95 protein-coding genes, 1 tRNA gene, 1 rRNA gene and 1 pseudogene (1 of these 98 running past the window's edge) are annotated in these 115343 nt (G+C 45.1%); 43 read left to right on the top strand and 55 right to left on the bottom strand.

Annotated features, from left to right (window positions below; genetic code table 11):
* The 3 genes from ACYVE4_RS23005 to ACYVE4_RS22995 all read right to left on the bottom strand — a co-directional run.
* Positions 1-101: the 5' end (the start) of a nucleoside hydrolase gene (locus ACYVE4_RS23005; protein ID WP_461042600.1), read on the bottom strand. 964 nt of this gene lie to the left of the window's left edge; 101 of the gene's 1065 nt are visible here — the first part of the coding sequence; its start codon is at positions 99-101; the stop codon falls past the left edge of the window.
* 107 nt (positions 102-208) lie between these two features.
* Positions 209-1555: an aminotransferase class III-fold pyridoxal phosphate-dependent enzyme gene (locus tag ACYVE4_RS23000; protein WP_461042599.1), complete on the bottom strand. Its 1347-nt coding sequence runs from the start codon at positions 1553-1555 to the stop codon at positions 209-211.
* Positions 1556-1594: 39 nt separating this feature from the next.
* A complete protein-coding gene (locus tag ACYVE4_RS22995; protein ID WP_461042598.1) occupies positions 1595-3052 on the bottom strand; it encodes a CoA-acylating methylmalonate-semialdehyde dehydrogenase in 1458 nt (485 codons plus the stop codon).
* A 108-nt stretch (positions 3053-3160) separates the two neighbouring features.
* Between ACYVE4_RS22995 and ACYVE4_RS22990 the strand changes: the two genes are divergently transcribed.
* Entirely contained in the window at positions 3161-3646 is a 486-nt protein-coding gene (locus tag ACYVE4_RS22990; protein ID WP_461042597.1) for an Lrp/AsnC family transcriptional regulator, read from the top strand.
* 145 nt (positions 3647-3791) lie between these two features.
* Entirely contained in the window at positions 3792-5984 is a 2193-nt protein-coding gene (locus ACYVE4_RS22985) for a sensor histidine kinase (protein ID WP_461042596.1), read from the top strand.
* A 20-nt stretch (positions 5985-6004) separates the two neighbouring features.
* Here ACYVE4_RS22985 and ACYVE4_RS22980 read toward each other — a convergent pair whose 3' ends face one another.
* The gene (locus ACYVE4_RS22980; RefSeq protein WP_461042595.1) at positions 6005-6874 is read right to left on the bottom strand and encodes a DUF4349 domain-containing protein; all 870 of its coding nucleotides are present in this window, start codon (positions 6872-6874) and stop codon (positions 6005-6007) included.
* 351 nt (positions 6875-7225) lie between these two features.
* Here ACYVE4_RS22980 and topA point away from each other — a divergent pair, with 351 nt between their 5' ends.
* Positions 7226-9904 carry a type I DNA topoisomerase gene (gene topA / locus ACYVE4_RS22975; RefSeq protein ID WP_461042594.1) on the top strand — a complete coding sequence of 893 codons (2679 nt, stop codon included), beginning with the start codon at positions 7226-7228 and terminating at the stop codon, positions 9902-9904.
* Positions 9905-9961: 57 nt separating this feature from the next.
* On the opposite strand, the gene ACYVE4_RS22970 is transcribed toward topA, so the two are convergent.
* The gene (locus ACYVE4_RS22970) at positions 9962-12406 is read right to left on the bottom strand and encodes a PQQ-dependent sugar dehydrogenase (RefSeq protein ID WP_461042593.1); all 2445 of its coding nucleotides are present in this window, start codon (positions 12404-12406) and stop codon (positions 9962-9964) included.
* Between the two features lie 465 nt (positions 12407-12871).
* On the opposite strand from ACYVE4_RS22970, the gene ACYVE4_RS22965 reads away from it, so the two are divergent.
* The 3 genes from ACYVE4_RS22965 (at position 12872) to ACYVE4_RS22955 (ending at position 16606) form a co-directional block, all read left to right on the top strand.
* A complete protein-coding gene (locus tag ACYVE4_RS22965) occupies positions 12872-15169 on the top strand; it encodes a glycoside hydrolase family 20 protein (RefSeq protein ID WP_461042592.1) in 2298 nt (765 codons plus the stop codon).
* A gap of 92 nt (positions 15170-15261) precedes the next feature.
* Positions 15262-15960 carry an SIR2 family NAD-dependent protein deacylase gene (locus tag ACYVE4_RS22960; protein WP_461042591.1) on the top strand — a complete coding sequence of 233 codons (699 nt, stop codon included), beginning with the start codon at positions 15262-15264 and terminating at the stop codon, positions 15958-15960.
* Between the two features lie 79 nt (positions 15961-16039).
* Entirely contained in the window at positions 16040-16606 is a 567-nt protein-coding gene (locus ACYVE4_RS22955) for a dihydrofolate reductase family protein (protein WP_461042590.1), read from the top strand.
* A gap of 109 nt (positions 16607-16715) precedes the next feature.
* Here the strand turns inward: ACYVE4_RS22955 and ACYVE4_RS22950 are convergent, their stop codons facing one another.
* The gene (locus ACYVE4_RS22950) at positions 16716-18572 is read right to left on the bottom strand and encodes a M61 family metallopeptidase (protein WP_461042589.1); all 1857 of its coding nucleotides are present in this window, start codon (positions 18570-18572) and stop codon (positions 16716-16718) included.
* A gap of 228 nt (positions 18573-18800) precedes the next feature.
* On the opposite strand from ACYVE4_RS22950, the gene ACYVE4_RS22945 reads away from it, so the two are divergent.
* The 5 genes from ACYVE4_RS22945 (at position 18801) to ACYVE4_RS22925 (ending at position 26443) form a co-directional block, all read left to right on the top strand.
* Positions 18801-21842, top strand: a complete 3042-nt coding sequence (locus ACYVE4_RS22945) for a tetratricopeptide repeat protein (RefSeq protein ID WP_461042588.1) — start codon at positions 18801-18803, stop codon at positions 21840-21842.
* Between the two features lie 83 nt (positions 21843-21925).
* Positions 21926-23608, top strand: coding sequence for a TonB-dependent receptor (locus tag ACYVE4_RS22940; protein ID WP_461042587.1), 1683 nt, complete (start codon positions 21926-21928; stop codon positions 23606-23608).
* Positions 23609-23627: 19 nt separating this feature from the next.
* Entirely contained in the window at positions 23628-24986 is a 1359-nt protein-coding gene (locus ACYVE4_RS22935; protein ID WP_461042586.1) for an HU domain-containing protein, read from the top strand.
* Positions 24987-25148: 162 nt separating this feature from the next.
* The gene (locus ACYVE4_RS22930) at positions 25149-25721 is read left to right on the top strand and encodes a hypothetical protein (RefSeq protein ID WP_461042585.1); all 573 of its coding nucleotides are present in this window, start codon (positions 25149-25151) and stop codon (positions 25719-25721) included.
* 251 nt (positions 25722-25972) lie between these two features.
* Entirely contained in the window at positions 25973-26443 is a 471-nt protein-coding gene (locus ACYVE4_RS22925) for an HlyD family efflux transporter periplasmic adaptor subunit (RefSeq protein WP_461042584.1), read from the top strand.
* Between the two features lie 66 nt (positions 26444-26509).
* Here ACYVE4_RS22925 and ACYVE4_RS22920 read toward each other — a convergent pair whose 3' ends face one another.
* The 5 genes from ACYVE4_RS22920 to ACYVE4_RS22900 all read right to left on the bottom strand — a co-directional run bounded on the left by ACYVE4_RS22920 (position 26510) and on the right by ACYVE4_RS22900 (position 32138).
* On the bottom strand, positions 26510-27373 hold the full coding sequence (locus ACYVE4_RS22920) for a sigma-70 family RNA polymerase sigma factor (protein ID WP_461042583.1): 864 nt from the start codon (positions 27371-27373) through the stop codon (positions 26510-26512).
* 75 nt (positions 27374-27448) lie between these two features.
* Entirely contained in the window at positions 27449-29575 is a 2127-nt protein-coding gene (locus ACYVE4_RS22915; protein WP_461042582.1) for a polyribonucleotide nucleotidyltransferase, read from the bottom strand.
* Positions 29576-29751: 176 nt separating this feature from the next.
* Entirely contained in the window at positions 29752-30027 is a 276-nt protein-coding gene (gene rpsO, locus ACYVE4_RS22910; RefSeq protein WP_461042581.1) for a 30S ribosomal protein S15, read from the bottom strand.
* A gap of 138 nt (positions 30028-30165) precedes the next feature.
* Positions 30166-31674, bottom strand: coding sequence for an LptF/LptG family permease (locus tag ACYVE4_RS22905; RefSeq protein ID WP_461042580.1), 1509 nt, complete (start codon positions 31672-31674; stop codon positions 30166-30168).
* Positions 31675-31745: 71 nt separating this feature from the next.
* Positions 31746-32138, bottom strand: a complete 393-nt coding sequence (locus ACYVE4_RS22900) for an START-like domain-containing protein (RefSeq protein ID WP_461042579.1) — start codon at positions 32136-32138, stop codon at positions 31746-31748.
* A gap of 113 nt (positions 32139-32251) precedes the next feature.
* Here ACYVE4_RS22900 and ACYVE4_RS22895 point away from each other — a divergent pair.
* Both ACYVE4_RS22895 and ACYVE4_RS22890 read left to right on the top strand, forming a co-directional pair.
* A tRNA-Met gene (locus ACYVE4_RS22895) sits at positions 32252-32328 on the top strand.
* A gap of 253 nt (positions 32329-32581) precedes the next feature.
* A complete protein-coding gene (locus ACYVE4_RS22890; RefSeq protein WP_461042578.1) occupies positions 32582-33097 on the top strand; it encodes a putative immunity protein in 516 nt (171 codons plus the stop codon).
* Between the two features lie 308 nt (positions 33098-33405).
* Here the strand turns inward: ACYVE4_RS22890 and ACYVE4_RS22885 are convergent, their stop codons facing one another.
* From ACYVE4_RS22885 to holA, 6 genes are all read right to left on the bottom strand, one after another.
* Complete coding sequence (locus ACYVE4_RS22885) at positions 33406-33789, bottom strand: nuclear transport factor 2 family protein (RefSeq protein WP_461042577.1); 384 nt, start codon at positions 33787-33789, stop codon at positions 33406-33408.
* A 474-nt stretch (positions 33790-34263) separates the two neighbouring features.
* Positions 34264-34380, bottom strand: coding sequence for a helix-turn-helix domain-containing protein (locus ACYVE4_RS22880; RefSeq protein ID WP_461042576.1), 117 nt, complete (start codon positions 34378-34380; stop codon positions 34264-34266).
* A gap of 110 nt (positions 34381-34490) precedes the next feature.
* The gene (locus ACYVE4_RS22875; RefSeq protein ID WP_461042575.1) at positions 34491-35177 is read right to left on the bottom strand and encodes a CAP domain-containing protein; all 687 of its coding nucleotides are present in this window, start codon (positions 35175-35177) and stop codon (positions 34491-34493) included.
* A 123-nt stretch (positions 35178-35300) separates the two neighbouring features.
* Entirely contained in the window at positions 35301-35858 is a 558-nt protein-coding gene (locus ACYVE4_RS22870) for a hypothetical protein (RefSeq protein ID WP_461042574.1), read from the bottom strand.
* Between the two features lie 42 nt (positions 35859-35900).
* Positions 35901-38297, bottom strand: coding sequence for a TonB-dependent receptor (locus ACYVE4_RS22865; RefSeq protein WP_461042573.1), 2397 nt, complete (start codon positions 38295-38297; stop codon positions 35901-35903).
* Between the two features lie 172 nt (positions 38298-38469).
* The gene (gene holA / locus ACYVE4_RS22860) at positions 38470-39504 is read right to left on the bottom strand and encodes a DNA polymerase III subunit delta (protein ID WP_461042572.1); all 1035 of its coding nucleotides are present in this window, start codon (positions 39502-39504) and stop codon (positions 38470-38472) included.
* 204 nt (positions 39505-39708) lie between these two features.
* Between holA and ACYVE4_RS22855 the strand changes: the two are divergent.
* Positions 39709-41532, top strand: a pseudogene (locus ACYVE4_RS22855) (CocE/NonD family hydrolase).
* A gap of 11 nt (positions 41533-41543) precedes the next feature.
* Complete coding sequence (locus ACYVE4_RS22850; RefSeq protein ID WP_461042571.1) at positions 41544-42113, top strand: DUF1572 domain-containing protein; 570 nt, start codon at positions 41544-41546, stop codon at positions 42111-42113.
* Positions 42114-42124: 11 nt separating this feature from the next.
* On the opposite strand, the gene ACYVE4_RS22845 is transcribed toward ACYVE4_RS22850, so the two are convergent.
* From ACYVE4_RS22845 to ACYVE4_RS22830, 4 genes are all read right to left on the bottom strand, one after another.
* The gene (locus ACYVE4_RS22845; protein WP_461042570.1) at positions 42125-43441 is read right to left on the bottom strand and encodes a gluconate:H+ symporter; all 1317 of its coding nucleotides are present in this window, start codon (positions 43439-43441) and stop codon (positions 42125-42127) included.
* A gap of 102 nt (positions 43442-43543) precedes the next feature.
* Positions 43544-44833 (bottom strand): McrC family protein, encoded by a 1290-nt coding sequence (locus tag ACYVE4_RS22840; RefSeq protein ID WP_461042569.1) that lies wholly within the window; start codon positions 44831-44833, stop codon positions 43544-43546.
* A 38-nt stretch (positions 44834-44871) separates the two neighbouring features.
* Positions 44872-45630, bottom strand: coding sequence for an HpcH/HpaI aldolase family protein (locus tag ACYVE4_RS22835; RefSeq protein WP_461042568.1), 759 nt, complete (start codon positions 45628-45630; stop codon positions 44872-44874).
* Positions 45631-45703: 73 nt separating this feature from the next.
* Positions 45704-46606 (bottom strand): histone deacetylase family protein, encoded by a 903-nt coding sequence (locus ACYVE4_RS22830; RefSeq protein ID WP_461042867.1) that lies wholly within the window; start codon positions 46604-46606, stop codon positions 45704-45706.
* A 152-nt stretch (positions 46607-46758) separates the two neighbouring features.
* On the opposite strand from ACYVE4_RS22830, the gene ACYVE4_RS22825 reads away from it, so the two are divergent.
* Positions 46759-47508, top strand: coding sequence for an SDR family oxidoreductase (locus ACYVE4_RS22825; protein WP_461042567.1), 750 nt, complete (start codon positions 46759-46761; stop codon positions 47506-47508).
* A gap of 287 nt (positions 47509-47795) precedes the next feature.
* On the opposite strand, the gene ACYVE4_RS22820 is transcribed toward ACYVE4_RS22825, so the two are convergent.
* Positions 47796-48464, bottom strand: a complete 669-nt coding sequence (locus ACYVE4_RS22820) for a phosphatase PAP2-related protein (protein WP_461042566.1) — start codon at positions 48462-48464, stop codon at positions 47796-47798.
* A 199-nt stretch (positions 48465-48663) separates the two neighbouring features.
* Between ACYVE4_RS22820 and ACYVE4_RS22815 the strand changes: the two genes are divergently transcribed.
* Positions 48664-50085: a DUF5723 family protein gene (locus ACYVE4_RS22815; protein ID WP_461042565.1), complete on the top strand. Its 1422-nt coding sequence runs from the start codon at positions 48664-48666 to the stop codon at positions 50083-50085.
* A 7-nt stretch (positions 50086-50092) separates the two neighbouring features.
* Here ACYVE4_RS22815 and ACYVE4_RS22810 read toward each other — a convergent pair whose 3' ends face one another.
* The 6 genes from ACYVE4_RS22810 to ACYVE4_RS22785 form a co-directional block, all read right to left on the bottom strand.
* Positions 50093-51436, bottom strand: a complete 1344-nt coding sequence (locus ACYVE4_RS22810; protein WP_461042564.1) for a sensor histidine kinase — start codon at positions 51434-51436, stop codon at positions 50093-50095.
* Between the two features lie 137 nt (positions 51437-51573).
* A complete protein-coding gene (locus ACYVE4_RS22805) occupies positions 51574-54234 on the bottom strand; it encodes an ABC transporter permease (protein WP_461042563.1) in 2661 nt (886 codons plus the stop codon).
* Positions 54235-54285: 51 nt separating this feature from the next.
* Positions 54286-56925, bottom strand: coding sequence for an ABC transporter permease (locus ACYVE4_RS22800; protein WP_461042562.1), 2640 nt, complete (start codon positions 56923-56925; stop codon positions 54286-54288).
* Positions 56922-57260 (bottom strand): PadR family transcriptional regulator, encoded by a 339-nt coding sequence (locus ACYVE4_RS22795; protein ID WP_461042561.1) that lies wholly within the window; start codon positions 57258-57260, stop codon positions 56922-56924. The genes ACYVE4_RS22800 and ACYVE4_RS22795 overlap by 4 nt, the downstream gene beginning before the upstream one ends.
* 408 nt (positions 57261-57668) lie before the next feature.
* Positions 57669-60332, bottom strand: a complete 2664-nt coding sequence (locus tag ACYVE4_RS22790; RefSeq protein ID WP_461042560.1) for an ABC transporter permease — start codon at positions 60330-60332, stop codon at positions 57669-57671.
* A 3-nt stretch (positions 60333-60335) separates the two neighbouring features.
* A complete protein-coding gene (locus tag ACYVE4_RS22785; RefSeq protein ID WP_461042559.1) occupies positions 60336-60674 on the bottom strand; it encodes a PadR family transcriptional regulator in 339 nt (112 codons plus the stop codon).
* A gap of 353 nt (positions 60675-61027) precedes the next feature.
* Between ACYVE4_RS22785 and ACYVE4_RS22780 the strand changes: the two genes are divergently transcribed.
* Genes ACYVE4_RS22780 through ACYVE4_RS22770 form a run of 3 tightly spaced genes read left to right on the top strand, consistent with a single transcriptional unit; the run spans position 61028 to position 63275 of the window.
* A complete protein-coding gene (locus ACYVE4_RS22780) occupies positions 61028-61531 on the top strand; it encodes a hypothetical protein (RefSeq protein WP_461042558.1) in 504 nt (167 codons plus the stop codon).
* Positions 61532-61537: 6 nt separating this feature from the next.
* Positions 61538-62293: a VOC family protein gene (locus tag ACYVE4_RS22775; RefSeq protein ID WP_461042557.1), complete on the top strand. Its 756-nt coding sequence runs from the start codon at positions 61538-61540 to the stop codon at positions 62291-62293.
* Between the two features lie 52 nt (positions 62294-62345).
* Positions 62346-63275 (top strand): hypothetical protein, encoded by a 930-nt coding sequence (locus tag ACYVE4_RS22770; protein WP_461042556.1) that lies wholly within the window; start codon positions 62346-62348, stop codon positions 63273-63275.
* Positions 63276-63327: 52 nt separating this feature from the next.
* Here ACYVE4_RS22770 and rhaM read toward each other — a convergent pair whose 3' ends face one another.
* The 5 genes from rhaM to ACYVE4_RS22745 all read right to left on the bottom strand — a co-directional run bounded on the left by rhaM (position 63328) and on the right by ACYVE4_RS22745 (position 69891).
* Positions 63328-63642 (bottom strand): L-rhamnose mutarotase, encoded by a 315-nt coding sequence (gene rhaM / locus ACYVE4_RS22765; RefSeq protein WP_461042555.1) that lies wholly within the window; start codon positions 63640-63642, stop codon positions 63328-63330.
* An 82-nt stretch (positions 63643-63724) separates the two neighbouring features.
* Positions 63725-64846 carry a glycoside hydrolase family 88/105 protein gene (locus ACYVE4_RS22760; RefSeq protein ID WP_461042554.1) on the bottom strand — a complete coding sequence of 374 codons (1122 nt, stop codon included), beginning with the start codon at positions 64844-64846 and terminating at the stop codon, positions 63725-63727.
* A gap of 74 nt (positions 64847-64920) precedes the next feature.
* Positions 64921-66315, bottom strand: a complete 1395-nt coding sequence (locus ACYVE4_RS22755; protein ID WP_461042553.1) for an FGGY-family carbohydrate kinase — start codon at positions 66313-66315, stop codon at positions 64921-64923.
* Between the two features lie 94 nt (positions 66316-66409).
* Positions 66410-67684 (bottom strand): TIM barrel protein, encoded by a 1275-nt coding sequence (locus ACYVE4_RS22750; protein WP_461042552.1) that lies wholly within the window; start codon positions 67682-67684, stop codon positions 66410-66412.
* Between the two features lie 101 nt (positions 67685-67785).
* Entirely contained in the window at positions 67786-69891 is a 2106-nt protein-coding gene (locus tag ACYVE4_RS22745) for a bifunctional aldolase/short-chain dehydrogenase (protein WP_461042551.1), read from the bottom strand.
* A 278-nt stretch (positions 69892-70169) separates the two neighbouring features.
* On the opposite strand from ACYVE4_RS22745, the gene rhaT reads away from it, so the two are divergent.
* Together rhaT and ACYVE4_RS22735 are read left to right on the top strand one after the other, a co-directional pair.
* A complete protein-coding gene (rhaT, locus tag ACYVE4_RS22740; RefSeq protein WP_461042549.1) occupies positions 70170-71222 on the top strand; it encodes an L-rhamnose/proton symporter RhaT in 1053 nt (350 codons plus the stop codon).
* A gap of 301 nt (positions 71223-71523) precedes the next feature.
* Positions 71524-72150, top strand: coding sequence for a carbonic anhydrase (locus tag ACYVE4_RS22735; protein WP_461042548.1), 627 nt, complete (start codon positions 71524-71526; stop codon positions 72148-72150).
* A gap of 58 nt (positions 72151-72208) precedes the next feature.
* Here ACYVE4_RS22735 and metF read toward each other — a convergent pair whose 3' ends face one another.
* The 10 genes from metF to hisG all read right to left on the bottom strand — a co-directional run bounded on the left by metF (position 72209) and on the right by hisG (position 82668).
* On the bottom strand, positions 72209-73168 hold the full coding sequence (metF, locus tag ACYVE4_RS22730) for a methylenetetrahydrofolate reductase [NAD(P)H] (RefSeq protein WP_461042547.1): 960 nt from the start codon (positions 73166-73168) through the stop codon (positions 72209-72211).
* Positions 73169-73222: 54 nt separating this feature from the next.
* Positions 73223-74074: a phosphatase PAP2 family protein gene (locus ACYVE4_RS22725; protein WP_461042546.1), complete on the bottom strand. Its 852-nt coding sequence runs from the start codon at positions 74072-74074 to the stop codon at positions 73223-73225.
* 23 nt (positions 74075-74097) lie between these two features.
* A complete protein-coding gene (locus ACYVE4_RS22720; RefSeq protein ID WP_461042545.1) occupies positions 74098-77442 on the bottom strand; it encodes a UvrD-helicase domain-containing protein in 3345 nt (1114 codons plus the stop codon).
* A gap of 83 nt (positions 77443-77525) precedes the next feature.
* Positions 77526-78056, bottom strand: a complete 531-nt coding sequence (locus ACYVE4_RS22715) for a hypothetical protein (protein WP_461042544.1) — start codon at positions 78054-78056, stop codon at positions 77526-77528.
* A gap of 64 nt (positions 78057-78120) precedes the next feature.
* Positions 78121-79269, bottom strand: a complete 1149-nt coding sequence (gene hisC / locus ACYVE4_RS22710; RefSeq protein WP_461042543.1) for a histidinol-phosphate transaminase — start codon at positions 79267-79269, stop codon at positions 78121-78123.
* 15 nt (positions 79270-79284) lie between these two features.
* Complete coding sequence (locus tag ACYVE4_RS22705) at positions 79285-79785, bottom strand: peptide deformylase (RefSeq protein WP_461042542.1); 501 nt, start codon at positions 79783-79785, stop codon at positions 79285-79287.
* Entirely contained in the window at positions 79782-80162 is a 381-nt protein-coding gene (locus ACYVE4_RS22700; RefSeq protein ID WP_461042541.1) for a type II toxin-antitoxin system VapC family toxin, read from the bottom strand. Before ACYVE4_RS22700 ends, ACYVE4_RS22705 begins: the two co-directional genes overlap by 4 nt.
* Positions 80159-80398, bottom strand: coding sequence for a hypothetical protein (locus tag ACYVE4_RS22695; protein ID WP_461042540.1), 240 nt, complete (start codon positions 80396-80398; stop codon positions 80159-80161). The genes ACYVE4_RS22700 and ACYVE4_RS22695 overlap by 4 nt, the downstream gene beginning before the upstream one ends.
* A gap of 30 nt (positions 80399-80428) precedes the next feature.
* Positions 80429-81718: a histidinol dehydrogenase gene (gene hisD, locus ACYVE4_RS22690; protein WP_461042539.1), complete on the bottom strand. Its 1290-nt coding sequence runs from the start codon at positions 81716-81718 to the stop codon at positions 80429-80431.
* 89 nt (positions 81719-81807) lie between these two features.
* Positions 81808-82668 (bottom strand): ATP phosphoribosyltransferase, encoded by an 861-nt coding sequence (gene hisG, locus ACYVE4_RS22685; RefSeq protein ID WP_461042538.1) that lies wholly within the window; start codon positions 82666-82668, stop codon positions 81808-81810.
* Positions 82669-83046: 378 nt separating this feature from the next.
* Between hisG and ACYVE4_RS22680 the strand changes: the two genes are divergently transcribed.
* The 9 genes from ACYVE4_RS22680 to ACYVE4_RS22640 all read left to right on the top strand — a co-directional run bounded on the left by ACYVE4_RS22680 (position 83047) and on the right by ACYVE4_RS22640 (position 91068).
* The gene (locus tag ACYVE4_RS22680; RefSeq protein ID WP_461042537.1) at positions 83047-83631 is read left to right on the top strand and encodes a 7-carboxy-7-deazaguanine synthase QueE; all 585 of its coding nucleotides are present in this window, start codon (positions 83047-83049) and stop codon (positions 83629-83631) included.
* Between the two features lie 101 nt (positions 83632-83732).
* On the top strand, positions 83733-85586 hold the full coding sequence (locus ACYVE4_RS22675) for an OmpA family protein (RefSeq protein ID WP_461042866.1): 1854 nt from the start codon (positions 83733-83735) through the stop codon (positions 85584-85586).
* A gap of 170 nt (positions 85587-85756) precedes the next feature.
* Positions 85757-86728, top strand: coding sequence for a thioredoxin-disulfide reductase (trxB, locus tag ACYVE4_RS22670; protein WP_461042536.1), 972 nt, complete (start codon positions 85757-85759; stop codon positions 86726-86728).
* An 82-nt stretch (positions 86729-86810) separates the two neighbouring features.
* Positions 86811-87878 (top strand): peptidoglycan DD-metalloendopeptidase family protein, encoded by a 1068-nt coding sequence (locus ACYVE4_RS22665; RefSeq protein WP_461042535.1) that lies wholly within the window; start codon positions 86811-86813, stop codon positions 87876-87878.
* 68 nt (positions 87879-87946) lie between these two features.
* A complete protein-coding gene (rplU, locus tag ACYVE4_RS22660) occupies positions 87947-88264 on the top strand; it encodes a 50S ribosomal protein L21 (protein WP_461042534.1) in 318 nt (105 codons plus the stop codon).
* 89 nt (positions 88265-88353) lie between these two features.
* Entirely contained in the window at positions 88354-88668 is a 315-nt protein-coding gene (rpmA, locus tag ACYVE4_RS22655) for a 50S ribosomal protein L27 (protein ID WP_461042533.1), read from the top strand.
* A 124-nt stretch (positions 88669-88792) separates the two neighbouring features.
* Positions 88793-89395: a NifU family protein gene (locus tag ACYVE4_RS22650; RefSeq protein ID WP_461042865.1), complete on the top strand. Its 603-nt coding sequence runs from the start codon at positions 88793-88795 to the stop codon at positions 89393-89395.
* Between the two features lie 75 nt (positions 89396-89470).
* Positions 89471-90412 carry a ribose-phosphate pyrophosphokinase gene (locus tag ACYVE4_RS22645; protein ID WP_461042532.1) on the top strand — a complete coding sequence of 314 codons (942 nt, stop codon included), beginning with the start codon at positions 89471-89473 and terminating at the stop codon, positions 90410-90412.
* An 89-nt stretch (positions 90413-90501) separates the two neighbouring features.
* The gene (locus ACYVE4_RS22640; protein WP_461042531.1) at positions 90502-91068 is read left to right on the top strand and encodes a 50S ribosomal protein L25/general stress protein Ctc; all 567 of its coding nucleotides are present in this window, start codon (positions 90502-90504) and stop codon (positions 91066-91068) included.
* Positions 91069-91158: 90 nt separating this feature from the next.
* Here ACYVE4_RS22640 and ACYVE4_RS22635 read toward each other — a convergent pair whose 3' ends face one another.
* On the bottom strand, positions 91159-93459 hold the full coding sequence (locus ACYVE4_RS22635) for a heavy metal translocating P-type ATPase (protein WP_461042530.1): 2301 nt from the start codon (positions 93457-93459) through the stop codon (positions 91159-91161).
* Positions 93460-93463: 4 nt separating this feature from the next.
* Positions 93464-93673, bottom strand: coding sequence for a heavy-metal-associated domain-containing protein (locus ACYVE4_RS22630; protein ID WP_461042529.1), 210 nt, complete (start codon positions 93671-93673; stop codon positions 93464-93466).
* A gap of 223 nt (positions 93674-93896) precedes the next feature.
* Between ACYVE4_RS22630 and ACYVE4_RS22625 the strand changes: the two genes are divergently transcribed.
* The 3 genes from ACYVE4_RS22625 (at position 93897) to ACYVE4_RS22615 (ending at position 99587) form a co-directional block, all read left to right on the top strand.
* Positions 93897-96992, top strand: a complete 3096-nt coding sequence (locus tag ACYVE4_RS22625) for an efflux RND transporter permease subunit (protein ID WP_461042528.1) — start codon at positions 93897-93899, stop codon at positions 96990-96992.
* A 437-nt stretch (positions 96993-97429) separates the two neighbouring features.
* Positions 97430-98107: a response regulator gene (locus ACYVE4_RS22620; protein WP_461042864.1), complete on the top strand. Its 678-nt coding sequence runs from the start codon at positions 97430-97432 to the stop codon at positions 98105-98107.
* Positions 98108-98186: 79 nt separating this feature from the next.
* Positions 98187-99587, top strand: coding sequence for a sensor histidine kinase (locus tag ACYVE4_RS22615; protein ID WP_461042527.1), 1401 nt, complete (start codon positions 98187-98189; stop codon positions 99585-99587).
* Between the two features lie 93 nt (positions 99588-99680).
* On the opposite strand, the gene ACYVE4_RS22610 is transcribed toward ACYVE4_RS22615, so the two are convergent.
* The 5 genes from ACYVE4_RS22610 to ACYVE4_RS22590 form a co-directional block, all read right to left on the bottom strand.
* Positions 99681-99914: a hypothetical protein gene (locus ACYVE4_RS22610; RefSeq protein WP_461042526.1), complete on the bottom strand. Its 234-nt coding sequence runs from the start codon at positions 99912-99914 to the stop codon at positions 99681-99683.
* Between the two features lie 110 nt (positions 99915-100024).
* On the bottom strand, positions 100025-100351 hold the full coding sequence (locus ACYVE4_RS22605; RefSeq protein ID WP_461042525.1) for a hypothetical protein: 327 nt from the start codon (positions 100349-100351) through the stop codon (positions 100025-100027).
* A 99-nt stretch (positions 100352-100450) separates the two neighbouring features.
* Positions 100451-102046 carry a peptide chain release factor 3 gene (locus ACYVE4_RS22600; RefSeq protein WP_461042524.1) on the bottom strand — a complete coding sequence of 532 codons (1596 nt, stop codon included), beginning with the start codon at positions 102044-102046 and terminating at the stop codon, positions 100451-100453.
* 65 nt (positions 102047-102111) lie between these two features.
* Positions 102112-102489, bottom strand: a complete 378-nt coding sequence (locus ACYVE4_RS22595; protein WP_461042523.1) for a DUF423 domain-containing protein — start codon at positions 102487-102489, stop codon at positions 102112-102114.
* A gap of 122 nt (positions 102490-102611) precedes the next feature.
* Positions 102612-103271, bottom strand: a complete 660-nt coding sequence (locus ACYVE4_RS22590; protein WP_461042522.1) for a YggS family pyridoxal phosphate-dependent enzyme — start codon at positions 103269-103271, stop codon at positions 102612-102614.
* Between the two features lie 177 nt (positions 103272-103448).
* Here ACYVE4_RS22590 and ACYVE4_RS22585 point away from each other — a divergent pair, with 177 nt between their 5' ends.
* From ACYVE4_RS22585 to ACYVE4_RS22550, 8 genes are all read left to right on the top strand, one after another.
* Entirely contained in the window at positions 103449-104390 is a 942-nt protein-coding gene (locus ACYVE4_RS22585; RefSeq protein ID WP_461042521.1) for a hypothetical protein, read from the top strand.
* A gap of 123 nt (positions 104391-104513) precedes the next feature.
* On the top strand, positions 104514-104876 hold the full coding sequence (rpsF, locus tag ACYVE4_RS22580) for a 30S ribosomal protein S6 (RefSeq protein WP_461042520.1): 363 nt from the start codon (positions 104514-104516) through the stop codon (positions 104874-104876).
* A gap of 14 nt (positions 104877-104890) precedes the next feature.
* The gene (gene rpsR, locus ACYVE4_RS22575; protein ID WP_012925715.1) at positions 104891-105142 is read left to right on the top strand and encodes a 30S ribosomal protein S18; all 252 of its coding nucleotides are present in this window, start codon (positions 104891-104893) and stop codon (positions 105140-105142) included.
* Positions 105143-105253: 111 nt separating this feature from the next.
* Positions 105254-105697 (top strand): 50S ribosomal protein L9, encoded by a 444-nt coding sequence (rplI, locus tag ACYVE4_RS22570; RefSeq protein WP_461042519.1) that lies wholly within the window; start codon positions 105254-105256, stop codon positions 105695-105697.
* A gap of 216 nt (positions 105698-105913) precedes the next feature.
* Entirely contained in the window at positions 105914-106912 is a 999-nt protein-coding gene (locus ACYVE4_RS22565; protein WP_461042518.1) for a GSCFA domain-containing protein, read from the top strand.
* A gap of 33 nt (positions 106913-106945) precedes the next feature.
* Entirely contained in the window at positions 106946-108049 is a 1104-nt protein-coding gene (locus ACYVE4_RS22560) for an Mrp/NBP35 family ATP-binding protein (RefSeq protein WP_461042517.1), read from the top strand.
* A gap of 41 nt (positions 108050-108090) precedes the next feature.
* Positions 108091-108357, top strand: coding sequence for a NifU family protein (locus ACYVE4_RS22555; protein ID WP_461042516.1), 267 nt, complete (start codon positions 108091-108093; stop codon positions 108355-108357).
* 153 nt (positions 108358-108510) lie between these two features.
* Positions 108511-110160, top strand: coding sequence for a D-alanine--D-alanine ligase family protein (locus ACYVE4_RS22550; RefSeq protein ID WP_461042515.1), 1650 nt, complete (start codon positions 108511-108513; stop codon positions 110158-110160).
* A gap of 110 nt (positions 110161-110270) precedes the next feature.
* On the opposite strand, the gene ACYVE4_RS22545 is transcribed toward ACYVE4_RS22550, so the two are convergent.
* Entirely contained in the window at positions 110271-111353 is a 1083-nt protein-coding gene (locus ACYVE4_RS22545) for a Gfo/Idh/MocA family protein (protein ID WP_461042514.1), read from the bottom strand.
* Between the two features lie 314 nt (positions 111354-111667).
* Here ACYVE4_RS22545 and ACYVE4_RS22540 point away from each other — a divergent pair, with 314 nt between their 5' ends.
* A complete protein-coding gene (locus ACYVE4_RS22540; protein ID WP_461042513.1) occupies positions 111668-112030 on the top strand; it encodes a hypothetical protein in 363 nt (120 codons plus the stop codon).
* An 84-nt stretch (positions 112031-112114) separates the two neighbouring features.
* Here the strand turns inward: ACYVE4_RS22540 and ACYVE4_RS22535 are convergent, their stop codons facing one another.
* The 4 genes from ACYVE4_RS22535 to rrf form a co-directional block, all read right to left on the bottom strand.
* Complete coding sequence (locus ACYVE4_RS22535) at positions 112115-112411, bottom strand: antibiotic biosynthesis monooxygenase family protein (protein ID WP_461042511.1); 297 nt, start codon at positions 112409-112411, stop codon at positions 112115-112117.
* A gap of 36 nt (positions 112412-112447) precedes the next feature.
* Positions 112448-114604 (bottom strand): xanthine dehydrogenase family protein molybdopterin-binding subunit, encoded by a 2157-nt coding sequence (locus ACYVE4_RS22530; protein ID WP_461042510.1) that lies wholly within the window; start codon positions 114602-114604, stop codon positions 112448-112450.
* A gap of 2 nt (positions 114605-114606) precedes the next feature.
* On the bottom strand, positions 114607-115104 hold the full coding sequence (locus tag ACYVE4_RS22525) for a (2Fe-2S)-binding protein (RefSeq protein ID WP_461042509.1): 498 nt from the start codon (positions 115102-115104) through the stop codon (positions 114607-114609).
* A 145-nt stretch (positions 115105-115249) separates the two neighbouring features.
* Positions 115250-115343 (bottom strand): 5S ribosomal RNA (rrf, locus tag ACYVE4_RS22520); the annotation flags it as partial.

Genomic DNA, 115343 nt, shown 5'->3' with positions numbered 1-115343 from the left:
TTGCTAACTGCCGATGTAGAAGCAAGAACCACGGCGGGCAAAAATGTCGAGGCTGTACCAATAGAAATTGTTTCAATAAACTTGCGTCTTGACGTCAACATGCTGAAATGGCTTGGTTTGCGAGGATCGGTTGATCAATCATTTTTGATACTCGTAATCCCGCAAATTAGATACCAAACCACAAAAACTGTTGCCAAAATCCTGCAAATCAACTCACAAATTCATCGGCTATCGCTAAAGCTTCACTAATAATCGCTAAACCTTCATCGATTTGCTCTTTGGTTACGCAAAGTGGCGGGGCAACAAATACATAACTCCAGCGAACAAAGGTATACATGCCCAGCTCCTTGATTTTAGCTGCCACTTTGCTCATGACCGCCATAGCTTCAGGCTTCGCGTTGAATGGTGCCATCGGTTCTTTCGTTGCCCGATTTTTGACGATCTCGAAACAGCCCAGCAAGCCAGTCGTTCGGAAATCACCGATGCAGGGGTGTTTCTGCTTCATCAATTCGGCCTGTTGCGCAACGTAGCCCCCCATTTCAGCCGCATTTTCGATTAGGTTATCATCTTCGTAAATTTTTAGCGTTTCTAGCGCGGCCGCACAGCTGACCGGATGAGCATTATACGTCATACCCGTAGCCAGCACGGTATCGTTATACCGTGCCGCAATTTTATCCGTTACCATCAGGCAACCGAAGGGCAGATAACCGCTGGTAATTCCCTTCGCCATCGTGACCATATCGGGCACAATACCGTGATTTTCAAAGCCAAACCACTTGCCCGTGCGCCCAAATCCACTCATCACTTCGTCGATAATCAGCAAAATACCGTATTTGTCGCAAATGGATCGGACGGCCTTCAAATAACCAACCGGATATTGTAAACAGCCTGATGTTCCCGACTCCCCTTCCAGTAAAAATGCCGCAATATTTCCTGGCCCTTCGTACGCGATGATCCGCTCCAGTTGTTCCACAGAATCGGTCAACATACTAGCTTCATCGTGATTCCAGCGGTATTTATAAGGAATGTCGATATGCACGAAATTCGGCGATTGCTGCGAATCATCAGGTAATTTACGAGGATCTCCCCCAACCGATAGTGCTCCATACGTAGCGCCGTGGTAGGATTGATAGCGACTCAGAATCTTATGGCGTCCGGTATAGGAACGGGCCATTTTCAAGGCCGCTTCAATCGATGTAGCTCCGCACAACGTGAAATATGCCTTGTTCAGATCACCAGGACAGATTTCAGCTAATTTCTTACCCAGTTCTCCCCGAACCTTCGTCACACAGTAAGGCGTAACGTAGCTCACTTCCTGCATTTGCCGAACAACGGCTTCCGTAATCCGCTGATTTCCATGCCCAATATTCACGTTCATCAGCCCGGATGAAAAGTCGATGTACCGTTTCCCATCGTAATCATACAGGTAAACGCCTTGCGCATATTTTACGGCAATCGGTGAAATTCCTTTTTGTTTACTCCAGACAAATACGGTTGAATCAAAATTATCCTGAAGGACTTCCTCCGTTTCTGAAAGCGTTGTTGTATCAAGCATGGTATTGTGGGTTGAAAGGTTGTAGTGTTAAAACTTACGTTAGCTCATCCAATTTATCCCGGCTTCGGGATTCCATTTAGTGGTGCTTTTCTTCAATTTCGTCCAGAATTCAATGGAACTTTTGCCGGTAATGTCGCCAACACCGAATCGACTTTCGTTCCAGCCGCCAAATGAAAACGGTTCGCGTGGAACGGGAACACCGACGTTTACACCGACCATTCCGGCGCTGGCCCGGTCCATCACATATCGTGCCATTCCACCGTTTTGCGTAAATACCGATGCGGCATTTCCGTAGGGATTGGCATTTTCAATGGCCAGTGCTTCATCCACCGTTTTCGTGCGCATGATGCTGATAACCGGACCAAAAATTTCTTCTTTCGCAATGGCCATATCCGGTTTCACGTAGTCAATTACAGTCGGACCAACGTAAGTACCGGCTTCTTTTCCTTCAACCGTCGGATTACGCCCGTCAACGAGTACTTTGGCACCCTGACTTTCGGCTTCCGTAATGTATCGCTCAATCCGCTCTTTGGAGTCCCGATTGATCACGGCGCCTAAATTTTTGCCGGGTACTACTTTCTGTGCTTCTTCGCAAAGTTTCTCAATAATATGGTCAACCGGACCAACAGCGACCATTGCCGAAGCCGCCATACAACGCTGCCCGGCACAGCCCGCCATCGAAGCCGTAATATTCTGAGCTGTCATACCCGGAATAGCATCGGGTAGTACAATCAAGTGATTTTTTGCCCCACCCATCGCCAGACACCGTTTGAAATTACTGGTCGCTCGCTGATAAACGTGTTTAGCAATTTTCGTTGAGCCAACAAACGAAACAGCCTCAATATCAGGATGATCACAGATGGCGTTCACCACTTCGCTATCACCGTGTACTACATTAAATACACCTTTGGGTAAACCGGCTTCCTGCAAGAGTTCGGCCAATCGCCCGACACTGAGTGGCACTTTTTCCGATGGTTTGATAATCATGCAGTTGCCTAAAGCGATTGCGTTCGGGATTGTCCAATTCGGCACCATGCTCGGAAAATTGAACGGAACAATGCTGGCGACGACGCCCAAGGGTACATGCTCGGTTCGGCACTCAACGCCCCGACTAACCTCCAGAATTTCGCCCGTCACGATCTGTGGTAGCGAACAGGCAAACTCTGATAATTCAGCTCCCTTTTCAATTTCCGCAACGGCTTCGTCGTAGGTCTTACCATTTTCCTCCTGTACGAGCAGCGCCAGCTCTTTCAAATTCTTTTCCAGTAGGGCTTTATAGCGAAAAAAGACTTGTACTCTTTCTTTAAGGGTGGTTCGACTCCATCCTGGGAAAGCCGCTTTAGCTGCCTCAACCGCCCTGTCCAAATCAGCAGCCGTTGATAATGGCACAACTGATAAGTGAGTGCCGTCAATCGGTGAAATGACATCCTGTGTACGCTTCGCATCGGCATCGACAAAAGCTCCATTTATATAATTCTGAACAGGCGTATACTTCATGGTTTTGTTGTATATCTGCATTTTTTACAGAAAGAAGGCGTGCAAACTAAAAATAATTAATATACAAGTCAACTTTTCATAATATTTTTACTCCGCAGAGCCACAGACATGGAAAAGAATCATACTACTACACTAGACGATCTGGATTTTGCAATCCTGTCCTGTCTCCAAAAAGATGGGCGGATGTCATTTACGGAAATTGCGGATCAGTTAAGCGTATCGGTCGGAACCGCTCGTACTCGACTGAATCGACTCCTTGATGAGGGCATTATCAATATTGTCGGGCGGGTCGATCCGGATAAGGTGGGGTTTAACGCCTATGCTCACATTGCCGTTTACGTTCGTCCGGCAACGCTCAAGGAATCAATAGCCCAAACAATTGCTCAAATGCCCGAAGTCAGTTTTCTAGCTAGTACTTCCGGCGATTATGATCTGGAGGTCGATGTGATGTGCCCGACCAACAATCATCTGGTGGAATTCATTAATGAGATTTCCAAAATTGAAGGTATTTATCAGACTAAGACGACGCTCTATTTTAAGGTCTATAAGTATGCTCAACCTAATTTGAATTTGCTACAACCCAAACCAATTTGATTGAAGAAGTCAGCGTGACAATGGCTAGATAAACAAAGCTGTATCCACAAACGAATACCTACTTTTTTAAGAATGATGTTTAATATTGATGGGATTTTAGCCAGAGTCAGTCTTTAATTCAGTTGTTCTGTTTAGCTCATACGTAGTGAAATATTTATTCGTTTTCCTCTGCTGGTTCGAACTGGTTTCTGTCGGATATGCTCAGAAAAACCTGCCCCCGGTTTATGAAATAAAAACAGACTCTACCTTTTTCAGGGTTGATACGACTCATTTTCAGATACTGGCCGATCCAGAAAAACAGTTCACACTCAAGCAGGTTTTACAGCATTCTGATTTCCAACATGTTCCATTTTATGCTCCAGACCGGAGCTCGCATACGTACTGGATACGAATGCGCCTTAAGAACAGTCTATCTCACGACCTAGCCTTTTACTACTGCGATTTCAATAGTGATTACATTGATTTATATTGGCTCGACAGCACAAAAAATTGGCAACATCAACGCGCTGGCGACCTGATTCCATACAATCAACTCCCTATCTATAAAGGACATAGGGAACAATACCGATTTTTTTTCCGATTGGCCTCTGGTCAGGAAATAACATTTTATGAGCGAGCCGAGAATGTTTCCTGGCATCCCTCATTGATTTATATATCCCCCCAATTACAAACGGAAAAAGGGCGAATTGAGAGCGCGTTTCAAACGTTCGTACAAGACAAAGGCTGGAAAGACTATCTCCTGGAAGGAATTATTATCGGAATATTATTTCTAGCAGCCTTATACAATATATTTCTCTTCTTTTCGATCAACGAGCGGGTCTATCTCTATTTTGGCATTTGTCTTATCTTTTTCATTCTGGATCGAAACATCTATCGAATTCAGCACGCTTTCTTTGACGAATTTCCGTATGAATTCAAGCTGGCCTCCATAGCTTTTTTCATCCTCTTTTTCATCTTCTTTATCCAGTCTATCCGGAAATTACTACAGCCAACGCCCGATCTACGTCGGATAAACACGGCCATTGCAGTTTCACTAGCTTTAACTGCCCTTTCGAACGTAGTACAGCTTTACTCCTTCCGTCAACCTATTGTTCCCCTACAGCAATGGGCGATTCTCATTGAGGTCTTGATTCGTATCGTCTTTGCACTTTGCATCCTCATGGCGATTCGAATGATAAAAAAGGGATCGTCACAAGCCCGTTATGTCCTGTTAGCCATCTCTCCTTTATTTATATTCTGGTCATTTACGTTAGCTACGCGGTTATTACGAGAATACGCCAATTACACGTTACCAGAGGAATATTACCCGAATCATGAATATACAGAAAGCACCTGTTTTGCCTGGATGATTATTGTTTTTTCGGGAACGCTCATTCATCGATTTAACTTGATTAGAAGGCAGGTAGCGCAGCAAGCCATTGAAAAAGAGCAACTGGAAAAAGAACGTGAAATAGAGCGTAGCCGATTAATTGCCGCTCAAAATCAACTACTTGAAAAACAAGTCAATGAGCGCACAGCGGAACTAACTCAATCCCTTCATGATTTAAAGGCGGCTCAGGCGCAACTCATTCAGAAAGAAAAACTAGCCTCACTCGGTGAACTAACAGCAGGCATTGCCCACGAGATACAGAACCCACTCAACTTTGTAAATAATTTCTCTGAAGTATCGTCAGAATTGGTCGATGAGTTAAAAGATGGTCCGTTGCTAGCGTTGCCTGACACTGAAAAGGACTATGCCATTGAGATCATCAGCGACCTTTCTCTGAATCTGCAAAAGATTACCCATCACGGAAAACGGGCAGACTCTATTGTAAAAGGAATGCTCGAGCACAGTCGGGCCAGAAGTGGGGAGAAACAACCGACTGATCTAAATGCGTTGGTTGATGAATATTTACGTCTAGCGTATCATGGGCTAAAAGGAAAAGATAAATCATTCAATGCGGCTTTGAAACTGGATCTTAACTCAACAGTAGGCACCGTTCAACTCGTCCCACAGGATATTGGAAGAGTACTTCTCAACATTTATACGAATGCGTTTTATGCCGTTCAGGAGAAGCAAAAACAAGATCTTGATAGTTACCGTCCGCAGGTGAGCGTGACTACATTATCCGCTGGAGATTCTGTTGTGATTCGCATAAACGATAACGGAACTGGCATCCCCAGCGAAATTATCGATAAAATTTACCAGCCTTTTTTTACCACCAAGCCAACAGGTCAGGGCACCGGATTAGGATTATCCCTTAGCTATGACATCATTACCAAGGGTCATGGTGGCAAAATTGAGGTACAAACTACTCCGAATGAAGGAACGGAATTTGTCATCACACTCCCGAAGTAATTTTCCAATAACCGCTCTTATTAGTTCTCAGTATTCCGCCGTTTCCGACGCCAGCGGGCAAACAACCAGATGACGGCTCCGATTACCAATCCTAGTGGAATAAAGTAGAACAATCCGACGAACACGTTGCCAATCAATCGAAAACCATCACTTAGGTTATTCCAGATTTGGGCGTAAAATGGTTCTTCAGGACTTAGTGCAACGTCGGTCTGCTGGTAGTAAGAAAGGTTCAGCGTGCTCAGCGCTACTTCATCTTTAAGCTGACGTAGTTCGGCTTCCTGCACTTCGCGTTCCTCCCGAATATCCGCCAATTGCTCTTCTACTTTCAGCACATCTTCTACGCTTCGAGCCTGTTTTAATATCCGCAGATACGTTTCTTCGGCCGCTTTTTTACTACGAATCCGCGCTTCAACATCTACATAGCGACGGGTAACGTCCTCAGCCGTAATGGTTTTCGTATCCGTAAAAATCGATTCTTTCAATACCGAAGTCAGTAAAGCGTCGAAACGAGAGGCTGGCACCCGAATAACCAAAGCGTTCTCAATCGTATTATACGTTTTTGTTTCGTTCGAGCTGGTAATCTGCGCGCCCTGTTGCTGAACAAGTTGCTCGATTTTTTTGCCCGAAGCCGTAAAATCGCTCACGCGAATCCGCAGCTGTCCATTACGAATTATTTTCCGATTGGCCGTCGCCTGCGGTTGGGGCGATGGTTCCGAAGGCTTAGACGTCTCTTCCTGTTCCGTTGCCGGTTCATCCTGATCGGGCGAGGGTGCGGCCAATCGAGCCATTTGTTTCGGCGCTTCCGCAACAGATTCACTTGTTGACTGCTTCGGCTCCGACTGGCAGGCCATTACCCCCAGCAATAGAGCGAATGTTAAAAAATTATTCATGCGGGTAAGATGCGTGTCCAACGAAATTTCCACAAAAGTTAATTAGCTTTTTAATACGCACTTAAAAAGTGGCTTTAATGGCTCATTTATAGCCATTTCTTCATTCGTTCTCGAACGTAAAGCGCGGTTCGGTTGTTACTAAAGCAGAACCAAATTGGCCTGTTGGCCTGGTAATCTCTCTCCTCTTTTTCGTCGTACATAACCTGACTATTTGCATAAGTCAGTGCTTTTGCGTCTATATTTGGGCGAGTCGACCTGAACTCCGACCCTATTCTGGAGACTATTCCGATCAATATATAGGTGCTTTACGGCAAACGGAAGAGCGGTAATCGTAACAACCTGAACAGTATTATGTCGAAAAACTTAGTCATAGTGGAATCGCCGGCGAAAGCGAAAACCATCGAAGGCTATCTAGGTAAGGACTTCACCGTCAAGTCCAGTTTTGGTCACGTACGCGATCTTCCAAAAGATGGATTGGCCGTTGATGTAACGAATGGCTTCAAACCATCGTACGAAATATCGCCCGATAAAAAGAAGTTGGTGAGTGAGCTTAAATCGCTGGCAAAGTCGGCGGAGGAAGTCTGGCTCGCAACGGATGATGACCGCGAAGGAGAAGCCATTTCGTGGCACCTCAAGGAAGCTCTTGGTCTGCGCGATAACACAAAACGGATTGTTTTTCGGGAGATAACGAAAAATGCAATCCAGAATGCCATCAAAGCGCCCCGTACCATCGATGTTGATTTAGTCAATGCCCAACAAGCCCGGCGTGTGTTAGACCGACTGGTGGGTTACGAATTATCGCCCGTATTGTGGCGCAAGATTAAAGGTGGCAGTACGGGGCTATCAGCAGGTCGTGTTCAATCGGTAGCCTTACGATTGGTAGTCGAACGGGAACGCGAGATCGACAAACACTCGGCCAAGTCGTCGTTTAAGATCACGGCTCAATTTATTGTTGATGGTACTAAAGTGTTGAACGCCGAATCGCCAAAAAATTTCCAGACTTCGGTAGAAGCCCGCAAATTTCTGGAAGCCTGTATTGGCGCGACCTTCACAATCAAGAACTTAGAAGTAAAACCGGCTAAGAAATCCCCCGCACCGCCTTTCACGACGTCTACGCTCCAACAGGAAGCTTCGCGTAAGCTTAGTTTTTCGGTTGATCGCACGATGCGGCTGGCCCAAAACCTATACGAAGCTGGTAAGATTTCGTACATGCGGACTGACTCGACTAATCTGTCGCAGGAAGCCATTGACAAAGCTAAAGCTGAAATTGAGACTGAATTTGGTCCAAAATACGTTCAGACGCGGCAGTTCAAAACGAAAAACGAATCAGCGCAGGAAGCCCACGAAGCCATCCGTCCAACAAACTTTAACGACCGCAACGCGGGTGCTGACCGCGATCAGAAACGACTATACGAACTGATCTGGAAACGCTCTATTGCGTCCCAAATGGCCGATGCTCAGCTTGAGCGCACAATTGTGACCATTGGTATTCGCTTCTCAAATACTACCGGAGCATCTGTAGAACAGGATTTGAGTTTCGATGTATTCGGTGACGATTTCGATCCATCAAAAAAAGTCGCCTTTAATCCGCAGGCACAACCAACTAACACTACATTCCCGAACGAACTGGTTGCACAGGGGGAAGTGATCAAATTCGACGGTTTTCTGCGTGTGTATCTTGAATCGAAAGATGATGAGGATGGTGATGAAGACGCTAAAGGTATGCTGCCGCCCCTATCGATTGGCCAGATTTTGAATCTGGGTCAGATGAAAGCGACGGAGAAATTTACTCGGCCACAGCCCCGCTATGCAGAAGCCTCGTTGGTGAAAAAACTGGAAGAAATGGGCATTGGCCGACCATCAACCTACGCACCTACGATCTCAACAATCATTAACCGGGGTTACGTGATCAAACAGGACAAACCCGGTCAGGAACGTAAGTATCAGGAGTATACACTTCAGAATAATCACATCAGCGAGACGAGCGGTAAAGAAACGTTTGGCTCGGAAAAAGCGAAGTTATTCCCAACCAATACGGGAATAGTTGTTAATGATTTCCTGGTCGAATACTTCCCTGATATCGTTGATTATCAGTTCACGGCAACTGTTGAAAAAGACTTCGATGAAATTGCGGATGGTCGGATGAATTGGCAGAAAATGCTGGAAGGATTCTACGGCGATTTCCATAAAAACATCGAAGAAATCCAGGGTTCCTCAGTTGGTGCCTTTAAAACGGGTGCCCGCGAACTAGGTCTTGATCCCCGCACTGGCAAAAAAGTATCTGCTCGCTTAGGCAAATACGGTGCCTACGCCCAGATTGGTGAAGCTACTGACGACGATAAACCTCAGTTTGCAAACCTACGCGATGGTCAATTGATCGAAACCATTACGTTACAGGAAGCACTGGATTTATTCTCTCTTCCCCGCGAAGTAGGTTTCTTTGAGGATAAAGCCATGACCATCGGTATTGGGAAGTTCGGCCCTTACGTCAAACATGATGACAAGTACGTATCGCTAACGAAAGAAGACGACCCGTACTCGATTGATGCTGAGCGAGCGATTCAATTGATTAAGCAGAAACGTGCTGAGTCAATAAGCGAATCACTAGGCGAATTTGAAGGTAAGCTTGTCTCCACTGGCAAAGGTCGTTTTGGCCCGTATGTCAAATACGAAGACAAATACATTTCATTGCCTCGGAATGAATCGCTGTCTGACCTGACATTGGATCGAGCGATTGAATTGATTCAAGCCAAACGTCAACAGGATGCGAATAAATACATTAAGGAATTCCCGGAACGTCCTGAAATTAAAGTAGTTAACGGCCAGTATGGCCCGTACCTGGCCGTTGGAAAACGAAATGTGCGCATTCCGAAAGATGTCGATCCATCAACCCTAACGCTGGATGATTGCCTAAAATTGGCTGGTGACGACCCGGCTGCCGCAACAAAAGCCCCTGCTAAGAAAGCAGCCACCAAAGCGACAGCTAAAGCAAAAACAACGACAGCCAAAAAGGCAACTTCGAAGAAATAGAAATACAAAAAGGTCCCGCTACCTCAGTAGCGGGACCTTTTTGTAATAACATCCTCCTTATTCTAAGCGCAGTTGCCCCCCTATTGACCATAACACCTTAATTGCCGGATCATATACAATACTCCTGGCATAAGCCGTATAGTTTGTGGGGACTGTCACTATGTGCTTTAAATGAACAGCATCGGTACCCACAGGGATTCGATTGCAAGACCATACGGTGGGATCTGCCCAGGAGCCAGTCTTTAGGGTGTATTGATTTGCGCAAACAGTTGCCGCATGAAATAATGTAGAGTTTGTAAAAGACGAACTATTTGTGGCGGAGCAATTACTTTTTATCTGCCATTCATAACGAGCCAGATTCGTCAAATGGGTTAACGTGTATGAGCCTAGGCCACTAATCGCGACAAGGCTATCGACAGTTACCCATGCCGTTGAATCAACCGATCGCCAACGGATCGTATAGCGTGTACTGTCGGTGCCTGTACTATGTGACCAGGATAAAACCGCTGAGGAGTCTGTAATGGCAGTTGTCTTTAAACTGTTTGGAACGTCACATGGGCGTACTCTATAAACAGCCGTATAAGTCGTATTACTATCAGGTATTGTAATAAGATCGTTAGTTACAGGCAGAGGTAACCAATGATCAAAATCATACACAGCGTTATTGGCGGTCTGTGATGCCGGGGCACTTAAATCAACTAGTAGACCAGAAACAAACGTTCTTGATAATGGTGTTGAAACCGGTTGACCATCCAGACGAAGCGAAAGGCCAGATGGGGTTGTTTTCAGGTTGACGGAAACTAATTTCGGAATAATATCAACTGAAGTAGAACCCGTTGCTCCTTTTGAATCGGTTACGGTTAAAATGAGTCGGTAATAGACATCTGATGCTGTCTCTCCCTGATTAGGAATCGTGTATTGCCCGCTTGCTTTACCGGTTGCGATGGGAGGTCCATCGTGGTGGTGCGTATTATGGTGAAACTCTACCGTCCAGACGAAGAGATCTTCCGGTATGGGGCCATCTTCAGGGTCAACAGCGGACCCCGAAAACGAGATTACATCCCCAGCCCGGTAAATCGTATGGTCAGTTGGTAAATTAATTGTTGGAATAGGCAATGCATTGGGTGCAGAGATGGTAACAAAAGCCGAATCACTAACAACGCTATCCGCTGTATTTTTAATAACAACACGATAAAATCCACTATCGGCCGGCATAGCGTTAGCGAAGGTGTAGCTAAATGAAGTAGCCCCACTAATATTTACCCCATTTTTTTGCCACTGATACGTGAATGGTGGTGCCCCTGAAACAGATACCGTCAAGCGCCCCGATTGCCCCTGAGAAATTGTTGTGTTTTTGGGTTGACTCGTAATAACGGGTGCCGTGTTGGTAGTGTAAATGATCTTGTACAACGCACCATTATCACGGCTCATAAAATATAAATTCCCATCAATTCCTTCAGACAATCGAATAGGCTGACCTGGTAAACTAAAACCAAATGGCACTGGCGTAATAGGTGTACTGGAGGGATTAAATATATTAATGGCACTAGTACAGAAGTCCTGATAGAAATAAGTACCGTAGAAATTGGCTGGATAGGTAGTTGTTTCAGGACTAAACAGCACTCCACCGGTAATGGCACATCGAGCATCTGTATGTGGATAAGCAAATACGGGGTTGGCATAGGCTGGATTTGAACTTGTGCCCTCTACATTAGGCCACCCAAAGTTTAGCCCAGCAGTCGTAGCTTCATTTATTTCTTCCCAACCTCCTTCTCCCACATCATTCACAAAAATTCGTCCAGTCGCTTTTTGGATATATAATGAATACGGGTTGCGTAATCCATACGCCCAAATTCGTTTCTTCTGGGCCGACCCCGTTGAAAAAGGATTTCCAATCGGAATACTTCCATCTGAATTGATACGCAATATCTTTCCCTTATACGTATCTAAATTCTGTGCATTCACAGAATAATGGCTATCTCCAACACTAACATATAGTTTATTATCCGGTCCAAAAGCCATCCCACCTCCATTATGTTGCTCTGCAAAATTGAGTTGATCCAGTTCAAGGATTATCACTTCACTTCCTGCCACCGCGACATCTCCATTTGCAGTAAATCGACTGATTCGATTACGTATGTAGCCATCCCTCACCGTATAATACAGGTAAACGTACTTATTAATGGCAAAATCAGGATCTAAAACAATACCGACCAATCCAGCTTCTGCCGATGAATATGTAGTTACCTGGACAAAGGAAGTAGGCAATAAAGCACCATTTTTAATAATACGCACATTTCCAGCTTGTTCTGTAACAAAAATTCGACCGTCAGGCGCAAAAGCCATAGCTGTTGGATAGGCCAGACCATTCGTTACCATTACCTGGCTAAATCCAGAAGGATAAACTTCATACTGTGAATAGGCTAACTGATGAGAGAGTACTCCTAAATAAACAACCAACCCAATCCAAAACTTTTGTAAATTTTTATTCACCAAATCCATAAATACTGTTTAGCATCGCTACTGATCCTGAATCCTCCCCAGAATATATTCAGCGAAAAACTATTATTAAATTAGACACCGTTCAGCTGTTCAAAATAGATTGGATAATTCGAATGACTCTGACGCAAAAATTAAACCAAAGTCACTCAAGCTTTATGAAGCAAAAATTTGATTAATTATAATTTATAGTAAAAATCTTACATAATAAATTTATTATTCGCCATTATAAGTAAATATTAGTTTACAAATTTCCTATATAAGGATTTAAAGTAGTTGACAAATTCATCGATGAAAACGACATCGTAAGCCAGTCATTCTTACCTGTTTAAGAGGCCAACTGAGCTTATGATTGCGCATGCATTGGGAGGAAACCTGTTCTGTCATGTATCCCTTCCAATAGTTTTTACAACGCCCCAAAAAAATCATCGTTATTTTGCAAGAAACTATCGCTACATCGCTGATCGCATGAAACAGTACTTGTTTTTCTTTTTCTTTCTTGCCTATTCCGCTTTTGCCCAAACTGATAATCAATACAATCTCATTCCGTTTCCTGCCCGATTTTCAGGACAAAATGGTCAGTTTCCCCTAACGGCTACTACCAAACTTGTTATCTCGCCTGCTACTGATGCGTCAGTTCGGTCAGTGGCGCAAACGTTTGCCAGCCAAGTAAAAGCAGTCAACGGACTGGTATTGGCTGTTTCCCCAAGCAGTCCAACTCTAACAAAAGGTGCCCATATCTTCCTTTCGCTGAATAAGAAATTAGCGCTTGGTGAAGAAGGGTACAAAATGACTGTAACGCCCGGTCGCGTGTTGGCAGAAGCGTCCACTCCGAAAGGGTTGTATTATGCGACACAAACTATGCGTCAACTTTTACCAACTGGGCAAAGCACTCAACTCTCCATGCCAGCTTGCGCTATTACGGACAAACCCCGTTTTAGTCATCGGGGCTTAATGCTCGATGTGTGTCGACATTTTATGCCCGTTCCGTTTGTCAAGAAATTCATTGATTTGATGGCGATGCACAAGCAAAATACGTTTCACTGGCACTTAACCGATGATCAGGGTTGGCGCATCGAAATCAAAAAATACCCCAAACTAACTCAGATTGGCAGCAAACGGGCCGAATCCATCGTCGGACAATATTTTCAGAATTATCCACAACAATTTGATGGAACTCCCCACGGTGGCTTCTATACGCAGGAAGAAATTCGGGATGTGGTTCGGTATGCACAGAGCCGATTTGTAACAATTATCCCTGAAATTGAAATGCCAGGGCATGCACAAGCAGCTCTGGCCGCTTATCCTGAATTAGGCTGTGATCCGGCTAAAGGTTATAAGGTATTTACGAAATGGGGTGTTTCGGACGATGTTTACTGTCCTTCAGAAAAGACGTTTAGTTTTTTACAGGACGTGCTGGCCGAAGTGACAACCCTTTTTCCTGGAAAATACATTCATATCGGGGGTGACGAGTGCCCGAAAACGGCCTGGAAGAAGAGCGCGTTTTGCCAGGATTTGATCAAGAAAAACAACCTGAAAGACGAACATGGGTTACAAAGTTATTTTATCCAGCGCATTGAGAAATTCCTGAATACGAAAGGCAAAGCTATTATTGGATGGGATGAGATTCTGGAAGGTGGTTTAGCTCCCAATGCCACCGTAATGAGCTGGCGTGGAACAGCTGGCGGTGTTGAAGCGGCAAAGCAAAAACATAATGTCATCATGACACCTACTGGCACTTGCTATCTGGATTATTATCAAGGTAACCCTGCTACTGAGCCATTAGCAATCGGAGGCTACTTACCGATCGATCAGGTATATGCTTATGAACCAATGCCTTCCGAACTTACACCGGATCAGCAGAAATACATTCTGGGCGTTCAGGGGAACATCTGGACGGAATATATGCCCACACCTGAATCAGTGGAGTACATGGCATTCCCGAGGGCAATTGCCTTGGCCGAAATTGGCTGGATGCAGCCCGGCACCCACAACTTCGAGGATTTTGCGATGCGCCTAAAAAATCATCTGCCGAAACTCGCTAATGTGAATTACGCGAAGCGATTATTCGACATTTCAACCAGTACCCAACCAAATGATCAGGGCCAGCTTCAGGTCAAGTTGACTAAGCTGGATTCGGATAGTCAGATTTTTTATACGATCAATGGCAAAGAACCCAGCGAAAAGAGCACAGAATATATTGGCCCATTTACGCTCACGAAAACAGCAACCGTGCGAGCCATGACCCGAGCTGGTGGGGTACCTACTGGTGGACAACTAACCCAGACATTTACGCTCCATAAAGGCAAGAATAAATCCTACACTTACGCCATTCCGCTGGAGAACAAGAGTGATGAAACATCGAAAAAACTAACTGATGGTATCCGCGGTGAATCTCCCCGCGACCGAAGACAATGGGCTAATTTTTTCGGCGATATGGACATTACTCTTGATCTTGGTGATGTTACGAGCGTTACGAAAGTATCGTTGAATTTTCTGAAGGTTATTTTAGAGAAGAATTTCCCGCCCACAGCGGTCGAAATTGCGATTTCTAAAGACGGAAAGGATTTTAAAGAAGCGATTGCTCAACCCGTAAAATATGATTTAAACGGACCATGGGATATTTTACCTGTGGTGGCTGACTTCAAAACAGCGCGGGCCCGCTACGTTCGCGTTCGGGCTAAAAACGTTGGTGTATGTCCAGAGGGGCATCCCGATGCCGGACAAAAAACCTGGTTCTCTACAGACGAAATTGTGGTGGAATAGCATTGGGCAGAGGGATAAGGGCATGGGATGCTGCGCAATTTATTTTTTACTCTACGCCCTTACCCCTCTGCCCAATGCCAAACAAAATAGACATGGAAACACGCAAAAAAATTGTCGTACTCTCGGGAGCGGGCATAAGTGCCGAAAGTGGCATTCCGACGTTTCGGGCCTCTGATGGTCTTTGGGAGAATCATCGGATCGAAGATGTCGCTACGCCTGAGGCCTGGAAACGAAATCCGATACTGGTGCAGGATTTTTATAATCAACGGCGTAAACAGGCCCTTAGCGTTCTGCCTAACGCCGGGCACCTGGCGCTGGTGAAATTAGAGGAGAAATACGACGTTACGATTATTACGCAGAATGTCGATAATCTGCACGAAAAAGCAGGCTCTTCGAAAGTGGTTCATTTACATGGCGAGTTATTTAAATCCCGCTCAACGGTTGATGAGTCATTGGTGTATGAGATTGAGGGTTGGGAAATCAAGGCTGGTGATCTCTGCGAAAAAGGGTCGCAATTACGGCCTCATATCGTCTGGTTTGGCGAAGCCGTTCCGATGATGGATGTTGCACTTGACATTACGTTCGAAGCTGATATACTGATTGTCGTTGGTACATCGCTGAATGTGTATCCGGCAGCAGGACTAGTGTATTCGGTTCGGGATGGAGTTCCAATTTATGTAGTCGATCCAACTATACCCGACATGCATAAACGGGCAAATGTCTCGTTCATCGTTGAACCCGCGACGATTGGTCTGACGCAGTTAACTGAACAATTGCTGGAACAAGTATAGATCAAGTTCAACAACCTGGTTTTACTTTTCGATTAATCCTGAATGATTTATTGCACCCTTACCACAAAAGACAACAAATATGGGAAAGCTGGTATTGTTTATGCACACATCACTGGACGGCTTTGTCGCTGGCCCCGCTGGTGAGATGGACTGGATTCACGTGGACGATGAAATTTTTGATTATGGAGAATCCAAGATTTACGCAACCGACACGGCTCTATACGGACGCGTTACTTATCAAATGATGGAAAGTTACTGGCCCACCGCTGCCGACGAACCAGATGCTTCGAAGCACGACATTAACCACTCGGCCTGGTACAAAAAAGCGCATAAGCTTGTTTTGTCGAAATCCTTAAATGCTGACGATTTTACCAATACAACGGTTCTGAGCGATAATTTGGCTGAACAATTAAGTGCTTACAAACAGCAATCCGAAAAAGACATTATAATTTTTGGTAGTCCTACAGCCGCTCACTCACTAATGGCCGAAAATCTGATTGACGCTTATTGGCTGAATGTGAATCCAGTTATCCTCGGCGAAGGAATGCCTGTGTTTAAGCAGGCTCAGGACAGAATAGGCTTACGACTTGTCGATAGTCATACGTTCTCCTCTGGGGTTATTTGCCTGCAATACGAGCGAACGTAATTTACCTTTTTGTCATCCTGACGCCAGGAAGGATCTCACCGTTTCCCAATAATACAGTGAGGATAAGTTAAGATCCTTCCTGGCGTCAGAATGACAAAAAATAGTCGCACTATTTAATATATAACCACTTGTTATAGAGCGCTTTCTGAGCATCGGTCTGATTAGATAAAGGTTCTAATCGATAACTCACCAGTGGATTCTGAGAAAGCGAAATGGGTATTTCCCGAAGTAGCCCCGCCCGATTGACTAGCACGGTTATTTTATCTCCTACCCGACGACCACCAACCAGTCGAAGCAGGTCATCACCAATGCGAACGCCATCAACCGAAATCACTTCGTCGCCAACGTTTAATCCACCAACGTAAGCAGCTGATCCGCGACGAACGCCCGAAATGGTCGATTTTCCGTTGGCAAACGTAACTGCAGCGCCTAAGAAACCATCCTGCGCTTTCGCAGCTACATTGACTAATCGTAGGCCTACCGGCTCGAAATACGAATTATAATCAATCGGATCAGCCGTATTTACTGCGGTTGTAAAAAAAGCATCGAGTTTGCGACCGGCTGTTTGTTCGGCTGCCCGACGAAACTCTTCATCCGTAAACCCTCGTTTTTGCTTTTTATAATATTCGGCATACAGATACCGCAGCAAATCGTCCATGTTGCGTTCGCCGTTGCTACCTGCCAGAATGGCCAGATTCAACAACGATCCTAATACACTCCCTTTACTATAATACGAGATTGTTGTGTTGGCTGAATTTTCGTTGGGTCGGTACCCTTTAATCCACGCATCCCAGCTTGATTCTGACACGGGCTGTACCCGCGTCCCAGGCTGATTTTCAATCTCGGTAATACTACTGGCTACAAGTGCCAAATAAGCGTCTGGCGAGTGGAATCCGGCTCTACGTAAAATATATTCCTGATAGAACGACGTACAACCCTCTGACAACCAGAGCATGTGCGTATAATTTTCGTTCTCGTAATCAAACGGCCCTAGTGCAATAGGCCGGATACGCTTCACGTTCCAGAGGTGAAAATATTCGTGCGCGACTAACGACAGAAACCGTTTGTAATTGGCCTCGGTAGAATAAGCAAATCGTGTAGTTTCGAGCGTTGTTGAGTTTAGGTGTTCCAATCCTCCCCCACCCGGCGGAATGTGGTGGACGATAAACGTATAGTGCTTGCAGGGATGCTCACCAACAACAGTCGCAGCCGTTTCGCAAACACGCTTGTAATCATCCATTAATCGCTTTGCATCGTAGTCGACTTCCCCAAACATGGCAACCGTATGGGGAATATTCGATGCCGTAAATTCATAGGTTTTCTGATTACCAATCTCAATGGGAGAATCGACCAGTATATCAAAATCCGATGCTTCGTAGGTAAACTTTTGCCCATCTACCGGCTCAAGTCCAGTCGAAACCGCTTTCCAATCTTTGTAGGGCTGCACAACAACGCGCAATGGTATGTTTTTCAAGGCATCGTGGTACATAAACATACCCGCGGGCGTTACGTAACCATGATCGGCATCAACAAAGTTTGTTCGAACGGTTAGTTCATTGGCATAGACCCGATACTTAATCGTCAGATTATCGCTATTTGTACTAACCCGCCAGGCATTTTTACGTATTTTTTCACTCGGAACCGTTTTACCATCAACCGAAGCCGTAAACGCTTCTACATTTTTGGCATACTCCCGAATCAGATACGAACCCGGAGTCCAGACGGGCATTTTGATATCGATGTAATTATTTTTCCTGGCATTTGTGGCTGTAGCTACGTTTTTTAGCTGCATTTCCACCTCAAAATAGTGCGTCTGAGGTTCCGGCATCGACAGCACGTATGTCACCGCTGGAGAGGGTGCCGGAGGGGTTTCGTCATCGGGTGATAAGCTCGTTGCTGTTGATGAGAATGGGATAAAAAATGTCCAGACAGTAAGTAAATACAGAAGCCGGGCGTTTTTTTTCATACGGAAAGAAGAATACCTTCGTTTTTTGTCCAGAATAGACCTGATATTTGTCAATTTCTGACAAAACTACGACGCAATTCAGAAACAACGTTCCTTAATTTTGAAGTTTATGGTATATGGTTTACGGTTAACAGTATAAGGTTTATAGTGAGTCACCATCGAAAGGATGGCTGCGTCAGCTCATCATAAATTGGACACCATAACCCCATATTAACCTCTATTTTATATATGCCCCATACAACCACCCAATTGAATCATCGACTCATTTATTTGCTGATCGTTGGGCTATTTTCTATGCTGTCGGCATCGGCACAGCGAACTCAGAGCCATGCAGAACCCGATTACCATTATCGAAACGGTCTTGAACTGTTCGAAAAAGCCAATTACGCGGCTGCTCGCTACGAGTTCCGGCAATACCTTGAACCCCGCCGTGGCGATGGCTCGCAAACGTTGCTCAACACGGGTGACCAAAACGCCGTCGAAGCTGAATATTATATCGCACTGACCAGCCTCTATATTGATGAACCTGGGGCCGAATTGCTGGTGGATCGATTTGTTAAAAATCATAGCGAACATCCGAAAGCGGGCCAACTATATGGCGATTTAGGGACTTATTATTACAATCGTCAGGATTACGCCAAAGCCATTGATTTTTTGGAAAAGGCTGTCGCTCAGGGCGGTAGTGCAGCTCAGCAAACTGGCTACAAGTACAAACTAGCCATCTCCTATTACAGTACGCAGGATCTACAACATGCGTTGCCATTGCTGAATGAGGTCAAAAATGACCCCGGTTTTGCCGATGCCCCCGCAGCTTCCTATTACGCTGGTGTCATCAACTTCCGCAACCGCAACTTTAACGAAGCCGTTGCCGATTTCCGACGCATTGAGAAAGATCCAACGTACCAGAATCAGGTACCTAACTGGATCGCTCAGGCACTTTACCGCCAGCGTCGTTACGATGAATTGTTGGCGTATACCGAACCATTGCTTCGGCGGACCAATGGAGCAGCACTTAGTGATGTAGCTCTGTTTACGGCAGAAGTATTTTATCAACAGAATCAGTTTGCCAGAGCGATTCCATATTATAAACAGTACATTAATGCGGCCGGAGCTAAAGCACCGAATGCGGTTAAGTTTCGATATGGTCAATCGCTTTTCCGTACGGGAGCCTACGCAGATGCGATTACTCAGTTAAAAACCCTGGCGAGTGGGAAAGACACCACTGCCCAATATGCAGCTTATACCCTTGGTGTCAGCTATTTACAAACGCAGAATCCAGCGTATGCGCTAAGTGCTTTCGATCAGGCTGGTCGTTTGTCGTTCAATAAAGACATCCAGGAAGAAGCCAAATTTACCCATGCTAAACTGCAACTAGATCAGAACAATGGCGCCGATGCGGTGAAGGAGTTAACGGCTTTCCTGAAGCAATATGCCGGCAGCAAGTTTGAAAACGAAGCCAATGAACTGGTTGGCGAGGCCTATTCAGCTTCCAATAATTATCCCGCTGCGATTGCCTATATCGAGGGATTGAAACGCCGATCCCCAAAAATTAACGCAACCTACCAGCGTCTGACCTATAATCAGGGTGTGAATGATTTCAACGCTGAACGATATCCGCAGGCCGTTGCCAATCTGGATAAGTCGTTGAAATTCCCGGTTGACAACGAATTACAGCAAGCCGCACAATTCTGGAAAGCAGAATCGTATTCAGCGGGCAAACAATATGATACGGCCATCCCGATTTACGCCAGCGTTTCAAAATCGAACTCCAGCTATGCCACCCGAAGTTTGTATGGTCTTGGTTATGCGTATTACAATAAAAAAGAATTCTCCCGTGCCCAACCCTACTTCCGTGATTTTGTAAGTCGCGGGGGCGATCCGGACAATAAAGACCAGGTTACGGACGCCACTATCCGCCTGGCCGACACGTATTTTGCCGGAAAACAGTATGAAAATGCGATGCGCTATTACGATCAGGCCATTGCACAAAACGCAGCCGATAAAGATTATGCGGCTTATCAAAAAGCGGTGATTCTGAGTTATGTAGGACGCGATGCTGAAGCAAAGGCGCAGTTCGATCAGGTACAGCGTCAATTTCCAAATTCGCGTTTTGTAGATGAATCTTTGCTTCAGCGAGCTAATGTTGATTTCGAACGGGGGGCCTACCAGGCAGCTGTTCAGGGTTATAGTAAGTTGATTCAGGACAAGCCTAGTAGTTCGCTCATCCCAACAGCGTTGCTAAAACGTGCTATCACTTACGGAAACATGCAGCAATACGATCTGTCCATTGCAGATTACAAACGCATTCTGGATAAGTATGGCGATTCGGAACAGGCTCAAAGTGCCCTACTTGGTATTCAGAACACACTGAATGATGCTGGTCGTCCGGAAGAATTTTCGCAGGTGCTGGGTCAATATAAAAAAGGGAATCCAGGCAGTTCTGATGTTGAGCGGGTACAGTTTGAGAATGCCAAGAATATCTACGCAAGTGCAAAATACGCGCAGGCCATTCAATCCCTGCTCACGTTTATGCAGGAATATCCGGCCAGCCCGAACACGAATGAAGCCCGCTATTATTTAGCCGAATCGTATCGTTTGACGGATGATATTGGCAACGCGCTTCAATATTACAACATGATTGTTACCGACAATCGCTCAGCTTATCTCGTTCGGGCGGCCACACGAGCGGCTGATTTAGAAGCCAAGCAGAAGAACTATCCTCGCGCCCTCCGAAATTACCAGATCATTATAGCCAAATCCACGAACCGGGCCGAACAGGTTACGGCCCAACTCGGCATGATGGATACGTATTTTGCGTATCCCAAACCTGATTCAGCCTCTGCTATGGCGCGCGAAGTTCTAGCGGCCGGGAATATTGTAGCAAGTGCACAGAACCGGGCTCAATTGATGTTAGGCAAAGTTGCCTTTGGCAAAGGCGATTATAAAACGGCTCAAGCTGATTTCGAAAAAACTATTGCTCTTGCTAAGGATGTCAATGGTGCAGAGGCACAATATCACCTCGGGTTGATTTTGAATAAGCAGAAAAAGTATAAGGAATCCATTTCGGCGCTGCTGAAATTCAATGAGCAATTCGGTGATTTTGAATACTGGAAAGGGAAAGCATTTATTCTCGTTGCCGATAACAACGTTGCGCTCGATGAACCTGCTCAGGCCAAAGCCGTATTAAACTCCATCATCGAAAATTCGTCTGAGGAGACCATCGTTGCCGAAGCGAAACAGAAATTAACTACCCTTGAAAATAAAAACTGATTTTACAAAGTATGCCCTACAATGCCACAACGGCACGATTTTAGTAGGATATCCTTTTGTGAGTCGCAAATCACACAGTCTCAATGACAATTCGCCCAATAGTCACGTTTAATTTCCTTTTACTGACGACTACGCTTTACGCGCAGCAGCCGAAACCAACTCGTCCTGTTAAAGAAGGCGAAGTGGATAATCAGGAAATTACGGTCGAAAAAAGTCGAAAAATAGAATTACCTCCTGCAAATCGGATTTTCAACAAGATACCCTCTATCAAACCATCGGCTGATCAACGTAAAATGACCTATGAGTTTGAAGATCGTAAATTGACTGTTGGCGATCCTCGAATTAACACCAATGTCTTGTCTCCGGCCACGACATCAACCGACGATACCCCTGCTTATAGCAACTATGTAAAGGTAGGAGCTGGTAATTATAGCTCGTTTTTAGGTGAAGGATTTGTTGGTATCAACAACCTGTCGAATCTTGCTTTGGAAGCATCTGTCAGGCATTTATCATCGGGAATTGGACCTGTTGATGGGAAAAATTCGTCTCAAAGCGATACGCGTGTACGAGTGACCGGTAAGTATCTGGCTGATGCCTTCAAGCTTCAGGCCGATCTGGGGTTCGACCGAAATGCCTATAACTTTTACGGTTACAGTCGCCAATATGCTGAGCTTTCAACATTCAATCCTGACCTGATCAAGCAGCGACTCAATACGATCAATTTTAAGCTTGGGATTGAAAACGCGAAATCGGAAAACGCAATTGACTATTCACTACGTACGGGAATTACATCTTTAAGCGACCGATTTAATGCCTCTGAAACGGATTGGGGGACAAATTTTAATGCTTCGCTGGGAATTTCCGATAACTTCTTCGCGCTAGTTTCTGCTGATGCGTATCTAACCCAACGTTCTGATGGAAATATCGTTGATAATCGGAATCTATTTCGGGTAAAACCAACCTTCAAATATACCTCCTCGCTGTTCACAGTAACAGCCGGAATCAATGTCGCAAACCAAACCGACCAGCGGCAGAACATTAACGAAACCAGAGCATTTCCGGTAATTGATTTAGATGTGGTTCCGGTAGGCAATATTCACCTATTTGCGGGTGTTGATGGTGATATTAACCGAAATACACTCCGATCGTTACTCACAGAAAATAAGTGGCTTGCTCCTCAGGTGGTTCTGGCTAACACCGTCAAATCGATTGATTTTTATGCCGGATCAAAAGGAGCGATAGGTGGGGGATTTTCGTACGAAGGCAAGGTATCCTACGCCCGCTATCGCAACTTCTCAACCTTTAACAACACAGCACCAGATACAACGAAATTCTTTGTGTTGTACGACGGCGGCTTATCAAACGTGTTGACGGTGTCGGGGCAACTCGCTTATGCGCAAAAAGAGAAATTTCGATCTACTTTAAAAGTGGATTTTTTCAATTACGGGCTCGATCGGCTCGAAGCAGCCTGGGGGCGCCCGCGAACCACGGCTACCTGGACAAACTCCTATATTCTGGATAAAAAGCTATTCATTACCGCCGATTTATATTTTTATGAGGGAATAAAGAATAAAAATTTTGTATCAGGCTTGACATACACCTTAAAACCAATTTATGACGCGAACGTAAAAATTGACTATTTCTTAGGGAAACAACTTTCCGCCTTTGTGTCACTGAATAATATATTCGGGCAGAACTATCAACGGTATTTGTATTATCAATCACAAGGAATTAACTTTCTCGGAGGAATCAGTTATTCGTTCTAATTCACCACCACAATCAACCATGGTATCAGTTAACGAATACCTCAAAAAATTGCTCTATCAATATGACTGCATCGTCATACCTGAATTAGGGGCTTTTTTGACGCACTATCAACCAGCCAGTTACACGGAAGCAAACGGCCTCTACCTACCTCCCCGCAAGCGGGTTGCCTTTAATGAAGCCCTCCGTTTCGACGATGGTATTCTCGGTATCTACATCATGCTGCATGAGTCCATCTCACGCGATGCTGCGCAAAAACGCATCAGTTCGTTTGTTCAGGAACTACGTCAAGAGGTAGAAAAAGCGGGGCGATATGATCTAGATGGCATAGGCACCTTTACGTATAATGAAGAAGGTAAGCTACAGTTCAACCCTAGCTTACGCCATAACTTTCTCGGAGATGCTTATGGCATGAGTGCCTTATCCGTTGAAATACCTGAACAAGAGCCTAAGCCAGAACCCGTTTTAGAAGCGATTCCGCTTCCCAAGCTTGAACCAGTGCTTCCCGATGAAGAAATTGTTACCCTAACTCCTTATCGTCCTAATCGCGTTTACTGGCGTGTTGCGGCTGTTACGCTATTAGTTGGCTCATTAGGAACTATAAGCTATTTCTCAGTTATTAAGCCTGGGCAGCCCTTTAGAAGTAGCCTTGACCCGGCTAATTTGCTACGGTTCCCCACTTCTTTTTTTGAACGTGTAGCCGATAAAACCGATAAAAAGGTAACATCTGAATCTGTAGCGATGCCCAAAGTAGTTGCCGAACCAGTTGCTAAAACGGAAACGCAACCAGTCGAGGTAACGCCTGCTAAACCGATTACGGAAACGAAACCGGTTGAAATAGCTCCCGCAAAACCAAATGATGGCTGGAATACAGCTGAAACGGTAGCGTCTAAGCCAGTTGCAGTGAAACCGGTTACTGAAATGAAATCCGTAACCAAACCTGCAGTGCATCCTGTAGCTGTTGCTGCAGCACCAGTAGTTAAACCAGCTCCAGTTAAACCAACTGCTGCTCCTGTAACAGCACCAGTAGTTGCGGCTCCCAAAGTTGCCCCTACAGTGGCGAAAGCAAAGGTTGTACCTACTCCTGCTCCCACATTGCCCGTAGCAACCGCACCAATTGCCGTTGCAAAACCTAAACGTGTTGGCCCCTATTTTACTGTAATCGCTGGCGTTTTCTCGAGTAAAGAAAATGCCCTTCGCGTACGGAACCGATTGCGAAAAGTAGGTTATGCCGACGCCTTTATCATCTTCCCGGCACCTGGCGAAAAAAATCTGTTTAAAGTAGCTGCTGCCGGATCTGCTATTCGAACTGAAGCTGTAGCTAACATGGCTCGAATCGATTCATTAGCAGGCACTCAATCCTGGATTCTTAAGAATTAATTTTTTTGTACAGATAAATAAAAAAGACAGTTCTTTCGGGCTGTCTTTTTTATTTATCTCTTTCTTTCAAACCTAATTCAAATTCAGCCATGATCTATCAAAACGTCCTCGCAACATTGACAAAATTCGTCCGTAATATTATCAAAGGCATTATTAAAATCGATGTTATATAGCATTATGATTTTCAAAATAATCGAATCAATAAAATATTATATAATTACTCTTCTCATCCCAGGGCTAATTGCCTGCACGCAGACCACAAACGAACAGCCAATTGCGACGACAAACGTTATTACCGTAAAACCGCTATTAACGAATGAGATAATCCAACCATTCTCTGACAATCTGAATAAGGATACTTTACAAGTGACTATTACTGGTGAGACTCTTCTAAGCGGCCAAGTCAATTTTCAAATTAAGAATCATCAAGGCAAGATGATTTACTGGGATACATTTCCAGCCAGCAATCTGATTAATCATACAGAGACAATTAATTCCGAATCAGATAAAAAAATAGTGCAAAGCCATATCAACAACTTTTTTAGGGCAGATCATTTTTCCAACATTTCACAAGTAAATCCAGACTCTTTTGCCGTAGAGAAATCTATTAAAGCAGCTTGGAATGAGTTGAAATCAACTCCTAGAAGTCGTTGTTTTTCCTATCAAAGCGGTAAAAACGATATTACATACGTTGCCTATTCTAAAACACAGCAAAAGGTCATCATCTTAAAATAGCTATTCTCAAGACGAATTGATTGCTCAAAACGAGTTTGATATTCATAAAAAACTATATAATGATAAAGTAATCTCACCATTAGACTACCAACGCGAGGAGAGTAAACTCCTGGCCAAACGTTTACCGATAAACAAATAGACATTTCAATTACAGCTAATTCGACAAATCAAACACAGAAGCGCAGAGAAATTACTGAGCTTGACAAACAGTCTTTAGAGCAAAAAAATAATTTGAGCAGGCAGTCAATACATTGATAAGTGCAGCGACTGATTGGAAGAAGCGATATTTACTGGAAGCTCCGTTAGCTGGTATAATCCACTATTCTATGATAATACAGGAAAACCAAGTTTTAAAGGCTGGTTCCGAAGTTATGTATGTAGGAGTGATCGACAAAAACCAATATTTCGGCGAGTTAAGGATACCACAGGCTAATTTTGGACGCGTAAAAAAAGGGCATGAAGTACTGATAAAATTTCAAGGGTATCCCTTTGAAGAATTTGGTGCCGTGGAAGGCATTATTAGGTCGATTTCGCAAATCCCATCCCCAGATAATACGTATTTTTCTGCCATTATTGAATTATCCAAAGGATTAAGAACTAGCTATAACAAAAATTTGACGTGTAAAACTGGTATGGAAGCTTCTGCTGAGATTATCACTGAAGATTTACGGCTAATTGAGCGTATATTATACCAATTACGGAGAGCCCTGAGACAAAGATAATTTTCTTCTAAAAACAAAAAGACTCCCACTTTCGCAGGAGCCGTCTTGCATAAGCAAACAGGATTATTAGCCCAGGTACGTCTTCAACGCCTTCGACCTTGAGGTATGGCGCAGTCGACGAATGGCTTTTTCTTTTATTTGCCGAACCCGTTCGCGGGTCAGGTTAAATTTCTCACCAATTTCTTCGAGCGTCATTGCGTGCTCGCCATTCAGACCGAAGTAGAGCGTGATTACATCAGCCTCACGTTGCGTTAACGTCGAAAGCGCGCGTTGTACTTCTTTACGAAGCGAATCATTGATCAGACCTGAATCGGGTTTGTCTTCGCCATCATTTTCGAGTACATCCAGCAAGCTGTTTTCCTCGCCCTGAACGAATGGTGCATCCATTGACACGTGGCGACCCGAAATCTTGAGCGTATCAACAACCTCAGCGGCCGAGATATCCAATACAGCAGCCAATTCCTCAGGCGATGGCTCCCGTTCGAATTTCTGCTCCAGATCGGAGAACGTCTTCGAAATCTTGTTCAGCGAGCCTACGCGGTTGAGTGGTAAACGCACAATCCGTGACTGTTCGGCCAATGCCTGCAGAATCGACTGGCGAATCCACCAAACGGCGTACGAAATAAATTTAAACCCGCGTGTTTCATCAAACCGTTGGGCGGCTTTGATCAAACCGAGGTTTCCTTCGTTAATTAAATCCCCTAAGGATAGGCCCTGATTCTGATACTGTTTAGCAACAGAAACAACGAAACGTAAGTTAGCCTTCGTCAACCGTTCTAGTGACAGTTGGTCACCTTCCCGAATTTTCTGGGCCAGCGTTACTTCTTCGTCTGGTGTGAGTAGGTCTACTTTACCAATCTCCTGTAAGTACTTGTCTAATGACTGACTTTCACGATTGGTAATCTGTTTTGAAATTTTTAGCTGTCTCATAGTACGTCGCCCGTGGCAAATTGCCTATATAACGCTTTCTTTTGACGGTGAATTACATAAAAAAGTAACAATGACTTACGCATTTTTGTTCTCTGGCTTCGGCAGTAAAACTTTGCGCGACAAACGGTACTTCCCTGTTTTCTTATCTACATCAATTAATTTAACTGTTACTTCCTCTCCTACTTTCAAAACGCCCTCCATTGTCTCCAGACGCTCCCATTTGATTTCGGAGATGTGCAATAATCCATCCTTACCGGGCATGAACTCAACGAAGGCACCAAACGGCTGAATGGTTTTGACTTTCCCTACATAAGTTTCACCCACTTCAGGAACAGCCACAATTCCTTTCACGCGCGACACGGCTTTGTCCATGCTTTCTTTGTTTGTCGCAAAGATGCTAACCCAGCCAGCATTGTCGTGTTCATCAATATTAACGATAGCACCTGAGTCTTTCTGAATGTCCTGAACAACTTTACCGCCGGGTCCGATAACGGCACCAATCTGGTTGGTATCAATCTTGATGACAACGGCACGCGGAGCATGTGGTTTCAGGTCTGGACGAACGGCGGCAATGCCTTTCTTCATTTCTCCCAGAATGTGCAGACGACCTACACGAGCCTGTTCCAACGCCTGAGCCAGCACTTCATACGATAGTCCATCTACTTTCAGGTCCATCTGGCAGGCCACGATTCCATTTTCGGTGCCTGTCACCTTGAAATCCATATCGCCAAGATGGTCTTCATCGCCAAGGATATCCGATAGAACGGCATATTTTTCACCGTCCGAAATCAAGCCCATAGCAATCCCGGCTACGGGTGCCTTGATTTTGATACCAGCATCCATCAAAGCCATTGTACCGGCACAAACGGTTGCCATAGATGAAGATCCATTCGACTCGAGAATATCAGACACAACCCGAATTGTATAAGGGTTCTCATCTTCGGGCGGCAATACTTTTTTCAGTGATCGATGCGCTAGATTTCCGTGGCCAATCTCCCGACGACCAGCCCCTCGGTTTGGCTTCACTTCACCCGTTGAAAAACCTGGGAAATTATAGTGCAACAGGAATTTGGCATAACCCTGATACATTGGCTGATCAACAATCTGCTCATCCGTTTTAGTACCAAGCGTAGCCGTTGTCAGCGACTGGGTTTCACCGCGCGTAAATAACGCCGAACCATGTGGGCCTGGTAAAATACCCGCTTCAGCCGAAATAGGACGGATTTGATCGAGTTGACGACCATCTAATCGAACACGCTCATCAAGCACCAATCGGCGAGAAGCTTCCCACTCCAGATCGTGAATGTATGTTTTGATAAGGCCAACATTAACTTCCGATCCTTCCGGAAATGAAGCGATATATTCATCACGAACGGCTTTAAATGCCTCCGAACGGCCTTTTTTACTTGGATTCTGGTGACGAGCAACAGCGTAAATTTTATCATACGTAGCTGCCCGAACTGCTGCCCGCAACTCTTCGTCGTGGGTTTCGTGATTATATTCTCGTTTTTCGGTCTTGCCTACTTTAGCTTCCAGTTCTTTCTGAGCCTGGCACTGGACTTTAATAGCTTCGTGAGCAGCTTTGAGTGCCTCTACCACTTCGGCTTCCGAACACTCGTTCATTTCCCCTTCTACCATGCAGATATCCTTTTCGGTAGCTGCTACAATCAGATCGATGGTAGCGCGATCGATATCCGCCGTTTTAGGGTTGATTTGATATTGTCCATCAATTTTAGCCACACGCACTTCCGAAATCGGTCCGTTGAACGGAATATCCGATACAGCCAGCGCCGATGAAGCAGCCAATGCCGCCAATGCATCTGGCTGCACTTCCGGATCTGCTGAAATCAGTGTGATGATCACCTGAGTATCAGCGTGATAATTATCGGGAAAAATAGGGCGTAACGCACGATCTACCAGACGGCTGATCAAAATTTCGTGATCGCCTAAGCGACCTTCGCGTCGCTGAAAGCTACCTGGAATTCGACCAGCAGACGCAAATTTTTCTTGATAATCGACAGATAAGGGAAGGAAATCGACGCCTTCTTTGGCATCTTTACTTGAAACAACAGTGGCTAACAGCATCGTGTCACCCAATCTGACAACCACCGCTCCGTCGGCCTGGCGGGCCATTTTTCCGGTTTCGATGGTAATTTCTCGCCCGTCGGGCAGCGCAACGGATTGCGTGGTAATTTGAAACATAGACCTGATTTTAATTCGTCTCTTACAGCTTTAAACCGCGCGGGTAGTACCTATTTGTCAGTATTCCCCAATTTATTTCACTATCATGCAAATGGAATTTTACTATGTCTCTATAGAAACAACAAAAATGAGGGAATCTACTAGTGGAGCAGATTCCCTTTTTTTGGAGTTGCCGATTACTTCCGTAATCCCAGCGAAGCCAGAATAGCCCGGTATCGCGTGATGTCCTTTTGTTGGAGGTAATTCAGCAACCGCCGACGCTTACCTACTAATTTTAAAAGACCCAACTGGGTGCCATAATCGTGCTTGTGAACTTTCAGGTGATTAGTTAAATGACTAATCCGATAGGTGAACAGCGCGATCTGGGATTCGGCCGACCCGGTGTCCGTTGCACTTTTGGCATGACCCGAGGTGGAGAATATCTCCTGCTTTTTTTCGGTCGTTAGATACATCTTCAGACAGCTAAATAGTTAACAAAATTGAATTAAGGCGCAAAGGTAAGAAAAATAGTCGATAGTCGCCAGTTTTCAGCCAATAGTTTATTAGGTTATTAGTTAATTGCATTTAACGATTGACTGAGAAACAGCCGTCTATTGACTCATAGCTACTGCTTTACGGTTTCTAAATTGCTCGAACCGCTTCTTTAGTCGATCCCAGGCAATTATATATACATCTTTATCAAATAGCCGTGAATCGTGCCGGGCACGCTGCATCAGCACTAAGCCAATTGGGAATAGAACAATATTGGCCAGCCAGGCACCTATCGGCACCCAGACTAATCCATCTTTCGCATACTTATCTCCCACAATTGTTAATATGTACAGGAAAATAAAAAACACGATAGCAATCAACACAGGTACCCCAAAACCACCTTTTTTGATAATCGCTCCCATTGAGGCCCCAATCAGAAACATCACAAAAATCGAAATCGATTGCGTAAATTTATGATGGGACTCCAGCTGGTATTTCCATACACTCTTCTCTTTTTCACGCAGGTATGTGACGTTTGATGTAGCGTAAGAAAGCATGTTCTGGGCTTGTCCTAACGCAGTCTGCGCTAATTCCTGCGGAGCTATTTTATATTTGTTCAATAGCGAATCGATCCATTTACCTTCCAGCACTTTCTTTTGGCGAACTGTCCCATCCGACTTAAACTGGTAGTTGTAATATTGACGTGATGTGCTGGCGACACTTAGACTGGTATTTTTATAATCTTTTCGTAATGAGTCAGTTAGTGTCGTTAGTTCTTTCAGATTTTTCATGTACTCATGGTACTCAAACTGGTTTTCATCAGTTCGTTTGATCCCAAACGATTCCAGCCCAATGACCAACCGATAATCTTTGAACCCATTCCGCATAAATTGTCCTCCTAATGGAGCCCCTCCGCTGCTGGCATATGTAACGGGGCTATTACTGGAATATTCCTGGTAATCATTACCATTAAAAAGTTCAAACACAAGATAGGTTCGATCCTGATCGGTATACATTCGCCCAGAGTCGGCCAGAATAATTTCCCGATTTCCGGACTCGATGCCATTCATCGGATGCTTATAAATAACAAGCCCTTTTAGCAAATCACCGTTTTTACTCTCTTTGGGACCTTTAATTTTCTTATCTACCTTAATACTATAACCTGGAAGATCATTGTAGAAAATCCCCTCTTTCAGATTCAGAGCCGCTTTGGCTGTTTTGATATCATAAAGCAGGCTATACCCTTTTAAATTGGCCCAGGGCGATACAGAATTATTAAACCAGAACGAAAAAGCACTGATACAAACAGCCACAATCAGTAATGGCTGCATGGCCCGGGTAAGTGAAATTCCGGCGCTTTTAAGTGCAGTTAGTTCAAAAAACTCACCCAGATTTCCAAACGTCATGAGCGACGAAAGTAACACAGCCAACGGCAGGGCTGTTGGAATGGTGAGCAACGCAAAGTAGAACAATAATCGACCAAAAGTAGCCAGATCGAGGTCTTTCGAGACGAAATCGTCGATATAGAACATCAGCAGTCGCATCAGAAAAATAAAGATGACGACGGCCAGTGTCAAAAAAAACGGCCCCCAAAATGAGCCGAGTACTAATTTGTCAACTTTTTTCACGTATTGAAATTACGATTTACGATATAACAAAGAGAATGCCGTAAATCGTACATTGTAATTCGTAAATTATGTTAACTGCCAACAATTTCCCGCAGCTTATCCATTAAACCATCCCAGAGATCTTTGAGTTCTTCTTCATCGGTCGTACCTGAGTAATCGGTAATGCGTAGAAACGTCGATTGGGTCAACTCGCTCTGCTCGACTCGAAAATCAACGTAATTATTATCCGATTCGTCGTCGTTGGTATTTAAAAACTCAAATCGTACTCCCTTATTCTGCCGCATGGATACCTGTCGGGCAATATGACTTTCGTTATCCCATTGGAAATCAAATCGCTGTTCGGGCATTGTATTTACTTTACTGGCAAACCACTGCGATAAGCCTGAAGCCGTACTAATGTAGGGAAACAGCATTTTGGGAGAGGCCCGAAGTTCATATTCGGCGACGAATTTAAATTTCTCCATAATTTTTTCTACAGAAAAGGGGTCATTGACAAAGGTAAACGATTTTTTTTGCGAAAGTCAACGGCCTTTTTTGCCTTGCAACGATTTTTCCTTACTTTTGTGGTACGAAACACGGCGGGGTAGCTCAGATGGTTAGAGCGTAGGATTCATAACCCTAAGGTCGGCAGTTCGATCCTGCTCCCCGCTACCAGTTTAGAAGCTCTTTACAAGATGGTAAAGGGCTTTTTTTATGCCTTATTGAGCGTTTTCGAGGTAAAATGGAGTAGGCAACTCCTGTACATATAGGTCTCAGTATATTATTCGTTTCTCCCTAAAAGTACTTCTAGAGCTTCGTTATATAGGCTATAATTCGCTCATAGGCACTCGAGATCACTTATAATTGTTCCTTTATCTTCAGAAAAGGTAAATTATCTTCAACACTTTCAGAACTCTTAACTATCGATATGATACTTCCTAAAATCCGTGATAAACGATTTATTACCGTCCGCCGTGGGGGTACGCTAGTAGACGAAGACCATCATTTACTGGCCATTTGGGCAGCTCAATGCGCTCAGCACGTATTACCCTATTTCGAAAAAATGAGCCCGACTGACGACCGACCACGCCGTGCCATCGAATTAACCTATGCCTGGGTGGCAGGAGAAATTACTATGAAACAGGCTCATATGGCCGCATTTGCCTCTAATGCAGCAGCCAGGGAGGTTTCTGGAGCAGCAAAATTAGCCGCTTTATCCGCTGGTCAGGCGGTTGCCGTAGCCCATGTGGCAGCCCATGAATTGGGGGCTGCCGCCTATGCCATCAGAGCTGTTATGGAAGCTTCATCGAATGAGAATAGGAATTCCGTTCGCGAACAGGAATGCCAATGGCAACGGGATAAGCTTCCTGAAGCTATCCGTGCTCTGGTTCTTGACGATCAACGGTTGCGCAATAATTTATGTTGGTCTGTTTTTACTTATTAGTATAAATGAATCAGAAGCAGGTCTAAAATCAGAATGGTACTACTACGTACTCATATTTTCTTGCTTAGCATCAAAGCTCCCACCCCCAATAGAGAAAGTAGTTTTCCTGCATATCTAAGAATAATGCTCCAGCTAATGACAAAATAGGTGTCATAAAGTTGACAATCGAAAGTGTATCGCGGTACTAAAAATGAGATAAACAGTATGAGAAGACCGAGTATTAAACTTAGTCGTTTAGTATTCATAACAATTTTCGTTTGATTAATTCAGGCCGCTTTCACTCCCTATCCGTTCACTCATTCAAACGATCAACCTTTTACATATGCCAGTTTTTCTGCGACCTTTCCGTTTCGAACGTTAATAACATCCACTCCCCTCAAATGCCAGGGCTTCCCCTCTTTTATCTTGCGATAAATCCACCTGACTACACAACGATCGCCACTAGTGAATACCTCCTCCGATTCAAAAAAAGCATCTGGATTAGAAGCAAAGAATTTTCCCCAATAAGCTCTGACAGCTTCGGCACCAACTAAACGAGTGCCATCAGGTTGCGGATTTGTATTTTCAAAAATACAGTCTTCTGTCATTTCGTTCATCACCACATCGACATCGTGGCGATTGAATGCGGCATTAAACCTCTCTACTGCCGCCAGTGTAAGATCTGTTACGCTGTTTTCTGTTTTAATTGCCATACCTGCTTGTGTTTTCGTTTGGCTAAAAGCGGTTTGCCCGATGTCAAGTTGAAAATCATCAGAATAATAAGTATCAGTAGCTGATTCATTGTTTTGACAGTTATACGGTTGAAAACCTATAGCTTAGAAGATCGTACGTCTTCAGTTTCAAGCAAATGAAAGGTTTACCTAAAGGATTTCCAATTAGCAGTAAGTGAAATGAGGTAACGGCGTCTTTTATCCAAATCGCTGATTTTAAAGAGATTACCTTCTTAAAAATTACGAATTAAAATTACCATCCGACTGGACAAGAGCACCGCGTTATCTTTAGTGCTGTTTCGCAGAATCGCCTTATTTTTTCTACTTCTGTACATTCCTTTACAAACGAAGCATCCTAGTTTTGGCCATTACCTTTTCAGCCGTAATCAAGGCATCTGCTTCACGTACCAAAAACGAAACAGGAGGTAGCCGAAAACCTTCCATCAACGAATCTCCTTAGCCTTCTTCCGCCACAATGAGTACACCGGCTTGTTCTAGTGCCATGATATCTCGATAAATTGCTCGTATGCTGACGTCCAATTTGGCAGCAAGCGAGGAGCCGTTATCAATCATGCTTTTTCTGCTGATTATTTATCTGCACAGACAAAGGTAGCAGTACGGCGAACTTGCTGATTGATACTTTTCAAGATCACACTTGATTAAAATCGGGCAAGAAAAACGGTTTATCGAGTTACCTGAACGGTGCTTCGTTCGGCGCCAAAATTCTGTATAACTCTTCCAAATGGAGCTTTACGCTGCTTATATGGATTGGCTGATAACAGCATTACACAACCCACATGTGTGAATGAAGGATTCAGCAGATTCACTCGGTGATGGGGTGAATCCAGCCATTGTTGAACGGCATAACGGGCATAACGGGCGTAGGTGTATGGTCGATATAGCTGTTTGGTGTCCGTCGATATATAATCATACCTGCCTTTCTGCCTGTTAAACCGGGCACTATACCAGTCAGGAGTATCGATCGTCTGATACTGACCAATGTTTTCAGCCATCCAGCCAAACCGCTTCGTTTGTTTTTGTACGCGTTTAAGTAATGTAGTGGTTTCTAAATTGTAGAGATCTTCATGACTCGTGTAGTCATGAAGCATCATAGATTCAGCATGATCGCGGGCAGCCTGATAAAGGAACCGATCATAGTGGCATACAGGCAAGCCAAATTTGCGACGAGCTTCATTGGTGGCCTGAAACAGCGCCAGATTCAACAAAAGCGTGTCGGGATGATCCAAAACAATTAGCTGTTGCGCAAGCGGTTGAGCGAAAAAGGCTTCATCACTCATCAAATAGCCTTCAGGCGGGCTATTGAGTTGCGCTAACCATTGCCCGATTCGTAAAATAATCCACCAATTCACAAGTATACCTTTTATGCATGACTAAGTTACGACTTTTTCATGTATATAAGGTATACTTGTGAATTACCGATGTTCACCTGCACTTCGATGATCAATACACAGGCCATCATTCTATATAATTTCTCATTTCACGACTACTGTAAATTCAGTATCGAGATCAGATGTGCCGGGAGCTGACGTTCCGTTCTTCACATTTGGTTGATGCCGTAATACCAGATTCAGTTTGCCCGAACCGGCCGCTCCCGTTTTGATTTCAGTAGTTAAACCGATTGGGTAAGGACCTGGTGCTGGATTCGAGTCTTTGTCAGTCAGGGTTATGGTTAACAGATTTGCCGGTGTTGGTGTGTAAACAAACAAGTGTTCGTTGGCTTTCTCTTTAATTTCTGCGGTGGCGTCGAGCGGTGGCGTTTTCGTTTTGTCGAGCAACGAAATTACCCCTGTATAGGTCGCATTGGCTTTCAGGTTCAACGTAGCCTTACTGAAATCAGCAGTCGTATTGAGGTTTTCAACGGTAGCAATTACCACATCCGTAGCCGACGCTTTATTGGTTAACGTAATCGTAGCGGTTGTAATGGCTTCATTATCATCAGTTGGAGCTACATTCTCTTCGTCTTTTTTGCAGGCTCCAGCCAGTAATACGACACACGACAACCAAATGAAGTGATTTTTAACTTGCTTCATAACTTTAGAAATTAACGGTAAAACAGATTGTATTGGCTTGATTTATGAATGCTTCCCGACCGAAAAGGGCAGACGTAGTTTGAGCATAATGTTACGTCCCTGTTCATCAGCGAAGTATCGAAAGCGGTTGAGATAATCCCGATAAGCGACGTTTGCCAGGTTAGTGCCACTTAGAATAATATTCATCCTTTGGTTTCCTATAGGCATCCTGAATCCGAGTTCGGCGCCAAGTAAAAAGTATGCTGGTGGAGGGGCAGCAAAATCGCCGGTAAAAATGATTTGACCATTCTCCTGGCGAGTGGTTACAGTTGGAGCGCGATTTTGTCGAGCCACATACAATCCGGTGATAGACAGGTACAATTCTGACAATTTCCCCCATTTAGCCCATTCATAACGCAGACTGTTGTCAGACCGATTGGGCGGGATGAAAACCAAATAGCCACGATCAGTATGATTGTAAGCAAAGAGTAGCGAATTTTTTGTCGTGAACGCTAACTGATCTGTCAGTTTGTATGTCAGCGTTGCATCAATACCCCGGAATGTTGCCTGAACCTGGCTATAGGTGTACGACGGGAAGGCCCCACGTTGACGAACGACTGGGACAGAATCCGGTTTTAGATAAATATAATTTTGGATTAGGTTGTTATAAATGCCAATTTCTCCACTCAACCGTTTACCAGCATACGCCAGCACCAGATTGCCGTTATAGGCCTGCTCAGGCCGTAAATCTGGATTTCCCCGCTCATAGGCAACAGCACTCTGGTGCAGGCCATTCGAATACAAATCCGATACATTTGGCGCTCGCCAGGCTGTACTCAGGTTTGCAGTAAGCGTTAGGTCAGGACGAAGCTGATAAGCTAGCCCAAGTGATCCGTTGGCGTTGCTCCAGTCGTGGGTTTCGAAGTAGGTCTTCTTGGTCACTTCATCCAGGAAAAAAGCGCGTAGCCAGCGGTAATCATAACGAATTCCCCCTTCTATTGTCCAACGGCCAATGGCGTATCGTTCAATGGCGAACAGACCAGCCCCGTAATTTCGGAAATTCGGAATCAGAAACAGGTATTGACGTATGTTACTCTGGGTGATACCGTTAAAACCCACACTACCAGACCATTGACCACCCGCATTCGTTTTAATTGGTGCATGTTCCCAAACTAAATCGAGTGTTTGCGTTTCCAGTTTAAGGTATAACTCCGGGGTCAGAATTCCGCTAAACGAAACGTAATCATACTCTCTACGCTGGTTCTGCTGCCAGGCATAGGTGGCGGTTAATTCTCCCCCTTTTTTTGTATGAAGATGCGTTCTGATTTTTAGCAAATCGTGCTGTACATCCTGGTAAGGACGACCAAGGTCATACGAAAAACCAGGTTTCGACAAAGGTTCAGGTCGCTGAATGGCTGCGTATAAATCTGCCAGACTACTGACCTGCGCGCCTGTGAACAAACCAATTTTTGTATCAAAGCGACTATAAAAAACCTCTGCACCCCAATTCTTGTGATCGTAATGCAAATCGCCGGAAAAGTTGGCCTCGTGGTAGCTGGTATTTTCCAGATAGTAGTTAGGTGTACGCACGTAACCCGACTTTTTCAGAGTTCCCTGCAACCGCCAACTCAATCCAGCCAATTTCTTAGCAAATGCGCCTTCTACCACGCCCGAAGCAACGCCTAAACCACCGTTGGAAGCGCCAACGGCATTGACTTCCCCCCGAATACCCGGTTGCGTCGACATAGCTTTCGGTTCGACTAAAATCACCCCTCCAATAGCGTCGGACCCGTATCGGATACTGGCCGCTCCTTTAATTACCGTCAATCGCGACGCCAGAAACTGATCAACCTGGGGAGCATGTTCGGTTCCCCACTGTTGATCTTCCTGCCGGATGCCATTGTTCAGAATAATAATCCGGTTGCTATACAACCCATGAATAACGGGCTTTGAAATACTTGGCCCCGTCTGGATGGAATACAAACCCGTTAATGCTTTCAGGCTCTCGCCGAGTGATTGCCCGCGTGTTTGATCCAGAGCCGCTCCTGATAAGCTTGTTTGTGTCTGTAGTAATTGCTGGGCTTCCGACCGATGCTCCGTTACGACTATTTCCTGCAATGTCTGACTATCTGCCTTCAACGAAACAGGGTTGAGTACTAGCAAGGAATCATTTCCGATTAGGACTGACGAAGAGAGAGTAGTATATCCAACAAACTGATAATCAACCGAGTATTTACCAGAACATAATCCTGTCAATTGAAAACGACCCGATGAATCGGCAACAGCTCCAGTTTTGAGTTCGCGTATGTAGACCGTTGCTCCCGGTAAAGGAAGTTGGTTATCAGCCGACAGAATTTGGCCTCGCAACAGTATACGGCATGGGGCAGACTGTGCCCACCCTCCTACTGATGCCCCCAATATTCCTAAAAAGAGTAAGCCAATTTTTCCTAGATACTGCATTCTACGACCAATCTTTCAGCTATTTTCTGAAAAACGCCTGCAATATATGCAACATGGTTGCAACAACAAAGAAATAAATTTAGGTGAAGTCTATTTTGAGTTAAACATGATCCCTTAAAACACAAAAAGCTGCCCCAAATTCGGGACAGCTTTTTTCATGAGCCGAAATCAATTAATGCAATACTTCAAACACGAGTTCGCGCAAAATGTCACGCTCGCTCATGGTCGGAGCTTCGATTCCTTTACTTTGTCCATCGGCCCGGCGAATGGCGTGAATAATAGCAGCCACTTTGGGTAAAGGAAAGGAACGGGCAGCCGTCTGGTAATCCTTTACAAAAAATGGATTCACCCCAAGCAAGGAAGCCAGCGCTTTGTCGGATTGATCTTTTGATGCCTGCACTAACAACACCTTACTGAAATAGCCAAACAATTGCGCCAAAATGACAACCAATGGATTATCCTTTGGATTAAGCCCAAAATACTCTACAATCTGGTTAGCTTTTACAACGTCACGCTGGGCAAGTGCTTTCTGCAACTCAAATACATTATATTCCTTACTGATGCCCACTAACCGTTCTACTGTGCCGGCTGAAATCTCTTCGCCCACATGCAGATTGATCAGTATTTTATCAATTTCACCCGCTAAACGTTTCAGGTCATTGCCAATATGGTCGGCTAAAAGCTGGCAGGCTTTTGGGCTTATTTTTGCCCCCTGTTCGCGGCAATACACGCCTACCCAATCCGGAATTTTATTGTCGTAAAGTTTCTTGACTCCAAGCAATTTTCCTTTGGCACCAAATGATTTCACCCAGGCTTTTCGCTCGTCGAGCCCCGGCTTACCTTCTTCTTTTACATAGCACAGCATCAATATTGTGCTTGGCAATGGATTCAGGGCATAGTCCTCCAGCAAAGTCTGCGCTGACTTCTCTCCTAATCCGGCCAGTTGCTGAGCTTCTTTTACTAATACCAACTGTCGTTCGGCCATGAACGGATAGCGCCGGGCATAGTTCAACACAGCCCCCACGTCGGTATCTTTTCCAAACAGAACAAACTGGTTGAATCCACGCTCAGCTACCGGGATGGCTACCTTTTCAAGCTCGTCAGCAATCCGGTCAAGATAATATGGCTCATCGCCATGAATCAGGTATACAGGTTCAATCCGTTTATTGCGGATATCTTTCAACAGGGAATCTACAGCTGGAATCAATGCGGATCACAATTTACGGTTTACGATATTCGGTTTACTGTTGGCTGATGTACATACTGAACTAGCGACCCCCGAAAACCAGAAACTGTAAAAATAACCGTTGAAATGTCATTTTCGATGAAATACAAGGGAAGAATGGGGTTCTGGTCAATCATCTAGCGTGATTTTTTATCTTTATCCTTTCACTTCCAGACACTTCACAAAATGCACCAACGATTCTTCTCTTTGTCTTTATTTTATCTGCTTTTATCAATTCACTGTTTTGCTCAAACGAGACCTTCCTACGAACGACAGGAAGTCATGATTCCCATGCGTGATGGGGTTCGATTGAATACGCTCATCTATACCGTTAAAGACAGTAAAGAGCCGTTGCCTTTTTTGTTAACACGTACTCCCTACGGTGTTGCCCATACTGATAGCCCCGATCTGATCCCTTATGTGAAAGACATGGCCGATGAGGGCTACATCTTTGTTTATCAGGATATTCGCGGCCGGTATAAGTCGGAAGGAATATTTGAAATGCAGCGATTTACCCGAGATAAAAAAGATCCGAAAGCGATTGACGAAAGTACCGATACCTTCGATACCATCGAGTGGTTGCTGAGGCATATTCCAAAAAACAACGGAAAAGTAGGTATGTATGGAATTTCGTACGCAGGCTGGACTACCGTCATGGGTGCCATCGATCCACACCCGGCATTAGCCGCCGTTTCTGAGCAGGCGACCCCTTCAGATATGTATCTGGGCGACGATTTCCACCACAATTGTGCATTTCGATTAAGTTACGGATTTGAATACGCGTTTATGGAAGAAGCCACCAAACAGGATTCACTCTTCCCCTTTCCCGACTTCGACACCTACGACTGGTATCTGAAATTAGGCCCACTCTCGAACGTTAACAAACTGTATTTCAAGCATAAACTTCCTACCTGGAATGATTTCGTTAAACACCCGAATTATGATTCATTCTGGCAGAAGCAATCGTTAATTACTCGTATTGATCGACCGAAAATACCGATCATGAATGTTGCGGGCTGGTGGGATCAGGAAGATTTTTACGGCCCTTTAAAAGCCTATCAACTTTGGGAAAAACAGGATTAGTCACACAAAAATTTTCTGGTGGCCGGTCCCTGGAACCATGGCGGTTGGGGGCGGGGTGATGGCAAAACGTTAGGCAATATTCGATTCGATACGGCAACATCGGTTACTTTCCGCAAAGAGATTCAGGCACCCTGGTTCGCTTATTATTTAAAAGGAAAAGGTACCGGAAATTTCCCGGAAGCGGTTACGTTTCAAACCGGTTCGAACACCTGGAAACGGTACGATTCCTGGCCACCCAAGGAAGCGACGAAACGAAAGTTATTTTTCCAGAGCAATGGAAAGCTCTCGTTCGAAGCCCCAAAAGCTGCATCCGGGAGCGACTACTATGTTTCGGATCCGGCCCATCCGGTTCCCTATCGAACACGCCCAATTGAAGCCACTTATGGTCCTGGTTCGCGCTGGCGCACCTGGCTAACGGAAGACCAGCGTTTTGTCCAAAATCGACCGGATGTGCTTTCCTGGGAAACGGATGTGTTGCAGGAAGATATAACGGTAACTGGCGAGGTTTGGGCTAAACTTTTTGCGGCTACAACCGGCAGCGACGCTGATTGGGTTGTTAAGTTAATTGATGTGTATCCTGCACAATACCCTCAGCAATTAGGTATGGGTGGTTATCAGTTGATGGTGGCCAATGATGTATTCCGCGGGCGTTTCCGAAAAAGCTTTGAAAAACCCGAAGCCATTCAACCCAACAAACCCGAATCGTATTCCATTGATTTACATAGCATTAATCATGTTTTTCAAAAAGGTCACAAAATTATGGTGCAAATCCAAAGTACCTGGTTCCCGATCATTGACCGAAATCCTCAGACATTTGTACCCAATATTTTTGAAGCAAACGAATCGGACTATAAAAAAGCAACACAGACCATTTTTCGATCTGCTGCGTTACCGTCTCATCTGGAATTAAGTGTTGTAGAAAAGTAGATTTACGAGCGATGAACGATTATCTGGAAAGCGTGAAAAAGCAATTTACCTACTATAAAATGCTGGGTGAGAAAGCCATAGCTCAAGTTTCTGACGATGCCTTGTTTTGGCAATACAATCAGGAAAGCAACAGTATTGCCAGCATCGTTAGACACCTAAGTGGAAATATGCTCTCCCGCTGGACTGATTTTTTAACTACGGACGGCGAGAAAGATTGGCGAGATCGGGAAGCCGAATTTGACAACGATCTCACCACACGACAGGAAATTCTGGACAAATGGAACGAAGGCTGGGCGTGTCTTTTCGAATCGCTTAATTTGCTAACGGCTAGTGATTTACAAAAAGAAATTTATATCAGAAATCAGGGTCACACGGTCACGGAAGCAATCAATCGACAACTGGCGCACTATCCCTACCATGTGGGTCAGATTGTTTTTATTGGCAAAATGATTTGTGACGAAAACTGGAAATCGCTTTCGGTTCCAAGGGGAAAATCAGCCGAGTTTAATGCCGAGAAATTTTCTAAACCAAAACGAAAAGAACATTTCACGGACGACTATTTGGCGGAGAACGATAATTGACATTCAACGTCTTATACAATCAGATTTAATGCTAGCACACCAAATAGGCCAATGATCGACACGATCGTTTCCATGAGTGACCACGTCCGGATGGTTTGCCCGATAGTGAGGTTGAAATATTCTTTGAAGAGCCAGAAACCACCGTCGTTGATGTGCGAAAACATCAGACTTCCCGATCCAATTGCCAGGACCATTAATTCTGGTTTGATTGGTTGACTCTGAATCAAGGGCCAGATTATACCTGATGTTGTCAAGCCGGCGACCGTAGCGGAGCCAACGCACACACGAATAAAAGCAGCAATGCCCCAGGCTAATACCAGCGGAGGTATAGACGCATCTGCCAGTAAACTTCCAATGTATTTACTGGTGCCGCTATCACTGAAAATCTGCTTGAGAGCCCCCGCCCCGGCAATAACCAGCAAAATAGGCGCAACCGCTTTGACTGCTTCTTCAAGATCTTTCGTGACCGCTTTCATCGTGAGCCCTCGGCGAATACCCAGTGCATAGATAGCAACCAGTACCGAAACCATCATACCAATATACGGCTCGGCAAATAAAACAACCATCGTTTTAAACGGTGAGTCATCGGGTAATGCGCCCTTCAGGGGGCCAAATGTAGTCAGAAGAAGAACCGGCAGTAATGAAACAAAAAAACTAATTCCTGCACCCGGCAAATTGCTGCCGGGCACTTCCTTGATATTAAACAGTTCTTTATCTGGGGTGATTTTCATATTCACCAGTGTTCTGCCAAATATGGGCCCTGCAATAATGATTGCTGGAATAGCGACGATAATACCATACATAAGCGTCTGACCGATGTCGGCATTGAGTTGGGCTGCTACCGCTGAAGGCGACGGATGGGGAGGTAAATAGCCGTGGGCTACCGAAAGGGCTGACAGCATCGGAACCGCAACTGATAGTAATGGCAAACGCGACGAGGCCGCAATGGTAAAAATCAACGGAGCAACGATGATAAATCCGGCATTATAGAACAGCGGTATACCAACCACAAAACCAGCCAGTGCCAATCCCCAGCGAATATTCTTGATGCCAAATAGTCCGATCAGCACATTGGTAATTCGTCGGGCAGCACCACTTTCGGCCACTAATCGCCCGAGCATCGCCCCAAACCCGATAATCAATACCAGATCACCTAGTGTACTCCCAATGCCCGTCTGTATAGATTTCCCTACAGCCGCAACGTCCATTCCCGACGCGATTCCGATGCCGAGCGATACAATCACGAACGAAATGAATGTATCCAGGCGAACAAAGGCTACTAATAAAACAAGCGTTAGAATACCAAGCAGAGTCAGGATAAGTGGCATGTATTGGTCTATAAGTTAAGCGTTACGATGGTCGATTCGAAGTATCAAGCGCGTCTCCGAGCTTCATTGTTTGGTCAAAAATGGCAAAAAATTAGGCGACAATCAGGATGACAAAGCGTAGGCAGCTAATTTTTCTACTTCATCCGATAGGGATTTGGTTACGTCAAATGGCACCACATGCAATCGGGTATTCACATCGTAGGTGAATACATCCAGTGGCTGGCGGAAGGTTTCGTTGGCAGGATAGACCAGAAATAAATTATCGGCATTGTATTTTTTTCCGTAGGCATACAGTTGATAAAGATCAGCCTGATCAATGCCATAGGTAGTCATACGCGAACTGCCTTCCGACTCGCTGCCAATAATTTGTTTCCACTTCATGTCCAGCACGAATATCTGGTCTTTATGACGAATGACAATATCTGGTCTAAGCTTAAATTTAGGCGTTCCGACATGCTCATCCACCAAATGGGCCGATGATTCCTGAACACCAATTGCATCACTTTCAGGCCAATGCACACGAATTCCCTGCGTCACGTATCCTTCAAAAACCCGCTCCATCGGAAACAACAGCGACAGGCTTGGTACATTTCCAGTTTTTACACCGTAGCCTCTCCCCTGGGTTAAGGCCTCAGCCCAGCGCAACGCATTCTCATAGCGGGAAAATAATCGCCCGGTGCGTCGAACAACCTTAAAATCGTCCAATAACGATTCAGAAAAAGGGACTTCCTCAAGTGCCCAGAGGAGTTGTTCGATTCGACGTTGAATGGGTAGATTGGTCGTCTCACCTTTCAGGTAGATCAGGGTTGTTTTTAGGATGCGGTTCGCGGCAACGTCGGCCGTCAATTGATCGTGTACTACTGCCAGCCGCTCCAAATGCCAGGCATTTTCCCGCTGCTGTCGGGTCGCCTGCAACTTACCTTTCCAGAAGCGATCATTACGCTCAAGGGCGATATAGGTATGCTGAATTCCCTGTCGGATTATTGGTTCAGCGGTGTTCAGGAAAGTAGTTATAAAAACCTCCCAAAGTGGCAACTGAACCGCTCGTGTGTTCGCTTCCGGAAGAGTTCGGAATGAGCTGTATCGTAATTGCCGTAGCATGGTCAGCAACCGGGAACGTGCATTTTCGATAGGACCAATTTTAGGCAGGATTTCCAGCTGCGTGTTGGTTGTCAACGGAAGTAGGCCAACGTAATTACGTAATTGTATCAACTCCCGGCCTTTACTCACTGAAAATGATAGTAATCCCTCGGCCTGCTCATGTTGAAACACAAATCGGCGCAACGCCTGAAAAACATCGTCAGGTACCAACAGGCCATCTTTGGGAACGTCTGCCCACTGCTCCGACGAGCCAATCAGGCTGTTTTCCAGAACAGAAATGGTTGTTGGCATGGTGAGCGATACGTGAGAATCGATGAATGATGAGTTGTTTACCTTCCTTTCATAAAGTCGGTTACGGCTGATTTCAGCAAGCCTGAAAACGTATTCAGACAGAATAATACACCCCGATCAATTAATGCTTTAGCCTGATCGCCGGAGGCTGCCGTTGTTCCCGCAATCAATCCTGCTTTTTTTATTTTTTCAACGACTCCAGCAATGGTTCGTTTCACTTCGTCATGACCGGGGCCATCGAAATAGCCCATGCTCATCGCCAGATCACGAGGACCAATCACAAATCCGTCGATTCCGTCAACCTGCAATAAATCATCGAGATTAGCAATGGCTTCTTTATCTTCAATTTGAGGAAGAATCAACAGTTGCTCGTTCGCAAATTCCACGTACTCCCCCTGATTCATTCCGCCCAGCAGGTAATCGTTGGCGCGAACAAGTCCAAATCCTCGCGTTCCCTCTGGCGGATATTTTACGGCTTTTACCAACGCTTCCGCTTCTTCAACCGTCCGAACACCTGGCATCATAATTCCCATCACGCCCGCATCGAGAAACTGCAAGATCAATTTGGCATCGTTACCACGAACTCTGGCCAATGGTGTTATGCCACTCACCTCACAAGCTCGCACAATGTCCTGTACTTGAGCGGTTGTGATTGGGCTGTGTTCGCCATCGATCATGTAAAAATCCAGTCCCGAAAACCCACAGAGTTCGGCCACCGTTGGATCTGAACTATTGGAGAGAATGCCCAGAACAGGCTGGTTATTTTTTAGCCGGGTTTTAACAATATTTTGCCGCATTGAAAAAGGAAAAAAGGAAAGAGCGATAGCCGTTGCGCTACAGGTTAAAATAGGTCGACAAGATACGACCGATTCAGAAAAATAAGTCGTTTGCCAAACGAAACGTATTGCAATGTGCTTCCACAATGTCGGCCAGACGAGGTGAGTATCCGCCCCCCATCGACACGGTGATGGGTAAATTATTTTTGATAGCCTGCTCAAATACAAACCGATCCCGTTCTTTACACCCTTCCCGACTGACGCTTAGTTTCCCAAGCCGATCCGATTCCAGAATATCAACACCTGAGATATAAAACAGAAAATCTGGCGCTTCCTGGCGAATTAACCTGGGCAAAACGTCATATAAGGTATTCAGGTAAGCTTCATCTGCTGTGCCCGTAGGGAAATCAATATCTACGTCAGATTGTTCTTTTTTAAGGGGATAATTGTCTTTCCCGTGCATGCTAAATGTAAAGACCCGGGGTTCGCGCTGAAACATGACAGCCGTTCCATTTCCCTGATGCACATCTAAATCGATCACCAGAATTTTCTGGGATTGCCCCGTTTCAAGCAGATAATTCGCAGCTACCCCCACATCATTGAGTAAGCAAAAACCTTCTCCCCGATCTGGATATGCATGGTGCGTTCCACCGGCAATGTTCATTGCAACACCTTCCCGTTCCGCCAGTTGGGTACAATCAATCGTTCCTTGTGTGATCACCCACTCCCGGTCAATCAACTCACGTGTCAGTGGGAAACCAATTCGACGCATCATACTCGCTGATACGGTGAGTGTTTTTAATGCCTGAACATAATCGGCAGTATGCACGCCCAACACCCAGCGATCCACAACGGCATCCGGAACAAAAAAATTAGCCTCGGTACAGGTACCTTCATACAGCAGTTGTTCATGAATCAATTCATACTTCGACATTGGAAATCGATGCCCTTCGGGTAGCTGAAGTCCATACACGGGCGAAAACGCAATCTGGAGCATGCAATCGTGGAAATCGGGGTAAATAGCGATGGATTCCTGTTGTCCCGTTCGATAAGGATACGGATAAGTTAACCCATCTTCGAGCGGTTCTGTTACCAATCGGCACAGTTTGTTCGTTGGAAAGGTTTACCCAACTTCATAATCCGGCTAGTATGAAAACAGCTATCATCACAGGGGGCGGTCAAGGTATCGGACGCGTTGTTACTCAATATTTACTCACACATGGCTACCGGGTGGCCATCTGGGAAGCCGACACCGACGCCATCGCCGAACTTCGTGAAGCCTTCAAAGCGTCGTCGGCGCAAATCCTCTTTATTTCCTGCGATGTCTCAAGCGAAGTCAATGTTCGAAAGGCCGCAGAACAAACTATTGCCCATTTCGGACAGATTGACGCCTTAATTAATAATGCGGCAATCATGATCGAAAAACCACTCGACCGACTCACACTCGACGAATGGAATCGAGTGATCAATACGAATCTGACAGGCGCTTTTTTATGCGCCAAACACACGGCGTCGTACATAGCCGCCCAAAAAGGCAGTATAATAAATATTGGCTCAACCCGAGCGACTCAATCTGAGCCAGATACATTTGCGTACTCGGCCAGTAAAGGCGGAATTTTGGCTCTAACTCACTCGCTCGCCATTAGTTTAGGGCCCGACATTCGGGTAAACACCATTAGTCCGGGGTGGATAGACGTATCCGTATTAAAGAAAAAAGCAAAAGCTAAATCCGAGGAACTTACACCTGAAGACCATCTTCAGCATCCGGCAGGTCGTGTAGGGCAGGCCGACGATATTGCCCGAATGATTCTCTTTCTGATTGCTCCCGAGAATAGTTTTATCACTGGCCAGAATTTTGTCGTCGATGGTGGAATGACCCGAAAAATGATTTACGTGTAAACAATAATTTTCTGTTAAAGGAAACCCGTCAGGTTTTGGTAAGCTGTTGAGCTGTTAATCTTCGCGCTGTATCTCTCAATTAATCAGCGGGTTTCCATTAACTTATTTTACTATCACAACGTACTAAAATATAGTGCTCCTACGAGCCCAGACGTATCTTCAGGATTTTATTACCTTAACTTAATCTCGATGGGCTATTCGGTAAGTCTGCCCAATGGCACGTATATCTCGGGTGGACCAGGTTTTCAATCTAACCAGGGAAGATAAGCTTCGATACGATCAATTAACTACTGGTCATTATTGTCGGAGTTGTTCCAGCCTGAAAGTGCCAGCCATTTGCCCAGTCGATACAGCGGGTAGGTGAATACAAAAGCCCCTAACACATCGATAGTGTAATGTACGTGCTGTACGAGTAATAAAGCCCCCACAATCAATGTTCCGATGAAAGCGATCAGTCGATCCCAGCGTCGACGCAGGCAGAGAAACATCAGGAACATCGTAGAGGTGTGTCCCGAATAAAACAGGTCTTTGGTGATGTATACTTTACCATAAAACGCATTCGTAATCGGGTCGACCATTGCGATTAAGCCTACGGGTGGATTCAATGGCAGCAGATTGATACTCAGCATTCTGGACAAGCTAACGATTACGTATCCATACATAAACATCATGAATATGGTTGGGCTACGTCGAAACCGGACAATCAGTAGTAACGCCGTTGCCCAGATGACCAGAAATATGAGCAAGGAAACATCAACGGGTGGAATTCGGGCAAGCACCCAATCGTTCAGAACAGGACCGCTATGTTGTTCAATTGTATGAAAAAAGTAGGGAAACGTTCCCAGCAACGCAAGTAGGCAAATAGCGCCAATCGCTACTTTTCGGCGAAAAATCGGTGAGCGCCAGGCACGCTCCCAAATAATATCATTGACAGGATTGGGTGTTAAAATGGACATAGCAGGATAAAAATGGCCGCAAAAATACGAAGAATCGCCGATTCTATTCGTTGAAACAATTTCTACCCAGATTAGAGTTTATACTTTATTGATTTAATACCGTTGCCTAAGAAGTGAAAAATAAACCGACGCCTAGGGAATGCTGGCGGGGTAATTGCGTTTCTTTTGCAGGATTTCCATTCACGAGACGATCCATTCTATGAAGTATTTGCCCCTATTGTGGTTTCTTATATGCGTTCCAATTATCAGTTTCTCCCAAAATCTGCTGGGTATTTCTACCAGTCGTTACGGCGGAACTAATCGACTTTATATCAACCCAGCTTTAGCCGCCGATTCGCCATCTAAATACTATCTGAATGTGTTTACCGGCAATGGTCACGTAGATAATAATTATGTGCGGTATCAGGCACCCTTTTCGCTGCTTCGCCTGATTACCGGCAATGTGCCTCCTCAGTATAAAAGCGCCGATGGTTCCATCAAATTTGAAGACGATTACACGCGGGAAATCCTGAATGGGAAAGCCAAGAATGGTACCATCTGGGGCGAAGTTCGAGGCCCATCGTTTCTCGTAAATTTGGGAGAGAACGGGGGATTGGCGTTTACCACCCGATTTCGGGCGGTAGGGCAAGTCATTGGCGCATCAGAACCGCTGCTTTCTGCCTTGCGGGCCAGTTTATACAGCGATGGCATATTTGCAATTCCCAGCAGCGATAATAAATTCAGTGCAAGCTCGAACACGTATGCTGAAATTGGGGCAACGTATGCCAGGGCCATAATGGAAACCGATGGTCGGAAGGTCTTACTGGGCGCTACCGCTAAATTTTTACTGGGCTATAATGCCCAACGTCTGATTAATCGCGGGATGACCTATCAAATTGTTAGAGACCCTGCCCAGCCAAACTACAATTTCTTAGAAATTAACAAATTAGACGCAACACTTGCTTATACAACCTTTCTTCAAAACCGTAGTCTGACCCCTGCAACGTTGTTTAGTCCCTCCTCTCCAGGTCGGGGTTTTGGGTTTGATATAGGCTTGACTTATATCGATCAGTACGACGAAGATAGCCCGAGGTTTCAACTGGGAATCGCCCTAACCGATGTTGGCGGCCTGAGCTACAAAGGCCAGGAATATAATTACCCGGATATTGGTAAAAATCCAGTCCGTTTCAGTTCCAAAGATTTTAACAATTTAAGTGGAACGGGGCAAATCATTGAAGTCATTCAGAATAGACTGAATACAGGCCGAACTCCAGATAGTAATACGTTTCGGGCTGGTTTACCAACCTCACTCAATCTGACAGCAGATTATCAATTGCCGATGGGCTTTGGCTTAAATCTGACATACTTACAGGACGTTCGGGCAACCACGGCCGAAGCCATTCACCAGCCCTCTCTCCTAAGTGTTACTCCCCGGTATGATGTCCGCTGGCTGAGTATGGCCGCTCCGTTAACCTATTTGAATGGAGGTTTTATGCTGGGAGCTTCTATTCGGGTTGGTCCCGGCTGGCTGGGTTCAGATAATCTGCTGGGCCTGGTAGGCAACAGTTCCAACGGCCTGCAACCCCGAGGTTTAGATATCTACGCAGGTCTATCTTTTGGATTAGGCAGGCTGGAGGAATAAACTTTGACTAAGCCACTAAAACAGGGGCAATTAATGGCAGGCTGACGGTAAACTGCACACCATCATCTTCTATATTAGGAAGCGGTTGCTGCAATTTCTGATACTGGCTGAAAATGGTTGAAAGACCAACGCCATTCGATAAAACCCGACTCGCTTTCCGCTGTAAATTATTACGTACCCGCAATTGGCCTTTCTCCACAAGAATATTAATTCTCAGCGGATTTGTTGACGCAGTGCTGTTATGTTTGACTGCATTCTCAACCAGCAATTGAAGCGTTAGCGGAGGCAACAGCCAGAATTGGTAAGTTGGATCAACCTGAATGGAAAGCGACAATCCTCGACCATGGCGGGTACTTAGTAAATGATAATACGAGTTAATGAATTCAAGTTCGCTAGTTAAGGTGGTTAACGGTTTATCAGACGCTTTTAACAAATATCGATACACATCACTGAGTTCATTAACAAATTTCCCTGCCCGATCGGGGTCATCGTCAATAAGCGAAGCCAGCGAATTCAAACTGTTAAATAAGAAATGTGGGTTTACCTGAGCTTGTAATGCCCGTAACTGAACATCCGATTTTTCCTGTTCCAGTCGTTGAAGCGTTAGCTCCGTTTTTAATCGCTGTTGTTCAAATTGCTCTTCCCGTTTCGACAATTCAACAGCCTTGTTAACAGCAATTTGCCGTTGATAAAAGACCAGGCAGAAGGAAAAGCAAAGTAATTCGAGAATTCGCTCTACCCAGAGAATCTGTCGCTGCACATTAATCGAAACCAGGTCAGCGGGTAAGGGCCAGGTATGCAGAAGCGCATAAACAAACACATTTGCCTCTGTCAGGAACATAAAGAGTGCGCCCATACTAAACGCCTTACTAATCGCATCGTTCCGTTTGATCGTCAGCCAGAATGCGTATATACTAATTAGTAATAAAAGCCCCCAATACGACCCAGATATGAGATGACCAACGGTTGTCCGGTGCCAGTCTCGAGCCGAGATTAGTAAAAGGGCAGTATCGATAAGGACAAAAGCAAAGACGGCAATTTGCCCCCATCGAAATCGTTGTTTAGCTCTGACCGTCCAATCTACTCCAATAAAGAGTTGATAGATCAATTCCAGAATGATGACTTTCATTAATCCCCGCGACAACACATGAGCCGCCAGAAAATAGGCCTGGGTCATGTGAGTATTTTCGGACAATAATGTAAAAAACAGGGCCTGCGCCATGGCTACCAGCGCTAATAGAGTAAACAGCCCATCCACCCATCGTCGGTAAAAGCTCCATTGAACGGCATTCAGGAGAAAAATGGCCCCAACTGCCCCCAAATAACAAAACATCACACTTTCTCCAGACATACAGAGTGTACGTATCTTCAGAACAGTTGTTAATCACTCTCAACACGTGCTAAAGGTAATGCTTAAATAGCATAGGGCATGGGTATGAGGCTTAGGGAGAAACTGTTTTACCCTATGCCCCAACTCCCAGGCCCAGGCTACTCACTACGTAAGCTTTTTACGGGATTCATTAATGCAGCTTTGATACTTTGGAAACTGACAGTAAATACCGCTACCAAAACAGCAACGATCCCTGTCAAAGCAAACATCCACCATGCCATATCAATTTGATATGCGAAATTCTGTAACCACCGATTCATTACCCACCAGGCCAGCGGTGACGCCAGTAAGACAGCCAGCAGTACCAATTGCAGGAACTCTTTGGAAAGAAGCATCACTATACCTGGGATATTAGCCCCCAGCACTTTACGAATACCAATTTCTTTAGTCCGCAACTGGGCAGCATAAGCCGACAGGCCAAATAATCCCAGACAGGAAATCAGTATGCCCAACCCGGCAAATATTTTCAGCACATTACTCATCCGCTGCTCCGACTCGTAGAGTAGCGCCAGTTTTTCGTTTAGAAAAGTATAAATGAATAAGCTTGATGGCGCAATCTGAGCGAGTGTCGCTTTGGCCGATTCCAGGGTTTGGGGAATGTTATCGCCTTTTATCTTCAGCAAAACCTGAGCTGTTTCGCGCGGATTCTGAATGACAATCAGTGGATCAACGCCCGAATGAAGGGATGCAAAATTAAAATCCTTGACTACGCCCACGACCTGCCCTGTATCACCTCGGGCCACTAGCCGTTTACCAATTGGATTCGTTAGTTTCAGAGCTTTGACAGCTGATTCGTTCAGGATGAAAACGGGGTGAGCATCGAAAGCCTGCTTCACAAAATTGCGTCCTTCTTTTATCTGAGCCTGAAGGATTTGTAATACCCTTTCATCTCCCCATAAGTGCCGTATCGACTGTTCATTATCGGGCGCATGTAAGGGCATCACGCTTTCCATACTAAAACGATCTCCGGGGAGAGTAGAAATCAGGGCGATATCTGTAATGGCCGGGTTTTTCTGCCATTCCGTTAGAATTGTCCGCGCTTTTTCCCCCATTTCCTGATTATACAGCTTCACGGCAACCAATTGTTCCTGATTAAAGCCCAGGTTTTTAGTCTGGAAAAACTGCATTTGCCGATAAACGACCAGTGTGCTGAAAATCATGAATACCGAGACGACGAACTGAAATACAATCAGGCTCTTGCGCACCAATGTAACCGACGCTACGGAAATCTTTTTGCCTTTCAACGACTGAACAGGGTCGAAATTGGCGATGAACCAAGCGGGGTAAACCCCAGCCAGAAAACTAATGGAACCTGTCAGTAGCAACATAACCACTACGTTCGTTGGGGTAAACAGCTCATTGAATTGCAAGCTCCTGGCTGCCAGATTATTATAAAATGGAATGGAAAACCAGAACAATAGCAAGGCTAATGCAGTAGCTGCCAGCGTAAGCAGGAACGATTCGCCGAGGAATTGATTCATCAACTCAACCTTACGTGCTCCTAATGCCTTCCGAACGCCCACTTCTTTCATCCGGTTAAAGGCCTGTGCAGTAGCCATATTGATGAAATTGACAGAGGCAACCAGCAAAATGAACAAGGCGGCAGCCAGAAAAATATAGACATACGTGATGTCGCTATTCGGGCTCATTTCTTTCTCGAGCCGAGAATGCAAATGAATATCCGTAATGGGCTGAAGATGAAAACGGTTGCCAGCCAGTACTTCTTTACGATGATCTCCGCTCGGATCGTAATACCGGACCGTAAATTCGGGAAGAGCCGCGTCAATGGTTGTCCGGGTTGCCGGGCTCTCTAGTAACACATAGTTATAGAACCCTGACCAACTACGACGTTCCAACAGCTCTTTATCCATCAGTTGGTACAACGTGGTCATGGAAATCAGGTAATCGAACTTGAGATGGGTCGGAAAGGAAAATTCCTTGATCACTCCACTAACACTTAACTGACGTTTCGTCTGATCGTCCTGTATCAGTTTTCCAATTGGTTCCTGATCGCCAAAATACCGTTTTGCAGTTTCTTCGGTCAGCACGATAGAGTTTGGTCGAGTCAATGCTGTTTTAGGATCTCCCTTGACGAACGGTATATCAAATACATCAATAACTGTCGAATCGGCAAAAAATCCTCTTTTCTCTTCAAAGCGTTTGACATCGCCCGTGCCTGTTTCTGTATAGCTTAACACCTGTCCAGAAGGATGACGTTGAAAACGGGCAATTTGCTTGATTCCGGGTAGTTGTTTATGCATCTCTACAGCCAGAACTGGCGACGTGGCCGCCCATTTCCGGGTTGTTTCGCCTATATTTTCGGAATTAATCCGAAAAATCCGGTCAGCTTTCGAAAACCCTTTATCATACCGAAGCTCCTCTCTGACGTGCAGAATAATGAGCAAACTACTGGCAAGCCCGATAGCCAGTCCAACCAGGTTTAACGAACTGTTCAGCTTGTAGCGTACCAGATTCCGAAAAGCGATTTTAACATAGTTTCGTAGCATAGTAGTAGTCAATGATGAGTGATGATAGTACTCTTGTTTACGTTTTCGCCGTCGCACAAACGGCGGCAGCACCGATAGCACATTCAGAACGTACCGCAGCGTAGCCTGTGTCTTGCCAGCCTTATGGTACCAATATTCATACAACTCACCCAAATCGCCTTCTACCTCTTCCAAGGTATTATCGGGATGAAGCTGAGTTAAAAGCCAGTGAGCAAAGCGGGGTGGTCCGTCGGGGCGGTTTCGGGGTTTCATCTCGTATTATTTGTAGAGACAAAGCAGGCTTTGTCTCTACAGAAAACATAATTATTCGGATCGTAAACTCTTAACCGGATTTATCAGAGCCGCTCGGATTGCCTGGTAACTCAAAGTTAGTAATGCGATAGTTATTGACAGGAGTCCGGCCAGAGCAAAAACCCACCAATCAACAGTGACCTTGTAAGCAAAATTGACCAACCATTGATTCATTGCATACCAAGCCAGTGGCGAAGCAATCAGAATAGCGATCAGAACCAACTTCAGAAAGTCTTTAGATAACAGAGAGACAATATGAACCAACGTGGCACCTAATACTTTACGCACCCCTATTTCCTTCGTGCGCTGCTCGGCTGTGAACGCAGCCAGCCCAAACAATCCTAAGCAGGCTATCAGAATAGCCAGTATTGAAAAATAGAAGATAATTCGTCCTACACGTTGTTCAGCTTTGTATTGAGCATCCAGATCCTGGTTCACAAAACCATACGAAAATAGCGTTGCGGGCTCATTCTGTTTATACACTGCCGCTAGTTTAGAAAGCAATTGCGATACATTGCCTGGTTCCGTTTTAATAAGCAGGTCGAAGTAAGGATTTGATGGCTGATAGCGAAAAATGAATGGCTCAATGGCCACATGAAGCGGTCTAAAATGAAAATCTTTTAGCACACCAACCACCAAACCTTCTTGTCCCCAGTGTTTAATCCGTTTTCCAAGTGCCGTTGCTAGCGTCCAGCCCATGCGTTTGGCAGCTGTTTCATTAATAAGATAGGCTCCCAATTTACCGGAAGTGTCTGACGGGATTTGCGCTGAAAAATTTCGTCCCGCGAGCACCTTCATTCCTACTGTCGACACAAAATCCTGGTCGATATTCATATTTGTTATCAGGAATTCATCTTTCGGTGCCTGCCCTTCCCATTCAACAAACGCTGAGTTTGTGATACCAACCAGATTACTCGTTGTAAGGGATGCTTTCGCCACACCAGGCAATTGCTCAACCTGCTGTTTGAATACCCAGGGCTTACCCCGCAGATTGCCCTTCAACCGAACATATAATAGATGTTCTTTATCGAAACCGAGTTTAGCGGTCTGCATGAAGGTTAGCTGTTTATAAATTATTACAGTGGCGATACCCATACTCACTGAAAGGACGAACTGTCCTACAACCAGCACTTGGCGAAAACTACGTCCTTTTCCCACATTGAACAGGCCCTTTAATACAGCAACAGGTCGGAATGACGACAGAAAAAACGCGGGATAAAGCCCTGTCAGCAGACTAACTACGCCGGTCATTCCAACCAGCATGATCCAGAAAAGACCAAGTTTATACGGTATTTGTATCGTTTTCCCTGAAATATCATTGAAAAGCGGCAGTAGGAAATTGGCCAGAAACACGGCCAACCCAATTGCTATTCCCGTCATGAGTAAGGCTTCACCCAAAAATTGCCCAATTAAATTTATCTGTTGGGCACCTATTGTTTTGCGAATGCCTACTTCTTTAGCCCGTCCTGAGGCCTTTGCAGTAGCGAGGTTAATGAAGTTTATGACGGCTATTAGCAAAACGATTAATCCAACCGCAATGAAGATTTGAACGTAGACAATATCACTTCGTTTACCCCAGTCGGTTTCGAACGAAAATTTTGAGTGTAAATAAATTGACGATAAGGGTTGGAGCATCAATTGCGTTTCATTGCCTTTATCATAGCGATGTAGGCTGTTTCTGATTTTGTCGGAGAATAGTTCTAAGCCAACCGATGCGTTTGTTAATTCAGGACGTAACTGGAGATAAGTATGGTAACTATTGCTATTCCATTTCATGCTCCACTCGTCATTCTTTTCGAGCCATTTGAAGGGTATTAATACATCAAACTCAATATGCGAGCGGGACGGTGGATTTTGCGCTACACCAACCAATTTAAGGGCATGCTGAGCGTTGAGTTGAATCAGTTGTCCCAATACCTGTTTACGACGCCAATTCTTACCATAGAATCGTTCTGCCATAGCTTCGGAAAAAATAACCTCATTGGGCCCCTGGAACACAGAAGCAGAATCACCAATAACGAGAGGAAAACTAAATAGGGAAAAAAAAGAGGGATCAACGATCAACATTTTCTCTGGCTCAATAGCCTGGCGTCCTTGTGTTAGCAAACCCGACCATCGGCCAATGCGAGTAGTGTGCTCCACTTCTGAAAAGTCTTTTTTGATGAATGCGGCTAGTGGCCCAGGAGTAACAGCTACATCAAAAATACCGTCTGCCTGCTTTTGTTTTTCTACTACGCGATAGATACTACTATAATTGGGATTAAATCGGTCGTAGCTCAGTTCATCGTGTACATACAAGGCTATCAATAAACAACAGGCCATACCAACGGCTAAGCCGCTGATGTTGAGCAAGCTATACAGCTGATGCTTTTGGAGTGTACGAATTGCGATTTTGAGATAATTTTGCAGCATAGCCAGTGTTAGAACAGAAGGTTGTATATATCGATCTTTACGTTTCCGCCGTCGCACAAACGGTGGCAGCACCGACACTACATTGAGCAGATACCGTAGCGTAGCCTGAGTTTTCCCAGCTCGCCCGTACCAGTACGTATACAGCTCACCCAAATCACCTTCTACCTCCTCCAACGTGTCATCGGGGTGAAGTAGAGTTAAGAGCCAGTAGGCCCAGCGTGGTGGTAAGGTCTTTTTCATACACCCCCGAGTCGAAGTGTGTTGGGTGGTAATAATTGCCAGAGTTCCTGACGCAGTTGCTGAATTTCCTGCAGCGCTCGATTGCCCAACGCCGTAATTCGGAAGAGACGTTTACGTCGACCACCCCGTTCGGTCGTAGCTCCACCCAGTTCTGACCGTACAAACCCCTTCTCTTCCAGCCGAATCAATGTGTTGTGAACAGTACCAAACGTGACGATTCGGCCAGTGTGCTCTTCCAGCGCCTGACTGACCGTAACGCCATACCCCTCCCCGTCCAGAATGGCGACCATCAGTAAAACAACCTCTTCAAATTCACCTAAATATGTCCGACGCATTCGTTCAGGTTATTAGTTTACATTTTATCGTACAAATCCATTGCCAATTCCTAAAAACCTATTCCTGAGCCATTGGAGGTCTGTTTTACTCCTGAGCACAGCAATACGTTTGTCCGTAAATGGACAAGCGCTGTCCTACCTCGGACAGCGCTTGTAAAAAAAATTCTATTTTTTCAGTAACTCTCAAACAATCCTTTTTGGCGGATGTTATGTATATGTATTCGCTGATAGACGGGGATGCTGTGAAAGGCACCTGCTTTTTTCAAATTAACTGATCTACCAAGCGAACTCAAAAAGCCAGGTGACTTCGTGTTGTCTGGCTTTCTTTTTTGGCAGAGAATATAGAGTTCGGGGTATAGGATAAAATGCGATCATTAATTACCCATACCCCGAACCCTCACCCCTATGCTATTCACTCCTTAGTGACTTTATTGGATTGGTCAATGCGGCACGGATTGATTGAAAACTGACAGTGAAGAAAGCAATGATGATGGCTAACAGAGCCGTTCCGATAAACATCCAGACACTAATATGGATGCGATAGGGATAATTCTGAAGCCATTTGTCGATAGCATAATAAGCGGCCGGAAACGCAAAGATGAACGAGAAACCAACCAATCGCAGAAAATCGGAGGATAATAATTGTACTATGCTGCTCACCGACGCACCCAACACTTTGCGAATACCGACCTCTTTGGTCCGCCGTTCGGCGGAAAGCGTAGCCAGCCCGAATAGGCCAATACAGGAGATGAAAATTGTTAGAATGGCGCCGAACAGCATTATCTGTTTCCATTTGGCCTCCGATTCATATTTTTTCAAATTTTCCTGATCCAGAAAGCTATACGAATATGGACTAATTGGAAACAATTTTTTAAATGTCTGTTCAATAACCCTGAGGCTTTCCGTTTCAGTGTTCGGTTTTATTTTGATAAACACTTTCCCGAAATCATTTTTCGGTTTCATGGTAAACAACTGCGACCGAATCTCTTGATTTAAAGGCACAAAGTGATAGTCTTTTACCACGCCAATAACCGTATATCGCTCTGGCGTCTCACCAGCGAAGAAATTAACTTCCTGACCAATTGGGTTTTTCCAGCCCGCTTCTTTCACAAATCGTTCATTTACCAATACCGAATGCGTGGAATCGCTGGGGAAATCGGGCGAAAAATTGCGGCCGTTCAGAATTGGTATTTTAAATACTGGCAGATAGGTTTCATCGACCGTTTCATACGCAAACGAAAGTTGTTTTTCGTCTTTGTTGACTTTAGCTACCGTGCCCCAGAAGCCTCGATTTTTAGGCGCAACATCAATGATATTCGGATTTTTCAATAACTCAGCCTTCAACAAGCGAGCTTCACTCCGTTTCAAACCCGACTTGTTCACCATTACCAGATGACTGTCGTCGTAACCCAAGCTCTTCGTCGTCAGATAGTTAAACTGAGAATAGATATTCAGTGTAGCTACAATCAGGACCGAAGCCAGCGCAAACTGTAACACCACCAGACCTCGTTGCAGGTAATTCTTCCCTGTAAACTTGAATCGACTGTACAGGCTCTGAACCGGGCTGTAGCCAGACAAAACGATTGCCGGATAAAATCCAGCCAGTAAACCTGTACTAATGAACAAAGCAATGTAGCCGACGATCAACTTTACATCAAATAGATATGAGAAAGCCAATGCTTTGTTAGAGAGCTGATTGAACGTTGGTAGTACCAAAATAACCAGCAGGATTGCCAGGGTGAACGCAACAAAACAGAGCAGAAATGATTCGCCCAAAAATTGACTAATTAATTGACTACGCCCTCCACCAACCACTTTGCGAACACCGATTTCCTTCGCCCGTTTCATCGAACGAGCCACCGTCAGGTTAACGAAGTTGATACAGGCTATGATCAACACGAATAAGGCAATTCCTGATAGAATGTAAGAAAACGTCGGATTGCTCTGATCAGCAAGGCCATTTTGGGCGGGTAAATCTGTACTTAAGTGCATAGCCGTGAAAGGCTGAAGTTCATAGATCGTTTTACTCTTCACACCAAATTTTTTAGCTATCTCAATAATCGATCTTTTGGCATCAATCTGATAGATCTGGTTCATTTTAGCCTCAACAGCTTTGATATTGGCATCAGGTCTTACCAGCACAAACGTATTCAGGAAGACACTAAACCAGTTCTCATTATTGGCAAAGTCATCTTTCGAAACAACGATGGGTAATAGTACATTGAATTTGATGGATGAATTCTGAGGGCATTTGGCTGTCACACCGGTTACGGTAAATGGCTCGAACTGATCTTTTTCTTTGATAAGCACGACTTTCCCAAGCGCATCGGCAGTACCAAACTGTTCCTGTGCCATTTCCTCCGATAGAACTACCGATTTCGGGCGTTGTAAGGCTGTTTTGGGATCACCGCTCAGTAGCGGAAAGCTAAACAATTGAAAAAAATCGGGATCAGCAGCAAACATCTCCTGACTCTTCACCTCATTGCCTTGTTTCATATCTCGTTGATGAGATTCAAAACGGACAAACGATTTGATTTCTGGTACCCCGGCTGTGAACTTAGGTCCCTGAAAAATACCCGTGTTTGAGTTGTAACGCCCTTTCTGGTCCCCAGGCTCAACCTCACGACTTGTAATCCTGTACAGATGTGGATTATTCGTATGAAAACGGTCGTAGCTTACCTCATCTTTGGTGTACAGCATAATTAACATAGCTGCTGCCAGACCGATGCTCAGGCCAACAACATTGATGATGGAATACGCTTTATTATGAGATAAAGTCCGAAATGCAATAGTGAAATAATTTCGTAGCATAGCAGGATGTAAGAATGAGGGTGATGGGTAATCCGATGGTTTATTATCGCGCTTGAAAAAATAAGGACGTAGGTAGTGTAACACCGCCCAGGCATATTCCCGACGGGCCTTACTCCGGCCAACATCGCCAATTCGTTTGTCAAATACTTCGTGTAAATCGCCCTGTACATCCTCAAGAATGTGTGGAGATAAGCAAGTTTCCAGGAGCCAATCAGCCCAGCGGGGCGGCCGAATATTCGGAGGTGTCGTTTGTTCGTTCATGGTTTACCCGCCAATCAGTTGAAATTTACCCGGTGGAATGGCCTGCCAGAGTCGACTGCGCATTTCCTGAATGTCATTCAATGCTCGAACGCCCAAAGCTGTCAAGGTAAAAAATCGCTTTCGTCGCCCTCCCCGTTCAGCCGTGGCTCCGCCCATCGTTGAGGAGAGAAATCCTTTCTCTTCCAGGCGATACAATGTCGCATGAACAGCGCTCATTGTGATGGATCGCCCCGTTTGTTGCTGAATGTCTTCCCAGATCGTAACTCCGTAGGCTTCGTCAGGACAGGCCGCAACCACGAGCAAAACAATCTCTTCAAATTCTCCTAAAAATGCTCTTCGCATCGGTTTATCCGGTTGAATTGATTAGTTGTAATTTTGCAAAACAAATCTCCTGCCAGAATCAAAAAATGGCCATACTACGCAAGTATGGCCATTTCTATCAAGTGATGCTGTCCGAAATCGTACAATAGTTGTCCACAACTGTACGAACTTCCTCCTTCCCGGCTGAGAGTTTCTGCCAAGTAGCTATACGGTTTATCCCTTCTCCTGTACAATTCACCAGTCACTTTTTCCGGTTGACGAACCTACTTGTGGGACAGGCGGCAGGGAGTACCCAATTTTGTCATGTTCAAGCAACAGTAACAAATACAAGTTTCAAGACGGACACTCTTTTTTAATCTGTAAACAACAAAAAAATGAAACGCTTTACTACCCTCCTCCTGGCCGCAGTAGCCACCATTTCACTAACAACATCTTGTAAGAAAGACTCAGTTGAAGGTACGGTACAACCTCAGAACCAAACCCTTCCGTTTGTTGGCAAAAGTTTCGTCATGGCGTCTTTCCAGGTTGATCCGGCGATTGACTTTGACGGTGATGGCAAATTGGATACCGATTTAACGACTTTCCTGCGTGCCTGTGATCGGGATAACACCATCATATTCGCTTCCAATGGAAGTCTGTCAGGCTCAAATGGGCAACTTTCCTGCTCCACTGATCAGGCTGATCCATCTGCTTTCAAACCCAGCCATTGGACGTATAATGAATCGACTAAAACGATTCGAATTGTAAAAGATAACGATGCTACCGATGTAGCGGAATGGAAAATTCTGGAGTCTACAGCTTCAAGTCTGAAAGTTGACGTAGATGTCAATGATCCCACGCGAGACTATAAAACCATTATTACCTGGAAAGCGCTGTAGTTCCCTATGAAAATCATTGCCATCGAACTCTATACGGCTGATCTCATTGGTACGCGTAGCTTTTATACTCGCCAGCTTGGTTTGCCCATTATCTCGGAATCTGTTGATTCGCTGACGCTTCAGGTAGGCTGGACTCTACTCACATTCAGAACAGTAGACAAACCGACTGCTCCTTACCACTTTGCCATAACGGTTCCGACCGATATGCTGGAAGTATGTATGCATTGCTATCCCCTGAATTATCGCTCAATTCAGGGACAGGAAATTGTAGAGATGGCGGAATGGCGTACCCGAGCCTGTTATTTTCGCGATAATAATGGTAATCTGCTGAAGTTCGTCACCAAACGGGAGTTAACCTGGTTCGATCCAAACTTCACCATGAACGACCTATTTCAGGGAATTACAGAAATGGGAATTGCTTCCGAATGTGTGCCGACTACAACGCGTCAACTCATGGATCGGTTTGGTCTTCCCCTCTTTCGGCGCTTCCTCCCGACGTTGGAAACTTCCATACTCGGTAATGAGACAGGTTTGCTAAGTATCGTTCAGACAGGGACTAACTGGCCATTCACACAAACGTCGGCCTCCATGAATCACTGCCAGATAACGTTTGAAGTCGAGCCAGGCGGTTCAGCACAATCGTTATACTGTTACGGCATCAATCAATGGCCCGTTTCAACTAGCAAACCCCTGTTTGTTGGTACGCACTACATCCGTGCAATGGCCCAATCGCTTCATTCACAGCCATCTTTTGCGAATTAAATCAAGGTAAAGACACAGCTTTCTATACCCTCTTTCTTCCTCTTTTCTACTCATGAAACCGATTAAAAAGATTACACTGTTCACCCTGATGGGCCTTAGCTTTTGGATTACAGCCGCGCGCTTTGGCGATGTCATGTCCGAACTCAACATCGAAACCGGTAAACTTCGACAGGATGTCCTTCTGAATCTGAAAGAGCCACAGTGGTTTTTCTTCAATACAACTGGATCTATGCGGCAGATGGCCCGTCGCATTCCCGAATCATCTCGCACAACTACCGTTCGAGCTTTGGGCAAGGTTGTTCGGGCCTATGTTGAATCGTCAACGTTTAAGGACGTCTGGCTACAGGATTTACGGCAATATTATCCTTACGATGAAGCCTTTACAGCTGAGGGTATTGCAAAAAAGAAACAGGCCAACGAAGCCGACAAGGCTGCTATGAAGAGTCAGTTAAGTGCTATGGACCAAGCCTTTGCGCAAATGGACCCTGCTATGCTTCAAATGGGGATTCGGGCGCAGTTAGGTCAGGAAGAACAGCAGATTTCCTCTCTATCGGGTAGCGAACGAACGGCTCAACTGCAACGTGTAGCAACTTTAAAAAAGATACTGACGTTGGCCCCGGCTGAATGCAAAAAGCAGTATATGTCTTTCCTAAAACAACAGGCTCAGGGCCATGTGGATGAGTCGATCGCTTCGTCGGAAGTTAGTAAGGAGGAATTGGCGCAACATCGCCAGCAGAAAGCTGAATTTGACGCTCATTCAGATTTCCGCCCACTGCTGAAAAAGCGATTGCAGGATTTTATTGCGCTTACTGAAACGGTTGATTTTGAAGCCCGCTTAATTCCTATGGGACGTAAGCAGGAATTCGCCAATCCAGTTTATCAGCGTAAACCAGCGGAATGGAAGTTTCTATATCGTATTGGTAAGGAGCCCGTTATGGAAGCCCGCACGTTCGCTCAGCAATGGCTTGCCGAGTTGCGGTAAATGAATTGGACAAACCTATCGTCTGGCGTCAATAACGTTGCCAAACGGTAGGTTAATCCATATGAAATACGTTCTCCAGTCGAATTGCGACAGGTGAATTATCAGGATAGGTGTCCATCAGATCAGCCATGTACGCCCACCATTTTTGCATAATGTCTGTGCCGGGTAAGTCATCGGCGGTGTGATTGGCAATTCGCTTCTGAACGCCAAACAGCGTTCCAGTGCCCCGATCCAGATAAATGGAATAATCCCGAATCCCGGCCTCCGTCAGTGCAGCTGATAATTCAGGCCAGATTTCATCATGCCGACGTTTGTATTCCGCTTCGACGCCGGGTTTTAATTTCATTGTAAAAGCGATTTCTTCCATAACTAAAGGGTTGCTGATTCTACTTTCATATTTACTTATTCACAAGAAACTGTTTATGTATCAGTAAACCTGAAAATTAGAACTATTTCAATTTATACAATTCCGTTCCGGCTAATAGAAAACAGCCGAGGCCGTAATCTTCGAAATCGGGTTTACTTTCGTAGGTAACAGGCTGGCCATCTTTGGGTTCTTTGCCGGTTCCCTGAACATAGCCTAAAAATCCGTTTGGATGCACAGATTCAGTAACCATTGCGTTCCAGGCTTTGGCAATAATGGGTCGGTAAGTTTTTGCGTCAAGTAATCCGTGGTTGATACCCCAGGCCATGCCATATACAAACAAAGCGGTACCAGTAAGCTCTTTGCCACCATAATTTGTTGGATCGTGTAGGCTAGCGTTCCAGTAACCATCGGCACGTTGCATGGGGGGCAAGGCTCGAATCATTTCCAGATAGGTCTTTTCGTATTCATCCCGATGCGGGGCATTTTTAGGCAGGATATCTAACACCCGAACCAGAGCGGCCACTACCCAGCCATTGCCCCGAGACCAGTAGCAATCCTGACCGTTGGGTTCTTTGTAAGGCGGCACAAAATCCTTATCACGCCACCATAAATGATCTTCGGCATTGTACAGTCCATTACCGCCATGCTTCGTTTTCGAGTACATGTAAATTTGGTACATCTTCTCGAAGTAAGTGGGGTCTTTTTCCAATACACCTAGTTTAGCGAAGACCGGCATGGCCATTTGAAGCGCATCGACCCAATTCCAGTCATCTACTTTATCGCTTTTCACCATGGCGTCAATCGATGCTTTGATAGCGCGAATACGTTCCGGTTTCGGGTCAATCAGGTACAGATCGATGTAGGTTTGCCCACAACATTGGTCGTCAGCGTTTCGAGTGTTGATACCGCTTCGAAGCCCCCAATGATGCTTTTCGCCCCATTCAACTGCGTAATCGTAGTAGGGTTTCTTTTTGTCGATCCCATACAAATTCACTAATCCTTCATAATAAACTGCTCGTGTCCAGATGTTGCTGGGTCGTGTTTTATTAGTCACGATCTCTTTGCCGGGATCAGGCCAGGTCTTCATAAAATAGTCATTCGCCAACGTCATTTTGGCGAGAATATCCTGTTTACCCGGAAGCGACTGTGCCCGCCCTGAGAACGAAAGGGCGAAAAACAAAAAACTGATAAAACGAGATTTCATAGCAGGTTTCGTCGTTCAAGTTTCAAGGTATATTAATAATTAACCTGGAACCTGCAACCTCAAACTTGAACCGATTAATGTGTAGCAACGGGAGCTGTATACTTTTTGAGTTCGACGCAATCGCCAGGCAATGTGTGGGTATTCCAATGGTGATGGATGGCTAATGCGGCTCCTACTGCTGACGCCTGCGCCACCGATGCCGCATAGACTTCAATCGTTGGGAAAGCTATCGCCAGTAGATTCATGTAGATTGGATTTTTACTGAAGCCCCCGTCTACAAAAATACGCTTGACCGGCGAACCGGCGAGTACCAGATTCGTTGAAATCAACTGCTGTGCAACGATGTCGAGCATGAGTTGATGATACGCTTCCGAATAATCCGAAAAATCCGCCAGGCTGCGTTGCCCAAACAATGAGCCTTTCATCGAAATCAACTGATTGCCTTTGGCATCATTACCAGTCGTAACCTGACTTACTTTGTGCCGTAAACGGTCGATGGTTTCAGGGTCGTAAGCTACTTTCGTATATTGATTAACAGACACTTTAAAGTGATCAGCTAGTCGTTTCACCTGTTGTTCATGCTCATACCCCGCAAACAAGCGAGCTGCTTTCACAGGTTGACCTTTGTAGTGCATGAAGTTCAGGCAATCATATTGCAATTCCTCAGGCGTCAACGGATGGTTGTTGAATGGGTTCATACTTATGCACCACGTTCCCGTCGAAATCAGGACAAACGGTTCCTGAAACGATGCCAGATAAGGCACCAATGCGGCCGAACTATCATGCAATCCAACGCCAACCTGAGCAGAAGTACCGTCTATCGTTAATTGTCGGGCCGAATCAGATGGAGTAATAGGTCCTAAATAGGAATCTAGCTTTTCGGTCGTTACCCAGGCATGATATTGCTGTCGGTCGAAATCCCACAACATCGTATGGCATCCTATACTCGTCAACTCCGAAACTGGCCAACCAGAAATGAGATAGCTAACATATTGCGGCAAATGCAAGGCATACGCCATTTTCGCCAGCAAATCGGGCTGTTCGTACTTGATCCGGTACAATTGCAGGCCCGAATTAAGACTACCCAAAGAAGGAGAAGCCGTCTGGCGCGTTATGGCAGATTCGCCCCCATAGCCATCGAAAAACTGCTTCAATAACGCAGGGGGATAAACTTTCAGATAATTATACAGCTGACCGAGCGGTTCGCCATGCTGATCGATATAGACCATACTGGCACCGTAGGTCGAGAAATTGACTGCTTTCACCGAAAATTCCGGCAACGCCATAACTTCCTTCAACGAAGAAATTACCCAGTTCCGAAGCAGGTTTACATCTTCACAAGGCTCTCCATCTTCATCCCGAATCTCCTCAAACTGCTCCGATTTTTCCCAAACAATCCGGTACTGCTCGTCAAAAAGAAACAGTTTTTTATTGGTCTTCCCAATGTCGAAAATAGCAACGACGTTCATGAATGGTTAGTGATGAACGATGAGTGATGAACCATGAGTGACAAGCAGAAGTTATAACCCGCTCATCACTCATCGTTTATCACTCATCACTATGTTAAAGTCCCGTGGCTACTGTTTTGGCACCGCGCTCACCGATGAGGTGTTGCCGAACGTCTAACTGACGGTATAAACCTAGCGGATGTAAGGCTCCTCCTGCTCGTCGTCGGGCTTCGGCTACCAGTGGGCGAACATCGGTTCGGAACGCATCCTGAAGGATTTCTTGTGCCCGAACCGGATCGTTGGCTTCGCGAGCCTCTTCCAGGGCCACCCGATCTACGAGTAAGGCCTGTGCATAAGCGAGTTGAATGGCTTCAACGGATTGAAGCAGATCTTCGAGCGGGTCTTTCACATTGTGGCTCGCATCAATCATCCAGCCGAGATCCTTCGCGTGGTTCATCCCACGAGCGTCCATACCATCGACTAATTCCGTGAAGATCAGAAACAGTTGATATGGGCGGATGCTGCCAACGGTCAGATCATCATCCCCGTATTTAGAATCGTTGAAATGGAAACCGCCCAATTTGCCCTGGTGAAGTAAAATCGCTACAATCTGTTCAATATTCGCATTCGGCAGATGGTGACCTAAATCTACAAGCGTATACGCTTTCGGACCGAGTTTGCTGGCATACAAGAAGCTACTTCCCCAATCGCCAACGGTCATGGAATAGAAATTTGGTTCGAAGGCTTTATACTCAACAAACATCTTCCAGTTTTCCGGTAAAGCCTCATAAATTTCGGCCAGGCTTGCTAATGTACGGTCGAAGGCTTTGCGAAAATTAAGCTGTCCAGGAAAACATGAACCATCTGATAACCAAACCGTCAGCGAGTCCGAACCGAGAGCGACGCCATGCTTAATTACCTCAATATTGTGATCGATTGCCTGCTGACGAATAGCGGGGTCAGTGTGTTGTAACGAGCCGAATTTATAGCTCAATGGCTGATCAGGCTGATCCTGAAAGGTATTGGAGTTAACCGCATCGAAGCGCAGACCATGCTTTGCTGCCAGTTGTTTGATCGCTTCAGGATCAGTCGGAATATCCCAGGGAATATGCAATGAAATAGCACCGCTAGCCCGGTTTAAGGCATGTAACAGACCAACGTCGGCAATTTTCTCTTCCAGTGAACGAGGCTCTCCCCCACCCGGAAAACGACCAAACCGCGTACCACCCGTTCCCAATGCCCAGCTCGGAATAGCAATCTGAAAATCTATTAATTTTTGAATAATCGGCTCAGCCTTCGCCACCTCCTGCGTCCAGTACGATAATTTCCGCTGGTGGCCAGCCAGATTTGACTGGTTATAATCCGCAATATGTTCAGGTTCAATTTGCATAAGGGTTGGGGTTAAAGTTTTACGGTATTCTATTTACGGTGAACTGATGCAAAAGCACATCAACTCACTGTAAACCGAATACCGTAATCTGTACACTTTATTTATCGTACAAACGCCATCGCGACACCACCATCAACATTCAGGACGTTACCGGTCGATTTAGCCAATAGACCGTTTACACAGGCCAGACAGGCGTTGGCAATATCGTCGGGGAGAATGATTTCGTTCAATAGCGTACGTTTCGCGTAGTAAGCGGGTAGTTCAGCTACTGTTATGCCATACGCTTTGGCGCGACCTTCGGCCCAGGCACCGGCCCAGATTTTCGAGTCGGAAATGACCGCGTCGGGATTGACGACGTTTACGCGGATATGGTCTTTTCCTAATTCAGCGGCATTCAGTCGGCTTAAGTGGAGTTGAGCAGCTTTTGCTGAACCGTAACCAGCATTGTTGGGCCCGGAAACAAGCGCGTTTTTGCTGACAATATTAATTACATCGCCACCAAGCTTCTGCTTTCGCATAATTTCAACACCTTTCTGAGTAACCAGGAATTGGCCTTTCACCAGCACGTCATACAGTAAATCCCAGTCTTTTTCGGTGTGTTCTTCGATAGGTTTCGAAATGCTCAGTCCCGCGCAGTTCACAATAATATCAACTCCACCAAATGCCAATGTAGCGGTATCGAACGTAGCGGCAATGGTATCAGCCTGCGTAACATCCAGTTGATCAGCAGCATAAGCGTCTTTACCATACTGCTTCTGGAATTCTTCTTTCGCACCTGCCAGTCGATCGGCGTCGTTATCGTTGATGACGACAACGGCTCCTTCTGACAGAAATTTCTTGGCAATCGCTTTTCCAATACCGCCCGCACTCCCCGTTATCAGCGCAATTTTGCCTGACAAAGGCTTTGGTTTTGGCATCCGTTGCAGTTTAGCCTCCTCCAACAGCCAGTATTCAATATCAAAGGCTTCCTGTTCGGGCAGACCAACATAGTCAGAAACGGCTTCGGCTCCCTTCATGACATTGATGGCGTTGGTATAAAATTCAGCGGCTACGCGTGCGGTTTGTTTATCCTTTGCAAATGTTATCATACCCACTCCCGGCCACAGCAATACAACCGGATTCGGGTCACGGATAGCAGGACTGTTCGGGTGTTTGCAACGCTCGTAATAAGCCGCATAATCAGCGCGATAGTCTTCAAATGCTTTTTCCAGATACGCTGCGCTATCAGCACTCGACAATTGCTCGGGATCGAGCACTAGCGGGCGGATTTTGGTACGCAGGAAGTGGTCAGGGCAACTTGTTCCCAATCGGGCCAGACGGGGAAGATCATTCGAATTGACAAACTCCAATACGCGTTCATCGTCGGTGAAATGGCCAATCATTTGCCGGTAGCTGGAAGCTAACCCACGCAAGGTAGGCATTACAGCAGCCGCTTGCTTTTTCCGGGTATCTGCATCGGTATTTTCACGAGCTACACCACCGAAAACCGGGCGTTTCTTACCGAAATTCTGGTGCAGGTATTCAGAAGCCTGCTCAATGACTTCCAGCGTATTCATATACGACTCATACGACGTATCGCCCCAGGTGAACAGCCCATGCCCGCCTAAGATAATACCACGAAGATTCGGATTTTTCTGAACGGCTTCTTCCAGTTTCAACCCTAAATCGAAACCAGGGCGTTGCCAGGGAATCCAGGCCATTTGGTCACCCCAAATTTCGTGCATGATAGCCTCTCCATCGCGGCTGGCAGCAATGGCAATTAAGGCATCAGGATGCAGATGGTCAATGTGTTTATAGGGCAATAGTCCATGCAATGGTGTATCGATGGACGGAGCAGCGCATTTTGGATCGAACAGGCAATGATCGAACAGGCCAACCATTTCGTCTTCAAACTCTAGTCCCCGATAGCGGCTCTTTAGTGCATGCAAACGCTCTACGTATAAGTTGGCGCAGCCTTTTTTGGTGAGTGTACCAATATCGCCCCCCGAACCTTTCACCCACATTACTTCAACGGGCTGACCAGTTAATGGATTCGTTTCCATCAATTTAACTGATGTATTTCCTCCAGCGTAGTTAGTCAGGCGAAGATCGGCTCCCAGCAAGTTAGAACGGTAAATAAACAGGGCCACTTCATCACCAGCCAACTCTGCTGCCTTTTGTTCATCCCAGAGATAGCTAACGTAGTTGAACGCTTGCGTCGTATTCATAGATAAGAGTTAAGTAAGTAGTATCGATCCGAAATCTTGTTTTAGCAAAGTACGTACTATTTGTTAAATCCTGTGTCATGCACTCTCCTGTTATATTCACAAAAAACGTGAACTGTTTTTTCTACTCCCACTGATTGTACAAACAGGAGAGAACAGGTAGGTTTCAGAAACAATTGAGGATAAATTTGCAATAAAATTATGAATGCTAATTAGTTTAACACATTCATAACACATCATCACTGATACTTAGATAAACGTAGCTGTAGTATTATTTCTTTATGCAAGTTCTGATTGGTATTATTTACCACACAATTGGTGGCGGGTTTTCGGGTAGCTTTTACATGCCCTTTAATAAAGTGAAAGGATGGGCCTGGGAAAGTTACTGGATTGTTGGCGGTCTATTTTCCTGGCTCATTGTGCCTCCCTTAGCTGCTTACTTAACCATCCCCGATTTTGCAGCCATCATTGCCTCAGCTGATATGGGCACAAAGATGCTCACATTCGTATTTGGATTACTATGGGGTATCGGTGGACTCACGTATGGTCTGGGCGTTCGCTATCTGGGCATGTCGCTGGGGAATTCGGTCGTATTAGGTTTCAGCTCAGCTTTTGGCGCACTGGTCCCCTCCATATACTATAATATCAACCCCGTTAAAGGGAAAGTCTCATTTACCGATATGCTGGGTTCAGGTGGAGGGCAGTTAGTGTTACTAGGCGTTTTAGTTTGCCTCATCGGAATTGCCATCTCGGGTAAAGCCGGCATGATGAAGGAAGGGGAACTCTCGGAAGCTGAAAAGAAAGCCTCTGTCAAAGAGTTCAGCATTGTGAAAGGCCTGACAATTGCAGTAATCTCCGGTATTCTAAGCGCCTTTTTCAACTATGGTATCGAAGCGGGCAAACCCTTGGCCGATCAGGCTGTTTTGCAAGGTTGTAATCCGCTGTTTCAGAATAACGTAACCTACGTGGTAGTACTATGGGGTGGCCTGACCACCAACTTTTTGTGGTGCATGTACCTAAATGCCAAAAATAAAACCTTCAACGATTACACAAATACTCGGACGCCTATTCTGGCCAATGTACTTTTTTCGGCAACCGCTGGTACAATGTGGTTTCTCCAGTTTTTCTTCTACGGGATGGGTGAAAGTAAGCTGGGTAATGGGGCCAGCTCCTGGATTACACACATGGCTACTATCATTCTGACCGCGAACATGTGGGGCTTATATCTGAAGGAGTGGTCAGGGGTATCGAACGCTACATTCCGCACGTTCATTACCGGCATTGTCGTGATTCTAATTTCAATCGTCCTAGTAGGAATCGGTAATTCTCTTTGAACGGCGATTTGGCTTATCAGTAGTTTTTGGGGATTGATTTTACATAATTGGACTTGGACATTATCTGAAAACATAGCTCAACAAACAGAATCCGGTTAAAGCATCTGCAGATTGTTTTGGCCGGATTCTGTTTGTTTATACCCTTTTGATAGATCGACAGTCTGGAAATGCGCAAGTTGGATTAAATAGAGATTAAAAGTCATTACTTTTGTCGTTATACACTAGCTATAGAGATGAACACAGTTTATTTAGTAGCTGTAGTAGCTTCAGAATAGATTAAAATTAACCTCAAGCAAACAAGATGGACATTTCACGAATCTTTAAGAACAATCAAAGTTGGGTTGAAAAGAAGCTAAGCACAGCACCAAGTTACTTCAGCGATCTTTCCAAAGGGCAAACTCCAGATATCCTCTATATTGGCTGTTCAGATAGCCGTGTAACAGCCGAAGAACTTATGGGTGTATCACCCGGTGAAGTGTTTGTGCTCCGAAATATTGCGAATATGGTTCCTAATACGGACCTAGGCGTAATGTCGGTTATTAATTATGCTGTCATGCATCTTAAAGTGAATCACATAGTGGTTTGCGGTCATTACTATTGTGGTGGCGTTCAGGCGGCCATGAAATCAGCAGACATGGGGATTTTAAATCCATGGCTAAGAAATATTCGTGATGTGTACCGGATGCACAAGGATGAATTGAATGCGATTGAAGACCAGGAACAACGCTATAAACGATTAGTGGAATTGAATGTCGAAGAACAATGTATCAATGTTCTCAAAACAGCAGAAGTGCAAAAAGCCCAGCAGGAACGTGATATAACTGTTCATGGATGGGTTTTTGACGTACATTCCGGAGAATTGATCGACCTGAAAATTGACTTTATAAAACTGTTAGAAAATATAAAGGAAATTTATCGTCTCGATTAAGATAAACATAAAACAAATAGCCATCGGATAGTTATTCTGACTATCCGATGGCTATTTGTTAAAATATCTCCCTCGCAATCTTCATAACATTATCGGCCTTGCCCATCGTATAAAAGTGCATGACGGGTGCCCCAGCTGCTATTAGCTCTCGACATTGCTGAATGCACCACTCCACTCCTACTTGCCGTGCCTGCTGGTCGTTTTCGCAGGTTTCAACCGCTTTTTGTAAATCTTCGGGTAGTTCCAGGTGAAAAAGTTTGGGTAAAATCTGAAGCTGTTTGCGCGTACTGAGTGGTTTCAGCCCTGGAATAATTGGTACTGTAATTCCTTCCAACCGACACCGAGCCACAAAATCCAGATATTTCTTATTATCGAAAAACATCTGGGTAACAATATAATCCGCTCCTTTCTCGATTTTCTGTTTGAGATAATGAAAGTCAATATCGGAGTCGAGCGCTTCAAAATGCTTTTCGGGGTAAGCGGCTACACCAATGCAGAAATCACTGGGAGCCAATGCCGTATCTTCTTCATGCAGATAAATTCCCCGATTCATATTAGCAACCTGCTCGACTAATTCACTGGCGTAGGAATACCCGTTTTCTTTGGCTTTAAACGTCGAGAATGGTTTCGCCGGATCGCCCCGCAACACCAAGGCGTTATTGATCCCCAGATAATGCAGATCGATCAAAAAATCTTCCGTCTCCTCACGAGTGAATCCCCCACAAAGCACGTGCGGCACCGGATCAACACCAAACTTATGCATAATGGCCGCACAAATTCCGACAGTACCAGGTCGTTTCCGGGTGACAATTTTCTGAATCGTTCCATCGGGTAACGGCCGTTCGATGTATTCTTCGCGGTGGTAAGTAACGTCGATAAAGGGGGGGTTGAACTCCATTAACGGCTCGATGTTATCGAGCAGGTTCTTCAAATTATCGCCCTTGATAGGCGGAATGACTTCAATCGAGAAAATCGTTTTGCCGTTTGCGGCCTTAATGTGATCGGTAATTTTAGTCATTGATCATAAGACTACATGCCAAAACAAAAAACGTTTTGCAATCGCATGTATGAGTTAGCGAGAAAACATGGCTAAACTCACATAAATTCCATTCGCAGAACCGTTGCTCCAGGGCTGTACATCCAGCCGACGGCCCATTGCTGTTCGATTTTTCACCTCATGGATTTTCGGAACTCCCCAGCCCACAAATGATCCAAACACAGCCCCAACCAATAAATCTGATGGGTAATGCAGTCCACCCTCATAGCGTAAATAGGCCGTAGCCGATGCCAATCCCAGGGTACTAACCCAAACGACAGGTTTTAATTTGGAATGCGGAAAATAGTGCCGAAACACTTCGCTGGTAAAAACGGCAGTTGCAAAGGCATTGGTTGTATGGCCAGAAAAAAAAGATTGCCGAGCGTCTCGATCCAGTTTTTCGTCAATAGGTGCATCAGCATTATAAACAAAGGGTCGATTTCGTTGCGTAATCGCCTTTATAGTACGCTCAACCCCATTTGCCAGCAGCAACGTTTCGATATACATCACGGCTACCGTCTTGAAATCTTGTCGCATGGGTTTAGTACCAAGTGTCAGAATGCCAGTAATTCCAATGGTACCGACCAGGGTTGCATCACTGAATTTATCGGCTGATGTTGACCAGTGGAATGTAGCATTTCGATCAAACTTATTTACGTCATCCCGGCTGAGAGCTGCGATTTCCGCGCGCGTAAGCGGATCAATTGTGTGGCTCAGCGCTACGGATGTTCCTAACGTTGCGGCTCCAATGCCTAACCAAGTAATTTCCCGACCCGTTTTTAGTTCATAAGGCGACTGGGCATATGAAAAATGAGCAAAAAACGATAACTGGATAAAGACGAAGGAAATAAATTTCTTGGAACGAATCACATTTAGAGAATACATCATACCCCAAATATCATACATCCATTTCAAACCACCCGCACGACTTCCGGTTCTTCAGAAAGATAAACTAATCGCCCCTCGACCTCAGGAAATCCCATCTCCCGGTAAAGATTCGTAAAATACCTTAACGAAGCCGTCGGATTTCGCGGTTCTGCAGTAGAGTCATTATTTACCGGCCCCATCATAATCGACTCATACTGAACCAATACGATAGAACCATCCGGAAAATACACGACTCGATGCGGTGCTCCGTGCATTCGTTTGCTACTTAAAATAGTCCGGTCTGTATCGACCCGAAGTTGGGAATTGAATAAAGCAGCCAAGTCCGAATGCGTGACAATGGCTAGTATACTATGTTTCAGCGCTTCGCATTCCACCTTACGAATGAGTCCCTCGCTAACGAGTTTTCTAAGAACAGGATCAATCGTATCAGGGCCTTTAATCAGTGTCAGAGCCGCTAAAAGCTTACGATCCTGCTCACGAGTTTGCTCAAATGTAGCGACATCGAAGATTCGTTCAGCCATCCGTCGCAATTGCAAATCCTGGCCCCGATGCCCACTCACAATTTCGTCCAGAATAATTTCATCGGTCTGGTCATCTGTTTTCTGACGGGAAATTGACTCTGCACATTGGCTAATCGGGTAAGAATATCGGCCATCCTGCCAGACACATTCGCATTTTTGGGCTACTTCACTATCGCGCAGGAACGCATGCAACCAATGACTTATCGTATTCGGTTGTCCTTTGCCAAATTCTTTGGCTTCACTAATGATGTATAGTCGATCCGTCGGGCGCGTGAAGGCCACGTAAAGCAGGTTCATGTTTTCCAGAAATGTGCGCGTCATTTCCTCTTCATATTGCCCCGCAATTGATTCAGGTGCAGAACGTAGTTTACTGGTGGTATTCGCTGGGGCCGACAGCAACCGGATCACCTGTCCTTCTTCCGTTGCATGTGTCAGCACATCCGTTCGAACCTCACCCAGATTTAGCCAGATGGTACTATCACTGATCGGTTCGACGCGCCAGTTGGCAAATGGAATAATCACTACCGGAAACTCCAATCCTTTCGATTTGTGGATGGTTTGAATACTTATAGCATTACGGGTATTACCTTCTACTGAGATTCGCTGACGTACACTTTCCCAGTAATACAGAAAATCACTTAAATGACCACTGCGTTTCTGATTGAATGTCAACACTTCGTCTAAAAATCGAAACAAAAAGGGATTATGCTCCGTCTGCTTGAATAAGCCGCACTGTGCAATCAACCGTTCAGTCAGTTCGTAGGGATTCAATTGCCCTAATGCATATGGATCGAACGGATAGCCTTGATCCGAGAGATAGGCATAAACTTTCGAAATTTCTCCTTCTGCAACAGTCCGAAGTTTTTCGGTTAAAGCCTCGTCGGGAAAAATTCCCTGTACAACTCTATGAAACAGAAATAGCAGTTCATAGTGCAGCATTTTATGATCAGGACGCTGGAGCACTTGCATAAACGTAACCAGCCATTTTACCGGATCTGAGAATTCCAGCGACAATGAGTCGGCCGATACAAGCGGAATCTGACGGGCATTCAGTTCGTTTGCCAGTATTTTCGCATGCGATTTTTTGCGGCACAGAATTGCTATATCGCCATATTGATAGCCATCGATAAGGGCTCGTTCCAGATGCTCAAGTGTCTTTTCCAGCATCTGGTTGATTAAATCTTTATCCGTTCTTTCTTCCTTTGCTACGAAGTCAATTTGCACATGACCACTTTTCCTGGCGTTGTGCGCCGGGAATTGATGAAACTGTTGGCTCGCGTCGAATACGTCGGCTACCTTGGCGTGTTGTTGATCAAATTTACGGGCGGTGAATTCAAAGAATTCATTGTTGAAATGAACGATCGGTTCGGCGCTGCGCCAGTTGGTATTTAGCTTTTCCGGTTGCAAATGTTTACCAAGCGTTCCGATCCGATCAGCCGTCCATGAAGCCGGATTGTGCGCTTCTTTCAAGCTCCTCAAATCTTGGCGATGCAGGGCCACAATCTGATCCATATCGCCCCCCCGAAACCGGTAAATTGCCTGTTTGCCGTCGCCCACGACCAGGTTAAAATGCTCGCTACCGAGCGCATTCTCTATTAAAGGCAATAAATTGGCAAACTGAAGCCGGGATGTATCCTGAAACTCATCGATGAGAATGTGATTGTACCGAACCCCCAACCGTTCATACAAAAATGGCACTGGCTCCGACGCTACAATCGAGAGAATCTTTTTGTTGAATTCCGAAATATGTACTCGTCCGTCCTTGCGAAGCAGATCATCGAACTCAACCCGCATCTGTTTCAGCAATGCCAGTTTCTGTAGATGAGGCAATAAACAATCGAACAAGGCCACCTGACGGCTGGTCGACTCCCGAATGGTTTTGATCTGAACTATACACTCCGTTAGTTCGTCGACCATGCCATCGATGATCGCCTGAACTGGCAACGGCGTTTTTTTAATATACCAGTCACCATTATTTATAGCATTGTTGACTCGCACACCTGCATCTTTCTGCGAATCACCACCTGCCACTTCTTTAATAAACCCGCCTACACCTTTGATACCATACGCAAAATCGACTTCCGACAAGCCAGCGTCTGTAATTCGTTTCCATGCCTGCTTTCCAAAGCCAACGATTGCTTCTTCAATTTGTTGATTGTGGCTAATCAATTGCTCCCGAATCGTTCGCAAGGCAATGGACGGAAGTTCCTGAGCCGCATTCACTGCTTCGTAAAATTGATCAGACGTCAAATTGCGGCCAAATTCCTTGAGTACTTCAGGAAGTTGGTTCCAGCTTCTTCCCTCCGTTGCAGTTTGAGTGTAATACTCACTTAAGATCGTCGTGATCTCCTCCATTTCCTCAGTGCCAGCTTTCTCAATAAGATTATCGATAGCCAGTTCCAGCACTTCATCAGTCTCTAATTCAACCTCGAACGAGTACGGCAATCCGAGTTCGTCGGTAAATGCCATAACAACGCGCTGCGTAAAGGAGTCAATGGTAGTAACACTAAAATCTGCGTACCGATGGAGAATGGTTTTGAAAACGGAAGCAGCTTTCTGACGGAGTTCGTTTTTATGATCCGCAAACGAATCGCTGATAGGCGAACTGCCATAAAGCTCAACGACTAATTCATCCAAGAAAGAAGATTCACCTTCTCCGGCTATATCGGCAAGACGTTGTAGTATCCGGTTCTTCATTTCATTGGCGGCTGCATTGGTAAAGGTCACCGCCAGAATATGCCGGAAATAATCGTCCTTCGCTCCTGGTCGTAGGGCCAGTTTTAGATACTCTCGGGTTAGTGTATACGTCTTACCCGATCCCGCCGAAGAACTATAAACTTTGAACATCGTTGCAAGGAGCGAAGATCATTGAGCAGGGAATAGAGTCAATCCTTACCCCTTGCTCCCTACCCTGTATTCCTCGTCTATTTCTAAAAATTATACCGCAAGCCCAACCCCGTGTTTAAACTTAGAAAAAAGGGAGCCTGGAGAAGTTCAACATAACCACCCGCTTCCAGAAAAAAGGAATAAGGTTTACTAGCCGGAAACACTTCAAGACCGCCAATACCTGATGGGCCTATCGACAGCGCATTTTCGTATTCTCCATTTAATCGGGGCGGATAATAACGTCGGGTATTGATCTGACCACCAAATCCATAATACGCCCGAAAGCTTTCACTCTTGGTCAGTGCCGTATGCCATATCAAATGCCCCTGAACCGTTAATCCTACATTTTTGTATTCGCCGGATCGGTAACTTCGTTTGGTTCCATAAATCCCTCCGTAGGTACCTATATTTAGATCAAACGCTTTATTGTTACCAAAATATTTGCGAACGTTAGCCCCCGATGGTTCCCCAATCCGGAACCCTACCGACCAATTGTTATATTGAGCAGTAGCCAGCTGAGGGGCTATCAAAAAGCCCGAAAGAGCCAGCCATGTGATTAGAAATGATTTTCTCATAAAGTAGATGTAGTCAGTCTTAGACTAGAGATTTCGGTTTTCGTAACCGGTCACCAGTAAAAACTCAACCATTGGACACTAATTCCGGTTTCGTTGCTTCATCACCAGTTCCGAGCGGTAATTCTGTTGCAACTGCCGTAGAAGCAATACCCATTTGCTGAAGTACTTCCAGAAGTCGCTCATTCTCAGCCTTTGTTCCTACCGAAATACGTAGACATCCTGCACAAAGTTTCACTTTAGAACGGTCACGAACAATCACTTGCTGCTCAATTAAGTGTTCAAAAATGCCTTTAGCATCATCAAACTGAACCAGCAGAAAATTAGCGTCAGATGGATGAACAACTTGTACAGAAGGCAAAGAACGCAGTTTTTCCGCCAAAACCTGGCGTTCACTCAACAGTTGAGTAACCATTTTGTTCTTCTCCGATTCATGCTCAAGCGCATTTAAGGCCAGGTTTTGGGTAGGTGCCGAAATGTTGTAAGGTGGTTTGATCTTGTTCAGGATTTGAATGAGTTCTTCCGATGCAAAACACATTCCCAGGCGCAAAGCGGCCAATCCCCAGGCTTTTGAGAAGGTCTGCAATACAATCAAATTCGGATAGTTGTCTAGTTCTTTTGTCCAGGAGGGCGCATCAGCAAAATCAATATAGGCCTCATCCACAACAACTAACGATTGATGAGCTGCTTCCAAAATCCGTCGAATTGCATCCGTATGTAATAGATTTCCTGACGGATTATTCGGTGAGCACAACCAGATCAATTTGGGAGCCGGCCGATCAACAGTCGGCATCATTGCTGCCAGAACAGCGTCTGTATCGACCTGAAAATCCGGCGTTAAGGGCACTTTAACTAACTCAATATCATTCACCGCTGCCGACACTTCATACATTCCATAGGTTGGCGGCATAATCAGCAGACTGTCTTTACCAGGTACGCAGGTAGCCCGAACTAGCAAGTCAATCGGTTCATCAGAACCATTGCCCAGAAAAACCTGGGATGGTCGAACGCCTTTAATTGGAGCTAATCGCTGTTTGATTGCCCATTGATGCGGGTCTGGATAGCGGTTGTAAGTTCCGTCTTCCGTTGTTGAACCGATTGGATTTTCATTGGCATCCAGGAACACGCCTATTGTACCAGTGTACTCATCACGAGCCGATGAGTAGGGAGTAAGCGATAGAATATGAGGCCGAAGCAGGCTATTGAGATTGAACATAGTACTACTACTTTATTAATTTTCAGGAGTTGGGCGCCAGCGAAAGGATTGATCATCCATGGCACGCATGGTGCACAATACTCCATTTAAATGATCGTATTCATGCTGAATTAATTCCGATAACCCCCAATCCGACACGTTCCAGGTATGCTCCTGCCAATGTTCATCACGATAGGTCATCACCAAATTTCGATGTCGTCGAACTCGTACCAGCAGATTTGGAAAACTCATACAATCGTCCCATAACTCGCTCATTTCTTCACTGGTAGAAACCAGTTCAGGATTGATAATCACTTGTGGTTGATCAACATTCAGGTAAATCAACCGTTTCATGATGCCAAGTTGCGGAGCGGCAATACCTCGTCCAAATTGGTATTTCGCCCGAATTTCTTCCATCACATTGTGCAGATCAGCCACCCAGTTTGGCACCAGCGAAAGCTCCGATTCCAGCACAGGTTCGCAGGTTTCATACAGACGTGGATCGCCTAAAAGCAGAAGATCGGCGAGGTTTTTCATGAGTGCAGAATATCAGCCAATGGAATGACTTGTACACCTTCGATATCAGCAAAATCAGCTACGTTATTTTTCAGTACAGGCTGGTTATATAAAAGCCCTGTTGCAGCGATTATTGAATCGGCCAGCGAACGTTTCCGTTGTTGACGCAGACGAATAGCTTCCGTAATAATATCGTCGGTAATTGGAAAAATAAATGAAACATCAAGCCATTTTTCCAAATCCGTTCTATGGTCAGGACGTAGTTTATGATATCCAAGTACTTCTAACTTAGTAATCATAGAGACATATAACTGCCCGCTTTGTTCGGATAAGTATGAGCACAATACGTCACTTACAGGTTCAATGGCACAGATAAGTATATTACTGTCCAGAATCATTCTTCACGTCTAGGTAATACTCTATCCCAACTACGTATTTCTCGTTGCCACTCCGAAGGGTCGCCAAACGATTCGCCCGCTCCCCCTTTTGCGGCAATTTCATACATGATCTCAATAAACTCCTTTTGCTTGGCAGCCTGCTCATTATCGACAACTCGGGCATTAAATCTTGACAGTACAGCGTGCAAAGACTCTTTATCCTGTGGAGTATCGAATTCAATTAGTACACGCTCCATAACTTTTCGTTTTCAGCAATATAAGCAATTTTAAGCAGGATTTGCTTCTTTCAAACTAGCCAGCCGAAGGCTTACTGCTCGCTTATGAGCATCAAGAGATTCAGCTTCAGCCATTGCTTCAACGACTGGACCAACGTTCTGTAATCCCTCTGGCGTAATGTGCTGAATGGTAATTTTCTTAACAAAACTATCGAGTGATACACCACTATAAGCCCTTGCAAACCCGTTTGTTGGTAAGGTATGATTCGTTCCTGATGCATAATCACCTGCAGATTCGGGCGTGTAATTCCCCAAAAATATAGACCCCGCATTCAGGATCTTCTCCGCTACCTCTTCTGCATTTTCTACACTAAGAATCAGGTGTTCGGCAGCATAGTCGTTTAATAAGTCAATTGTATCTTCCTGGTTCTCAAGCAAAATCATCTTGCTATTTTCCAGCGCCTTGCCGGCCATTTCCTGTCGGGATAATTTACCAAGCTGGGTTGTAAGTGTTAAGTTAACACTGTTAAGAAGCCGTTTGCTGGTTGATACCAATAAGACCTGACTATCGATACCATGTTCAGCCTGAGAGAGCAAGTCTGCTGCCACAAAAGCCGGAATGGCCGAATCGTCTGCATAGATAGCCACCTCACTTGGGCCGGCAGGCATATCAATCGCAATCCCTTCTTTGGCGATTAACATCTTGGCCGCTGTGACATATTGATTACCCGGTCCAAAGATTTTGTACACCTTCGGCACCGACGCCGTTCCGTATGCCATAGCTGCAATGGCTTGTGCGCCACCAATGCGAAACACTTTGGTAACGCCAACTAAGCTAGCAGCAAAATAGATAGCCGGATGATCGCTTGGGGTACAAAGCACAATCTCCCGACAACCAGCCAACTGGGCCGGAATACCCAGCATCAATACAGTACTGAAAAGAGGAGCCGTTCCTCCTGGGATGTACAAACCTACTTTCTCAATCCCGACACTTTTTCGCCAGCATGTTACACCCGGCATTGTCTCGATCTTCTCAACAGGTTGTTTCTGCTTCTCGTGAAATAGTCGAATGTTTTGATAAGCCTGCCGAATCGCAGATTTTAGCGTATCACTAAGTTGCGCTTCAGCAGCTTCAAGTTCAACTTTACTTATCTGCAATTGCTCAGCGTGAAGATCAACCTTATCGAATTTTTTCGCCAGTGAGATCAATGCAGTATCGCCATCAGCTTTTACCTGCGCCAAAATAGGCTCGACGGCCGCTTCAATCTGCTCTGTCGACTGCACAGGCCTTGCCAGCAAGGCTGGCCATTCTGATCGGGTTGGAAATGGGATGATGTTCATAGCAATAGTGATGAACGATGAGTGATGAACGATGAGTGATTTGTCGCGTCAGCCAACTCATCATTTATCGTTTATCACTCATCACTATTTTAATAGATCATTTTCTCAATAGGAATCACCAGGATCCCCTCAGCACCGGCCGCACGAATGGCTTCAATATTTTCCCAAAATTCGTTTTCGTTCAATACGGAATGCACTGAACTCCAGCCTTCGGTAGCTAGGGGTGTTACCGTTGGGCTTTTCATACCCGGCAGCAAAGAGGTGATTTGCCCAAGCGCGTGGTTCGGCGCATTCAGCACGATATATTTGTTATTCTTGGCAACCTGAACCGCTTTTAGTCGAAATAGTAGTTTGTCTAGTAATGACTGTTTTTCGGGCTCTAGCGTTGGACGCGCAATCAGGATCGCTTCCGAACGGAAAATCGTTTCTACTTCTTTCAAGCCATTGCTTAGTAACGTGCTACCGGAGCTGACAATGTCACAAACCGCTTCGGCAAGACCAATGCTTGGCGCAATCTCGACTGATCCGCTGATTTCATGAATCTCAGCCTTAACACCCTGTTCAGCCAAATATTTACCAAGTAAATTCGGGTATGACGTAGCAATGTTTTTACCTTCCAAACTCGCAATGCCAGTCCACTCAATACCGCGTGGAATCGCAATAGACAGGCGGCATTTTGAGAAGCCCAACTTATGAACCGTCTGCACCGATCGATTCATTTCAACGGCAACGTTTTCACCAACAATTCCTAAATCAGCAACGCCATCTTCGACATAACCGGGAATATCATCGTCGCGAAGGAATAGGAATTCGGCGGGGAAATTCGACGAAACCGAGCGAAGTTTACCGGTACCATAATCGAAACGGATACCACATTCTTTAAAAAGCTGGTACGAATCTTCGCTCAGCCGACCCGATTTTTGTAAGGCAATTCGTAATACAGAAGACATTAACTGATGTATGATCTAGGATGTATGATATGGTTCATACACCACGTAATCCATTGATTTTGAAAAGATAGCCTGTCAATACATACACAGACAGGAAAATTAGGGGGCAAAAATACAGGAAAACGGGAATACGTTGCCTTATTAAATTGCTTGTTTAGCAACCGTAATGATAGCGACAATGTCGAAAGGGAGAATGAGTAGCCCGTTGTGAGATCATGTCGCAAAAGTACGTATTCAATATGAGACCTAAAAGGTTTTTGAAAACCTTTTAGGTCTGTAAGTTCGTATCTTTGTCGTATGATGCTGACGCAGAAACAACAAACTATCAAGACTAGTACTAGCTCTACAATTACCGAACCGACAACAGCACTCCCTGTTATGGAAGCGTTTTATACGCTTCAGGGTGAAGGAGCCCATACCGGACGAGCCGCTTACTTTATCCGGCTGGGCGGCTGCGACGTCGGTTGCCATTGGTGCGACGTAAAAGAATCCTGGGATGTTAATGCTCATCCCAAACTACAGATTGATACTATCCTCGAAGGTGCCTTACAGCATCCTGGTCGTATGGCAGTCATCACGGGCGGGGAGCCTTTAATGCATGATTTAACCGGATTAACCGCTGCACTTCAGAAGGCGGGGTTTCAGACGAACATTGAAACATCTGGCGTTTGTGAAGCTGTTACGGGTTCCTGGGACTGGATCTGCTTCTCACCAAAGAAATTCAAAAAGCCTAATCCAGCTATTTTCGATAAAGCCGACGAGCTTAAAGTGATCATTTACAATCAATCTGATTTTGCGTTTGCGGAGTCATTTGTCCCCTTTTTGCGACCCGATTGTAAACTCTTTTTACAAACAGAGTGGAGTCGTTCCAATGAAATGCTGCCTCGCATCGTTGATTACGTAAAAAATAATCCGCAATGGCAAATCTCGTTGCAAACGCACAAGTACATGGATATTCCGTAGCAGGTGGCAAGGGGCTTGGGGCATGGGGTAAAAGCAAATACCCTCAGTCATACGTCCTCTGCTCTCTGCTAATAATCTTCCTGCTCCTTGTACCATGCTCCATGCTCCTTGCCCAAAGCAAAAAAGCGAAGGATCTTTATGATCAATCCATCAAATTGTTTGGCGAGCGAAAAGCTGGGGAAGCGATTCCATTTATGGAACAGGCCGTTAAAGAAGATCCTACCTTTACAGATGCCTACCTAAAACTCGGTCAGCTATACGAATTCACCAAACGATACGACCCAGCGCTGGCAGCCTACCGCGCTGCGGTTAAGCTTCAACCCGACAGTCCCGGATCAGGTGCAGCCTACCAGTCTTTAAGTAACACCTTACTTCGGCTAGGTCGATACGGTGAAGCGCTTCCCTATCTCGAAAAATTTCAAACCTTATTTCCTGCCCAATCTGCTCAGGCAAAGCGGATTGCCAATCAGATTGAGACGGCTCGATTCGGCATGGAAGCCGTGCAGCACCCGCAGGCAGTTGACCCAAAACCTTTGTCGTCAGTACTGCAAACAACCCTTTCTCAATATTTCCCGGTATTGACCGCTGACGAGCAAACATTGGTGTTTACCGCTTTGAAACCAGAAGGCGACGAAGATCTGATGACAGCTACGTTCAATGGTGAGGTCTGGTCTCCTCCCTCCTCCCTTGCCGCTGCAATTAATACACCTGAAAATGAAGGAACTCCCAGTCTCTCAGCCGATGGCCGAACCATTGTTTTTACCGCTTGTCAGGGACGCAAAGGTTTTGGCAGTTGCGATTTATACATGAGTCATAAGACGGGTAATGAATGGTCAAGCCCAGAAAATTTAGGACCTACAATTAACACTCGCTATTATGAATCTCAACCTGCTTTATCGGCCGACGGCCGCCAGCTTTATTTCGTTTCGGATCGGCCAGGTGGCAAAGGGCGTCGCGATATTTGGCGGAGTGAGCGAAGTACAAATGGCGAATGGACCGAGCCAGTCAATCTGGGCGAGCCAATCAATACCCCTTCAAATGAAGCTTCGCCCTTTATTCATCCTAACGGACAAAGCCTGTTTTTTGCTTCAGAAGGACACATCGGAATGGGTGGTTACGATTTGTTTATAGCTGATAACGGCCCTACTGGCTGGTCTAACCCGACCAACCTGGGCTATCCTATTAATAACTCAGAAGATCAGGCTTCTTTGTTTGTATCAGCCAATGGAACCCGTGCCTATTATTCATATGAGGAGCAGAAAGATGGCGTTTCCCAAAAATCACGATTGTATGCATTCGATTTACCCGAATCACTACGAGAGCGAGTCAAACCGGTTAGCTATTTAAAGGGAACTATAGCCGATGCCAAGACGAAAAAGCCACTGGCCGCTACTGTAGAACTTATTGATTTAAAAACGAATCAGGTGGTCTCGCGTGTACAAGCCGACGCAACGACCGGCCAATATACCGCTGTATTACCAAGCGGGGGCGAATATGCACTCTACGTAAATCAATCCGGCTATTTATTCAAAAGTCTCTCCTTCGATTTCACCCAGAAAACAAAAGGTGAAGGAATAACCCTGGAAGTACCGCTCGAGCCAGTTATTGCCGGAGCAACAGCCAATGAAACGCTGAATAATTTATTCTTCGAATCAGGCCGATATGATCTAGCCGAGAAATCACGTACAGAACTGGGTCATTTAGCAACCTTTCTACAGACTAATCCAACCGTAAAAATTGAAATTTCGGGTCATACTGATGACAAAGGCGATGCAACCGCTAACCTAACGCTGTCGCAGAAACGCGCACAGACTGTAGTTGCTTACCTTACAGAAGCTGGAATCCCAACAACGCGTATCAAGGCGGTTGGCTATGGAAAAACCCGTCCGCTAGTACCGAATACCACCGAAGAGAACCGGCGGCTAAATCGACGCATCGAGTGGAAAGTGTTATAGCATTGGGCAAAGGGCGTTGGGCAGAGGGTAAGAAATAGCGTATAAGACCCTATGCCCTTTGCTTTTTGCTTTCCTGCGGGATTTTTTTCAATTTTGTGTATGTTGTCCTAACGCCTTTCCTGTAGAGAGCAGGCATTTATTTCGTCATCAGGCAACACATTACCTCAAAAATGACTCCCGAACACGTTAAGTGCTTAATTATAGGTTCCGGTCCAGCTGGTTACACAGCTGCCATTTATGCCGCTCGGGCAAACATGCAACCCGTTCTTTATCAGGGCGCTCAACCCGGCGGACAGCTTACCATCACGAATGAAGTCGATAATTTTCCTGGTTATCCCAATGGTGTTCATGGTCCTCAGATGATGCAGGATCTCGAAGCACAGGCTCGTCGATTTGGTACCGATATTCGCTACGGCATGGTTACCAAAGTTGAGTTTACGGATCAACCTAGTCCGGGAAATCCTCATCGTGCCATTGTTGATGATAAACTTGAAATTACGGCAGATGCGGTGATTATCTCGACAGGTGCCACCGCCAAATGGCTTGGCTTACCCTCCGAAATGCGTCTGAATGGTCGTGGCGTTTCAGCTTGTGCCGTTTGTGATGGATTCTTTTTCCGCGGTCAGGACGTAGCTATTGTTGGTGCTGGCGATACGGCGGCTGAAGAAGCCAGCTATTTAGCAAATCTGTGTCGTAAAGTGTATATGCTGGTTCGACGCGATGAGATGCGGGCTTCGAAGTTCATGCAGCAACGGGTTAAAACGGCCCACAACATCGAAATCCTGTATAATACCGTAACTGAAGAAGTGTTGGGCGATGAGGGTGTAGATGGCGTGCGAATCAAGAATACACTAACAAATGAAGAAGCTACGTTAGACGTTACCGGATTTTTCGTAGCCATTGGTCATAAACCAAATACAGACATTTTTAGTGAGTTTATCGATTTGGATGAGAATGGATATATTCTCACCGAAAAGGGAAGCACACGAACGAATATACCCGGCGTATTTGCCTGTGGCGATGCTCAGGATAATATTTATCGTCAGGCCATTACGGCAGCCGGCACAGGCTGTATGGCAGCCCTGGACGCTGAACGTTATCTGGTCACACTGGAAATGCAGGGCGAAGAAATTGTTCACTAACAAAAAGTCGATAGTTCCTAGTTACCAGTCGCTAACCACTATCGATTGGTAACTAGGAACTATCGACTCATCTATATAACTGATGAGAGGAACCGCTACACAGTGGCTACTGGCCATTGGGTGCTTGTGCATAACCCTAACCGCACAGGCCCAGGAGCGCGGGCGATTTAAAAATAACCTGCGTATTACGCCCAAAAATGGGGCAAACCCAAACGCACCAGTCGTCGAACAGCCGCAAAAAGCGGACGACGCGTTTGAACAAGAAACTACTCAACTGCGCTTCAACAACCAGTTTGAGCCTAAAAAAGAGTTGAACCCAGTCGTTAGTGAAGATACCAGTCAGATCGATCAGGGAGAAACTAGTGTCGTTGAAGTTATTGACTCGGTACTCGTAGGCAATGAATGGGTAAAAATTGCGGATTATTACGCCGTTTGGGATTCGCGAACCATTGACCCGTATAATATTGACCCGCTTCAGTTCGATGAAACGGTCGACATTAAGTTATACGATCCACCTGCCAACCGTTATTGGTCAGCTCCATTGGATGAGGGAAAAATGACTTCTAATTTCGGGTACCGCTGGGGGCGATGGCACACGGGTACAGATCTGGATTTAGAAACCGGAGACCCCGTTTATGCTGCGTTCGATGGCATTGTTCGGGTCGTAGGCTGGGATGGTAATGGCTATGGTCGTTATGTGTTAGTGCGTCATTATAACGGTCTCGAAACGCTTTATGGGCATATGTCGAAACAAACCGTGGAGACAGGCCAGTTGATTAAGGCTGGTGACCAGGTAGGGTTAGGGGGCAATACAGGCCGCAGTTACGGAGCCCACCTACACTTCGAAACGCGTTACGAAGGAAATCCTTTCAGTCCACTCAACATATTCTCTTTCCCGGAAAACGCTATTGTTTCCGATCATTTTCTACTGACGGGTTCTGTTTGGGATTATCTCCGTGGAGGTCGGTCGTCTTCATCTGAAGGCAGTAGCAAACCCCGCTTTAAGCGAACAGTTTTGCATAAAGTCAGGTCAGGTGAAACGCTTAGTTCAATTGCTGAACGTTATGGCATGTCGCTCTCGTCATTAAAGCGAAAGAATCATATTTCGGGATCGCGACTTCGTCCTGGCCAAAAAATACGTGTACATTAAGCAGACTATTGGATTGTGCAGAAAAAACGTTACCTTTGCACCCTCATTTCCAATTTCATACACAACACATGTACGCAATCGTAGAGATCGCAGGACAGCAATTCAAGATCCAGAAGGGTCGTTCTATCTATACCCACCGGTTAGAGGGCGATGTGGACGCTGTACTTGCCTCCGACAAGGTGAAGGTTCTCCTTGTTGATAACGAAGGGAGCATCTCCGTCGGTGCCCCAACTGTTGCTGGAGCAGCAGTATCGGCCAAAATCGTCGAACACCTGAAAGGCGAAAAAGTAATCGTCTTCAAGAAAAAACGCCGGAAAGGATATAAAAAGAAAAACGGTCATCGTCAATACCTGACGAAAGTCCTTATTGAAGACATCACTCTTTAAGTTATAAAGTTGTATAGTCGTAAAGTGATCGATTCAACAGATAAACTTTACCACTCTATAACCCTGTAACTGTATAACTCCTTAAACAAATGGCACACAAGAAAGGTGTAGGTAGTTCCAAAAACGGCCGCGATTCGCACAGCAAACGTTTGGGTGTGAAATTATTCGGCGGTCAGTCGGCTATTGCCGGCAACATTATCGTGCGTCAGCGCGGTACAAAACATCACCCAGGTCTCAACGTTGGATTGGGTAAAGATTATACGCTGTTTGCTTTAGCTGATGGCGTTGTGAAATTCCGTCCAGGTCGCAACAGCCGTTCTTACGTAGATATTATTCCAGCTGGTCCTTCGGCAATTGAAGTAGCTCCTATTGCAGCTGCTCCAGTTGAAGCGGCTGCTGAATAGATAGCAAAAGTGATCATGAGACCCGTTTGGCAATCGTCAGACGGGTTTTTTTATGCCCAAAACTAAAAAATCGTTTCTGCTGTTACCCTTTTACCATACGAAAGAACCGAACTATATACTTGTTATGAACTCTACGCTCAACCGTCCCGTATCTGTTTTTACGGAAGGAAGCCCCAATCCGAACTCAATGAAGTTCGTTGTAAATTTTGAACTTGTCCCCAGCGGTCTTTCATTCGATTATGCTGCACCCAGCGATGCGCTGATTGAGGGGAAAGCATCTCCCTTGGTAGTAGCGTTATTTGGCTTCGAGTTTGTCAGACGCGTGTTCATATCTGGCAACTTCGTTACGGTTACCAAAGATGATGATACTGAATGGGATGACGTACTCTTTGAAGTAAAGCTTTTCCTAAAAGATTATTTCAGCGAACAGAAACCCGTTTTTACCCAGCGGACGATGGATACCAATACCACCAAGCTGGATATGGATTCGGAAACGGTACAGAAAATAAAAGCCGTTCTGGATCAGTATATCCGACCAGCTGTTGAATCGGATGGTGGCGCAATCAGTTTTCACCATTTTGACGAGCCGAGCGGTACCGTCAAAGTTTTATTACAAGGTTCTTGCAGTGGTTGTCCATCGTCTACCCTAACCTTGAAAGCTGGTATAGAAAACCTATTAACACGGTTAGTGCCCGAAGTGAAATTAGTAGAGGCTGAAGGTGTGTAGCCAAAAGAAACTTGAAAGCATTTCCGCAAACTGCCCGTTTTTTCCGTACCTTTGCGGAAAATTTGCGCGGCACCTATGGCATCGTTTAATCCGGTTAAGATTTTTTCGGGGACTCAATCTACTTATTTGGCCGAAAAAATTGCCCATTATTACGGGAAAGACTTAGGGGGGTATACCTGCCGCCGGTTTAGCGATGGCGAAATGTCGCCCAGTTTTGAAGAGTCAATCCGTGGGTGCGACGTATTTCTGATTCAATCAACACCTCCTCCTGGAGACAATCTGTTGGAGCTTTTGTTGATGGTCGATGCCGCTCGACGGGCGTCAGCTCACTACGTAACTGTTGTGATTCCCTATTTTGGCTATGCTCGTCAGGATCGGAAAGACAAGCCCCGCGTATCGATTGCAGCTAAGCTAGTAGCGAATATGTTAGCAGCTTCTGGCGCCGATCGGTTGATGACCATCGATTTACATGCTGGTCAGATTCAGGGTTTTTTCGACTTTCCGGTCGATCATTTGGAAGGGACATCAGTTTTTGTGCCCTACATTCGAAGCCTGAATCTGGATAATCTGGTAATTGCCTCTCCGGATGTAGGTGGTGCAAACCGGGCCCGGGTATTCGCCAAGCATTTCAATGCTGATATCGTTTTGTGCGATAAACACAGAAAACGCGCTAATGAAATTGCCTCTATGCAGGTCATTGGGGATGTTGAAGGAGCTAATGTTGTTCTGGTCGATGACTTAATTGACACGGGTGGGACGATGGCTAAAGCGGCCCAGATTATTATGGACAAAGGGGCAAAATCGGTGCGGGCCGTTTGTACGCATCCGATTATGTCAGGAAAGGCTCACGAAAACATTTCTAATTCAGTGTTGGAAGAATTAGTGGTGGCCGATACGTTGCCCTTAAAAGCACCAAATCCTAAAATAAGAGTATTGTCAGTGGCCGAGTTATTTGCCAAAGCCATCGGTCGTATTCGAGATCATGAATCTATTAGTTCACTGTTTATAAAAAATTAATGAGCGAACGAGTGAACGAGTGAAAGAGCGACTGTCTCTATTTTCACTCGTTCGCTCATTCGCTCTATCACTCTTTTAATTTTACACATATGAAAAAAATCGAGATTGTAGGGTATCAACGAGCGAATCTCGGCCGCGCGGAATCACAGGCGATTCGGGCCGAGGGGAATGTCCCATGTGTATTGTATGGTGGCAGCGAGCAGGTTCATTTTTATGCGCCAGCTATCCTGTTCCGCGAACTAATTTACTCGCCTAATATTTTTGAAGTAGCCCTGAACATTGAGGGAGCTGAATATCGGGCAATTCTTCAGGAAACTCAATTCCATCCAGTAAGTGATGTACTTTTACACGCTGATTTCCTGCAGGTTACGGACGAAAAACCTATTAAAATTGCAGTTCCAGTTCGGCTGACGGGCTCTGCTCCAGGCGTGCAGAAAGGTGGTAAACTGGTAACTCGTGTACGCAAACTGCGCGTTAAAGGTACCGTAGCGAATATTCCAGATTTTATTGATATCGACGTATCGGATCTTGATCTGGGCAAATCCGTTCGGGTTGGTCAGATTCCCGTGAAAAACATCGAGATGCTCGAACAGGCATCAAACCCAGTTGCTAGCATCGAAATCCCACGGGCACTTCGTGGTCAGGTTGGCAAATAATATCAGAAATCATTCTGATTGATATACTAATAGATAACAAAAATGCCCGCCAGAATTCTGGCGGGCATTTTTTGCAACTTCGAATCGTCCTCATAATTTCATACTGCGGAGTCGAAGACTATTGGTAACGACTGAGACTGAACTCAATGCCATAGCAGCACTGGCTATCATAGGATTGAGTAAAAAACCGGTTGAGGGATAAAGCAAGCCAGCCGCGATAGGAATTCCAATGAGGTTATAGATAAATGCCCAGAACAGATTCTGACGAATGACGCGAACCGTTTGTTTCGACAATTGGAGTGCCCTGGGAATACTTGACAGGTCAGATGTAATGAGAGTCATTCGAGCAACATCCATTGCAATATCTGACCCTTTCCCCATCGCAATACTCAAATCCGCCTGCGCCATCGCTTGTGAATCGTTGATTCCATCACCAACCATAGCGACCAGCTTACCAGTTTTTTGAAGTTCTTTTACAAAATTTGCCTTATCAGCAGGTAACGTTTCCGATTTATAGTGCTGAATACCCACCTGTTTAGCAACAGCCTCAGCCGTTTGGGCGTTATCACCTGTCAACAAATAAACAGCGATTCCTTGGCTTTGCAGACGTTCAATTGCCTGTTTCGAACTGCTTTTGATGGGATCAGCAATTGCTAGTATGGTCAGCACTCCTCCACCCTCTCCAGCTTGCGCATAAAAGACAACCGTTTTTGCCTCATTCTGCCAGTCGGCAGCCTGTTGAAGCTGTCCTGGAGACACATCAATCTGATAGTCAGTCAATAAGCCTCGATTACCAACCAAATAAGTTTTATTCAGGAAACGACCACTAACACCTCGGCCAGTAATACTTTCGAACGAATCCAGGAAAACAGATTCATTATGTCCTAAATGTGCTTTCACAGCCTCTGCCAATGGATGTTCAGATTGCGCTTCTAACGTGTAGAGTATCAACTGAAGACGCTTACGTTTGGCCTCCGGAGCTTCCCAATGCATATCTGTCACGATTGGTTTGCCTTCGGTTATGGTACCAGTTTTATCAAACACCATTGCATTTATCCGATAACCAATTTCAAGGCTTTCGGCGTCTTTGATCAGTATGTTATTTTCGGCACCTTTCCCAACTCCAACCATAATGGCAGTTGGGGTAGCTAATCCCAGTGCACAAGGACAAGCGATCACCAATACAGTTACCGACGTAAGTAGTGCGGTCGTGTAGGGATCGCCATCAGGAACCATATAGTGTCCGAATAAAGACCAGAATACAAAAGTTAGCAGAGCAATACCCAATACAATAGGAACAAAAACGCCAGCAATGCGGTCAACCAGTTGTTGAACAGGTGCTTTACTGCCCTGTGCATCCTGCACCGCCCGAATAATCTGGGCCAATACTGTATCGGCGCCAACTTTTTCGGCCCGAAATTGGAAACTTCCTTTCTGATTGATTGTCCCGGCAAAAACAGATGTTCCTGCCTGTTTCTCAACAGGAATGGCCTCACCACTAATCATACTTTCATCGACAAACGATTGACCTGATTCGACTTTCCCATCTACCGGAACCCGCTCGCCCGGACGTACCAGAATCAATTGGTCTTCCTGAACCGATTCAATTGGGATGTCACGTTGGATATCCCCCTCAATCAGACGAACCGTTTTTGGCTGCAAACCCATCAGTTTTTTCAGGGCAGATGACGTCGTTGATTTAGCCCGCTCTTCCAGTAGCTTTCCCAGTAAAATAAAGGTTATTATCACTGCAGCCGCTTCAAAATAAACATGCGGATGCACCCCCCTACGATGCCAGAATTCTGGATAAAGGGTGTTAAACAGGCTAAATAAAAATGCAATTCCTGTGCTCAGGGCTACAAGCGTATCCATATTCGCTTTGCCATGACGAGCTTGCTTCCAGGCATTTACAAAAAACGATCGACCTAATCCGAAAACAACAACCGCTGAACAGACCAGCATAATGTAGTTTCCGAATGACAAATCCATAGAGAACATGCCAATCACAAACACTGGTACGGTAAGAACGACCGACCAGATGGTTCGTCGTTTTAACTGCTCATAATTCCGTTGCTGTGCTTCGGCCTGAATCTGCCGGGCATCGATTTTTTCTGACCCTTCAGTTTCTACGATTATATCGTATCCGATTGATCGAACCGCATTTTGCAATTCAATCTCCGTAACAGACTGTGGATCAAACCTTACCCAGGCAATTTGGTTAGCATAATTTACCCCTGCATCCTGTACCCCTGGTGTATTTTTCAGCATCGATTCAACGCTGACGGCACAAGCAGCACAACTCATTTCCAACACGGGATATGTTTTTCGAACACTGGTCGAACCCGCACTTGATTGCAACTTATTTTTGGGATTTACTACATTCGTTTCCATTCTCTTACGCCAATTGCTCGGCTTTATAGCCCGCTTTCTCAACAGCCTGTTTTACAAGGTCAGCCTCGGTTGCTTCAACCGTTAGTACCTTGTCGGGATTCTGTACATCAACCTGCCAGTGGCCTTCACCAATCGCTTCATTTAGAAATGGTGTTACACTAGCCACACATCCACCACATTTAATATTGGTTTTAAATCGCAAGATTTGACTCATAACTTCAATTTGTTCAATAGTTTCCACAAGAGTGGACTATGTTTAAGTCCATAACAAAGGTCGGAACGCGGACATTCCGTTTGTTACACAATTGCCTGCCGATCGTGTAAGATTTTCTTCAGCATTAAAAAAGGCCAGGTTTTAACCCTCTTTTAACGAAGCGTTAAGCCTGATTTAAGTCAGCACCGGGATTTTTGCTTACGTAATTTTACCCGCCACTGGCATGAATAAGTTCATCAAAAGTATCCTATCCTTCTCGCTCAAGAATAAGTTTTTCATCTTTTTCCTGACAATTCTAGCGGTTGTAGCCGGGGTCATCAGCTATCAGAATACACCAATTGAGGCATTTCCTGATGTTACCAATACGCAGATTACGCTAATTACGCAATGGCCTGGCCGGTCGGCGGAAGAGGTTGAAAAATTCGTGACGATCCCCATTGAAATAGGCCTGAATTCCGTTCAGAAACGTACTGATATTCGATCAACATCGCTCTTTGGTTTATCCGTCATCAAAGTGATGTTCGATGATGGGGTTGACGATGCGTTTGCCCGACAGCAGGTAAATAACTTATTGAGTGGTGTTGAATTACCAGAGGGAATCCGACCAGATGTGCAACCGCCCTATGGTCCGACTGGTGAGATTTTCCGCTATACCCTGCAATCCCCAACACGTACGGCCCGTGAACTCAAAACGTTACAGGATTGGGTAATTGATCGGCAACTAAAAAGTGTTCCAGGGGTAGCCGATGTAGTTAGTTTCGGGGGTGAGGTTAAAACCTATGAAATTTCGGTTGATCCACGTCGGTTGATCGATTACAACATTACCCCGCTTCAGTTATATCAGGCCGTTGCCAATTCAAACGTGAATGTGGGTGGTGATGTGATTGAAAAGAACTCGGAAGCGTATGTGGTTCGTGGCATTGGCCTGCTACGTAACCAGCAGGATATTCAGAATATTACCATCAAGAATGTTAAGGGCACGCCAATCATGGTACGTAACGTTGCTCAGGTATCTGAATCAGCCTTACCCCGACTTGGTCAGGCGGGTAGAGATCGACAAAATGATGCGGTCGAATGTATTATTGTGATGCGCAAGGGGGAGAACCCTAGTGAAGTCATTGAGCGGGTAAAAGCCAAAATCAATGATCTGAACACGAATATTTTACCAAGTGATGTTCAAATCAATACGTTTTACAACCGTGAAACACTCATTAATTTCGCAACGCATACCGTCACCCATAATCTGATCGAAGGGATCATTTTTGTTACGGTTATCGTCTTTATTTTCATGGCCGATTGGCGGACTACCGTAACGGTCTCTATTGTGATTCCGCTGGCATTGTTGTTTGCCTTTATCTGTCTCAGACTCAAAGGTATGTCGGCCAACTTACTCTCGATGGGTGCTATCGACTTTGGAATTATTGTTGACGGTGCGGTAGTAATGGTTGAAGGCATTTTTGTTACTCTTGACGAGCTGGCTCATAAAGAAGGGATGCCCAGGTTCAATAAGTTGGCGAAGCTAGGAGTGATCCGAAAGACGGGGACTGAAATGGGTAAAGCCATTTTCTTTTCTAAACTTATCATTATCACATGTTTAGTCCCCATTTTTTCCTTTCAAAAAGTAGAAGGAAAAATGTTCTCGCCATTAGCCTGGACACTAGGTTTTGCGCTTCTTGGTGCATTGATTTTCACCTTGACACTAGTGCCAGTCATGGCAAGTATGCTCTTAAAAAAGAATGTTCGAGAGAAGCATAATCCGTTTGTCAATGTTGTTACTAAATACGCGACTAAAGCGTTTGGATTCACATTCGCCCACAAACGACTAAGCCTGCTGTTTACTGCCATTCTCGTTATAATTGGTTTATCAGGCTTTAATCTGCTGGGCACTGAATTCCTTCCGGAATTGAATGAAGGGTCAATTTACGTCCGAGCGACAATGCCAATGGCCATTTCGCTACCTGAATCGGTCAAGCAAACCATACAGATGCGTCGGATCTTTGACCAATTTCCAGAGGTAAAAGGGGTTATTTCACAGACAGGTCGCCCAAATGACGGAACCGATCCTACGGGCTTTTACAATATTGAGTTTCTAGTCGATATCTATCCTCAGGAGGAATGGAAAAGTAAACTAACCAAGGAAGAACTCGTTGATCAGATGCAGGCAAAACTGTCTGTTTTTCCGGGTGTCAACTTCAATTTCTCCCAACCGATTATGGATAACGTGGAGGAGGCCGTATCTGGGGTAAAAGGGTCGATTGCCGTTAAAATTTATGGGCCCGATCAAAGCATTCTCGAAGAAAAAGCAGGCGAAATACAGAAACAGTTAGCAACTGTCCGAGGAATTGAGGATTTAGGCGTGATTCGAACAACGGGCCAGCCCGAAATGCGCATCGAATTGGACGAGCGCAAACTTGCCCTATACGGTGTCAATAAGGCAGATGCCGAGGCAGTAATTGAGATGGCAATTGGTGGCAAAGCGGCAACGCAGATTTACGAAGGTGAACGTAAGTTTGATTTACGCATTCGGTATGATTTACCCTTCCGTTCGAACGAGCAGCAGATCAGTCAATTAATGGTACCGACCGAAACTGGTAGTATGATTCCTATTAAAGAGATTGCCAGCGTATATACGCAAACGGGGCCTGTACTTATTTTCCGGGAAGCGAATCAGCGCTATGGAGCCGTAAAATTCTCCGTTCGCGGACGCGATATGGGCAGTGCGGTTGCGGAAGCGCAGCAGAAAGTACAGGCACATGTTAAATTACCGTCTGGTTATACCGTTAAATGGGCGGGAGACTTTGAGAATCAACAACGTGCAACGGCTCGATTAGCCCAGGTTGTTCCAATCAGTCTACTGGCGATTTTCTTTATCCTGTTTGTTTTGTTCGGAAATGTCAAAGATGCAGGCCTGGTTTTGTTTAACGTTCCATTCGCAATCATTGGTGGTATAGCCGCGTTGTTGATTACCCACGTCAATTTTAGTATCTCTGCGGGTATCGGCTTCATCGCCTTGTTCGGTATTTGTATTCAAAATGGGGTAATTCTTATCTCGGTTTTCAAGAAAAATCTCCGAAGTGGCATACCACTCAATCAAGCTATTCATGACGGGGTTGTCTCACGAATTCGCCCTGTTGTGATGACCGCTATGATGGCTGGAATCGGTTTAATTCCTGCTGCTATTTCACACGGAATTGGATCAGAAACAGCCAAGCCATTGGCCATTGTGGTTATCGGCGGCTTAATTACGGCAACACTATTGACTTTATTTATTTTTCCGCTTATCTTTTATGCGTTTTACCAGCAGAAATTAGATAACTAGAAAAAAACCGCCGTTAAGTAATTTCGAGTTACTTATTGACGTTAATATAAAAAAAAGATGCAAAATTTATGCGCCTATAAAGTAAGCGTTTGCACTTTATTAAAGAAATTGCGTAGTTTCGCATAACAATCCTTTACAAAGGGAAGGTTGAACATCAAGATTCGGCGACCGCCCGGTCGTCAATCTTGAAATGGTGTGGATAGAAGCGGAAAGCCGCCCTGAAATTTCGGGACGGCTTTTTTGTTTTGCTCCCTTTAACCCTCTTTTAATTCTGTTTTCAATTCCTTTTAATCTTACTAAACGACCTTGATTCCGATAAGCAAACATGCACCAAATGTATCCGACTAATTAATATAGGTTGGCGTGTCTGATTGCTTTTAAACTAATATTATGTTCTGCCGTTTTTAAATCAGACAAGAGCTATGTATGTTGCCGACATGAAAATTCTGGTAGTAGAAGATGAGCCCAAATTAGCCTCCTTTGTCAGGAAAGGGCTGGAGGAGCAATCCTGCGAAGTGGATGTAGCGTTCGATGGACAGCTAGGGCGTACAATGGCCCTGAATAATCCGTACGATGTGATTATTATGGACATTAATCTACCTAAAATGAATGGCTTCGATGTCGTTCAGTCGATTCGCCAGGAAAAAAATCGCACACCAGTTCTCATGCTTACTGCCATGGGGTCTGTGGATGATAAACTTACTGGTTTTGAAGCTGGTGCCGACGATTACCTCGTTAAACCGTTTGAATTCAGAGAGTTAATGGCTCGTTTACGGGCGTTGACTAAACGGAGTAATGAAGGTAGTATGCAGTCGAATATTCTCAAAATAGCTGATCTAGAGCTAGACCTTAATGAGAAAATTGCTCGTCGGGGTACGAAGCGTATCGAACTTACAGCGAAAGAATTCGGCTTGCTGGAATATCTGATCCGCAATCGAGGGCGTGTTGTATCACGGGTTGATATTGCTGAAAAAGTTTGGGATATACATTTCGACACAGGAACGAACGTAATTGATGTTTATGTAAATTTCCTTCGCAAAAAAATTGATAAGGATTTCCCTAAAAAACTCATCCATACTGTAATCGGGATGGGATATATGTTAAAAGAAGAATAGTCGGTAGTTGTCAGTCGATAGCGGCTGACGCAAGGTTGTTTTTACGCCAGCCGCTATCGACTGACAACTACCGACTATCATGAATATCCGTACTCGTCTGACGCTACTCTTTGTGCTGTTAGTAGCCTCAATTATGCTCCTTTTTACAGTTTCGGTCTATTATCTATATGATCAGTTTAGGCAGCAGGAATTCGAGCAACGACTTGAAGAAAAGGCATTTACCACAGTACGATTTCGTGAAGACGTTGGTGAAGTTCCCCAGGCTGACCTACCTGTAATGGCCGATGAGCAGGTTACTATTTACAATGCAAAGGGGATCGTTATATACAATCAGACTAATCAGCGCCCTCGCTTCCCAATCACCCCCTCTTTTCTGAGTAAAATAACTTTACGAAAGCCTCAATACAGCCGGTCTGGCGAAATTGAAGCAATTGGCGTACGACATCTCACGTCAAAAGGCGAAACACTCTACATCGTTGCATCCGCTAATGACCGCTATGGCTTTAGTAAATTAGATCGGCTTCGCGAAATCCTTTTTTCAGGCTGGTTACTGAGCCTCATCATTGTTGGCATTGCAGGCTACCTGTTTGCGACCGATGCGCTCCGGCCTGTAGCCGAACTAATTATCCAGGTTAATTCTATTTCAGCTAACAATATTCATCAGCGTTTACGGGTGGGTCGTCAGCGGGATGAACTTGCCGACCTTGCCAATACCTTCAACGATCTGCTTACCCGGCTCGAAGAAGCTTTTGTTTTTCAGAAAAGTTTTGTTTCACATGCATCGCACGAGTTGCGAACGCCTTTAACAGTCATGCTTGGTCAGATTGAAGTAACCCGGCTACAAGCCCGATCGACGCATGAGTACGAAGTCACGTTCGACGGCTTACTCGACGAAGTGAAAAGTATGATTCGGCTCGTTAACGGCTTACTCGAATTAGCCAGGGCCAGTTCCGATGCTGTAACTCTTAACTATCAGCCCCTGCGAATTGATGAATTACTTTGGCAGGCACAAAGTCAGATTGTCAATAAAATGCCAGATTACCAGATAGATATCGATTTCGATAATTTACCTACCCATGAAGAAGAACTGGTGATTAATGGCGAAGAGTCGCTGCTCCAAACAGCCTTTCAGAATCTAATGGAGAATGGCTGCAAATATTCAGCCGAAAACCGAGTTGCTGTTCGTATCGCTTTTGAGCCCGGACAGGTACAATTAAGGTTCATTGACAACGGCTACGGCATTCCATCAGCTGATTTACCGCACATCTTTGAGCCTTTCTATCGGTCCGAAAATACAATGACCGTCAAAGGACATGGTATTGGTCTTGCACTTACAGATCGCATTATTGAATTACATAAAGGCACTATCAAAGTTGAATCTGTTCTCGGGAAAGGTACTACGTTTTGTATTACATTACCTATTCCCTACCACTCTGAGACAACCTCCGATGTAGAACACCTTCTTGAAGAAAACCAGTAAAATCTTTCTGGTTACCGGTGCCTTTTTCCCCGTCAACTTTTAACATAAAAATAGCTCCACAGCTGTGGAGCTATTTTTATGTAAATGACAGTCTTATTGATCTGTCGTTTTTTTATCTTTCTTCATCATTTTAGCATTCTGCTTCATCTCTTTAGCGGCATCAGCTTTGGCATCATCCCCATCTTTTTTAGCCTCTTTTTTCATCATTTTAGCTTCATGCTTCATTTTTTTATTCTCTGCTTTAGCCTCTTTCTTTACTTCGTCCTGAGCGAAGGCAGCACCTGTCATCAGCAGGGCAGCAACGGCAGTGATCATTAATTTTTTCATTAGTCTATCGAGTTTTAGTTGTTACAATACAGAAATAGAACCCCTTCCCCAGAGAAATGTTATTAAACTCTGGTTAAATCGGCCGCTATGAAATTGCAACGCACGGATAATCAGCTATCTGACTTAGGAGATTTTTTCCGGGCTTTTACTGTTGATGGCCCTGTCCGGATGCTACTCTGCGCATCAACTTTTGTAGGTCTGCTGGTTGAACTGCCAACTCCCTGTCCCTGAAGTTGGTCGTTGGTTAACCCTGTTCCAGTTGAAGCGCCATTAGTTCCATCATGTGTATTGGCAGTTGATGGATTGGACCGTGCGGCATCATTTGTTGATACGGTGCCAGTTGTCGATTTAGCTGAACGCTTGGCGGGTTTCTGCTGAGCTTCGGCAGTACCTGCCAGCAAGATAGCCAGAGCGACGGATGCAAGGGCGTGAGTCATAAATATATCTCGTTTTAACGTGAGTAATACCTATAACAACTCACCAGCTTGTAATGAGTTTGTGTAAGCTAAAGAATTATAGTCTGAAGCGTCGAAAGCTTACGCTGTTACTTTGAATTCAGAAGTAAGATGGAATTGTATATCAGGATTGTTTTGCTGATTCATGCGTAACATCCAGTCCGACTCCGCTAGAAAAACCGGATTATGATCTTTATCATACCCAATCTGATTGCCCTTCAGTCGAATAAACTCGGCTAGCTTGGCTGGGTTTTCGGAGGTAATCCAGCAAGCCTTTGTATAGTTCAAAGATACCCAACGACATTTTGCACCGTATTCGTTTTCCAATCGATACTGAATTACTTCAAATTGAAGCTCCCCTACCGTACCTACAATTTTTCGATTGCCTAATTCCAGGGTAAACAACTGAGCTACACCTTCATCGGTCAATTGCTGAATACCTTTGTCCAATTGCTTCGACTTCATGGGATCGAGGTTGATCAGCTCTTTAAAGATCTCGGGCGAAAAGCTCGGAATTCCCTGAAACTGTAACTCTTCTCCTTCAGTCAGGGTATCACCAATTTTAAACGTTCCGGTATCGTAAAGGCCAACTACATCGCCTGGAAAACCTTCTTCCACGACACTTTTGCTATCCGCCATAAAGCTGAACGGACTTGCAAACCGTACGTTTTTATCTAAGCGGGTGTGATGATAGAATTTATTTCGCTCAAAAACACCTGAGCAGATACGTAGGAAGGCAATCCTGTCGCGGTGGCGAGGGTCAAGATTGGCGTGAATTTTAAAGATAAATCCACTGAATGCTTTTTCGTCTGGCAGCACTTCACGTTTATCGGTCTGACGGGCAATTGGCTCTGGAGAAATCATACAGAACCCTTCCAGTAACTCTTTGACACCAAAGTTATTGACGGCAGACCCAAAAAATACGGGAGCTAATTTCCCATCCAGATAAGCTTTCTGGTGAAATTCATCATAAACGCCTTCAATCAACTCTACGTCTTCACGAAGCTGTGCCGCATCGCGCGCTCCTACTTTCTTATCGAGCAGTTCATCAGCCAATTCTATTGGAAGAACATCGTCTTCAACCTTTGTCTTATTGACTTTGAAGAAATATAACTTTTTCTCGATCAGACTGTAAACACCTTTAAAATCTGACCCCATATTAACCGGCCAGGTCATAGGTCGAACGCGGATGTTCAGTTTTTCTTCCAGTTCATCCAGCAGATCAAATGGATTGCGTCCTTCACGGTCAAGTTTATTGATGAAAATGATTACCGGCGTATCACGCATCCGGCACACTTCCATCAACCGTTCAGTCTGCTCCTCAACACCTTTCACGCAGTCGATCACCAGAATGACACTATCAACGGCGGTCAGAGTTCGATACGTATCTTCCGCAAAATCTTTGTGGCCGGGCGTATCGAGAATATTAATTTTCAGCTTATCATATTCAAAAGTCATTACCGAAGTAGCAACGGAAATTCCGCGCTGCTTCTCGATTTCCATAAAATCAGACGTTGCCGATTTTTTAATTTTATTGGATTTTACAGCTCCAGCCGTTTGAATAGCTCCCCCGAATAGCAGTAACTTCTCGGTCAATGTGGTTTTCCCGGCATCCGGGTGGCTAATGATGGCGAAAGTCCGCCGACGAGCGGTTTCTGCATGTATATTCGTTTGCATTATTCTCAGAATCAGAATACAAATATAGTGATAAACTCATCACTCATCGTTCATCAATTATCACTCTACAAAAACGCCCAGAATACTAGAGCCCAACCGGCTATCATTGCCAATCCGCCTATTGGAGTAATGGCACCGAGCCAGGTAATCCCGGTGAAACATAGAACATAGAGCGATCCTGAGAAAACAATTACACCACCCAGAAAAGAATAACCCGCCCAATTGAGCAGTTTTGCCGTAGTTGGATTTGTACCTACTGTGTGGATGAGCAGCCCTACCATTACCAGTGCCAAGGCATGATAAAATTGGTACTTAACAGCCGTCTCGAAGGTTGCGGTTCGGCCAGTTGCTTCGAGAACTGTCCGTAATGCATGAGCGCCAAAAGCACCCAAAGCCACGCCTAGCAGGCCCAATGTGGCCCCCGCTTGAATAAAGAATTTCATATATCTAAATCAGGATTTTATGATTTACAACCAGGGTATAGCAGATTTTGGGACTTACAGGATTTTGCCTTCAGTCAATGTGTTTCGAAGGAGTAAACAAAATCCGTTTAATTCTAAATCTGCTAAATCCGGGTCCCGAAAATAGCACTACCTACCCGAACCATTGTACTCCCCTCCTCAATCGCAATCCGATAATCGCCACTCATTCCCATTGACAGTTCGCTAAACTGAACCTGAGGATACTCAATCTTAGCAAGTTGATCATATAGCTGTTTTAATCCTCGAAACTCGCTACGAATTTGATCTTCGAGGTCTGTATTAGTCGCTAATCCCATCAGTCCGATCAGTCGTATATGAGTTAAAGCATTTAATTCCGGCGATGTCAAAAGAGTTTCTGCTTCACTTGCCGACAAGCCAAATTTAGTCTCTTCATCGGCAATATGAATTTGCAATAGACAATCAATAATTCTGTTCTGTTTCGCGGCCTGTTTATCAATCTCCTGCAATAGTTTCAGACTATCAACCGAATGAATCAGGGTAACAAACGGAGCAATATATTTTACCTTGTTGGTCTGCAAATGTCCGATCAAATGCCATTCGATATCAGGCGGTAATTGCGGCTGTTTTTCGACCATTTCCTGTACTTTATTTTCACCAAATCGACGAGAGCCTGCCTTGTAGGCTTCCTGAAGTAAGGCTACAGGCTTTGTTTTCGTCACGGCGATTAATTTCGCTTTCCCATTTAATTCCTGCTCAATCTGATGAATGGCTTCCGCAATCATATTGGCTTAGTTTATGACCTTCTATCAATCATTTGTAATATTGCGCAAAGATAAGTCCGATAAATCCGTCAAAAGCTGAAGTTTTTACCGCAACCTCAGCCAACAAAACAATAAATCTGTTTACCGTTTAGTTTTGGGAAGGATTATACCCTACTTCATTTAACCCATACAGTTACTATGGAACCTAGACCACAACCTCAGAATAATAGCCGGAGTTATTTATTAGTCGCACTATTAGTACTCGCGGCTCTAAATGTATTGCTGCTATATTTCTATTATCAGGAGCGTCAGGATAACAAAACGAAAGATGCCACCATAGCTGCCAAAACCGAAGAAGTGCTGGTTGCCAAAACCAAACTCGATTCGATTTCAACCCAGTTAGATGCTAAAATTGCTGAAATTCAGCAGTTAGGGGGAAGTGTTGATTCGTTAATGAAAATAAAAGCCCAGTTGGAAATTGATAAGCGCGCATTGAAGAATGTCAGCACATTCGACAGCAAAAAATACGATCAGAAAATCCGTAATTATCAAGTTCTGCTTGCCCAGAAAGATCAGGAAATCGCACGGTTAAAAGAAGAAAACGGTGTACTTACTCAGCAAAATGACGCCCTAACGCAAGAAAATACAGGCCTGAAAGCTGAGCGGCAAACTTTAAGCGATTCGGTAACATCGATTTCAACAAAAAATCAGGAATTAGCCGAAAAAGTTACCATTGCCGCAGCACTTCGGGCCGAAAATATTACGGTCGACGCAATTAATAAACGGGGAAAAGAATCAGACGGCGGTAGCTACAAAGCGAAGAAAATCGACAAGATTAAGGTGTCGGTGAAGCTGGCTCCCAACGGATTAGCCAAACAAGAAGAGAAAACGCTCTATATGCGAATTCTGGACCCAACTGGTGCCGTGATTTCTGATTTAGCAACAGGATCAGGTGAGTTTACTTATGGTGGTCAGGGTATGATTTATACCTCGATGCAACGATTCAACTTCGACAATACACGCCAACAAATCGACTTTATTTATGGGCGTGGAGGTCAACGTTTCAACGAAGGGAAACACACAATAGAAATCTACTGTGAAGGTTTCCGTATTGGCGAGGGTGAATTTACGGTTAAATAGCAAAGGGCATAGGGTTCGGGGCATAGGTGAGAGTCATTATTCATTAACCTTTGCCCAAACTCCTTTGCTCTTTGCTATTTTTTTTCTACCTTTGCGGCCTCATTTCAAATAAATTACAAAAAAATGTTTCTGAATAACTACGAAACGGTGTTCATTTTAACTCCCGTTTTATCTGAAGCCCAGATGAAGGACACCGTTGACAAGTTCCGAAAAGTGCTGACCGACAACGGTGCGGAACTTGTTCATGAAGACAGCATGGGCCTACGCAAACTGGCCTATCCGATCCAGCACAAAAACACGGGCTTCTACCAACTCTTCGAGTTTAAAGCTCCAGGTACGCTCATCGAAAAGCTCAATACCGAGTATCTGCGCGATGAACGTGTGATTCGTCACCTGACGATTGCGCTCGATAAGCACGCTGTTGCTTATAACGATCGTAAGCGTAATGGCTTAGTGGGTAAGAAAAAACAAACCGAAAACGCCTGATCGGCTCCAACATCATGAGTTTGCAAAACGAATCAGTCTCGAAAACCGAGAACCGCAAAAAATACGACCGCTTTAAGAAAGCTGGCATTAAATATATCGACTACAAAGACGGCAACTTCCTGCTGAAACTGCTGAACGAACAAGGTAAGATCCTTCCCCGTCGGCTAACCGGCACGAGCTTAAAAAACCAGCGCAAAGTGGCCCAGGCTGTCAAACGCGCTCGTCATTTAGCCATCCTTCCCTACGTAGGCGATTCACTGAAATAAATCGGACCACCGAAGTGGTTGCAACGTTATAAGTTGTATAGTTCTAAAGTTTGCTGACGCATTCTGAACTGCGCAACTCTATAACCTTACAACTATCAAACTTTTTCAAAAATGGATATCATTTTAAAAACCGATATTGCCGGCCTGGGCTATAAGAATGACACCGTAACGGTGAAGCCTGGTTACGGCCGCAACTACCTGATTCCTCAGGGATTTGCAGTAATGGCAACTGATTCGAATAAGAAAATCGTTGCCGAAAACATTCGTCAGGCTGCTCACAAAGCTGAAAAGCTGAAAAATGACGCACTCGCAATTGCTGAAGGCATTGGCGAAACTGTTCTGACCATTCCAGCCAAAGCTGGCGACAGCGGCAAAATCTTCGGCCGGGTTACGAATACTCAGGTAGCCGAAGCGCTTCGCTCGAAAGGCTTCGATATCGACCGGAAGAAAATTACGCTTGAAGATATCAAAACTTTGGGTACGTATGAAGCTTCACTCGATCTGCACAAAGACGTGAAGCATAAAGTAAAAATCGAAGTCGTATCAGCTGAATAAGCGACTCGATTACAGTCTCGGCCGACCGGCTTTTGCATACGCAAGCCGGTCGGTTTTTTGTTTCTAATCAATCATGCAGACAGGCGTTTTGGCTAGAAAAAGCTGAATGAATCAAGCGGAGAAAAACTACATTTATCTACTGATTATCAGCTAGTAATGCATTATCAATTTATACTACAAACGGACCTAAATAGTCCGTTTTTTTGTTTGAAAAGTATGAAGCTTCATACTGATTTTTCGTCCGAACCTCTCTCCCATCGCATTGGTATGAGGAGCCAAATTGTGACCATTGGCTCCTGTTTTGCCGAAGTTATGGGAAACCGATTAGTCGATAATAAACTGTCGATATTGAACAATCCGTTTGGCACAATTTTTAATCCGATATCAATTGCCAAACTGGTAACGATGGCTCTATATGGCCAAAAACCAGACGAAAATCGATACCTAGAGCGGGATGGCGTCTGGTTTCACTATGATTTCCATTCATCACTGTGGGGGACTAGTCAGGATGAACTTCGAGTTAAACTCATTGCTACTCTGGAACAGACAGCAGCGGCTATTCGCAAAGCCGACTTTATGCTGCTTACGCTTGGTTCAGCAGTTGTTTACCGACATATCGAAACTGGTAAAGTGGTGGCGAATTGCCATAAGATGCCGGGTTCGTTATTTGAGAAATACCTCTATCAGATTGATCATCTCCGTGATGATATGGCGCGGCTTATGAAAACGCTGCATAAAGTAAATCCAAAGCTTAACGTTCTGTTGACTGTCAGTCCTGTTCGGCATACTCGTGATACGTTACCGATTAATAATGTTAGCAAGTCGATTCTTCGAGTTATAGCACATGAGCTTACTGTGTGGAACAATTGGATTACTTATTTTCCTGCCTATGAGTTGATGATGGATGATCTGCGCGATTATCGTTTCTACGAAGCCGATTTGATCCATCCAAATGCGCAGGCGCATGATTATATTTTTGGGAAATTTGCCGAATGTGCGTTTGATGATGAGCTCCGCCGTTTCATTTCAGACTGGGCGCAGGTAATGAAATCGCTGGTTCATCGTCCCTTGTATGGAGATAAGAATCCGGCACATCAACGATTTTTGAATAACTTATTAGCCCAGTTACAAGCTTTATCAAAGCAGATTGACGTTTCGGCGGAACTGGTAGAGGTGCAAGGGCGTTTAGAAAAAAGTATACTGGATAAGGTGTAATCCATTTATCTTTCATAATTCATCATTCCGTACGTGTCCGATTACCGATTATCTAAAGATGCCGTTTTACAGGCGTTAAGTACTGTAGAAGAACCTGATTTAAAGCGTGACATTGTTTCGCTTAATATGGTGAAAGATGTGACGCTGGGTATTGGCTCCGTTCGCTTTACAGTCGTTCTGACCACTCCTGCCTGTCCGCTCAAGGAAGTCATTCGCAAACGCTGTGAAGACGCTATTCATACCCATATTGGCGCGGAGATTCAGGTTACGGTCGATATGACTTCTGATGTAACGTCTACTCGGGTCAATGCGCCAACCTTGCCGGGCGTGAAAAATATCATTGCTGTTTCGTCGGGAAAAGGTGGCGTTGGTAAATCGACTGTAACGGCTAATCTGGCGATTGCCCTCCATAAATCAGGTGCTAAAGTTGGCATTATCGATGCTGATATCTACGGACCATCCATGCCTACTATGTTTGGTGCTGAAAATATTCAGCCCCGAATTTATCAAATTGACGGTCAAACCAAAATGGAGCCGGTTCAGCAATTTGGGGTAAAGATGTTGTCGATGGGATTATTAATTGCTCCTAATCAGGCGGTTATCTGGCGGGGAACAATGGCGGGCCGTGCCTTACAACAATTTTTCTCCGATGCCGATTGGGGCGAGTTGGATTATCTCCTCATCGACATGCCGCCGGGTACAGGCGATATTCACCTGACACTGGTTCAGACAGTGCCTGTCACAGGAGCCATAATCGTGACTACTCCGCAAAAGGTGGCGCTTGCTGATGCTACCAAAGGATTGGCTATGTTTCGGCAGCCGCAGATTAATGTTCCGGTGCTGGGTGTGATTGAGAATATGTCTTATTTCACTCCAGCCGAACTACCTGATCATCAATATTATATTTTTGGCAAAGGTGGTGGGCAACGCCTGGCGGATCAGTTTAATGTTCCGATGTTGGGGCAGATTCCGCTTGTACAAAGTATCCGCGAAGCGGGCGATGAAGGCCGACCCGCTATTAGTGTCGGAGAACCCATTGCTAGTGAAGCCTTCAAAGCGACAGCGGAAGCCTTAGCGCAGCAAGTAGCGATTCGCAACGCAACCCTCGACCGTACAGCACGCGTACAGGTTGCATAAATAAGACAGAAATTATAAATTTACCGTAAATCAATTTTTACATGGAAACGGTAGTCACCAACGACGAACTTCTCACAAAAATCGAACGCGCACTCGACAGCATGCGCCCATACCTGGCTGCTGATGGTGGCAACGTTAAAATACTGGAAGTCACTGAAGATAAAACAGTTCGTCTGGAATTGATCGGTTCATGTGGTTCGTGTCCGATGTCGGCTATGACATTTAAAGGCGGCCTGGAAGAAGCCATTCTAAAAGCTGTTCCTGAAGTAACTAAGGTCGAAGCGGTCAATCTTACCCCAGCATTTTAAGCAAAATCTAAGCTATAATCCACTTCTTTTTTCTGTATGCGAATAGCAATACTAGGTTACCAATATTGCTCTTCAGTCAGGATATAAAAAACAGAGAAACGCCTATTTGGGCGTTTTTTTGTTTCTTTGTGATTGTACTTTCTCTTCAATTCAGTGAAAATAGGTATTTTCTTCGGTGGTCCGGCGCGGGAACGCGAGGTGTCTTTTGCTGGTGGTCGCACAGCGCTGGCGAATTTGGATAAAGGACTGTTTGAGCCTGTTCTGGTATTTGTGGATGGGCGAGGTCGGTTTCGGCTCGTTTCGCCCGATTTTCTACAAGCCCCTTCCCTACGCGATACGCTACCTCAGGACGATTCAGGCTTTTCAGTTTATGATGAATCGCTAGCTCTGAATGCACTCGATGCGACATTACCTGAATTACGGCCTGAGCAATTCCGTGATCATTTTGACTTAGCATTTCTGGCTATGCATGGTCCTGATTGCGAAGATGGGGCAATCCAGGGGTTGTTGGAGTGGTATAAAATGCCATACACAGGTCCAGGTTTAGTTGGGTCGGCGGTGGGGATCAATAAAATTCTGCAAAATGAATTGATTGCACTGGCTAACGGTCAGCAAAAAAAGACGGCAACTATTAGCCGGGATGCGTATGAACAGGCTGATAAAGCTCAATTTTTCAAATCGCTGACCGACCACTTAGGTTTGCCTATCGTCGTGAAAGCTCCACATCAGGGTTCATCAATTGGTGTGGCTATTGTTCGTGAAGCTGATTTAAGCCAATTCTGTCGAGCTGTAGAACAATGCTTTTTCACTACAACTATTCAGCCTGATGGATGGAGTAAACTCAGCGAATGGCCTTCACTTTCAGCTGACGAAAAACACGATCTGGCGCAGAAGATGGTGAGTCTGGATTCAGGAATTAGTTTTCCGGTTGTCGTTGAGCAAACAGGCGAAATCATTAAACACCCGAAAGATTTTATTGAAAAGCTTGACACACTTCAAAACGGAGCCAGTATCACGCTTGCGTCTTTAAATGCTGAAGATGAAGTGCTTTTTGAAGAATTCATCAGCGGACAAGAGTTTTCCTGTGGCGTCATTCAAGACGATGACCAGGTCGCAATTGCGCTTCCTCCAACGGAAATCTACAACGTAACAAGCTTTGATTTTGAATCGAAATACAAGCTCAATACGACGAAAAAGCGGATTCCGGTCGAGACGAGCCTGGAGAATAATCGTAAAATTCAGTTAGCTGTCGAACAAGTTTTTTCACGTTTGGGTATTAATGTGTATGCGCGGATCGACGGATTTCTGACTGCTGCGGGCGATGTATTGCTTCACGATCCCAACACAATTCCAGGGATGTCGCCGTCGTCGCTGATTTTCAAGCAAATGGCTGAAATTGGCCTTAATCTGGCTAATTCACTTACCTATTTAATTCGGCAATCCTTACGCGAACGCATCCGTACCGGCAAAGATACCTTTCATCTTAAAAGTCTACTGGCTGACCTTGATGCCCAATTAGCGGGTAGAAAAAAGACGCCCTTACCCGAGCGAGTTATTTCGTTTGGCGATAGTGATGAATCATTTGCCGCTGCCAAACAACAATACAATGAACTGGCCGCTTTGGGAACAGTTCGTCCTTCGTTAATGTACATCAAAAGCAAACTGGAATCCCACGAAATTCCCGTAAACCTACTCTTTAAAGATACGATTGCCGACCTGGAAACGGCACTAACTCAGCCCCGCCACCCGTTGCTAATTGAAACAACTGAGCGCACGCGGCACATCACAGAGCGTTACGTCTAGCTAGTGATGAGTGATAAACGATGAGAGATGAGTGGCTGACGCATAGACTAATATTCGCGTCAGCTACTCATCTCTCATCGTTTATCATTCATCACTAGCTTCGCTCATCTTTACAACATCACTGGCTGTCCTGTACGTACGGATTCATCGCAGGCAAAGGCGATTTGGAGACTGTTCACGGCATCCTGCATGTGATCTGCCAGGTCGAGGTCCTCCTGTATGGCGCGTAAAAAATAGAGTTGTTCCCGATTGCATAATTCCTGGTGATCTGGTTCGTCCTGCATATCAATCCAGGTATCCTGTTCTACAAACTGATCCGTTGCATCGAGTTGAGCCCGGTGCACACGTAATGATTCCGTTTTTGTATGTGAATCCACGTTGTCTGACTTCCCGGCACCTCCCGCGTTTTTCGCAACAATCGATACACAGCCATCCGGCCCAATTACATCTTTTACGAAAAAGGCCGTTTCGCTCATCATTGGACCCCACCCTGCTTCGTACCAACCCACTGATCCATCTTCAAAACGAATCTGTAGCTGACCATAATTATAATTATCAGCAGGAATATCGTTGGTGAGTCTAGCACCGATTGCGTTGACTTGTAGAGGTTTAGATCGAGTCATCTGGCACATCACGTCAATGTAATGAACGCCACAATCCACAATCGGACTCAGGCTTTTCATCAAATTCCGGTGAACCGTCCACATCGTCCCGTGGCTTTGTTGATTAAGGTTCATTCTCATTACCAGAGGCTTACCTAGCTGCTGGGCGATTTCTACAAACTTTTCCCAGGATGGATGATGCCGCAGGATATAACCAATTACCAATTTTTTACCCGCTTTTTGGGCAGCTTCCATTACTCGTTTCGCCCCTTCAACCGAGTCGGCAATAGGTTTTTCCATGAATACGTGGCAACCCTGTTCAAACGCCATTACGGCAAACGCTTCATGGGTATCAGGGTAGGTAGAAATGCAAACGGCGTCGGGTCTTGTGGATTCTAACGCTGTTTTGTAATCGTCAAACAGCGGGTACCCACCACCCAATCGTTCGTTCAGAACGACTTTACTATTTCCGGTGGAAACAATTCCACAAATCTCAAATCCATCAATGGTTTTGTAAGCGATGGCATGCGATGATCCCATGTTGCCGCATCCGACAACGAGTACCCGTATGGGTTGAGTAGCTATTGACATAATTAATGGAGAAAAAGCCTCTTTAGAAATTTGGCTAGACAAAAATACAGCTCAGTTTTCACAAGTTTCAAAGAGTGTTAAATGTGAAATCTAATCAGTCTTGCCGCTATCTAATTCACCCATCAAGTATCGTACTTTTTGTCCGCCAATGTACGATACTTGTCCAGTTACGGACATTACTATCACCATACATTTTCTATAACAACCTATTAATCAGGTGTTTTTCATTATTGGCACAAGCTTTGGATCATAGAGAATGAACAGTAAACAACTCCTTTTAAAACACTAAACACAATACAGCCATGTTAACACTAATGAGCAAAGCCGTAGTTTCTCTTCTAGTAAGTGCCGCTACATTCACCAATCCAACGACGCCAAAAACCCTTTCCTTTGACGCCAGTGCTTTCGTGACCGCCAACAATCAAATCCGTCTTGCGGTTAGCAAAAACAATGAGTATAACGTTTTGGTCGTACTGCGAAATAGTAATAATGAGATTTTGTTTCGTCGGTATATTAGCAAGAAAGAATCTGGTTATGCCGCGAAATTAAATGTAGACGATCTGGTCGATGGTAATTATGAATTAGAGTTTCAATCGAATGAGGGCAGCATCATTAAACAACTAACGTTGAAAACAGCCCCAGTCCAAAAAGCCGCTCGCCTGATTGCCATGCAGTAAGTGGATATTACCTAACAACGGAAAAAGGCCCAGATTTTCGTCTGGGCCTTTTTCCGTTGTTAGCATGAGTATGACTTTATTCAATTAAGGAACATGAACGGCCACTTCGTAATAATCGACAGTCGGTGGGCCAGCAAAATAATTTTTCATTTGCTTTAGAACATCCTGTAGAAACCCACTGGATTCAGCTGCTTGTCGATTCTCTGGCGAATCCCAAAGCGTTACCATCAATCCTTTGTTTGTTTCGGGGTTGGCCAACATTCTACCATTTTTGAATCCTTCATGTTTTAGCAAAGCAGGTCCTACTGACTCCCTAAAGTACTCAGTAGCTTCGGTGATGCTTTCAGGTTTTAAAGGAAACTGGATAACACGTGCGTACATAAAGAATGGGTTAGTTGAATTAAGAGAAAATGATTGTTAGGATACACCTTTAAATTCTTCCTGTTGCGAAAATGGCTGGCTTCGTAATCGTTTACCGGTTGCTTTGAAGATAGCATTGGCGACAGCTGCTCCTGCTGGTGGCAAGGATGGCTCGCCCAAACCAGTTGGTTCGATTTCGTTTTGAACAAAATGAACTTCTACCTCAGGAATTTCCGCCAATCGAATCAGTCGGTATTCGTTGAAATTTTTCTGCTGCGGTACACCGTCTTTAAAGGTTAGATTTCCATACATAGCATGCCCAATGCCATCGACAACGCAACCGCGCACCTGCTGTTGCGCTCCACTTTGATTGACAACTACACCACAATCGGCAGCGGAATAAATTTTCTGCAAGACAGGCTTTCCTTTCTGCATGACGACTTCACCAACCTGAGCGACGTAAGAACGGTGCGAGAAATACACACTAAATCCTTGTGCAATTGGTTTGCCATCAGCACCTTTCTTCTTGCCCCAACCTGATTTCTCGGCGGCTAACTGGATCACACCTTTCATCCGATCAAGGTCGTACTTAATGGCTCCAACTGGTTTTTGTTTGGCTTTATCAAGTAGCTCCAATCGGAATTGAACGGGATCTTTACCAGCAGCTTGTGCTACTTCATCTAAAAACGACTGCTCAGCAAATGCCAGAAAGTTTGTAATGGGTGCACGCCAAGGCCCCGTTGTAATCGGTGATTTATGATCAACGCTGTCAATCAATAGGTTATCGACGGCTCCCGACGGGAAATTATCTTCTCTTGTTGCGTTGCCCGCGTTAATACTGACTCCTCGAAGCTTGTATCCGATCATATTACCCTGAGCATCCAAAGCTGCCTCGAACCGATACCGAACTGCTGGTCGATAGCTTCCGCCGGTCATATCATCTTCGCGTGACCAAATAAGTTTAACAGGTGCTTTGACTAGTTTTGATACCTGTACTGCCTCTAATACATAATCTGCTTTGAGTCGTCGTCCAAATCCGCCCCCCATGCGTGTCAGTTGCACGTTAACTTTATCAGGAGAGATACCCAATAATTTCGCCGTCTCGTTACGAGCCAATTCTGGGGTTTGTGTTGGTCCAACTAGCTCAGCGCCATCCTCTCTGACATGCGCGAAGAAGTTCATAGGCTCCAGAGGACTATGCGGCAAAAATGGGCACTGGTATTCCGCTTTCACAACTTTTGCTGCACTTTTAAAGGCTGTTTCTACATCACCATCCTTCCTTCTTACAGTCGCGTTAGAACTATCCAGCATCTCTCTGAACAGGCGATCATGATCCGTCGAACTTTCTAAAGAATCCGCCTTTTCCCATTCAATTTTCAAGGCGTCTTTTGCTTTTTTCACCTGCCATGTCGATTTCCCAACAACAGCTACGTTATTCTCAAACGTCACGACATCGACAATACCATTCATGGCTTTAGCCGCATTCGCATCCAGCGATTTTAGCTTGTAGCCAAATGCCGGACGTTGCAACATGGCGAATAGCATTCCATCGCGGTAAAAATCCAGACCGAACAAAGGTTTACCCGTGATAATTTTAGGATTATCAACGTTTTTAACTGTACTGCCTATCAGCTTAAAATCCTTAATCTCTTTTAGCTTAACATCGTTTGGAACTGGAATTTGAGCTGCCTCAGTAGCTAGTTCGCCATACATTAATTGGCGGTTACTGGCTGCATGCTTTACAATACCTTTGCTGGTAGTACATTCCGAAACAGGAACATTCCAGCGTTTGGCGGCCGCTTCCAGTAACATTTGACGCGCTGTAGCTCCAGCCACACGCAAGCGTTTCCAGGAATGCGGAATTGAGCCACTTCCACCAGCTACCTGGCGTTCAAATTTCTTAGTATCGAGAGGTGCCTGTTCAACAACTACTTTCGTCCAATCAGCATCTAATTCTTCCGCAACTATGATCGGGAAGGCAGTTTTAATTCCCTGACCAACTTCGGGATTAGGTGATAGAATCGTGATAACTCCCTGCGGGTTAATCGACAAGTAACTATTGAAGTCGGCTCCAGCCAATCCATTCCCATTTGCATCTCCTACCGATGTTGCCGCTTCAGCAGTATGCCAGTCAAAACCTAATGCCAGTCCACCACTAGTCAGTGCAATAAGCTTCAGAAAATTTCTCCGGTTCGTATTCGCTAAATTCTCCATGGCTATTTCGTTTGTGACGTTTTAGAAGGAGTTGGTGTGTGAACTGTACTATCCGCAGCCACTTTTACAGCTTCGCGAATCCGGTGGTAAGTTCCACAACGACAGAGATTGCCCGTCATGGTTTCATCGATTTCTGCCTGAGTCGGCTTAGGATTGCGTTTTAGCAAAGCTGCGGCTGTCATAATCTGTCCCGCTTGACAGTATCCACATTGTGGCACATCTATCTTATCCCAAGCTTGTTGAACAGGATGTTTTCCATCTGGAGATAATCCTTCAATCGTCGTAACTTTCGATTTACCAACGACTGAAACAGGCAATACGCAGGAACGAGTAGCTTCACCATTTAGATGAACTGTACAGGCACCGCATTGAGCAATGCCACATCCATATTTTGTACCAAGCAAACCGAAGTTATCTCGAAGTACCCAAAGCAAAGGAGTATCGGGATCAACATCAGCCTGGTAGTTACGACCGTTTACAAGTAGTTTGAAGATAGCCATGAATTATCCTGGATTGACTAAGAGAGTATTACTGTAATAAAAAGAAAGAATTTCATTTCTCTACTTAGCTATAATAGCCTTAAGGGCCTTTAAACGCAAAAAGCGTCTGTTCTTTTGGAACAAACGCTTCGTTGCTTATTTCATCAGGTGGCACCTACCTACTCTCCCACTTGTGACAGCAGTACCATCGGCAGTACGGGGCTTAACGGCTCTGTTCGAGAAGGAAGAGGTGTTCACCC

This window comes from Spirosoma harenae (genome assembly GCF_054776975.1).
This window is presented reverse-complemented; position numbering and strand designations above follow the sequence as displayed.

What these genes read in the sequence shown, in the direction of transcription:
- ACYVE4_RS23000 (WP_461042599.1), bottom strand. Translation starts at nt 1,555, where the DNA reads ATGCTTGATACAACAACGCTTTCAGAAACGGAGGAAGTCCTTCAGGAT.
- ACYVE4_RS22995 (WP_461042598.1), bottom strand. Translation starts at nt 3,052, where the DNA reads ATGAAGTATACGCCTGTTCAGAATTATATAAATGGAGCTTTTGTCGAT.
- ACYVE4_RS22990 (WP_461042597.1), top strand. Translation starts at nt 3,161, where the DNA reads ATGGAAAAGAATCATACTACTACACTAGACGATCTGGATTTTGCAATC.
- ACYVE4_RS22980 (WP_461042595.1), bottom strand. Translation starts at nt 6,874, where the DNA reads ATGAATAATTTTTTAACATTCGCTCTATTGCTGGGGGTAATGGCCTGC.
- topA (WP_461042594.1), top strand. Translation starts at nt 7,226, where the DNA reads ATGTCGAAAAACTTAGTCATAGTGGAATCGCCGGCGAAAGCGAAAACC.
- ACYVE4_RS22970 (WP_461042593.1), bottom strand. Translation starts at nt 12,406, where the DNA reads ATGGATTTGGTGAATAAAAATTTACAAAAGTTTTGGATTGGGTTGGTT.
- ACYVE4_RS22965 (WP_461042592.1), top strand. Translation starts at nt 12,872, where the DNA reads ATGAAACAGTACTTGTTTTTCTTTTTCTTTCTTGCCTATTCCGCTTTT.
- ACYVE4_RS22960 (WP_461042591.1), top strand. Translation starts at nt 15,262, where the DNA reads ATGGAAACACGCAAAAAAATTGTCGTACTCTCGGGAGCGGGCATAAGT.
- ACYVE4_RS22955 (WP_461042590.1), top strand. Translation starts at nt 16,040, where the DNA reads ATGGGAAAGCTGGTATTGTTTATGCACACATCACTGGACGGCTTTGTC.
- ACYVE4_RS22950 (WP_461042589.1), bottom strand. Translation starts at nt 18,572, where the DNA reads ATGAAAAAAAACGCCCGGCTTCTGTATTTACTTACTGTCTGGACATTT.
- ACYVE4_RS22945 (WP_461042588.1), top strand. Translation starts at nt 18,801, where the DNA reads ATGCCCCATACAACCACCCAATTGAATCATCGACTCATTTATTTGCTG.
- ACYVE4_RS22940 (WP_461042587.1), top strand. Translation starts at nt 21,926, where the DNA reads ATGACAATTCGCCCAATAGTCACGTTTAATTTCCTTTTACTGACGACT.
- ACYVE4_RS22935 (WP_461042586.1), top strand. Translation starts at nt 23,628, where the DNA reads ATGGTATCAGTTAACGAATACCTCAAAAAATTGCTCTATCAATATGAC.
- ACYVE4_RS22930 (WP_461042585.1), top strand. Translation starts at nt 25,149, where the DNA reads ATGTTATATAGCATTATGATTTTCAAAATAATCGAATCAATAAAATAT.
- ACYVE4_RS22920 (WP_461042583.1), bottom strand. Translation starts at nt 27,373, where the DNA reads ATGAGACAGCTAAAAATTTCAAAACAGATTACCAATCGTGAAAGTCAG.
- ACYVE4_RS22915 (WP_461042582.1), bottom strand. Translation starts at nt 29,575, where the DNA reads ATGTTTCAAATTACCACGCAATCCGTTGCGCTGCCCGACGGGCGAGAA.
- rpsO (WP_461042581.1), bottom strand. Translation starts at nt 30,027, where the DNA reads ATGTATCTAACGACCGAAAAAAAGCAGGAGATATTCTCCACCTCGGGT.
- ACYVE4_RS22900 (WP_461042579.1), bottom strand. Translation starts at nt 32,138, where the DNA reads ATGGAGAAATTTAAATTCGTCGCCGAATATGAACTTCGGGCCTCTCCC.
- ACYVE4_RS22890 (WP_461042578.1), top strand. Translation starts at nt 32,582, where the DNA reads ATGATACTTCCTAAAATCCGTGATAAACGATTTATTACCGTCCGCCGT.
- ACYVE4_RS22885 (WP_461042577.1), bottom strand. Translation starts at nt 33,789, where the DNA reads ATGGCAATTAAAACAGAAAACAGCGTAACAGATCTTACACTGGCGGCA.
- ACYVE4_RS22880 (WP_461042576.1), bottom strand. Translation starts at nt 34,380, where the DNA reads ATGATTGATAACGGCTCCTCGCTTGCTGCCAAATTGGACGTCAGCATA.
- ACYVE4_RS22870 (WP_461042574.1), bottom strand. Translation starts at nt 35,858, where the DNA reads ATGAAGCAAGTTAAAAATCACTTCATTTGGTTGTCGTGTGTCGTATTA.
- ACYVE4_RS22865 (WP_461042573.1), bottom strand. Translation starts at nt 38,297, where the DNA reads ATGCAGTATCTAGGAAAAATTGGCTTACTCTTTTTAGGAATATTGGGG.
- ACYVE4_RS22850 (WP_461042571.1), top strand. Translation starts at nt 41,544, where the DNA reads ATGAACGATTATCTGGAAAGCGTGAAAAAGCAATTTACCTACTATAAA.
- ACYVE4_RS22845 (WP_461042570.1), bottom strand. Translation starts at nt 43,441, where the DNA reads ATGCCACTTATCCTGACTCTGCTTGGTATTCTAACGCTTGTTTTATTA.
- ACYVE4_RS22840 (WP_461042569.1), bottom strand. Translation starts at nt 44,833, where the DNA reads ATGCCAACAACCATTTCTGTTCTGGAAAACAGCCTGATTGGCTCGTCG.
- ACYVE4_RS22835 (WP_461042568.1), bottom strand. Translation starts at nt 45,630, where the DNA reads ATGCGGCAAAATATTGTTAAAACCCGGCTAAAAAATAACCAGCCTGTT.
- ACYVE4_RS22830 (WP_461042867.1), bottom strand. Translation starts at nt 46,606, where the DNA reads ATGCTCCAGATTGCGTTTTCGCCCGTGTATGGACTTCAGCTACCCGAA.
- ACYVE4_RS22825 (WP_461042567.1), top strand. Translation starts at nt 46,759, where the DNA reads ATGAAAACAGCTATCATCACAGGGGGCGGTCAAGGTATCGGACGCGTT.
- ACYVE4_RS22820 (WP_461042566.1), bottom strand. Translation starts at nt 48,464, where the DNA reads ATGTCCATTTTAACACCCAATCCTGTCAATGATATTATTTGGGAGCGT.
- ACYVE4_RS22815 (WP_461042565.1), top strand. Translation starts at nt 48,664, where the DNA reads ATGAAGTATTTGCCCCTATTGTGGTTTCTTATATGCGTTCCAATTATC.
- ACYVE4_RS22810 (WP_461042564.1), bottom strand. Translation starts at nt 51,436, where the DNA reads ATGTCTGGAGAAAGTGTGATGTTTTGTTATTTGGGGGCAGTTGGGGCC.
- ACYVE4_RS22805 (WP_461042563.1), bottom strand. Translation starts at nt 54,234, where the DNA reads ATGAAACCCCGAAACCGCCCCGACGGACCACCCCGCTTTGCTCACTGG.
- ACYVE4_RS22800 (WP_461042562.1), bottom strand. Translation starts at nt 56,925, where the DNA reads ATGAAAAAGACCTTACCACCACGCTGGGCCTACTGGCTCTTAACTCTA.
- ACYVE4_RS22795 (WP_461042561.1), bottom strand. Translation starts at nt 57,260, where the DNA reads ATGCGTCGGACATATTTAGGTGAATTTGAAGAGGTTGTTTTACTGATG.
- ACYVE4_RS22790 (WP_461042560.1), bottom strand. Translation starts at nt 60,332, where the DNA reads ATGAACGAACAAACGACACCTCCGAATATTCGGCCGCCCCGCTGGGCT.
- ACYVE4_RS22785 (WP_461042559.1), bottom strand. Translation starts at nt 60,674, where the DNA reads ATGCGAAGAGCATTTTTAGGAGAATTTGAAGAGATTGTTTTGCTCGTG.
- ACYVE4_RS22780 (WP_461042558.1), top strand. Translation starts at nt 61,028, where the DNA reads ATGAAACGCTTTACTACCCTCCTCCTGGCCGCAGTAGCCACCATTTCA.
- ACYVE4_RS22775 (WP_461042557.1), top strand. Translation starts at nt 61,538, where the DNA reads ATGAAAATCATTGCCATCGAACTCTATACGGCTGATCTCATTGGTACG.
- ACYVE4_RS22770 (WP_461042556.1), top strand. Translation starts at nt 62,346, where the DNA reads ATGAAACCGATTAAAAAGATTACACTGTTCACCCTGATGGGCCTTAGC.
- rhaM (WP_461042555.1), bottom strand. Translation starts at nt 63,642, where the DNA reads ATGGAAGAAATCGCTTTTACAATGAAATTAAAACCCGGCGTCGAAGCG.
- ACYVE4_RS22760 (WP_461042554.1), bottom strand. Translation starts at nt 64,846, where the DNA reads ATGAAATCTCGTTTTATCAGTTTTTTGTTTTTCGCCCTTTCGTTCTCA.
- ACYVE4_RS22755 (WP_461042553.1), bottom strand. Translation starts at nt 66,315, where the DNA reads ATGAACGTCGTTGCTATTTTCGACATTGGGAAGACCAATAAAAAACTG.
- ACYVE4_RS22750 (WP_461042552.1), bottom strand. Translation starts at nt 67,684, where the DNA reads ATGCAAATTGAACCTGAACATATTGCGGATTATAACCAGTCAAATCTG.
- ACYVE4_RS22745 (WP_461042551.1), bottom strand. Translation starts at nt 69,891, where the DNA reads ATGAATACGACGCAAGCGTTCAACTACGTTAGCTATCTCTGGGATGAA.
- rhaT (WP_461042549.1), top strand. Translation starts at nt 70,170, where the DNA reads ATGCAAGTTCTGATTGGTATTATTTACCACACAATTGGTGGCGGGTTT.
- ACYVE4_RS22735 (WP_461042548.1), top strand. Translation starts at nt 71,524, where the DNA reads ATGGACATTTCACGAATCTTTAAGAACAATCAAAGTTGGGTTGAAAAG.
- metF (WP_461042547.1), bottom strand. Translation starts at nt 73,168, where the DNA reads ATGACTAAAATTACCGATCACATTAAGGCCGCAAACGGCAAAACGATT.
- ACYVE4_RS22725 (WP_461042546.1), bottom strand. Translation starts at nt 74,074, where the DNA reads ATGATGTATTCTCTAAATGTGATTCGTTCCAAGAAATTTATTTCCTTC.
- ACYVE4_RS22720 (WP_461042545.1), bottom strand. Translation starts at nt 77,442, where the DNA reads ATGTTCAAAGTTTATAGTTCTTCGGCGGGATCGGGTAAGACGTATACA.
- ACYVE4_RS22715 (WP_461042544.1), bottom strand. Translation starts at nt 78,056, where the DNA reads ATGAGAAAATCATTTCTAATCACATGGCTGGCTCTTTCGGGCTTTTTG.
- hisC (WP_461042543.1), bottom strand. Translation starts at nt 79,269, where the DNA reads ATGTTCAATCTCAATAGCCTGCTTCGGCCTCATATTCTATCGCTTACT.
- ACYVE4_RS22705 (WP_461042542.1), bottom strand. Translation starts at nt 79,785, where the DNA reads ATGAAAAACCTCGCCGATCTTCTGCTTTTAGGCGATCCACGTCTGTAT.
- ACYVE4_RS22700 (WP_461042541.1), bottom strand. Translation starts at nt 80,162, where the DNA reads ATGATTCTGGACAGTAATATACTTATCTGTGCCATTGAACCTGTAAGT.
- ACYVE4_RS22695 (WP_461042540.1), bottom strand. Translation starts at nt 80,398, where the DNA reads ATGGAGCGTGTACTAATTGAATTCGATACTCCACAGGATAAAGAGTCT.
- hisD (WP_461042539.1), bottom strand. Translation starts at nt 81,718, where the DNA reads ATGAACATCATCCCATTTCCAACCCGATCAGAATGGCCAGCCTTGCTG.
- hisG (WP_461042538.1), bottom strand. Translation starts at nt 82,668, where the DNA reads ATGTCTTCTGTATTACGAATTGCCTTACAAAAATCGGGTCGGCTGAGC.
- ACYVE4_RS22680 (WP_461042537.1), top strand. Translation starts at nt 83,047, where the DNA reads ATGGAAGCGTTTTATACGCTTCAGGGTGAAGGAGCCCATACCGGACGA.
- ACYVE4_RS22675 (WP_461042866.1), top strand. Translation starts at nt 83,733, where the DNA reads ATGCTCCTTGCCCAAAGCAAAAAAGCGAAGGATCTTTATGATCAATCC.
- trxB (WP_461042536.1), top strand. Translation starts at nt 85,757, where the DNA reads ATGACTCCCGAACACGTTAAGTGCTTAATTATAGGTTCCGGTCCAGCT.
- ACYVE4_RS22665 (WP_461042535.1), top strand. Translation starts at nt 86,811, where the DNA reads ATGAGAGGAACCGCTACACAGTGGCTACTGGCCATTGGGTGCTTGTGC.
- rplU (WP_461042534.1), top strand. Translation starts at nt 87,947, where the DNA reads ATGTACGCAATCGTAGAGATCGCAGGACAGCAATTCAAGATCCAGAAG.
- rpmA (WP_461042533.1), top strand. Translation starts at nt 88,354, where the DNA reads ATGGCACACAAGAAAGGTGTAGGTAGTTCCAAAAACGGCCGCGATTCG.
- ACYVE4_RS22650 (WP_461042865.1), top strand. Translation starts at nt 88,793, where the DNA reads ATGAACTCTACGCTCAACCGTCCCGTATCTGTTTTTACGGAAGGAAGC.
- ACYVE4_RS22645 (WP_461042532.1), top strand. Translation starts at nt 89,471, where the DNA reads ATGGCATCGTTTAATCCGGTTAAGATTTTTTCGGGGACTCAATCTACT.
- ACYVE4_RS22640 (WP_461042531.1), top strand. Translation starts at nt 90,502, where the DNA reads ATGAAAAAAATCGAGATTGTAGGGTATCAACGAGCGAATCTCGGCCGC.
- ACYVE4_RS22635 (WP_461042530.1), bottom strand. Translation starts at nt 93,459, where the DNA reads ATGGAAACGAATGTAGTAAATCCCAAAAATAAGTTGCAATCAAGTGCG.
- ACYVE4_RS22630 (WP_461042529.1), bottom strand. Translation starts at nt 93,673, where the DNA reads ATGAGTCAAATCTTGCGATTTAAAACCAATATTAAATGTGGTGGATGT.
- ACYVE4_RS22625 (WP_461042528.1), top strand. Translation starts at nt 93,897, where the DNA reads ATGAATAAGTTCATCAAAAGTATCCTATCCTTCTCGCTCAAGAATAAG.
- ACYVE4_RS22620 (WP_461042864.1), top strand. Translation starts at nt 97,430, where the DNA reads ATGAAAATTCTGGTAGTAGAAGATGAGCCCAAATTAGCCTCCTTTGTC.
- ACYVE4_RS22615 (WP_461042527.1), top strand. Translation starts at nt 98,187, where the DNA reads ATGAATATCCGTACTCGTCTGACGCTACTCTTTGTGCTGTTAGTAGCC.
- ACYVE4_RS22610 (WP_461042526.1), bottom strand. Translation starts at nt 99,914, where the DNA reads ATGAAAAAATTAATGATCACTGCCGTTGCTGCCCTGCTGATGACAGGT.
- ACYVE4_RS22605 (WP_461042525.1), bottom strand. Translation starts at nt 100,351, where the DNA reads ATGACTCACGCCCTTGCATCCGTCGCTCTGGCTATCTTGCTGGCAGGT.
- ACYVE4_RS22600 (WP_461042524.1), bottom strand. Translation starts at nt 102,046, where the DNA reads ATGCAAACGAATATACATGCAGAAACCGCTCGTCGGCGGACTTTCGCC.
- ACYVE4_RS22595 (WP_461042523.1), bottom strand. Translation starts at nt 102,489, where the DNA reads ATGAAATTCTTTATTCAAGCGGGGGCCACATTGGGCCTGCTAGGCGTG.
- ACYVE4_RS22590 (WP_461042522.1), bottom strand. Translation starts at nt 103,271, where the DNA reads ATGATTGCGGAAGCCATTCATCAGATTGAGCAGGAATTAAATGGGAAA.
- ACYVE4_RS22585 (WP_461042521.1), top strand. Translation starts at nt 103,449, where the DNA reads ATGGAACCTAGACCACAACCTCAGAATAATAGCCGGAGTTATTTATTA.
- rpsF (WP_461042520.1), top strand. Translation starts at nt 104,514, where the DNA reads ATGTTTCTGAATAACTACGAAACGGTGTTCATTTTAACTCCCGTTTTA.
- rpsR (WP_012925715.1), top strand. Translation starts at nt 104,891, where the DNA reads ATGAGTTTGCAAAACGAATCAGTCTCGAAAACCGAGAACCGCAAAAAA.
- rplI (WP_461042519.1), top strand. Translation starts at nt 105,254, where the DNA reads ATGGATATCATTTTAAAAACCGATATTGCCGGCCTGGGCTATAAGAAT.
- ACYVE4_RS22565 (WP_461042518.1), top strand. Translation starts at nt 105,914, where the DNA reads ATGAAGCTTCATACTGATTTTTCGTCCGAACCTCTCTCCCATCGCATT.
- ACYVE4_RS22555 (WP_461042516.1), top strand. Translation starts at nt 108,091, where the DNA reads ATGGAAACGGTAGTCACCAACGACGAACTTCTCACAAAAATCGAACGC.
- ACYVE4_RS22545 (WP_461042514.1), bottom strand. Translation starts at nt 111,353, where the DNA reads ATGTCAATAGCTACTCAACCCATACGGGTACTCGTTGTCGGATGCGGC.
- ACYVE4_RS22540 (WP_461042513.1), top strand. Translation starts at nt 111,668, where the DNA reads ATGAGCAAAGCCGTAGTTTCTCTTCTAGTAAGTGCCGCTACATTCACC.
- ACYVE4_RS22535 (WP_461042511.1), bottom strand. Translation starts at nt 112,411, where the DNA reads ATGTACGCACGTGTTATCCAGTTTCCTTTAAAACCTGAAAGCATCACC.
- ACYVE4_RS22530 (WP_461042510.1), bottom strand. Translation starts at nt 114,604, where the DNA reads ATGGAGAATTTAGCGAATACGAACCGGAGAAATTTTCTGAAGCTTATT.
- ACYVE4_RS22525 (WP_461042509.1), bottom strand. Translation starts at nt 115,104, where the DNA reads ATGGCTATCTTCAAACTACTTGTAAACGGTCGTAACTACCAGGCTGAT.